General features: G+C 71.0%; 87 protein-coding genes, 5 pseudogenes, 2 CRISPR repeat arrays and 2 riboswitches (2 of these 96 cut by a window edge). Of the genes and pseudogenes, 59 read left to right on the top strand and 33 right to left on the bottom strand.

Annotated elements, in window-relative coordinates; translation table 11 throughout:
• The 5 genes from ACZ50K_RS12235 to ACZ50K_RS12215 form a co-directional block, all read right to left on the bottom strand.
• Positions 1 to 9 carry the beginning of an ATP-binding protein gene (locus ACZ50K_RS12235; protein ID WP_468901074.1) on the bottom strand. Its footprint begins 1,512 nt before the window's first position, so 9 of the gene's 1,521 nt are visible here — the first part of the coding sequence; its start codon is at positions 7 to 9; its stop codon lies beyond the left edge, outside the window.
• Between the two features lie 294 nt (positions 10 to 303).
• Entirely contained in the window at positions 304 to 1,524 is a 1,221-nt protein-coding gene (locus ACZ50K_RS12230) for a cytochrome P450 family protein (protein WP_468901071.1), read from the bottom strand.
• On the bottom strand, positions 1,521 to 2,717 hold the full coding sequence (locus ACZ50K_RS12225) for an MAB_1171c family putative transporter (RefSeq protein ID WP_468901069.1): 1,197 nt from the start codon (positions 2,715 to 2,717) through the stop codon (positions 1,521 to 1,523). The genes ACZ50K_RS12230 and ACZ50K_RS12225 overlap by 4 nt, the downstream gene beginning before the upstream one ends.
• Entirely contained in the window at positions 2,710 to 3,282 is a 573-nt protein-coding gene (locus ACZ50K_RS12220; protein ID WP_468901067.1) for an ImmA/IrrE family metallo-endopeptidase, read from the bottom strand. Before ACZ50K_RS12220 ends, ACZ50K_RS12225 begins: the two co-directional genes overlap by 8 nt.
• A gap of 147 nt (positions 3,283 to 3,429) precedes the next feature.
• Positions 3,430 to 3,933 (bottom strand): helix-turn-helix domain-containing protein, encoded by a 504-nt coding sequence (locus tag ACZ50K_RS12215; RefSeq protein WP_468901064.1) that lies wholly within the window; start codon positions 3,931 to 3,933, stop codon positions 3,430 to 3,432.
• Positions 3,934 to 4,299: 366 nt separating this feature from the next.
• On the opposite strand from ACZ50K_RS12215, the gene ACZ50K_RS12210 reads away from it, so the two are divergent.
• Together ACZ50K_RS12210 and lysA are read left to right on the top strand one after the other, a co-directional pair.
• Entirely contained in the window at positions 4,300 to 4,671 is a 372-nt protein-coding gene (locus ACZ50K_RS12210; RefSeq protein ID WP_468901062.1) for an SAV_915 family protein, read from the top strand.
• Between the two features lie 11 nt (positions 4,672 to 4,682).
• Complete coding sequence (gene lysA, locus ACZ50K_RS12205) at positions 4,683 to 6,017, top strand: diaminopimelate decarboxylase (protein WP_468901059.1); 1,335 nt, start codon at positions 4,683 to 4,685, stop codon at positions 6,015 to 6,017.
• A gap of 65 nt (positions 6,018 to 6,082) precedes the next feature.
• Here lysA and ACZ50K_RS12200 read toward each other — a convergent pair whose 3' ends face one another.
• Complete coding sequence (locus tag ACZ50K_RS12200; protein WP_468901056.1) at positions 6,083 to 7,495, bottom strand: prenyltransferase/squalene oxidase repeat-containing protein; 1,413 nt, start codon at positions 7,493 to 7,495, stop codon at positions 6,083 to 6,085.
• Positions 7,496 to 7,613: 118 nt separating this feature from the next.
• A riboswitch (cobalamin riboswitch) is annotated at positions 7,614 to 7,752 on the bottom strand.
• A gap of 270 nt (positions 7,753 to 8,022) precedes the next feature.
• On the opposite strand from ACZ50K_RS12200, the gene ACZ50K_RS12195 reads away from it, so the two are divergent.
• The 8 genes from ACZ50K_RS12195 (at position 8,023) to xdhC (ending at position 20,564) form a co-directional block, all read left to right on the top strand.
• The gene (locus tag ACZ50K_RS12195; protein ID WP_468901053.1) at positions 8,023 to 10,824 is read left to right on the top strand and encodes a prenyltransferase/squalene oxidase repeat-containing protein; all 2,802 of its coding nucleotides are present in this window, start codon (positions 8,023 to 8,025) and stop codon (positions 10,822 to 10,824) included.
• Between the two features lie 20 nt (positions 10,825 to 10,844).
• Positions 10,845 to 11,807: a hypothetical protein gene (locus tag ACZ50K_RS12190; RefSeq protein ID WP_468901207.1), complete on the top strand. Its 963-nt coding sequence runs from the start codon at positions 10,845 to 10,847 to the stop codon at positions 11,805 to 11,807.
• A gap of 4 nt (positions 11,808 to 11,811) precedes the next feature.
• Entirely contained in the window at positions 11,812 to 12,975 is a 1,164-nt protein-coding gene (locus ACZ50K_RS12185) for a CbiQ family ECF transporter T component (RefSeq protein ID WP_468901050.1), read from the top strand.
• A complete protein-coding gene (locus ACZ50K_RS12180; protein WP_468901048.1) occupies positions 12,972 to 14,675 on the top strand; it encodes an ABC transporter ATP-binding protein in 1,704 nt (567 codons plus the stop codon). Before ACZ50K_RS12185 ends, ACZ50K_RS12180 begins: the two co-directional genes overlap by 4 nt.
• Positions 14,672 to 15,511, top strand: coding sequence for an ECF transporter S component (locus ACZ50K_RS12175; RefSeq protein WP_468901046.1), 840 nt, complete (start codon positions 14,672 to 14,674; stop codon positions 15,509 to 15,511). Before ACZ50K_RS12180 ends, ACZ50K_RS12175 begins: the two co-directional genes overlap by 4 nt.
• A gap of 304 nt (positions 15,512 to 15,815) precedes the next feature.
• Positions 15,816 to 17,318: a xanthine dehydrogenase small subunit gene (locus ACZ50K_RS12170; protein ID WP_468901043.1), complete on the top strand. Its 1,503-nt coding sequence runs from the start codon at positions 15,816 to 15,818 to the stop codon at positions 17,316 to 17,318.
• On the top strand, positions 17,315 to 19,663 hold the full coding sequence (xdhB, locus tag ACZ50K_RS12165; protein ID WP_468901041.1) for a xanthine dehydrogenase molybdopterin binding subunit: 2,349 nt from the start codon (positions 17,315 to 17,317) through the stop codon (positions 19,661 to 19,663). Before ACZ50K_RS12170 ends, xdhB begins: the two co-directional genes overlap by 4 nt.
• Complete coding sequence (xdhC, locus tag ACZ50K_RS12160) at positions 19,656 to 20,564, top strand: xanthine dehydrogenase accessory protein XdhC (RefSeq protein ID WP_468901038.1); 909 nt, start codon at positions 19,656 to 19,658, stop codon at positions 20,562 to 20,564. The genes xdhB and xdhC overlap by 8 nt, the downstream gene beginning before the upstream one ends.
• On the opposite strand, the gene ACZ50K_RS12155 is transcribed toward xdhC, so the two are convergent.
• Positions 20,554 to 20,961, bottom strand: coding sequence for a RidA family protein (locus ACZ50K_RS12155; RefSeq protein ID WP_468901036.1), 408 nt, complete (start codon positions 20,959 to 20,961; stop codon positions 20,554 to 20,556). The two genes, xdhC and ACZ50K_RS12155, sit on opposite strands and share 11 nt — an antisense overlap.
• Positions 20,962 to 21,066: 105 nt before the next feature.
• Here ACZ50K_RS12155 and ACZ50K_RS12150 point away from each other — a divergent pair, with 105 nt between their 5' ends.
• Positions 21,067 to 21,447, top strand: coding sequence for a winged helix-turn-helix transcriptional regulator (locus tag ACZ50K_RS12150; protein WP_468901033.1), 381 nt, complete (start codon positions 21,067 to 21,069; stop codon positions 21,445 to 21,447).
• Positions 21,448 to 21,466: 19 nt separating this feature from the next.
• On the opposite strand, the gene ACZ50K_RS12145 is transcribed toward ACZ50K_RS12150, so the two are convergent.
• The 5 genes from ACZ50K_RS12145 to ACZ50K_RS12125 all read right to left on the bottom strand — a co-directional run bounded on the left by ACZ50K_RS12145 (position 21,467) and on the right by ACZ50K_RS12125 (position 28,589).
• Positions 21,467 to 22,744: a PP2C family protein-serine/threonine phosphatase gene (locus ACZ50K_RS12145; RefSeq protein ID WP_468901030.1), complete on the bottom strand. Its 1,278-nt coding sequence runs from the start codon at positions 22,742 to 22,744 to the stop codon at positions 21,467 to 21,469.
• Between the two features lie 142 nt (positions 22,745 to 22,886).
• Positions 22,887 to 23,609 (bottom strand): SDR family oxidoreductase, encoded by a 723-nt coding sequence (locus ACZ50K_RS12140; protein WP_468901027.1) that lies wholly within the window; start codon positions 23,607 to 23,609, stop codon positions 22,887 to 22,889.
• A gap of 81 nt (positions 23,610 to 23,690) precedes the next feature.
• On the bottom strand, positions 23,691 to 25,133 hold the full coding sequence (locus ACZ50K_RS12135; protein WP_468901025.1) for a hypothetical protein: 1,443 nt from the start codon (positions 25,131 to 25,133) through the stop codon (positions 23,691 to 23,693).
• Positions 25,134 to 25,328: 195 nt separating this feature from the next.
• Positions 25,329 to 26,978: an alpha/beta fold hydrolase gene (locus tag ACZ50K_RS12130; RefSeq protein ID WP_468901023.1), complete on the bottom strand. Its 1,650-nt coding sequence runs from the start codon at positions 26,976 to 26,978 to the stop codon at positions 25,329 to 25,331.
• Positions 26,979 to 26,990: 12 nt separating this feature from the next.
• Positions 26,991 to 28,589, bottom strand: a complete 1,599-nt coding sequence (locus ACZ50K_RS12125) for an alpha/beta fold hydrolase (RefSeq protein WP_468901021.1) — start codon at positions 28,587 to 28,589, stop codon at positions 26,991 to 26,993.
• Positions 28,590 to 28,789: 200 nt separating this feature from the next.
• Here ACZ50K_RS12125 and ACZ50K_RS12120 point away from each other — a divergent pair, with 200 nt between their 5' ends.
• Both ACZ50K_RS12120 and ACZ50K_RS12115 read left to right on the top strand, forming a co-directional pair.
• A complete protein-coding gene (locus ACZ50K_RS12120; protein WP_468901019.1) occupies positions 28,790 to 29,734 on the top strand; it encodes a 5'-nucleotidase in 945 nt (314 codons plus the stop codon).
• 70 nt (positions 29,735 to 29,804) lie between these two features.
• Positions 29,805 to 30,788 (top strand): L-threonylcarbamoyladenylate synthase, encoded by a 984-nt coding sequence (locus ACZ50K_RS12115; protein WP_468901016.1) that lies wholly within the window; start codon positions 29,805 to 29,807, stop codon positions 30,786 to 30,788.
• Between the two features lie 28 nt (positions 30,789 to 30,816).
• Here ACZ50K_RS12115 and ACZ50K_RS12110 read toward each other — a convergent pair whose 3' ends face one another.
• Entirely contained in the window at positions 30,817 to 32,106 is a 1,290-nt protein-coding gene (locus tag ACZ50K_RS12110) for a class I SAM-dependent methyltransferase (protein ID WP_468901014.1), read from the bottom strand.
• 404 nt (positions 32,107 to 32,510) lie between these two features.
• On the opposite strand from ACZ50K_RS12110, the gene ACZ50K_RS12105 reads away from it, so the two are divergent.
• Positions 32,511 to 34,103 carry a molybdopterin-dependent oxidoreductase gene (locus tag ACZ50K_RS12105; protein WP_468901012.1) on the top strand — a complete coding sequence of 531 codons (1,593 nt, stop codon included), beginning with the start codon at positions 32,511 to 32,513 and terminating at the stop codon, positions 34,101 to 34,103.
• A gap of 122 nt (positions 34,104 to 34,225) precedes the next feature.
• Here the strand turns inward: ACZ50K_RS12105 and ACZ50K_RS12100 are convergent, their stop codons facing one another.
• A complete protein-coding gene (locus ACZ50K_RS12100) occupies positions 34,226 to 35,296 on the bottom strand; it encodes a LacI family DNA-binding transcriptional regulator (protein ID WP_468901010.1) in 1,071 nt (356 codons plus the stop codon).
• 383 nt (positions 35,297 to 35,679) lie between these two features.
• Between ACZ50K_RS12100 and ACZ50K_RS12095 the strand changes: the two genes are divergently transcribed.
• From ACZ50K_RS12095 to ACZ50K_RS12080, 4 genes are all read left to right on the top strand, one after another.
• Positions 35,680 to 37,026, top strand: coding sequence for an ABC transporter substrate-binding protein (locus ACZ50K_RS12095; protein WP_468901007.1), 1,347 nt, complete (start codon positions 35,680 to 35,682; stop codon positions 37,024 to 37,026).
• A 92-nt stretch (positions 37,027 to 37,118) separates the two neighbouring features.
• Entirely contained in the window at positions 37,119 to 38,147 is a 1,029-nt protein-coding gene (locus ACZ50K_RS12090; RefSeq protein WP_468901005.1) for a carbohydrate ABC transporter permease, read from the top strand.
• A gap of 4 nt (positions 38,148 to 38,151) precedes the next feature.
• Positions 38,152 to 39,045, top strand: coding sequence for a carbohydrate ABC transporter permease (locus ACZ50K_RS12085; RefSeq protein WP_468901002.1), 894 nt, complete (start codon positions 38,152 to 38,154; stop codon positions 39,043 to 39,045).
• Between the two features lie 68 nt (positions 39,046 to 39,113).
• Positions 39,114 to 40,559, top strand: coding sequence for a GH1 family beta-glucosidase (locus ACZ50K_RS12080; RefSeq protein WP_468900999.1), 1,446 nt, complete (start codon positions 39,114 to 39,116; stop codon positions 40,557 to 40,559).
• A gap of 33 nt (positions 40,560 to 40,592) precedes the next feature.
• Here ACZ50K_RS12080 and ACZ50K_RS12075 read toward each other — a convergent pair.
• Positions 40,593 to 40,757, bottom strand: a pseudogene (locus tag ACZ50K_RS12075) (pirin family protein); the annotation flags it as partial.
• 881 nt (positions 40,758 to 41,638) lie between these two features.
• On the opposite strand from ACZ50K_RS12075, the pseudogene ACZ50K_RS12070 reads away from it, so the two are divergent.
• The 11 genes and pseudogenes from ACZ50K_RS12070 to ACZ50K_RS12020 all read left to right on the top strand — a co-directional run.
• A pseudogene (locus tag ACZ50K_RS12070) lies at positions 41,639 to 42,256 on the top strand (SPDY domain-containing protein); the annotation flags it as partial.
• A gap of 9 nt (positions 42,257 to 42,265) precedes the next feature.
• On the top strand, positions 42,266 to 42,532 hold the full coding sequence (locus ACZ50K_RS12065) for a hypothetical protein (RefSeq protein WP_468901210.1): 267 nt from the start codon (positions 42,266 to 42,268) through the stop codon (positions 42,530 to 42,532).
• 36 nt (positions 42,533 to 42,568) lie between these two features.
• Positions 42,569 to 43,153: a hypothetical protein gene (locus tag ACZ50K_RS12060; RefSeq protein WP_468900997.1), complete on the top strand. Its 585-nt coding sequence runs from the start codon at positions 42,569 to 42,571 to the stop codon at positions 43,151 to 43,153.
• A 37-nt stretch (positions 43,154 to 43,190) separates the two neighbouring features.
• A pseudogene (locus ACZ50K_RS12055) lies at positions 43,191 to 44,982 on the top strand (type IV secretory system conjugative DNA transfer family protein).
• Positions 44,982 to 45,590, top strand: a complete 609-nt coding sequence (locus tag ACZ50K_RS12050) for a hypothetical protein (RefSeq protein WP_468900995.1) — start codon at positions 44,982 to 44,984, stop codon at positions 45,588 to 45,590. Before ACZ50K_RS12055 ends, ACZ50K_RS12050 begins: the two are co-directional and overlap by 1 nt.
• A gap of 260 nt (positions 45,591 to 45,850) precedes the next feature.
• Positions 45,851 to 46,624, top strand: coding sequence for a hypothetical protein (locus tag ACZ50K_RS12045; protein ID WP_468900992.1), 774 nt, complete (start codon positions 45,851 to 45,853; stop codon positions 46,622 to 46,624).
• Between the two features lie 146 nt (positions 46,625 to 46,770).
• Positions 46,771 to 47,070 (top strand): annotated as a pseudogene (locus tag ACZ50K_RS12040) (hypothetical protein); the annotation flags it as partial.
• Positions 47,071 to 47,155: 85 nt separating this feature from the next.
• The gene (locus ACZ50K_RS12035; protein WP_468901204.1) at positions 47,156 to 48,331 is read left to right on the top strand and encodes a tyrosine-type recombinase/integrase; all 1,176 of its coding nucleotides are present in this window, start codon (positions 47,156 to 47,158) and stop codon (positions 48,329 to 48,331) included.
• 187 nt (positions 48,332 to 48,518) lie between these two features.
• Positions 48,519 to 50,786: a tyrosine-type recombinase/integrase gene (locus ACZ50K_RS12030; RefSeq protein ID WP_468900990.1), complete on the top strand. Its 2,268-nt coding sequence runs from the start codon at positions 48,519 to 48,521 to the stop codon at positions 50,784 to 50,786.
• Between the two features lie 135 nt (positions 50,787 to 50,921).
• On the top strand, positions 50,922 to 51,893 hold the full coding sequence (locus tag ACZ50K_RS12025; RefSeq protein WP_468900989.1) for a hypothetical protein: 972 nt from the start codon (positions 50,922 to 50,924) through the stop codon (positions 51,891 to 51,893).
• Positions 51,894 to 51,940: 47 nt separating this feature from the next.
• Positions 51,941 to 52,291 (top strand): hypothetical protein, encoded by a 351-nt coding sequence (locus ACZ50K_RS12020; RefSeq protein ID WP_468900986.1) that lies wholly within the window; start codon positions 51,941 to 51,943, stop codon positions 52,289 to 52,291.
• Positions 52,292 to 52,612: 321 nt separating this feature from the next.
• Here ACZ50K_RS12020 and ACZ50K_RS12015 read toward each other — a convergent pair whose 3' ends face one another.
• Positions 52,613 to 52,930, bottom strand: coding sequence for a DUF6221 family protein (locus ACZ50K_RS12015; RefSeq protein WP_468900983.1), 318 nt, complete (start codon positions 52,928 to 52,930; stop codon positions 52,613 to 52,615).
• 46 nt (positions 52,931 to 52,976) lie between these two features.
• On the opposite strand from ACZ50K_RS12015, the gene ACZ50K_RS12010 reads away from it, so the two are divergent.
• A complete protein-coding gene (locus tag ACZ50K_RS12010) occupies positions 52,977 to 53,747 on the top strand; it encodes a transposase (RefSeq protein ID WP_468900980.1) in 771 nt (256 codons plus the stop codon).
• Positions 53,748 to 53,982: 235 nt separating this feature from the next.
• Entirely contained in the window at positions 53,983 to 54,810 is an 828-nt protein-coding gene (locus ACZ50K_RS12005; RefSeq protein ID WP_468900977.1) for a hypothetical protein, read from the top strand.
• Between the two features lie 726 nt (positions 54,811 to 55,536).
• Here the strand turns inward: ACZ50K_RS12005 and ACZ50K_RS12000 are convergent.
• A complete protein-coding gene (locus tag ACZ50K_RS12000) occupies positions 55,537 to 56,355 on the bottom strand; it encodes a barstar family protein (protein WP_468900974.1) in 819 nt (272 codons plus the stop codon).
• A 102-nt stretch (positions 56,356 to 56,457) separates the two neighbouring features.
• Here ACZ50K_RS12000 and ACZ50K_RS11995 point away from each other — a divergent pair.
• The 5 genes and pseudogenes from ACZ50K_RS11995 to ACZ50K_RS11975 form a co-directional block, all read left to right on the top strand.
• Positions 56,458 to 56,775 (top strand): annotated as a pseudogene (locus ACZ50K_RS11995) (hypothetical protein); the annotation flags it as partial.
• 34 nt (positions 56,776 to 56,809) lie between these two features.
• On the top strand, positions 56,810 to 57,856 hold the full coding sequence (locus tag ACZ50K_RS11990; protein ID WP_468900972.1) for a tyrosine-type recombinase/integrase: 1,047 nt from the start codon (positions 56,810 to 56,812) through the stop codon (positions 57,854 to 57,856).
• Positions 57,853 to 58,431: a hypothetical protein gene (locus ACZ50K_RS11985; protein WP_468900969.1), complete on the top strand. Its 579-nt coding sequence runs from the start codon at positions 57,853 to 57,855 to the stop codon at positions 58,429 to 58,431. Before ACZ50K_RS11990 ends, ACZ50K_RS11985 begins: the two co-directional genes overlap by 4 nt.
• Positions 58,432 to 58,500: 69 nt before the next feature.
• Positions 58,501 to 59,693, top strand: a protein-coding gene (locus ACZ50K_RS11980) for an IS3 family transposase (protein WP_468900966.1) whose coding sequence is annotated in 2 segments (ribosomal slippage) — positions 58,501 to 58,765 and positions 58,765 to 59,693 — 1,194 coding nt in all. Because the reading frame shifts where the segments join, the coding sequence is not laid out codon by codon here.
• A 77-nt stretch (positions 59,694 to 59,770) separates the two neighbouring features.
• Complete coding sequence (locus ACZ50K_RS11975; RefSeq protein WP_468900963.1) at positions 59,771 to 61,396, top strand: tyrosine-type recombinase/integrase; 1,626 nt, start codon at positions 59,771 to 59,773, stop codon at positions 61,394 to 61,396.
• Between the two features lie 51 nt (positions 61,397 to 61,447).
• On the opposite strand, the gene ACZ50K_RS11970 is transcribed toward ACZ50K_RS11975, so the two are convergent.
• A complete protein-coding gene (locus ACZ50K_RS11970; protein ID WP_468900960.1) occupies positions 61,448 to 61,822 on the bottom strand; it encodes a hypothetical protein in 375 nt (124 codons plus the stop codon).
• On the opposite strand from ACZ50K_RS11970, the gene ACZ50K_RS11965 reads away from it, so the two are divergent.
• The 5 genes from ACZ50K_RS11965 to ACZ50K_RS11945 all read left to right on the top strand — a co-directional run bounded on the left by ACZ50K_RS11965 (position 61,809) and on the right by ACZ50K_RS11945 (position 66,096).
• Positions 61,809 to 62,264, top strand: coding sequence for a hypothetical protein (locus ACZ50K_RS11965; protein WP_468900957.1), 456 nt, complete (start codon positions 61,809 to 61,811; stop codon positions 62,262 to 62,264). The two genes, ACZ50K_RS11970 and ACZ50K_RS11965, sit on opposite strands and share 14 nt — an antisense overlap.
• Positions 62,265 to 62,293: 29 nt before the next feature.
• A complete protein-coding gene (locus ACZ50K_RS11960) occupies positions 62,294 to 63,004 on the top strand; it encodes an SPDY domain-containing protein (RefSeq protein WP_468900954.1) in 711 nt (236 codons plus the stop codon).
• 293 nt (positions 63,005 to 63,297) lie between these two features.
• Positions 63,298 to 64,440, top strand: coding sequence for a DNA cytosine methyltransferase (locus ACZ50K_RS11955; protein WP_468900952.1), 1,143 nt, complete (start codon positions 63,298 to 63,300; stop codon positions 64,438 to 64,440).
• Entirely contained in the window at positions 64,440 to 65,573 is a 1,134-nt protein-coding gene (locus ACZ50K_RS11950) for a DnaB-like helicase N-terminal domain-containing protein (protein ID WP_468900950.1), read from the top strand. Before ACZ50K_RS11955 ends, ACZ50K_RS11950 begins: the two co-directional genes overlap by 1 nt.
• 55 nt (positions 65,574 to 65,628) lie before the next feature.
• Positions 65,629 to 66,096: a hypothetical protein gene (locus ACZ50K_RS11945; protein ID WP_468900948.1), complete on the top strand. Its 468-nt coding sequence runs from the start codon at positions 65,629 to 65,631 to the stop codon at positions 66,094 to 66,096.
• A gap of 345 nt (positions 66,097 to 66,441) precedes the next feature.
• Here the strand turns inward: ACZ50K_RS11945 and ACZ50K_RS11940 are convergent, their stop codons facing one another.
• Complete coding sequence (locus tag ACZ50K_RS11940; protein ID WP_468900946.1) at positions 66,442 to 69,957, bottom strand: DEAD/DEAH box helicase; 3,516 nt, start codon at positions 69,955 to 69,957, stop codon at positions 66,442 to 66,444.
• Positions 69,942 to 70,775 (bottom strand): hypothetical protein, encoded by an 834-nt coding sequence (locus tag ACZ50K_RS11935; RefSeq protein ID WP_468900944.1) that lies wholly within the window; start codon positions 70,773 to 70,775, stop codon positions 69,942 to 69,944. The genes ACZ50K_RS11940 and ACZ50K_RS11935 overlap by 16 nt, the downstream gene beginning before the upstream one ends.
• A 279-nt stretch (positions 70,776 to 71,054) precedes the next feature.
• Here ACZ50K_RS11935 and ACZ50K_RS11930 point away from each other — a divergent pair, with 279 nt between their 5' ends.
• Positions 71,055 to 71,879 carry a hypothetical protein gene (locus ACZ50K_RS11930; RefSeq protein ID WP_468900941.1) on the top strand — a complete coding sequence of 275 codons (825 nt, stop codon included), beginning with the start codon at positions 71,055 to 71,057 and terminating at the stop codon, positions 71,877 to 71,879.
• 19 nt (positions 71,880 to 71,898) lie between these two features.
• Here the strand turns inward: ACZ50K_RS11930 and ACZ50K_RS11925 are convergent, their stop codons facing one another.
• Positions 71,899 to 73,080: a hypothetical protein gene (locus tag ACZ50K_RS11925; RefSeq protein ID WP_468900938.1), complete on the bottom strand. Its 1,182-nt coding sequence runs from the start codon at positions 73,078 to 73,080 to the stop codon at positions 71,899 to 71,901.
• Positions 73,081 to 73,120: 40 nt separating this feature from the next.
• Positions 73,121 to 74,227 (bottom strand): hypothetical protein, encoded by a 1,107-nt coding sequence (locus ACZ50K_RS11920; protein ID WP_468900935.1) that lies wholly within the window; start codon positions 74,225 to 74,227, stop codon positions 73,121 to 73,123.
• 171 nt (positions 74,228 to 74,398) lie between these two features.
• On the opposite strand from ACZ50K_RS11920, the gene ACZ50K_RS11915 reads away from it, so the two are divergent.
• A complete protein-coding gene (locus ACZ50K_RS11915; RefSeq protein WP_468900933.1) occupies positions 74,399 to 74,551 on the top strand; it encodes a hypothetical protein in 153 nt (50 codons plus the stop codon).
• Positions 74,552 to 75,083: 532 nt separating this feature from the next.
• Here the strand turns inward: ACZ50K_RS11915 and ACZ50K_RS11910 are convergent.
• A complete protein-coding gene (locus tag ACZ50K_RS11910; RefSeq protein ID WP_468900929.1) occupies positions 75,084 to 75,977 on the bottom strand; it encodes a DUF5655 domain-containing protein in 894 nt (297 codons plus the stop codon).
• A 630-nt stretch (positions 75,978 to 76,607) separates the two neighbouring features.
• Here ACZ50K_RS11910 and casA point away from each other — a divergent pair.
• The 7 genes from casA to cas3 all read left to right on the top strand — a co-directional run bounded on the left by casA (position 76,608) and on the right by cas3 (position 88,893).
• On the top strand, positions 76,608 to 78,161 hold the full coding sequence (gene casA, locus ACZ50K_RS11905; protein ID WP_468900927.1) for a type I-E CRISPR-associated protein Cse1/CasA: 1,554 nt from the start codon (positions 76,608 to 76,610) through the stop codon (positions 78,159 to 78,161).
• Positions 78,162 to 78,264: 103 nt separating this feature from the next.
• Positions 78,265 to 78,873, top strand: a complete 609-nt coding sequence (casB, locus tag ACZ50K_RS11900) for a type I-E CRISPR-associated protein Cse2/CasB (RefSeq protein ID WP_468900924.1) — start codon at positions 78,265 to 78,267, stop codon at positions 78,871 to 78,873.
• Positions 78,870 to 80,060 carry a type I-E CRISPR-associated protein Cas7/Cse4/CasC gene (cas7e, locus tag ACZ50K_RS11895; protein ID WP_468900921.1) on the top strand — a complete coding sequence of 397 codons (1,191 nt, stop codon included), beginning with the start codon at positions 78,870 to 78,872 and terminating at the stop codon, positions 80,058 to 80,060. The genes casB and cas7e overlap by 4 nt, the downstream gene beginning before the upstream one ends.
• Positions 80,057 to 80,800, top strand: coding sequence for a type I-E CRISPR-associated protein Cas5/CasD (gene cas5e / locus ACZ50K_RS11890; protein WP_468900918.1), 744 nt, complete (start codon positions 80,057 to 80,059; stop codon positions 80,798 to 80,800). Before cas7e ends, cas5e begins: the two co-directional genes overlap by 4 nt.
• A gap of 48 nt (positions 80,801 to 80,848) precedes the next feature.
• Positions 80,849 to 81,553, top strand: a complete 705-nt coding sequence (gene cas6e, locus ACZ50K_RS11885; protein WP_468900916.1) for a type I-E CRISPR-associated protein Cas6/Cse3/CasE — start codon at positions 80,849 to 80,851, stop codon at positions 81,551 to 81,553.
• Positions 81,554 to 82,611: 1,058 nt separating this feature from the next.
• On the top strand, positions 82,612 to 82,719 hold the full coding sequence (locus ACZ50K_RS11880; RefSeq protein WP_468901202.1) for a type I-E CRISPR-associated protein Cas6/Cse3/CasE: 108 nt from the start codon (positions 82,612 to 82,614) through the stop codon (positions 82,717 to 82,719).
• A gap of 104 nt (positions 82,720 to 82,823) precedes the next feature.
• A CRISPR array of direct repeats spans positions 82,824 to 83,280; the repeat unit is 29 nt; unit sequence GTCCGGCCTGCACGCGCGGGAGTCGACCG.
• Positions 83,281 to 83,941: 661 nt separating this feature from the next.
• A CRISPR array of direct repeats spans positions 83,942 to 85,008; the repeat unit is 29 nt.
• Positions 85,009 to 86,151: 1,143 nt separating this feature from the next.
• Positions 86,152 to 88,893, top strand: a complete 2,742-nt coding sequence (gene cas3 / locus ACZ50K_RS11875) for a CRISPR-associated helicase Cas3' (protein ID WP_468900913.1) — start codon at positions 86,152 to 86,154, stop codon at positions 88,891 to 88,893.
• 551 nt (positions 88,894 to 89,444) lie between these two features.
• Here cas3 and ACZ50K_RS11870 read toward each other — a convergent pair.
• Positions 89,445 to 90,410: a pirin family protein gene (locus ACZ50K_RS11870; RefSeq protein ID WP_468900910.1), complete on the bottom strand. Its 966-nt coding sequence runs from the start codon at positions 90,408 to 90,410 to the stop codon at positions 89,445 to 89,447.
• Between the two features lie 71 nt (positions 90,411 to 90,481).
• Between ACZ50K_RS11870 and ACZ50K_RS11865 the strand changes: the two genes are divergently transcribed.
• The 6 genes from ACZ50K_RS11865 (at position 90,482) to ACZ50K_RS11840 (ending at position 94,786) form a co-directional block, all read left to right on the top strand.
• Positions 90,482 to 90,841: a tetratricopeptide repeat protein gene (locus tag ACZ50K_RS11865; RefSeq protein WP_468900908.1), complete on the top strand. Its 360-nt coding sequence runs from the start codon at positions 90,482 to 90,484 to the stop codon at positions 90,839 to 90,841.
• 74 nt (positions 90,842 to 90,915) lie between these two features.
• The gene (locus tag ACZ50K_RS11860) at positions 90,916 to 92,109 is read left to right on the top strand and encodes a methyltransferase (protein WP_468901200.1); all 1,194 of its coding nucleotides are present in this window, start codon (positions 90,916 to 90,918) and stop codon (positions 92,107 to 92,109) included.
• A gap of 79 nt (positions 92,110 to 92,188) precedes the next feature.
• Positions 92,189 to 92,959, top strand: coding sequence for a MerR family transcriptional regulator (locus tag ACZ50K_RS11855; protein WP_468900906.1), 771 nt, complete (start codon positions 92,189 to 92,191; stop codon positions 92,957 to 92,959).
• 107 nt (positions 92,960 to 93,066) lie between these two features.
• Positions 93,067 to 93,717, top strand: coding sequence for a DUF6230 family protein (locus ACZ50K_RS11850; RefSeq protein ID WP_468900904.1), 651 nt, complete (start codon positions 93,067 to 93,069; stop codon positions 93,715 to 93,717).
• The gene (locus ACZ50K_RS11845; RefSeq protein WP_468900901.1) at positions 93,708 to 94,121 is read left to right on the top strand and encodes a DUF6114 domain-containing protein; all 414 of its coding nucleotides are present in this window, start codon (positions 93,708 to 93,710) and stop codon (positions 94,119 to 94,121) included. Before ACZ50K_RS11850 ends, ACZ50K_RS11845 begins: the two co-directional genes overlap by 10 nt.
• On the top strand, positions 94,118 to 94,786 hold the full coding sequence (locus tag ACZ50K_RS11840) for a hypothetical protein (RefSeq protein WP_468900898.1): 669 nt from the start codon (positions 94,118 to 94,120) through the stop codon (positions 94,784 to 94,786). Before ACZ50K_RS11845 ends, ACZ50K_RS11840 begins: the two co-directional genes overlap by 4 nt.
• 10 nt (positions 94,787 to 94,796) lie before the next feature.
• Here ACZ50K_RS11840 and ACZ50K_RS11835 read toward each other — a convergent pair whose 3' ends face one another.
• The 3 genes from ACZ50K_RS11835 to ACZ50K_RS11825 all read right to left on the bottom strand — a co-directional run bounded on the left by ACZ50K_RS11835 (position 94,797) and on the right by ACZ50K_RS11825 (position 97,713).
• Complete coding sequence (locus tag ACZ50K_RS11835) at positions 94,797 to 95,600, bottom strand: ABC transporter ATP-binding protein (protein WP_468900895.1); 804 nt, start codon at positions 95,598 to 95,600, stop codon at positions 94,797 to 94,799.
• Positions 95,597 to 96,586, bottom strand: a complete 990-nt coding sequence (locus tag ACZ50K_RS11830; RefSeq protein WP_468901197.1) for a FecCD family ABC transporter permease — start codon at positions 96,584 to 96,586, stop codon at positions 95,597 to 95,599. The genes ACZ50K_RS11835 and ACZ50K_RS11830 overlap by 4 nt, the downstream gene beginning before the upstream one ends.
• Before the next feature lie 110 nt (positions 96,587 to 96,696).
• Entirely contained in the window at positions 96,697 to 97,713 is a 1,017-nt protein-coding gene (locus ACZ50K_RS11825; RefSeq protein ID WP_468901195.1) for an ABC transporter substrate-binding protein, read from the bottom strand.
• A 69-nt stretch (positions 97,714 to 97,782) separates the two neighbouring features.
• A riboswitch (cobalamin riboswitch) is annotated at positions 97,783 to 97,863 on the bottom strand.
• A 70-nt stretch (positions 97,864 to 97,933) separates the two neighbouring features.
• On the opposite strand from ACZ50K_RS11825, the gene ACZ50K_RS11820 reads away from it, so the two are divergent.
• Both ACZ50K_RS11820 and ACZ50K_RS11815 read left to right on the top strand, forming a co-directional pair.
• Positions 97,934 to 98,422 carry a GNAT family N-acetyltransferase gene (locus ACZ50K_RS11820; protein WP_468900892.1) on the top strand — a complete coding sequence of 163 codons (489 nt, stop codon included), beginning with the start codon at positions 97,934 to 97,936 and terminating at the stop codon, positions 98,420 to 98,422.
• Complete coding sequence (locus tag ACZ50K_RS11815) at positions 98,406 to 99,320, top strand: cyclase family protein (RefSeq protein WP_468900890.1); 915 nt, start codon at positions 98,406 to 98,408, stop codon at positions 99,318 to 99,320. Before ACZ50K_RS11820 ends, ACZ50K_RS11815 begins: the two co-directional genes overlap by 17 nt.
• Here the strand turns inward: ACZ50K_RS11815 and ACZ50K_RS11810 are convergent.
• The 5 genes from ACZ50K_RS11810 to ACZ50K_RS11790 all read right to left on the bottom strand — a co-directional run bounded on the left by ACZ50K_RS11810 (position 99,305) and on the right by ACZ50K_RS11790 (position 111,399).
• Positions 99,305 to 100,234, bottom strand: coding sequence for a phosphatase domain-containing protein (locus ACZ50K_RS11810; RefSeq protein WP_468900887.1), 930 nt, complete (start codon positions 100,232 to 100,234; stop codon positions 99,305 to 99,307). The two genes, ACZ50K_RS11815 and ACZ50K_RS11810, sit on opposite strands and share 16 nt — an antisense overlap.
• Before the next feature lie 3 nt (positions 100,235 to 100,237).
• Positions 100,238 to 101,464 carry an RNA ligase gene (locus tag ACZ50K_RS11805; RefSeq protein WP_468900884.1) on the bottom strand — a complete coding sequence of 409 codons (1,227 nt, stop codon included), beginning with the start codon at positions 101,462 to 101,464 and terminating at the stop codon, positions 100,238 to 100,240.
• Positions 101,465 to 101,556: 92 nt separating this feature from the next.
• Positions 101,557 to 103,008, bottom strand: coding sequence for a dihydrolipoyl dehydrogenase family protein (locus tag ACZ50K_RS11800; RefSeq protein WP_468900883.1), 1,452 nt, complete (start codon positions 103,006 to 103,008; stop codon positions 101,557 to 101,559).
• Between the two features lie 172 nt (positions 103,009 to 103,180).
• The gene (locus tag ACZ50K_RS11795) at positions 103,181 to 103,486 is read right to left on the bottom strand and encodes a hypothetical protein (RefSeq protein ID WP_468900880.1); all 306 of its coding nucleotides are present in this window, start codon (positions 103,484 to 103,486) and stop codon (positions 103,181 to 103,183) included.
• Positions 103,483 to 111,399, bottom strand: coding sequence for a ricin-type beta-trefoil lectin domain protein (locus tag ACZ50K_RS11790; RefSeq protein ID WP_468900878.1), 7,917 nt, complete (start codon positions 111,397 to 111,399; stop codon positions 103,483 to 103,485). The genes ACZ50K_RS11795 and ACZ50K_RS11790 overlap by 4 nt, the downstream gene beginning before the upstream one ends.
• 529 nt (positions 111,400 to 111,928) lie before the next feature.
• Between ACZ50K_RS11790 and ACZ50K_RS11785 the strand changes: the two genes are divergently transcribed.
• Positions 111,929 to 115,162 carry an FG-GAP-like repeat-containing protein gene (locus ACZ50K_RS11785; RefSeq protein ID WP_468900876.1) on the top strand — a complete coding sequence of 1,078 codons (3,234 nt, stop codon included), beginning with the start codon at positions 111,929 to 111,931 and terminating at the stop codon, positions 115,160 to 115,162.
• A gap of 93 nt (positions 115,163 to 115,255) precedes the next feature.
• Here ACZ50K_RS11785 and trxA read toward each other — a convergent pair whose 3' ends face one another.
• On the bottom strand, positions 115,256 to 115,343 hold the 3' end of the coding sequence (gene trxA / locus ACZ50K_RS11780) for a thioredoxin (RefSeq protein WP_468900873.1). Its footprint extends 281 nt past the window's final position; 88 of the gene's 369 nt are visible here — the last part of the coding sequence; its start codon lies off the right edge, out of view; its stop codon occupies positions 115,256 to 115,258.

The following is a 115,343-nucleotide window of genomic DNA, read 5'->3' as shown; positions in this document are numbered from 1 at the left end:
TTGCTCCATCGGCGTCCTCGAACTATCGAAAAGGGTGACCTTCTGACCGGTCGGCGGGAGCATAACGACGCCCGCCCACCGGCACCCGTGGTTTCGTCGGAGTTCATCGGACCGGAGGAACCGATATGCGCCATCACCGGCGGTGGATTCGGTCGGCGAGGAGTGGCCGTCCCCGGCCGGCGGTCGCGTCGTACGAGGTCGCGGGCCCGCGGCCGGGCCCGGCGGGCCGGATCCGGCCCGCCCAGCTCGACCGGTACCGACCCCATCGGGGTGTTCGCGAGTGGTGCCGGGGACGGAAATGCGCTATGGGCGCGGGAGTTGCCGAAGGACGGGCAGCGCGCTCAGGGCGTGGAACCGGAAGGTGCTGGTCCAGGCGAGCTCCCCGGCGGGGACCGCGAGGCGGAGGGCCGGGAACCGGCGCAGCAGGGCGTCGAGGGCCAGGGTGATCTGGAGCCGGGCCAGCGGAGCGCCCAGGCAGTAGTGGAGCCCGTGCCCGAGGGCGAGGTGGCCCTGGTCGGTGCGGGAGATGTCGAACCGGTCGGGCTCGGTGTAGCGGGCGGGGTCGCGGTGGGCGGAGGCCAGCAGGAGGAGGACGGTGTCCCCGGCCGGTACGGTCACCCCGCCGATCACGGTCTCCCCGACGGCGAAGCGCCGGATGGCGGTCTGGTTGGGGTGGGCGTACCGGAGGATCTCCTCGACGGCCTGCGGCAGGGTCTCCGGGCGGGACCGCAGGGCGGCCAGCTGCCCGGGGTGGGTGAGCAGGGTGAACAGCCCGTTGGAGATGGTGTGCTGGACGTTCTCGCTGCCGGCCATGAGGATCAGGAAGGCCAGGGAGACGAGCTCGTCCTCGGTGAGCCGGTCCCCGGCGTCGCGGGCCGCGATCAGGCCGGAGAGGATGTCCTCTCCGGGAGCGGCACGGCGTCGGGCGACGAGGTCGAGGAGATGGCCGTGGATGTGCCCGATGGCGGCCCGGAGTTCCTCGTGGCCGGGCGGGGCCAGCATGGTGGCGACCCAGCCGGAGAACCGCTCCCGTTCGGCCGGGGGGACCACGAAGAGGTCCCCGATGACCTTGAGCGGCAGCGGTCGGGCGAACCGCTCGACCACATCGACCGGTTCGGCCGCGGACGGCTCCGCCATCCGGTCCAGGAGGGTGTCCACCGCCTCGGCGACGGCGGTCCGCAGCCCTTCGACGTGCCGGGGGGTGAACCCCTGGGACACCAGCCGGCGGAGCCGGAGGTGGTCCTCGCCGTCGAGGTTCAGGAGGTTGGCGTCGAGTGCCGGGGGGAGGGAGAACCCCTTGAAGCCGGTCCCGGAGTGGCGTTTGTCCACGGACAGCCGGGGGTCGGCGAGCCCGGCGCGGACCTCGGCCTCGCGGGTGACCAGCCAGACCGGGGAGCCGTCGGGGAGGGCGACCCGGTGGACGGGTCCGGTCGCGCGCAGCCGTGCGTACACGGAGTGCGGGTCGGTCCGGAAGTCCTGGCCGAAGGGCTGCGGGAGTCCGGTGGCCTCGGTGGTGCTCGTCATGCGTTTTCCTCGTACGTGCTGCGGGGTGCGGCGGAAGCCGCGGTGGGCGGGGCGGCGGCGGGGGCGGTGGCGGACATGGCGCGGGCCAGTCGGCACAGGAAGGCGACCTCGGCGGCGAGGTCGCCGGGGGCGGCGGACACCGGGCTGTCCAGGATCCGCTCCGGGGGCCGGCCGTGGCGCTTGGCCTCGATGGCCGCGCGCAGCTGGGCGGCCTCCACGGCGGCGGCCAGCTCCTCGCCGCGCAGGCCCGCCCGTTCGGCCTCGGCGCGGGCGGTCTCGGCCACCTCGGCGGCCATCCAGGTGCGCAGCGCCCACTGGGCGTCGCGGATCTCGATGACCAGGCGGTAGAGGCGGGTCCGCCGGTCCATGGCGGAGTGGACCGGGATCACCGGTTCGGGCACCTGCTCGGTGACGGTCCGGTGCAGCGGGGTGAGCAGGCGCTGGGCCCGGCGGTCCCTGAACCGGTCGCCGAGGGCGCTGAGATGGGGCCCCCAGTCGGGCAGGATCCATCCCACGGTCTGGACGACCACGGCGATGGCGACGCCGAGCTGGGCGGCCGGCTCCCAGGCGTGGCCGGAGCCGCCGAACTGGGCGGCGATGATGTCCGCCGCCCGCGCCGCCGTGTACACCAGGGCGAACGGCAGGGTCAGGGCCACCATGCGCAGGCCGCGGCGCAGCCACGGGGAGGGGGCGATCTTGGAGTAGCGCCAGCCCATCACCCCGATCTCGATCTGGTTGGCGGTGAAGGCGAGCAGGTAGACGGTGAGGTAGGCGGGGGTGTACTGGGCGCTGGTGACGGCGAAGTCGTTGGGCGACTCGCCGTGCGCGGAGGCCCCGAGGAACAGGACCGACATGGCGATCAGCACCGCCACCAGGGCGGCGACCCGGGGGACCGCCTTGCGGCGGGCGGTCTCGGGGCCGTGGGTGAGGTGCAGGAGGACCAGTTGCTGGCAGACGGTCATGGCGACCACGCAGCTCTGGGTGAGGAGCCCGGAGAAGTCGACGATTCCGACGAACTCGCTGGTCGCGGTCCAGACGGACGGGGTGGAGACGGTGAAGATGACGAAGAGGAGGGCGAAGTTGGCCATCAGGGCGAGCTGGGTGACGGACCGTTCGGTCCGCAGGGTGCGGGCCTTGAAGAGCAGGGCCAGCAGCGCCACCGTGGAACAGATCGGGTACAGCAGGCTATTCATGCTCCCTCCCCGGCCTGGGCGACTCCAGGGTGGCCAGCCGTTCGACGATCTCGCGGAGTTCCGGGGGGACCGCGAGGGTGCGGTCCACCGTCCAGACCCCGATGCTCTGTCCGATGAGCGAGCCCACCATCTCGGCTTCGATCTCCGCCTCGGAGTTGGTGTGTTCGCGGCCCATGACCCGGGCGATCAGGCCGGGGTCGAGGGAGGGCATGAGCAGGGAGGCGGATCCGGCGAGTGCGGGGGTGCTCTCGTGGTCGCAGACCACGTGTCCGATCTCGTGGAGGACCACCTGCTGCTGATGGACCGGCACCAGGCGTTCCTCGACGAAGATGTAGTCGTTGGCCTGGGTGGAGACCAGGAGGCCGTGCGGGCTGGCGGGCGGGAGGCTGAGCGGTACCACGCGCAGCGGCCGGTCCCGGAGTCCGCCGAGGTGGTCGCAGAGTTCCCCGACGGTCAACTGGCTGCGCAGGGGCAGCCCCAGGCCGCGTACGCGTTCCTCGAAACGCCGGTCGGGACGGGTGGGACGGCGGAATGCGGGACCCAGGCTCCAGCGCACCACGATCACGGAGCGGCGACGGTGGCGGACGTCCTGTCTTCGCTCATCACATCTCTCCGGTGATCATCATTCGGTCATTCCAGCACGGCCGTCACCCGGCGTACAGGCGGCTTTGAGCCACTCGGCAGGCGGACGGGCCGCCGGCGCCCGGATCCGTCATCCCGCGGGCCGTCTCGCAGCGGGGTCCGGAGCGGAGCCGGGGGCCGGGTCGGGGGCCGCGTCGGGCTCCGGGTCGGGGCCGGGCGAGGACAGTCCTTCGAGTTCCCGCACCCGCTCGATCACGTCGTTGATGGACCGCAGGCTGCGCTGCGAGAGGCCGGCGGTGCGCAGGGCGACCCGCTGGACCTGGGCGTCCCGCAGGGCCATCAGGAGCCCGAGTTCCGCGTTGACGGTGTCGGTGACCTGGTCGTCGAAGAAGTAGGCGGGCGGGACCCCGAAGAACCTGGCGAGGCCCTCCAGGTGTTTGAGCGTGGGGTTGTCCCGCTGGCCCTTGCGCAGCAGCCAGATGTAGCTGCCGGAGATGGGGACGCCGGCGGCGGTGATCTCGCGGGCGGCTTCCTCGTTGGTGTAGGGGCCACGGCCGGCCGGGACCATGGTGGTGAACAGGGTGTTCAGCTTGTGGGCCAGGCTGCCGGTGGTCCCGGGGTCTGGTTCTGTCACGGCCTCGCGCCTCCATTGTCGGATGTTCACTCTAACCGTTGTATGAGCCCGCTACCCGGCTCTTCGGCCGACAGTCGCACTGGTATTGAAGCAAAACAGTGTTGCTTCACACCTGAGTTGATGTGAAGCTGACCGACGGGCTCGCCTGTGCGCGCACGACGATCGACCCGCCCCACGGGGGTAGGGGCGGGCAGATCGGGTTCCCCGTCAAGGACGCGTAGGGAACGGGCCGGCCCGCGTATGGGTCCCGTCACGAGGCGTCCGACCCGGCACAGGGACGGGGATAGCTTCGGTCGCGGAACCCGGGCCGCCGACTCGCGCGGCCCGGGACCGCACCAGCCACCCGTGGTTCCCGAGGAGGGCCCCATGTGCCTTTTCCCGTACGAAGACTCCGACCCCGAACCCGAGGAACGGGGCCCGGCCGGGCCCCTGTACGTGCCCGCCCGGCCGGGAGGAGCGCACGTGGCCGTGCGGCTGTTCCGCACCCCGCTGGGGGACCGTACCGCCGTCGGTTTCACCAGCCCGGAACGGCTGGCCGCCACGCTCGGTCCGGACCAGCCCTGGATCCGGCTCTCCGGGGCGGCGCTCCGCGCCCTGGCCCGGCCGCTCGGCGCGTCCCTGCTGACCGTCGATCCGGCCCTCACCGCTCCCCCGGCCGGCGCGGCGGACCGCGCCCGCGCCGGGACCCCGCCGGAGCCGGCGGCCCGCACCGCCGCCCGGACCGGCCGTACGGTCTGAGGGGGCGGGACATGACCGTCGCCGTACTCCCGCAGGCTCCCGCCGGTGCCGGCGGCCCGTCCGTCTGGCCTGCCTCCGCGACCCCGCTGCCGCACGGCGGCCTGGCCGTGGCCGGAGTGCCCCTGACCGAGGTCGCCGACCGGTTCGGCACCCCCGTCTACGTCCTGGACGAGGGCGAGGTCCGCGACCGCTGCCGGACCTACCGCGCGGCCTTCCCGGACGCGGACGTGCTGTACGCCGCCAAGGCGTTCCTCTCCCGTGCCGTGGTCCGCTGGGTCCGGGAGGAGGGGCTCGGCCTGGACGTGTGCTCGGCCGGGGAGCTGGAACTCGCCGTCACGTCCGGGTTCCCTCCGGAGCGGATCGTGCTGCACGGCAACGCCAAGTCCCCGGAGGACCTGGCGTCCGCGCTGCGGCTCGGGGTGGGCCGGATCGTGATCGACAGCCCGTCCGAGATCGCCCGGATCGCCGCCGCCGTCGGGCCGGGCGGCCGTCAGAAGGTGCTGGTGCGGGTGGTCCCCGGCGTCTCGGCCGGCGGCCACGACAAGATCCGCACCGGCACCGAGGGCCAGAAGTTCGGGCTCTCCCTCGGTGACGGCGGCGCCCGGCACGCCGTCAGCCGGATCCTGGGACAGCCGCGGCTCGAACTGACCGGTCTGCACTGTCACATCGGATCCCAGATCACCGAGGTCAAGCCCTATCTGGTGGCGCTGCGCCGGATGGTCGGGCTGATGGCCAGGATCCGCGAGGCCCACGGGGTGGTGCTGCCCGAGCTGGACATGGGCGGCGGTCACGGGATCGCCTACCGGCCGGGCGAACCGTCCCTCGACCCCGCCGCGCTCGCCCGGCGGATGCGCGCCGAACTGGTCGCCGGCTGCGCCGCGGCCGGGCTGGCGGTGCCCCGGCTGGCCGTCGAGCCGGGGCGGGCCGTGGTGGGCCCGGCCGGGGTCGCGCTCTACCGGGTGCTCAGCGTCAAGCGGGGCGGCGGGAAGCTGTTCGTCGCCGTGGACGGCGGGATGGCCGACAACCCGCGGCCCGCGCTGTACGGGGCGCGCTACGCGCCCATGCTGCTGGGGCGGAGTTCGACGGCCGGGGCGGCCGTGGCCACGGTGGTCGGCCGGCACTGCGAGGCGGGTGATGTGCTCGCCGCGGACGTGGAGTTGCCGGGCGACGTCCGCCCGGGCGATCTGCTCGCCGTGCCGGTGGCGGGGGCCTACCAGCTGTCCATGGCCTCCGGCTACAACCTGGTCGGCCGGCCGGCGGTGGTCGCCGCCCATGCGGGCGAGGCCAGGCTGCTGGTCCGGCGCGAGACCCTGGAGGACTACCGGAGCCGGGACGTCGGCGCCTGATCCGGCCGCGGCCGCCGCCTGGTACGGGCCCCCGCCGGCCGGGGGTCCGGACCGGGCGTGGCGGGTCAGGCGCCCCAGCGGAGCGCGATGGTGTCGCCCACGTTGATCACCTTGTTGCGGGCGGCTCCGGCGAACGCGGAGCCGTCCACGCTGACCTTCCAGGTGTTCGAGCCGCTGTTGGCCTTGCCGTTGACGGCGGTGATGGTGCCGGTGCCGGAGGCCGGGGTCACGCTGGTGACGCAGCCGGCCGGAGCGGCGGCGCCGGTGGCGGCGGCGAGTACGTCCCCGAGGGTGCTGGTGGTGCCGGTCGGGGTGAGGGTGACCGAGCAGGCCTTGAGGCCGCCGGCCCCGTCGTCCACGGTCAGGGCCAGCCGGGTGGTCGTGCCGGCGGTGAACGTCGGCTGGGCGACCCACTTGGGGGCTCCGGGGGTGACCGGGGTCGGCGGGGCGGTGGTGAAGCCGCCGCCGGCGACCGCGCGGAGGGCGTCGATCGAGGCGTAGGCGGTGGGCGCGGTGTCGGCCGGCTTGTACTTGAAGCCGCCGGCCGGGTTGAACTGGTTGGCGATCAGGAAGTCGATCGGGGTCTTCCCGGAGGCGGTGAGGAAGTCCCCGGTCTGCGGGTTGATGCCGCAGGCGTTGAGCCCGGCGACGGCCCAGCCGTTGGAGCTGGTGTTGACCCCGTAAAGGGAGTTGAAGGCGCCGGTGGACGACACCAGGGTGGTCCTGAGGAAGTTCTTGGCCTGGACGAGGTCCGGGTCGCCGGCGGGTATCCCGGAGGCGCAGAGGGCGGCCATGGCGGCGCCGGTCATGTCGACGTCGCCGGGGGCGTTGAGGACGGTGGGGTTGCCCTCGCCCTTCTGGTAGGTCCAGCCGCCGTCCACGTGCTGGTTGGCGCGAATCCGGGAGACCAGCGCGTCGGTCAGCTTCTGGGGGACGCGGGCCGTGCCGCCCTGGGTCTTCGCCCCGCCGAGCGCGAGGGCGGCGAACACGGTGCCGTTGAAGTTCGAGGAGGGGCCGAAGTAGCCGGGTTCGGCGGTCTGCCAGTAGGAGTAGACGTGGGCGATCAGATTGCGGGAGGCGGAGACCCGGGCCGGGTCGATGCCGGCCGCGTACGCGTTGAGGGCGGCGCGCTCGTAGTCGGTGACCACCGGGGAGGCGGAGGGCCAGGCCGCCGTGGAGAGCAGGTTCCGGTAGACGGTGCGGGCGTTCTTCGTGGTGTCCCCGCCGGGGGTGACGTCCACCACGGCCGTACCGGCGGCGGCGAGGGCGCTGAACGCCCACTCGTTGGAGAGTCCTGAGCCGGCGTAGGCGCCGCTGGGCGCCTGGAGGGACCTGAGGTAGGCGACGCCGTTGGTCTTCGAGGTGGCGATCTGCGCCGGCGTCGAGGTCGCGGAGGCGGGCAGCACGGTGAGGGCGAACGCGCCGAGGGCGGCGGGTCCCGCGAGCGCGAGGCGGCGGGGGGTACGGGGACGGGACATGGCCTGCTCCTGGAATCGGCGGGCGCCGGCCGCTCCGGACGCGCCGAGGGCGTCCGTGCACGGGGCACGGCCGGGGGCGTGGCCGGAGAGCCGCCGCCCGGAACGCGTGGTACGGCTTCCTGTACTGCGTCGCCGGATGGGCATTCGGGCTCGGAGACGGCCCCCGCCGTCCCACACCGCTGCGCGTCAGCTCCGGATTCGCACCGGATTCCCCCATGTGGCAGCCCAGGACGCTACCCGAGCGGCGAAACGACCGCCAGCCGACCGGTCTTGACGGGCCGTACGGATCGGTGTTCCATTCCGCGTGACAACTGCTCAGTCCCAGGGGAAGCCGGTGCGATTCCGGCGCTGACCCGCAACCGTGGGCCCGGATCTCCCGGGCGAGCCGGATTGCCTGGGGCCGGGTCACAGTACGAAGAGCGCCGTCGTGGACTGCGGTGTGGTCGTCCCCGCCTCCCCATGGCGCAGCGAGCCGTGCGGGGGCCTTCCGCCACGCACCCGTCCGCCCGGCAGAGACGAGGGCCGCGGTGGGGACCGAACAGAGGGCGCCACGGCGCCCCGTGACGGGGCGGCGGCTGCTGTCCCTGCTGACCGCCTCCTTCCTGACGCTCGGGGCGGGCGCGGCCCTGCTCTCGGCCCCCACCCCGGCGAGCGCCGACCCCGTCGCGAAGTGCTCGCCGGTCAAGGGGGCCCTGGTCGCGGTGGACTTCCGGCCGTTCGGCGGCACGGTGGAGAAGGGCTGTGACACCACCCCCACCACCGGCTACGAACTGCTGCACACCGCCGGGTTCACCACCACGGGCACCGTCCACGACGGCCCCGGCTTCATCTGCCGGATCGGGCTCAAGTCCTTCCAGGGCGGCAGGCAGTACCCCACCCCGGCCAAGGAGCCCTGCGTGCTCACCCCGCAGGCCACCGCCTACTGGTCGTACTGGATCGCCTCGCCGGGGCAGCGGAAGTGGACCTACAGTCCGCTCGGGTCGATGGCCCGGAACCCGAAGGCCGGCGATGTGGAGGCCTGGGTGTTCGGCGGCACCGACGTCGGCGGCACCAAGGGGAAGCCCTCCTTCACCCCCGATGACGTCCGGGGGTTCAGCACCCCCGACCCGGCGGTCCCGACGGTCCCGCCCAAGGTGCCCGCGGGCTCGGTGGACGTGCCCGCCGCCCTCCGCTGGATCGGCGGCAGGGTGAAGGACGGGCGGGTGGTCGACGAGGGGTCCACCACCGTCAACCACCTCCTCACCACCGAGGCGGTGTTCGCCCTGGCGGCCTCCGACCGCAAGAGCCCGGCGGCCAGGAAGGCCGCGGAGTTCCTCGCGGACCCCGCGCAGACCGAGGCGTACGCCTATCCGAACGGCCGGGACGCGATACCCGACGCCACGGCCGCGGCACGGCTGGCGCTGGTGGCCGAGGCCACCGGGCTGGACCCGCGCGCGTTCGGCGGCCGCGATCTGCTCGGGGACCTGGTGAAGTACGCCTGCCCGCGGGACATCGGCGACGGGGACACCGTCGACGGCTGTCTGACCAAGGGGGACTTCCGCACCACCGGGCAGTCCGATGCCCAGGCCATGGCCGTGATCGCCCTGGTCAACGCGGGGGTGGCGCCCCCGGCGGGCTCGGTGGCCCGGCTGACCGGACTCCAGTGCGAGGACGGCGGGTTCACCTCCGTCCTGATCCGGTCCGGCGGCTGGTGCGACAGCGAGGCCGGCTCCACCGGGCTGATCACCCTGGCGCTGGCCCGGGCCGGCGGCCATGAGCCGGCCGTCCAGAAGGCCCGCGCCTTCCTGAAGAAGTCCCAGCTGAGGACGGGCGCCTGGCCCGCCCTGCACTACGAGACCACCGGCAACCCGGCCGCGACCGCCTGGGCGGCCCAGGCGCTGCGGGCCCTCGGCGACGAGGCCTTCGCGGACGCGGGCCTCTCCTGGCTCTCCGGGCGCCAGCTGGCCTCGGGCGGGTTCGGCTTCGGGGAGGAGGACACCGAGTCCCGGCTGTTCCCGACCGCCACGGCGGCCGTCGCCGGGGCCGGCAGCGATCTGGGCGCCCTGACCGCCAAGCCGGCCGTGCCGCCGACGGTCCCCCCGACGACCCCGCCCACCGGCCCCACCAAGCCCCCCACCACCCCGCCGACCGCTCCCCCGGCCGGTCCCGGTCCGGACCTGCGGAAGGGGGTCGGCTATCTGACCCACCCCTCCAGGCTGATCCAGGGCCGGTTCTACGAGACCCAGCCCGGCAAGCGCTTCGCCGACTACGGGCTGACCATCGACGGGGCCTACGCCCTCGCCGCCACCGGTGGGGACGACGCGGCGCTGCGCGACATCGTCGACTTCCTCGACCAGGGCGGCGAGGACGGCCACGGGCGCGGCCTGCACGACTGGACCCACATCGGCAGCAGCTACGCGAGCGGCGGGTCCCTCGGCAAGGCGGCCGTGCTCGCCCAGTCCGTGGGCCGGAACCCGCGGGACTTCGGCGGCCGGGACCTGATCGCCGCACTCGCGAAGATCACCTGCAAGGAGCGGACCCCGGTCCGGCAGCAGTGCGCGGGCAAGGGCAACTACACCTACGCGACCTCCGTGTTCTCCCAGTCCCTCGGCGTGATCGCACAGCTCCGGGCCGGTGAGAAGGCCGCCGCGGCCGCACCGGTCGGCTATCTGAAGGGCCTCCAGACCCCGTCGGGTGCCTGGCCCAGCCTGATCGGCGAGCCGAGCGGGCCGGAGGTCGACTCCACGGCGATGGCCGCGATGGCCGTCGACCTGCTGCCGGACGCCGCCTCGCAGGCCGCCGTGGACCGGGCCCTGCGCTGGCTGGCGGCCCGGCAGACCGCGGACGGCGGCTTCCCCGGCGCCTCGGGGAACTCGGTGAACTCGGCCGCGCTGGCGATTCAGGGGCTGTCGCTGGACGCCACCCGGTACCGCACCCAGATCGCCCGGGCCCGCGCCTTCCTGGCCACCCGGCAGAACCGGGACGGCGGGTTCACCATCACCAAGGGCGGCCAGCCGGGCTCCGACGTCCGCGCCTCCACCCAGGCCGTGGGCGGGGCCACCGGAGTCTCCTTCGGCACCCTGGCCCGCGACCTCTCGGGCACCACCCCGCAGCCCCTTCCCGGCATCTCCGCGTCCCCGACTCCGGGCCCCACGCCCACCGTCCCGGTGATCGTGACCCCCGAGGACGGCTCCGGCGGCCCGGGCTCGGGCGGCTCCGGCGGCAACCTCGCCTCCACCGGCGCCCGGGCCGGGGGTCTCGCCGCCGTCGCGCTGGCACTTGTCCTCGCCGGCTGGGGCGCCACCCGCCTCGCCCGGGGCCGCCGTGGCACCCCCGGGGGCCGGGCATGAGGCGCGGCGGGACGGCCGGCATCCCGGCCCGGACGGCCGCAGCCCTGACCCGGACAGCCGCCGCGCTCGGGCTGACGGTGGCGGCCCTGGCCGGCACCACCGCCCCGGCCGGGGCGGCACCCCAGCCGATGGGCCGGTGCACCACCTCCTCCGGGGTGGTCCTCGCCGTGGACTTCAGCCGCTGGGGCGGGCCGATCTACCGGTCCTGCGGCACCACCCCCACCACCGGCTACGAACTCCTCAACCAGGGCGGCTGGACCACCACCGGCACCGGGCACGACGGCCCCGCCTTCGTCTGCCGGATCGGCTACAGCGGCCACCGGGGCGGCAAGCAGTTCCCGACGCCCCGGGAGGACGACTGCGTGCTGACCCCGCCGGCCTCCGCCTACTGGTCGTACTGGCACGCCGATCCCGGCCGGAACACCTGGGAGTACAGCCAGCTGGGGGCCATGCTCTACAAGCCCAAGCCGGGCAGCGTGGACCTGTGGATCTTCGGCGCGACCGATGTCGAGGGCACTGAGGGCAAGCCCACGGTCACCCCGGACCAACTGCGTGCCAGGAACGCGCGGCCGACCGGCGGGCCCGCGCCCCGGGACACCCGCACCGCGGCCCCGCCGCCCCCGGACGCGGACACCGGGCCCGGGCCGGTCGCCCCGTCCCCGACCGAGCCGGCGCCCCCGGCGGGCACCGCCGCACCGGGTGCCTCGGCCTCCGCACCCGTACCCGTGCCCGTACTGACGGGCCCCTCCGTCTCCGCCACCCCCACGACCGGCGCCCCGCCCACCCCTTCCGCACCACCGGCCTCCGGTGTCCCACCGGTGGCGGCCCCTCCGGCCGGGACCCAGGTGGTGGACGCGGCACCGGCGTCCGACCCGGAGCACGAGGCCGGCTCCTATCTGCCCGCCGTCGCCACCGGGGCCCTCGTCCTGCTGATCGGTGCTGCGGCCGTCCGCTCGGCCAGGCGCCGGCGCCGTCCGGAGTAGCCGCGTGCCACCCACCGCCACCACCGGGGCCGCGGCCCCGCTCCCCCTCTCCGGCCCCGCGCCGGAGACGGGAGGCCGCCGACTGCCCCGCACCCTGCACCCGGTCGCCTGGTGGATCTGGGCCCTGGCCCTCGCCACCGCGGTCAGCCGCACCAACAACCCGCTGCTGCTGTTCCTCGTCCTGGCGGTCCTCGGATACGTGGTCACCGTGCGCCGCACCGAGGCGCCCTGGGCCCGCGGCTTCCAGTACTACCTGTACCTGGCGCTGACCGTGGTCGCGATCAGAGTGGTGTTCCGGGCGGTCTTCGCCACCGGCACCACCCCCCGCGACCACATCCTGTTCTCCCTGCCGCACCTCCCCACCCCCGATTGGTACGCCGGCATCCGGCTCGGCGGCCCGGTCTCCCTGGAGGCCCTGCTGTCGGCCGCGACCGACGGTCTGCGGCTGGCCTGCATGCTCTGCTGCGTCGGCGCCGCCAACACCCTCGCCAACCCCAAACGCGCCCTGCGGATCCTGCCCGGCGCCCTCTACGAACTCGGCGTCGCCGTCACGGTGTCCATCAGCGTCGCCCCGCAGCTGGTGCAGAGCGTCCAGCGGGTGCACCGGGCCAGAAGGCTGCGGGCCGGCCGGGCCTCCTCCCCCGCCAAGGGCCCGCGCGCCCTGCGCGGCACCGTGGTCCCGGTCCTGGAGGACGCCCTGGAGCGTTCGCTGCGGCTGGCGGCCGCCATGGACTCCCGCGGCTACGGCCGGTCCGGGACCGCCACCCGCCGGTCCCGCCGGCTGACCGGCGCGCTGATGCTGCTGGGCATGTGCGGGCTGTGCGCCGGGGCGTACGGGCTCCTCGACGCCACCGCCCCCCGGCTGCTCGGCCTGCCCGCCATGGGTGCGGGCGCCCTGCTGTGCTTCGCCGGACTGCGCCTGGGCGGGCGCCGGATCACCCGGACCAGCTACCGGCCGGACCCCTGGCGGTCCGCCGAATGGGCCGTGGCCGGCTGCGGGCTGCTGTCGGCGGTGCTGCTCTTCGCCAACACGGGATTCGACGCGGCCGAGTTGAACCCCTCCTTCCATCCGCTCAGCTGGCCCGCCCTGCCGCTGGTCCCGGCCGCGGCGATACTCCTCGCCGGCGCGGCCGGCTTCCTGGCCCCGCCCCCGGAGGAACCCAAGTGATCACCTTCGACCAGGTCTCCGTCCGCTACGAGGACACGGCCGCACCGGTCCTGCGGGACGTGGACCTCACCGTGGAGGAGGGGGAGCTGTGCCTGGTCGTGGGCCACACCGGGTCCGGCAAGTCCACCCTGCTCGGCGCCGTCAACGGCCTCGTCCCGCACTTCACCGGCGGCACCCTGCACGGCCGGGTCCTGGTCGACGGCCGGGACACCGCCCACCATCCGCCCCGGGAACTCGCCGATGTGGTGGGCGTGGTGGGACAGGACCCGCTGGACGGATTCGTCACCGACACCGTCGAGGAGGAACTCGCCTACGCCATGGAGCAGTTGGCGGTCCCGCCGGCCACCATGCGCAAACGGGTCGAGGAGACCCTGGACCTGCTCGGTCTGGCCGATCTACGCCACCGGGCGCTGCACGAGCTCTCCGGCGGACAGCAGCAGCGGGTGGCCATCGGATCCGTCCTGACCCCGCACCCGCGGGTGCTGGTCCTGGACGAGCCGACCTCCGCCCTGGACCCCGCCGCCGCGGAGGAGGTGCTGGCCGCCGTCACCCGGCTGGTCCACGACCTGGGCGTCACCGTGCTGCTCGCCGAGCACCGGCTGGAGCGGGTGGTGCAGTACGCCGACCGCGTGATCCACCTCCCGGGCGACGGCCGGGTGGTGTCCGGGGCGCCCGCCGAGGTCTTCCGGACCTCCTCGATCGCGCCGCCCCTGGTGGAGCTGGGCCGGGCCGCCGGCTGGTCCCCGCTGCCGCTCTCGGTCCGGGACGCCCGGCGCGCGGCCGCCCCGCTGCGCGCCCGGCTGGCCGGGACCGTCCCGCCCCCCGTACGCCCCGCCCACACCCACACCCACGCCTCCGGCGACGGCGACGGCGACGGCGACGGCGGCGCCGGTGGCCGGGAGCTGCTGACCGCCCGCGGGGTGACCGTGGCGTACCGCGGGGTCCCGGCGGTCCGGGAGGTCGACCTCGCGCTCCGCGGCGGTGAGATCACGGCCCTGATGGGCCGCAACGGCTCCGGGAAGTCCTCGCTGCTCTGGGCGCTCCAGGGCTCGGGCCCCCGCAAGGCCGGCTCGGTGGCCGTCGGCGCCCCCGGCGGTCCGGTGGCCCGGGATCCGCGCAGGCTCCCGGCGGCCGAGGCGCGCCGACTGGTGGGGCTGGTCCCGCAGACCCCGACCGATCTGCTCTATCTGGAGTCCGTCGGACAGGAACTGGCCCAGGCCGACGCCGAGTCGGGGACCGGGACCGGCCCGGGCCGGGTGACGGCCAGGTCCCTGCTGGACCGGCTGGCCCCGGGCATCCCCGACGGCACCCACCCCCGCGACCTCTCGGAGGGGCAGAGGCTGGCCCTGGTCCTCGCGATCCAGCTGTGCGCGGCCCCCCGGGTGCTGCTGCTGGACGAGCCGACCCGTGGGCTGGACTACGGCGCCAAGGACGCGCTCATCCGGATCGTGGACGGGCTGGCCGCCGAGGGCCGGGCGGTGGTGGTGTCCACCCATGACGTGGAGTTCGTGGCACGTGCCGCCGACCGCGTGCTGGTGATGGCGGAGGGCGACATCGTGGCCGACGGTCCCACCACCGAGGTGATCGTCGCCTCCCCGGTGTTCGCCCCGCAGACCGCGAAGGTGCTGTCCCCGCTGCCCTTCCTCACCGTGGGCCAGCTGACCGCCGTGCTCGCCGGGGGAACGGACCCGGACGCATGAGGGCCGCCCGCTCCGCCGGCACCCCCGCGGCCGGCACCCCCGCAGCCATCCGGATCCGCGCCCGGGCCGGGCTGGTCATCACGATGGCCGCCTTCCTCGGGGTGGTCGCCTTCTTCTGGCCGTTCCTCGTCGCCCCGGGGAAGTTCGGCTCGAACTACGCCCCGCCGCTGGTCTTCGGCGTGCTGTTGGTGGTGGTGCTCTGCGTGGTGGTCTCCGAGATCGCCGAGGGCGGCATCAACTCCAAGGCCCTGGCGATGCTGGGCGTCCTCTCGGCGGTGAACGCCGCCATCCGCCCGCTGGGCGCGGGCACCGCCGGCATCGAGACGGTGTTCTTCATCCTGGTCCTGGCCGGGCGGGTCTACGGGCCGGGCTTCGGCTTCACCCTGGGCTGCACCTCCCTCTTCGCCTCGGCGCTGATCACCGGCGGGGTGGGGCCCTGGATGCCGTACCAGATGTTCGGCTGCGCCTTCGTGGGAATGCTGGCCGGATGTCTGCCGAAGGCCGGGGGCCGGGCGGAGATCGCCCTGCTCGCGGTCTACGGCTCGGTCTCCGGCTATCTCTTCGGATTCCTGCTGAACCTCTCCTTCTGGCCGTTCTCCCTCGACCCGGGCAGTTCCATCGCCTATCTCCCCGGGCTGCCCTTCACCGAGCAGTTCCAGCGCTATCTGGCCTTCGACCTGGCCACCTCGCTGGGCTGGGACACCGGCCGGGCGGTCACCAACTTTCTGTGCGTGTGCCTGGCCGGCCCGGCGGTCCTGACGGTCTTCCGACGGGCCGCCCGCAAGGCCCGGTTCGAGGCCCCGGTCCGCTTCGAGGGGCCGTCGCTTGACCGATGACCTGGGGCAACGTAACTTCGTCGGCACCAACTCGTGAGCCACTGGAAGGAGGCGACCCGGCATGCGGACGATATCCGAGCACATCCGGTCCCCCCACCAGATCGCCTGGGCTCCGGGCCGGGTAGCGCACGGCTGCTGAGCAGCCCTCCCCCGGCTCCACTTCCCCCCTTCTTCTCGTTCTTCGCTCGTCATCCCCTTTTCCTCGCTCGTGGTGCGCCGACGCGCACCCTGCGCCGCGCCACCATTCCCGCTGCCGCACACGGCCGGGTCCGCGCCGCGCCAGTGAAAGAGAAAGCTCCTGAACATGGCAACAGGGATAGCCCGACCGGCTCGGATCACGGTCAACGGGACGGAAACGCCCATCGCACCCGCCGCACCCCACACCACGGTCCTCGACTTCCTCCGCGACCGCGGCCTCACCGGCACCAAGGAGGGCTGCGCCGAAGGCGAATGCGGCGCCTGCTCCGTGCTGGTGGCCCGGCCCGGGCTGCACAAGCCCACCGACTGGGTGGCGGTCAACGCCTGCCTGGTCCCGGTCGCCTCCCTCGACGGCCAGGAGGTCGTCACCTCCGAGGGCCTGGCCACCCCCGGCGAGCCGGGCGGACCGGACGTACTGCACCCCGTACAGGAGGAGATGGCCCTCCGCGGCGGCTCCCAGTGCGGCTACTGCACCCCGGGGTTCGTGTGCAGCATGGCCTCCGAGTACTACCGGCCCGACCGCTGCGCCCACCCGGCCCCGGAGGCCGGCACGGCCCCGGAGGAGGACGGGCCCGCGGACCCCGAGCACGGCCCGAACGGCTTCGACCTGCACGCGCTCAGCGGGAACCTGTGCCGCTGCACCGGATACCGCCCGATCCGCGACGCCGCCTTCGCCGTCGGCACGCCCGGGCCCGCGGACCCGCTGGCCCTGCGCCGCGAACAGCCGCCGAACGAGCCGGCCGTCACCGCGTACGCCCGGGAGGACGCCGAGTTCCTGCGGCCCGCCGACCTGGCCGGGGCCCTGCGGCTGCTCCGCGAACGGCCCGGGGCGGTGGTCCTGGCCGGCAGCACCGACTGGGGTGTGGAGGTCAACATCCGCTCCCGGCGCGCCCCTTGCGTGGTCGCCGTCGACCGGCTGCCCGAACTCCGCGCGCTGCACGTCGGATCCGACCACATCGAGATCGGCGCGGCCCGGACCCTCACCGAGATCGAGCGCCGGCTCGACGGCGAAGTCCCGCTGCTGGCCGAGCTGTTCCCGCAATTCGCGTCCCGGCTCATCCGCAACAGCGCCACCCTCGGCGGCAACCTGGGCACCGGATCCCCCATCGGCGACAGCCCCCCGGTACTGCTCGCCCTGGAGGCCACCCTGCTGCTGGCCGACGCCGACGGGGAGCGCGAGGTGCCGCTGTCCGACTACTTCACCGGCTATCGGCAGAGCGTGCGCCGTCCCGGCGAGCTGATCCGCGCGGTCCGGATCCCGCTTCCGCTGTCCCCGGTCACGGCCTTCCACAAGATCGCCAAGCGGCGGTTCGACGACATCTCCAGCGTGGCGGTCGCCTTCGCCCTCGACATCGAGGACGGGATCGTCCGCAAGGCGCGCATCGGCCTGGGCGGCGTGGCCGCCACCCCGATCCGCGCCCTGGCCACCGAGGCCGCCCTGGAGGGCAGGCCCTGGACCGCGGAGACCGCCGAGACCGCGGCCCGCACCCTGCGGACCGAGGGCACCCCCATGGACGACCACCGCGCCAGCGCCGGCTACCGCTCCGCGATGCTCGGCCAGAGCCTGCTCAAGCTGTACGCACGGACCACCGAGGCGGTGTCGTCATGAGTCAACTGTCCCAGCGCCCCGAGAAGGCCGCGGTCGGCGTCCCCCTGCCGCACGAGAGCGCCGCCCTGCACGTCACCGGTGCCGCCCTCTACACCGACGACCTGGTGCACCGCACCAAGGACGTGCTGCACGCCCACCCGGTGCAGGTGATGAAGGCCCACGGCCGGATCACCGCACTGCGCACCGACGCGGCCCTCGCCGTGCCCGGCGTGGTCCGGGTGCTGACCGGCGCCGACGTCCCCGGGGTCAACGACGCCGGCATGAAGCACGACGAACCGCTGTTCCCCGACGAGGTCATGTTCCACGGCCACGCGGTCGCCTGGGTGCTCGCCGAGGACCTGGAGTCGGCCCGGCTGGGCGCCGCGGCCGTCGAGGTGGAACTCGACGAGAGGCCCTCGGTGATCACCCTGGCGGAGGCGATCGCGGCCGACAGCTTCCACGGCGCACGCCCCGTGATGACCACCGGCGACGTGGACGCCGGCTTCGCGGACTCCGCACACGTGTTCTCCGGCAGCTTCACCTTCTCCGACCAGGAGCACTTCTACCTGGAGACGCACGCCGCACTGGCCCTGGTCGACGAGAACGGCCAGATGTTCGTCCAGAGCAGCACCCAGCACCCCTCGGAGACCCAGGAGATCGTCGCCCACGTCCTCGGCCTGAACAGCCACGAGGTGACCGTGCAGTGCCTGCGGATGGGCGGCGGCTTCGGCGGCAAGGAGATGCAGCCGCACGGGTTCGCGGCCGTCGCCGCCCTCGGCGCCCGGCTGACCGGCCGCCCGGTCCGGGTCCGGCTCAACCGCACCCAGGACCTCACCATGTCCGGCAAGCGCCACGGCTTCCACGCCGACTGGCGGATCGGATTCGACGCCGAGGGCCGCATCCAGGCCCTGGAGGCCACCCTGACCGCCGACGGCGGCTGGAGCCTGGACCTGTCCGAACCGGTCGTCGCCCGCGCCCTCTGCCACATCGACAACACCTACTGGATCCCGAACGCCCGCGTCACCGGCCGCATCGCCCGGACCAACAAGGTCTCCAACACCGCCTTCCGCGGCTTCGGCGGCCCCCAGGGCATGCTGGTGATCGAGGACATCATGGGCCGCTGCGCACCGCTGCTCGGCCTGGACCCGACGGAACTGCGGGAACGCAACTTCTACCGGGAGGGCCACACCACCCCGTACGGGCAGCCGGTCACCCACCCCGAACGGATCTCCGTCGTCTGGCGGCAGGTCCAGGAGGACGCCGGCATCGTCCACCGCCGGCGCGAGATCGCCGCCTTCAACTCCGCCCACCCGCACACCAAGCGGGCCCTGGCGGTCACCGGCATCAAGTTCGGGATCTCCTTCAACCTCACCGCCTTCAACCAGGCCGGCGCCCTGGTGCTGGTCTACAAGGACGGCTCGGTCCTGATCAACCACGGCGGCACCGAGATGGGCCAGGGCCTGCACACCAAGATGCTCCAGGTGGCCGCGACCGCGCTGGGCGTCCCGCTGCACAAGGTGCGGCTGGCGCCCACCCGCACCGACAAGGTGCCCAACACCTCGGCCACCGCGGCCAGCGCCGGGGCCGACCTCAACGGCGCGGCGGTGAAGAACGCCTGCGAGCAGATCCGCGAGCGGCTGCTCCGGGTCGCCGGCACCCAGCTGGGGGTGAACGCCTCCGACGTACGGATCTCCGAGGGCGTCGCCCGGGCCCTCGGCAGCGACCGGGAACTGCCCTGGGACGACCTGGTGCGCACCGCCTACTTCCAGCGGGTCCAGCTGTCGGCGGCCGGCTTCTACCGCACCGAGGGACTGCACTGGGACCCCAAGGCCTTCCACGGCTCCCCGTTCAAGTACTTCTCGTACGGGGCGGCGGCCACCGAGGTGGAGGTGGACGGGTTCACCGGCGCCTACCGGATCCGCCGGGTGGACATCGTGCACGACGTCGGCGACAGCCTCTCGCCGATGATCGACATCGGCCAGGTCGAGGGCGGGTTCGTCCAGGGCGCGGGCTGGCTGACCCTCGAAGACCTGCGCTGGGACTCCGGCGACGGCCCGCACCGCGGCCGGCTGCTCACCCAGGCCGCCAGCACCTACAAGCTGCCGAGCTTCTCGGAGATGCCCGAGGAGTTCCACGTCAGACTGCTGGAGAACGCCACCGAGGAGGGCGCCGTCTACGGCTCCAAGGCGGTCGGCGAACCCCCGCTGATGCTGGCCTTCTCGGTACGGGAGGCCCTGCGCCAGGCGGCCGCGGAGTTCGGGCCCGCCGGGGCCAGTGTGGAGCTCGCCTCGCCCGCGACACCGGAGGCGGTGTACTGGGCGATCGAGTCGGTCCGCGTCCCGGCGGGCACGCCGAGCCATGTCTGACACCACCTGGGTGGCCGCGGTCGCGCGGTTGCGGGAACGCCGGGAACCCGGCGTGCTCGTGACCGTCGCGACCGTGCGCGGCCACGCCCCCCGCCGGCCCGGCGCCAAACTGCTGGTGGCCCGGGGCGAGACCTGGGGGTCGATCGGCGGCGGCAACATCGAGGCCGTGGCCATCGACCGGGCGCGCGAACTGAACGCCGCGCCCGATCCGGAGCCGGAGCTGATGGAGTTCGCCCTGAACGAACGGGTCACCGGCCGGCACGGGGTGCAGTGCTGCGGCGGTGCCGTCACCGTGCTCCTCGAACCGCTGCCGGTGGTGGAGGCGGTGGCGGTGTTCGGCGTCGGACACGTCGGACTGGAGCTGGCCCGCATCCTGTCCCGGCAGGACCTCGACCTGCATCTGATCGACACCCGGCCCGAGATGCTCGCCGAGGACCGGCTGGGGGTGCTCGCGGACGCGGTGGCCCGGGTCCGCGCCCACCACACCCCGCTGCTGCCCGAGGAGGTCCTGGCGGGGCTGCCGCCCGGCACCCATGTGCTGATCATGACCCATGACCACGCCGAGGACGCCGCGCTCTGCGACGCCGCCCTGCGGACCCCCGGTCTCGGCTCGATCGGTCTGATCGGCTCGGCCGCCAAATGGGCCCGGTTCCGGCAGCGGCTGGCCGACGAGGGCGGTCACGACAGTGCCGCCATCGACCGGATCAAGACCCCGATCGGGATCCCCGGGATCGCCGGGAAGGAGCCCGCCACCATCGCGCTGAGCGTGGCGGCGGACCTGCTCCGCACCTTCGAGCGGACCCGGCTGCCCCGGCCCGCGGCACAGCCCGTGGCGCAGCCGGTGGCCGAAGAGGCTCCGGCGGCCGTTCCGGTCCCGGTGGCGGTCCCGGTCAGTCGATGACCGCCACCGCCTCGATCTCGACGAGCAGCCCGGGGGCGGCCAGGGCGGCGACCCCGATCCCGGTGAGCGGCGGGGCCGGCAGCGGCCCGAGCCGCTCGGCCGCCCGGGCCACTCCTTCGAGGAACAGGGGCATCCGGTCGGGGGTCCAGTCCACCAGGTAGACGGTCAGCCGGGCGACCTGGTCGAAGGTGGCGCCGGCCCCGGCGAGGGCGGTGGCGACGTTGAGGTAGCACTGCTCGACCTGGGCCGCGAAGTCCCCCTCGCCGACCAGGCGGCCTTCGGCGTCCCAGGCGACCTGGCCGGCGACGAACACCGTCCTCGACCCGGTCGCCACCGCCGTCTGCCGGTAGAGGTCCACCTTCACCAGCCCGGCCGGATCCTTCAGCTCGATGGCCATGTCCGCTCCCGTTCCACGGTCCGTACTCACTTGTGGTTACCCGGTAACCGTAGGAGAGTGGCCGCTGACGTGGAAGAACGCACTTTTCGGTAACGGGGTAACCAGATGGTGACCAAGCAGTTCGAGGGCATGCCCGAGGACGCGGACCTGAGGCGCGCGGACTCGCTGGCCCGGGAGGTCTTCTCGGACATCGCCAACAAGTGGGCGCTTCTGATCATCGAGACCCTGGGCGACCGCACCCTGCGGTTCACCGAGCTGCGCAACGAGGTCGAGGGCATCAGCCACAAGATGCTCGCCCAGAACCTGCGCATGCTGGAACGGAACGGGCTCCTGCTGCGGCACGTCCATCCCACCGTGCCGCCCCGGGTCGACTACCGGCTGACCGAGCCGGGCACGGCCCTGCGGAAGACCGTGGACGTGATGTGCGACTGGACCCACCGCTACTTCACCCAGATCGAGGCCTCCCGCCACCGCTTCGACGCCTGACCGCGCCGAGCCGGGGTGGTCAGGCGGGGGTGGCCCATTGGAGGTGGAGGACGGCGACGTCGTCGGCCAGGCCGCCCCAGTCCGCGGCCAGGTCCTGGGCCCGCCGGATCAGGGTGTCGACGAAGGAGTCCGCGGGCAGCCCCGCGTGCCGGCGGGCGATGTCCAGCAGTCCCGCCTCCTCCAGGCGGGCGGGCCCCGGACCGACGCGTCCCTCGATCAGCCCGTCGGTGAAGAGCACCACGGCGTCGCCGGCGGCCATCGGGAGCTCGGTGACCGGCCAGCCCCTGCCCGCCCCGGGCAGGATGCCCAGGGCGGGGCCGCCCGGGACCTCGTGCAGCTCGATGCCCGCGGCGGATCGGAGCAGCAGACCGGGATGGCCCGCCCGCTGCACGGCGACGGCACCGCCGCCGGGCGGTCGGGTGACGGTCGTCAGGGTGGCGAAGATCTCCGGCCCGGAACGCTCCGCGAGCAGGATGGCCTCCAGCAGGGTGAGGAGCTCGGTGCCCCGGACCCCGGCCATCACGAAGGCCCGCCACGCCACCCGCAGGCACACCCCGAGCGCGGCCTCGCCGGGCCCGTGTCCGGAGACGTCGCCCACCACGGCGTGGGTGGCTCCGTCGGCGGTCTGGACCACGTCGTAGAAGTCCCCGCCCAGCAGTGACTGGGCGCGGCCCGGCTGGTACCGGGCGCAGACGGTGACCGAGTCGTCGAGGAGCAGCGGTGTGGGCAGCAGTCCGCGTTCCAGCCGGGCGTTCTCCTCGGCGCGCAGCTTCCCGGCCTGGAGGGCGACGGCGGCGAGCTCGGTCCGCTTGCGCTGCACGGCGTAGCGGATGGCCCGCATGAACACGTCGGCTTCCAGGCGGCCCTTGACCAGGTAGTCCTGGGCGCCGGCCGCCACGGCGGTCAGGCCGGCCTGTTCCTCGGAGAGTCCGGTGAGGACGACCACGGCGGTCTCGGCGCACACGGCGAGCACCCGGTCGAGGGCGCCGATGCCGTCGGCGTCGGGCAGGTGCAGATCGAGCAGGACGCACTCGGGCGGTTCGGAGTCGATCAGCCCCAGGGCCTCGGAGAGGGAGCGGGCGCGGCCGAGCCGGACGTCGATGCCGCTGTCCTCGACCAGTTCCTCGACCAGCAGGGCGTCACCCTCGTCGTCCTCGATCAGCAGGACGTACGGCGGCAGTCCGCTCCACAGGGCCAGCGAGCGGTCCGGGGTGGCGGCCCGGCGGGGCGGGCCGAGGACCCGGGGCGGGGTGGGGCCGCCCCGGTGGCCGGAGCCCAGATCGAGAGCGCTCTCCATGGTGTCGTAGGTCCCCCTCTCACCAAGGATCGCGGATGCCCGGCGGACGCCGGGTCGCGCCGGGGTCACCCTAGATCGAAGGCTCGCCCGCAGACAACATCGCCCTCGGTCAACACCCGGGCGGACGCGGGCCGGTGGGGTTTCAGGCCTCCTGGCCGGTGGCGGCGAGGACGATCTCGCGGACGGTGACGTGCCGGGGCCGGCCGTAGGCGTAGGCGATGGCGGCGGCCACCTCGTCGGGGTCGAGGGCGCCGCCCGCCGACTCCTTCCAGGCCTGGTAGTCGCTCTTGATCCGCTCGTCGCTGGTGTGGGACAGCAGTTCCGTCTCCACCGCGCCCGGGGCGACCGTCACCACCCGGACCCCGGTGGCGGCCACCTCCTCGCGGAGGTTCTCCGACATGGAGTGGACGGCGAACTTGGTTCCCACGTAGGCCGCGTGGTTCGGGAAGGTCTTGCGGCCGGCCACCGAACCGATGTTGACGATGGTGCCCGCGCCCCGCTCCAGCATGCCGGGCAGGACCGCGCGGGTCGCGTACAGCAGGCCCTTCACGTTGATGTCGAGCATCCGCTCCCACTCCTCGACCGGCTGGTCGGCGATCCGGCCCAGCAGCATCGCGCCCGCGTTGTTGACCAGCAGGTCCACCGGCCCGTACCGCTCCTCGGCCTCCCGTACGGCGGCCTGCACGGCCGTCCGGTCGGTGACGTCCACCTTGCGGCACAGGGTGTCGGGCAGTCCCAGGGCCTCCAGCCGGTCCAGCCGGCGGGCCAGCAGGAGCAGCGGATGCCCCTGGGAGGACAGCAGCCGGGCGGTGGCGGCGCCGATACCGGAACTGGCACCGGTGATCACGATCAGGGGCTTGGGCATACGGTCGGGGACCTTTCCATCCGGGCACGGGGAACGGCGGGAGCCCGCACGGCTCCCACCGCCGGCTCCCGCACCAGGCAATCAGGAATCCGACCGGAAGGCCCCGTGGACGCGCAGGTCTCCGTTGATCGCCACCTTCCCGTCGTTCGTGTGCACGATCCACTCCCCGGCGTTGCGGACCGACAGGTGCGCCCCGGCGTTCACCTTGCCCTGGAGGCGCGACTCGCCCTGGACGCGGAGCATGCCGAGGGTGGTGAGGTCCCCGCCGACGGTGAGCCCGCCGTCGAGGGTCAGCTGCTCCTTGATCCGGGCACGGTGGGTGTCCAGGTCGTTCAGGTCCGCCCGGCCGGCGGCGACGGTGCCCCACTGGCGGTTCCCGGCGCCCTCGAAGACGTTCATCCCGGAGGCCGGGAACTCGATCCATCCGTCGGCGGCCGTGCGCCCCTGCACCCATTTGGTGTTGATGCCGTTGAGGTCCGCCAGGTCGGCGGCGACGGTCCCCCACGCCTGTGTTCCGTCCTTGCGGACGTTGACCCCCGACTGCGGGAACTCGACCCAGCCCTTGCCCTCGTCCCGGTCCCCCACCCACCGGGTGTTGACTCCGTCCGCGCTGATCCGGTCGGCGGTGACGGTCTCGGCCTCGGCGCGGGCGGCGGAGAGGGTGCCGGGGGCGTCGTCCGCGTCGCGGATCCGGGCGCCCTGGGCGGTGAAGACGATCCGGCCCCGGTCGGTGGTGCCCTCGGCCCATGGGGCGCGGAGTCCGGCCGTGGCGGTGACCCCCTCGAACTCGGGGCTGCGCAGGTGGACGGTGGTGGTGAGGAAGTAGCCGGGCTGCTGTCCGCCCGGGGAGGTGGCGATCAGGGTGTACGTGGCGTCCCGCTTCGGCTCCCGGCCCGGCGCCGGCGACCACTGCCAGCCGGTGCCGACCGGTACGGGCACCACCGTCTCCGGCGGGCCGTCCGGGCCCTGCACCTGGTAGACCAGGCTGTCGGGGCCGTCCCAGCGCAGCAGGACGTCCTGGCCGCCGGCCACCAGGGAGCGCTCCGGGCGGAAGTTCCGGGGGACCCTGGGCAGCTGCTTGACCAGGCTCAGGGTCACCGGGGTCTTCCGGACGAAGGCTCCGTTCGCGGCCCGCTCGGTCACCTTCAGCAGCACCAGTCCGGGCCGGTCGGAGACCGGGAAGCCGTCCAGGACCAGGACCAGGGAGCCGGCCTCCCGGAACAGTGCGCCCGGCCGGGCGGTCACGGTGAGGACTCCGGTGGTGTCGTCCCAGACGAGGGTGGGCTCCTCCCCCGTCCTGGTCGCCGTGTCGCGTTCGATCCGGGCGGTGACCGTCTTCGGGTCGGCGGTCAGATCGCCGTCCGCGGGCCCGCAGGGCACCCGTAGCTCGATCGAGTACCAGATCACCTCGTCCATGGTCGGGTTGGAGACGACGACGTAGACCGACCCCTGGCGTTCCTCGCCCGCGGCCGGCACCTGGAGCGGAGCGGGATCGGTGAGTATGTCGTAGTGCAGAGAAGCCATCGCTGAAGACCCCCTGTGCGGTCCGACGCCCGCCCCGGCGGGGGCGGCCCCTCCAGCTCAGCACCCGCCGGAGGGCCCGATCCCCTTATCCGCCCCAACCGGCTCGAAACCGTCGTCCGCTGACCGAATCGGGAATCTCCTACCTGGGTGCGGGATTTCGGGGTGGATCTCAGGGGGCGGTCCCCGGGCGGGGTCTCAGGGGGCGGTCTTGAACTCGGGTGGCTGGAGTTCCTTCAGGCAGCCGGTCTTCGGGGCGGCGGGGTCGTCGAGGAAGGAGACGGCGATCTCCTGGGCGCACCGGGAGCTGGCGATGACCACGTGCGGCTCGTAGGGGACGGTGACCACCGTGGCCTGGCCGAGGGTGCGGGCCGCGTACGGGCCGTTGTCGGCGCCCGTCTGGGCGTCGAAGGCCCCGGACAGGGCGAGGGTGGGGATGTCGCCGGTGGTGGCGTCCCGGACGGAGCGCGGGGCCGGCGGGACGTCCCAGGCCTCGCAGTCCGGGTGGAGGAAGGTGAGCAGCGGGGCCTGGGCCTGCACCGAGCGGGGGAAGGAGGGGTACTGCTCGCGTCCGCCGCGCAGGGCCGCGTCGGCGCTCTCGTACGGGGTCCACTGGCTGCAGAAGACCCCGTAGGCGAGGCCGTGCGAGACCACTCCGATGCCCTGGGGGTTGGTCCGCCAGCCGGCCCACTGGGTGGCGATCCGGCGCGGGTCGCCGTGGGCGAGCTCATCGAGGGAGAGCGGGACCTCCTCGGCGGTGTGGGTGGCGGAGGTGAGCCAGTTGACCAGGGTGCCGCCGTCCAGGACCACCTTCACCGGCTTGTCGGAGCCGGGCACGGTGACGGTGGTGGTGACCGGTTTCGCTTCGAGGTCGCGGACGAGCTTCTCGAAGACGGCGGGCAGGTCCGGGTAGCGCTCGGCGCAGGCGGGCTGGTCGGCGCAGGCCTTGAAGAGGCCGTCGACGCCCTGCCGGAAGCTGCTCCAGGTCGCGGCCGAACCGGCCCGGGACGGGGGCAGGATGCCGTCGATGCCGACCGCGCGGAGGCCTTCGGGGTGCAGCCGCATGTACTCCAGTGCCAGATGGGTGCCGTAGGAGATGCCGTACAGGTTCCACCGGTCGATGCCGAGCGCGCCGCGCAGGTCCTCGTAGTCGGCGGCGCTCTCGATGTCGTTGTAGGCGCCGAGGTCGGTCCCGCGGGCGGTCAGCTTGTCGCGGCAGGCCCGGGTGGCCCGCACGTGCTGGCGTTCGGTGGAGGGGGCGTCGTAGACCAGACCGACCACGCGGGCGTTGAACTCGTCGATGTTCGGGCAGAGCAGCGCCGGGTCGGCGGAGCGGGTGCCGCGCTGGGACATGAGGACGAGGTCGCGGTCCCGGTTCAGTCCGCCGTCCACGGCCAGCTTCGCCTCTCCGACGGCGTCGTCCCCGGGGCCGCCGGCCAGCCAGACGACGGGGTCGGGTCTCGGTACGGCGGCCAGCGCGGGCACGACCGCGACGGCGAGCCGGATGGTCCGGCCCGACGGCCGGGCGCGGTTCTCGGGCACGGTGAGGGTGCCGCAGCGGGCCCCTTCCAGCGCCTCGTCCGGTTCGGTGGTCCCGGGGCAGGGGCCCGGAGCGTAGGAGGCGTCGCCCACGGTCCGGGCGACCGTGCCGATCGGCGGGCCGGTGCCCTCGTCCGCGCCGGAGAGTGCCCGGGCGGGGGCGGTGAGCAGGCCGCTGACGAGGAGGCCGGCGACCATGCCGGCCGAGGCCGCGGACAGTCTTCGCGGGGGCAGCCCTCGCGGGGGCAGCCTTCGCGGGGGCAGCCCTCGCGGGTGGGCGGCCCGGTGGGCGGCTCGGTGGAGGGGCATCTGGACTCCCGGCTATCTCGGGACGATCGTGAACGGCGGCGGCTCCAGGTCGTCCACGCAGCGCGTGTCCGGCGCGGTCGGGCGGGCGAGGAACGAGGCGAGCACGCGCTGCGCGCACGGGGACTGCGGGACGACCCAGTGGCCGATCCCGGGGACCAGCACGGAGGTCGACCGGCTCAGGTCGCGGGCCACGCCCTTGGCCCAACTCGCCCCGGTCTTCACGTCGAAGGTGCCGGAGACGATCAGGGCCGGGACCGCGCTGCGGGTGGGCACCCGCTGGACGGCGGCCCGGTCCGGGACGTCCCAGACCCCGCACACCGGGTACTGGAAGGGCAGTTGCGGGGGCTGGGCGAGGACGCTGTCGGGCCATCCGGGATACGCCTTCCGGCCGGCCGCCAGCACATCGGCCTCGGTATGGCCGGGGGCCCATTCGGCGCAGGCGATCGAGTTCGTCAGCCCGTGCGCGAACTCTCCGGTCCTCTGTACGGATCCGGCGGCGCGGGCCTGCGCGAACCGCTCCGGGTTGCCGCGGGCGAGCTCGTCGAGTGCGGCGGGAAGGTCCTTGGGGCGGGGGGTGAAGGCCACGATCAGGTTCAGCAGCGCGCCCCCGTCGAGCACGGTCCGGATCCTCTCCGCGTCCTTCCCGGTGTCCGGGAGGGCGGCGTCCAGTGTCAGGGGTTTCTCCTCCAGCCTGCGGATCTGTTCGGTCAGCAGGCGGGGCAGGTCCGGGTAGCGCTCCTTGCAGGCCGGCTGCGCGGCGCAGGCCGCGAAGATGTTGCGGATGCCCTCGGCGGTGCTGCCCCAGGTCCACGGCAGGGTCACGAACTCGCCTGGTGCGACCGAGTCCAGGGCCACCGCACGGATCCCCTCGGGGTGCAGCCGCAGATAGGTGAGGGCCAGATTGGTGCCGTAGGAGTAGCCGTAGACGTTCCACCGCGGGATCTTGAGCGCGGTGCGCAGATCGGCGAAGTCCGCGGCGTTCTCGGTGGTGTTGTAGGCGCCGAGGTCGACCCCGTCGGCGACGAGCCGGGCCCGGCAGTCCGTCACCGCCTTCAGCATCAGCTGCCGCGCCTGCGGCGAGTCGTAACCGAGGCCCACGGAACGCCCGTTGAACGCGTCGACCTCCGGGCAGGCGAGGTTCGGACGGTCGTGGAGGTTGCCGCGCTGGGCCATGACGATCAGTTCGCGGTCCTTGTTCAGGCCCGATGCGACGAGGAAGGGGATGTCGTCGAAGGTGTCGGACCCGGGGCCGCCCGCCATGAACACCACGGGGTCCGGGGCCGGCCGGTCGGAGACGGCCGGAATCCGTGCCACGGCCAGCCCGATGGTCCGGCCACCGTCCTCGGACCGGCTCTCGGGCACCTCCAGCACCCCGCACCGGGCGTCGGCGAGCGCCTCGACCGGCTCGGCCGGGTCGGTGGGCTCGGGACAGGGACCCGGTACGAACCGGGGAGCGGGAGTCGGGGCGGGCGCGGCAGTCGGGCCGGCCGGGCCGGCCGGTCCGGCGGCGGTGCCGGCCGGTGCGGGAGCCAGGGCCGCCAGGCACACCAGCGCGGTCGCCGCGCCGACGGCGGCGGCGTGCGTGCGGTGGTGGCGGCGGTGCTTTGGCATGCGATCCCGTCCCTCTGCCGATCCCGTCCCTCTGCCGACAGCGGCACCCGTCTTCCACGCTACTCGGCGGCGTCCCGGCCCGCGCGCGGAGCCGAAACCCGCTCCGACCTGCCCTTTTCCACTACGCCGCAGCCTCCCCCCTCGCCTTCCGGCGGGTCCGGCGGCGATACTTCGCGCATGCCGGCGAGGGGTGTCACCAAGTGAAGTACGACCTGTCCGGACGTCTGGTGGTCGGGATCGCCTCCAGCGCGCTCTTCGACCTCTCCGACTCCGCCGCGGTGTTCCGGGAGGGGGGCGAGGACGCCTACCGCAGGCACCAGGAAGCCCATGTGGACGATGTGCTGGCCAAGGGGGTCGCCTTCCCGTTCGTCCGGCGGCTGCTGTCGCTGAACGATCTCGCGGATCCGTCCGACCCCCTGGTCGAGGTCATCATCCTGTCCCGCAACGACCCGGACACCGGGCTGCGGGTGATGCGCTCGATACAGGCGCACGGACTGCCGATCAGCCGCGCCGTCTTCCGGCAGGGCCGCTCGTCCCACTCCTTCATGCCCGCGCTGAACATGTCGCTGTTCCTGTCGGCCGACGGTCCCGACGTACGCGAGGCGGTGGCGCAGGGCAGACCGGCGGGCCATGTGCTCCAGACGGCCCGGGTGGACGACGAGTCGGACCCGGAGCTCCGTATCGCCTTCGACTTCGACGGGGTGCTGGCGGGGGACTCGGCCGAGCGGATCTACCAGAGCGGCGGCCTGGACGAGTTCCGCGCGCACGAGGTGCGCAACGCGACCACCCCGCACGATCCGGGGCCGCTGCGCGAGTTCCTCGCCGGCATCAACCGGATCCAGCGCCGCGAGGAGGAGCAGCGCCGCGAGGTCCCCGGCTACCAGCCCCGGCTGCGGGTGTCCCTGGTGACCGCCCGGGACGCCCCGGCGCACGAGCGGGCCGTGCTGAGCCTCAAACGGTGGGGGCTCCGGGTGAACGACGCCTTCTTCCTCGGCGGGGTGGACAAGGCGCCCGTGATCAGTGCCCTGGACCCGCACATCTTCTTCGACGACCAGGTCTCCCACCTGAACGGCACGGCCCCGGCCACCCCCAGCGTCCACATCCCGTTCGGCATCGTGAACACACCCGGTCCCGTCCACCCCTGAACCGCCGCGCCCGCAGCCCGGGGGCGCCGGCCCGTACCGGCGGCGGAGCGGGGCGCCGGGCGGTGGGAGAATGCGCAGGGTGACCACGAGAACGACTGACATCGAGACGGCGGTCGGCGTGCTGCGCGCCGGCGGGCTGGTGGGCCTGCCCACCGAGACCGTCTACGGCCTCGCCGCCAACGCCGAGGACGCCGCAGCGGTGAGCCGCACCTTCCAGGTCAAGGGGCGGCCGCCCGGCCACCCGCTGATCCTGCACATCGGTGGCGCCGAGCAGCTGGACCGGTGGGTGGCGGAGGTCCCCGACACCGCGCGCGTCCTGGCCGAACACTTCTGGCCCGGGCCGCTGACCCTGGTGCTGCGGCGCGGCGAGCGGGTGCCCCTGGAGGCGACCGGCGGGCTGGAGACGGTGGCCGTACGGGTGCCCGACCACCCCGTCGCGCTCGCGCTGCTGTCCGCCCTCGGCGGCGGGGTCACCGCCCCGTCGGCCAACCGTTTCGGCTCGGTCAGCCCCACCCTGGCGGAGCACGTCCGCACCGAGCTCGGCGATGCCGTGGACTTCGTCCTCGACGGCGGCGCCTGCCAGGTCGGCGTGGAGTCCACCATCGTCGACCTGACCGGTGACGCCCCGGCGGTCCTGCGGCCCGGCGGGGTGACGCGCGAGGAGCTCGAAGCGGTCCTGGGCTCCCCCGTCTCCGTGCCCTGGACCAGCGACGTCAAGGTGCCCGGTCAGCACCCCTCGCACTACGCGCCGCGCGCGCGGGTGGTCCTGGTGGATCCCGAGAAGGCCGTCGAGGAGGCGGAGCTCGCCCAGGACTCGGGACAGCGGGTCGGCCTCATGCTGCCTCCCGCCTTCGCGGGCACCCCGGTGAAGGCGCACGCCGTGCTGGAGGTCCCCGCCTCCCCGGCCGCCTACGCACGGGAGCTGTACGGCTTCCTGCGGGAACTCGACGAGCGGGGATGCGACCTGGTCATCGCCTCCCTGCCCGCCGAGGAAGGGATGGGGCTGGCGATCGCCAATCGGCTCCGCCGCGCCGCCGGCCCCCGGCCCGCCTGAGCGGCGGCCCACCGGGTCCCGGCTCCGTTCACCGCGGCGGGGCCGGGGCGGCGTACCAGTCGGCGGGGGTGGCCGGGAATCCCGAGGTTCCTTCGCGGGTGGGCCGGACGGCGAGGATCTGGTCCACGCCCATGCGGCCTTCGGAGAAGGCCAGGGAGGCCCCGGCGAGATAGAGGCGCCACACCCGGCCGGTGGTCTCCCCGACGAGATCGGTGATCTCGGTCCAGCGGCTCTCCAGGGTGGCCCGCCAGGCGTCGATGGTGGCCGCGTAGTGCTCGCGGAGGGCTTCGGTGGAACGGACCTCCAGACCGGCGTCCTCCAGCAGGTCCACGGTCCGGCCGACGGGCCGCATGTGCATGTCGGGGGCGATGTAGGTCTCGATGAAGGCGCCGCCGCCGGGCGCGTGGGCGCCCCGGGACATCTGCTGGACCAGCAGCCGGCCCTCCGGGCGCAGCACCTCGCGCAGTTTCGCGGCGAAGGCCGGGTACTCGGCGTCACCGACGTGCTCGCCCATCTCCACGGCGGCGACCGCGTCGAAACCTCCGCCGTCGATGTGCCGCCAGTGCCGCAGCCGGACGTCTACCAGGTCGTCCACTCCCTCCCGTACGGCGCGCTCGGCGACGTACTCGCACTGGGCGCGGGAGAGGGTGACGGCGGTGACGCGCACCTGGTGCGCGCGGGCGGCGTGCACGGTGAGGGAGCCCCAGCCGCAGCCGACGTCCAGGAGCCGGTCGCCGGGGCGCAGCCCGAGTTTGCGGCAGATCAGTTCCAGTTTGTCGTGCTGGGCGTCGGCCGGACCGTAGCCGGGGTCCTCGGGGCGGGTCCAGTAGCCGCAGGAGTAGGCCATGGAGTCGTCCAGCAGCAGCGCGTAGAAGGCGTTGGACAGGTCGTAGTGGTGGCTGATCGCGGCCCGGTCCCGGGAGGCGCTGTGCAGCGGGCCGGTCAGCCGTGCCCGCCCGTCCGGGCGCCGGGGCGGCGGCCCGACGGCACCGAGGCGTACGGCGAGGGCGGCGGCCGCGGCCATGCCGGCCGGGCCGGGGCGGACCGGCGGCTGGTCGCGGACGCGCCGGCCGAGCTGGGAGAGGGCCTCGGCGAGGTCGCCCTCGACATCGAGGTCCCCGGAGACGTACGCCTCGGCGAGACCGAGCTCGCCCGGCTGCCACAGCAGACGGCGCAGCGCGTCGGGCGAGCGGAGCACCACCGGCGGGGCGCCCGCCGGACCGGCCTGGCTCCCGTCCCAGGCGCGGACGCGCACCGGGAGGGGGCCGGGGAGGAAGTGCCCGAGGAGCTCGGCGAGTCGGTCGGCGGCGGTGGTCACGGACGGTTCCCTTCGCTGAGGAGGGGCCGGCGCCATCAGGACACGGCAGCCCCACCCGGCCTCCGGCCGGAGCCACCGCGACGCGAGCCCACCCGTTCTTCGCGACGGCCGGACGGCCGGATTGGCGATGCGGGGCCCGGGCAGGGACCGGCCACGACGCGCGCGGAAGGCGGCCCGTCCCGCCGCCCCCGGGAGCGGCCCTGCCGCGCTGCCGCCCGACGGGCGCGGCCCGGCCGCCTGCCGGAATGCCGCACTGCCGTACGTGGGTGCCGTGCTGCCGCCCGCCGAGTGCGGCCCGGCTGCCCGCGGCCCCGTACCCCGGGGTGCGGCCCGGCCCGCCGGCCGGGGTGCGGCCCGGCCCGCCGGCCCCAGCGGGGACCAATCCGGTGGGCGGGTGCCGTCGAATGCCGGGAGTGAGCAAACTCCGCAGCACCCTCTCCCGTACCGCGCTCTCCCGCGCCGTGCTCGGCGCGGTCTCCGGACTGCTGGCCGCCTTCACGGCGCTCGGCGTGGCCGAGCTGGTGGCCGGGCTGGTGCGGCCGGCCGCGGGTCCGGTGACCGTGGTGGGCGGGGCCGTGATCGACCGCACCCCGGCCGGGGTGAAGGACTTCGCGATCCGCACCTTCGGGGAGGACGACAAGGCCGTCCTGCAGCTCGGGATCGTCCTCGTCCTCGCCCTGATCGCGATGGGCCTGGGCGTGCTCGCCGTGCACCGGCGCCGCACCGGCGCCGCGGGCGTGCTGTTGTTCGGGGCGGTCGGGGCCCTCGCGGCCCTGAGCCGGCCGGACTCCCGCGGCCTCGGGGACGTACTCCCCTCGCTGGCCGGAGCGGTCGCGGGCGCGTTCGCCCTGCACTTCCTGTCCTCGCGGGCCGCCGCACCCGCGAACGGCCCCGCCACCGGGGCCGGTTGGAGCAGGCGGCGGTTCCTGACCGCCGCCGCCGGAACGGCCGGCGCGGCCACCTCGGCCGCCGTGCTCGGCCGTGTCCTCGTCGGCCGGCAGGGCCGCGGGGCGGTCGCCTCCCGCGCGGAGCTCGTCCTGCCGGCACCGGCCTCCCCCGCCGCCCCGATCCCGGCCGGGGCCCAGCTGAAGGTCCCCGGCATCACTCCGTTCACCACGCCGAACGGCGACTTCTACCGCGTGGACACCGCCCTGGTCGTGCCCCGGGTGGACGCCGGGACCTGGCGGCTGCGGATCCACGGCAAGGGCGTCGCGCGCCCCCGTACGTACACCCTCGCCGAGCTGCTCGCCCGACCCCTGATCGAGCGGAACATCACCCTGACCTGCGTGTCGAACGAGGTCGGCGGCCCGTACGCGGGAAGCGCCCGCTGGCTCGGCGTCCCCCTCGCCGAACTCCTCCGGGAGTCCGGTGTCACCCCGCCGTCCCGGGGCGGCGGCGCCGACCAGCTGGTGGCCCGGTCCGTGGACGGCATGACCCTCGGCTCCCCGGTGGAGGAGGTCATGGACGGGCGCGACGCGATGCTCGCCGTCGGCATGAACGGCGAACCCCTCCCCTTCGAGCACGGCTTCCCGGTCCGCATGCTCGTCCCGGGGCTGTACGGATACGTGTCCGCCTGCAAGTGGATCGAGGACATCGAACTCACCACCTTCGACGCCTACGACCCGTACTGGGTGAAGCGCAAGTGGGCCCGCCGGGCGCCGATCAAGACCCAGGCCCGCATCGACACCCCCAAGCCCTTCGCCCGCCCCGCCGCCGGCCGGCTCACCGTCGCCGGGGTCGCCTGGGCGCAGCACCGGGGGATCAGCCGGGTCGAGGTCCGTATCGACGACGGGCCCTGGCGGGACGCCGACCTCGCCGCGCAGGCCACCAACGACACCTGGCGCCAGTGGTCCCTCCCGTGGGACGCGACCCCCGGCGGCCACACCATCACCGTCCGCGCCACCGACGGCACGGGCGCGGTGCAGACGGAACAGCGCGCTCGGACCATCCCCGATGGCGCGACCGGCCACCACAGCGTCTTCGTCACCGTCCCGTAGGCGTAGCCGTAGCCGTAGCGGACCCGGAACAGCTGAGCCGCTGCGCCGCGGCCGTCGCGGGCTTGCGCCCGGAGCCGCACGGACTCACGGGCTCCGCACGGCTCCGGGCGCAGACCGTCGGCTCAGGAGGAACCCCGCACGACGAGTTCGGTCGGCAGGACCCGGCGCGACTCCTCGATCCGTACGGAACCGGCTTCGGACTCGGCCGCGACCATCTGCAGGAGCAGTCGGGTCATGGTGCGGCCCATCTCCTCGATGGGCTGCCGCACGCTGGTCAGCGGGGGATCCATCAGCCGGGCCACCGCCGAGTCGTCGACCCCCACGAGCGCCACGTCCTCGGGGACCCGCCGCCCGGCCTCGCGCAGCACACCGCGGGCGCCGGCCGCCATCACGTCGGAGGCCGCGAACACCGCGTCCAGGTCCGGGCGGCGCTCCAGGAGCTCCAGCATGGCCCGGCGCCCGCCCTCCTCGGTGAAGTCGCCGGTCGCCACCAGCGACTCGTCGAGCACGAGTCCGGCGTCGGCCAGACCCGTGCGGTAACCGTCCAGACGGGCGCGCGCCACATACATGTCCAGAGGTCCGGTGATGGTCGCGATCCGGGCCCGGCCGCGGGCGGCGAGGTGCGCGACCGCCACCCGTGCGGCTCCGGTGTTGTCCGAGTCCACGTAGTCGGTGGGCTCGCTTTCGGACCGCCGCCCGTTCATGACCACCGGCAATCCCAGCGCCCGGATCCGGTCGGGCAGCGGGTCGTCCCCGTGGACGGAGGCCAGCAGCACGCCGTCGACCCGCCGGGCCGCCGCGTACTGCTCGAACCGCTGCCTCTCCTGCTCGGTGCGGACCAGGGTCAGCAGCAGCTGCTTGTCCGCGTCGGCGAGCTCGGCGCTCACCCCGCGGATGAGGTCCAGGAAGTACGGCTCCGAGAACAGCCGGGCCTCGGTCTCCGTGATGACCAGGGCGATCGCGTCGGTCCGGCTGCCGGCCAGCATCCTCGCCGCCTGGTTGGGCACGAACCCCAGCTCGGCGATGGCACGGGTGACGGCCTCCCTGGCGCGGTCGCTCACCCGGGGCGAGTCGTTGATCACCCTGGACACCGTGCCCCGCCCCACGCCGGCCAGGGCCGCTACCTCTTCCAGGGTGGGCCTGCCGTTGTGCCGTCCGCTCACGCTCTCGAACTCCCCTCGGTCGGTCTTCATTCTTCCGCGCCCGCCCGGTCGGGGCGACCAGGGGTGGGCGACCGGTTGCGCCGGATGCCTCGGCCGGCCCGGCCCGCCTCGGCCCGCCTCGGCCCGCTGCGGGGCACGCTACGCCGAAAACCGATGGAAGCGCTCCCATAGGCACACTGTGCACCTCGCACCCCTGTCCCGCCGGCATCCTCCCCGCCTCCGTCGCCGCCGTAACGAATCCCGCCCGATCCCTTGACACTCACACCCGGAAGGAAGCAACCTTCGGCGACGAGATGGGAGCGCTCCCATGCGGAGCGGCCGCCCTCGCACCGGGTTCTCGTGGCCCGGTCATCGCCGGGCCACGAGAACCCGATGACGCACGACGATCACCACCTTTCGACGAGGAGAGTTCCATGCGCACTTCCACCAGCGGCCAGGGACGACGCAGAGTCATCGCGGCGGCGGTCGTCCTCGCGACGGGCACGGCCCTGCTCACCGGCTGCGGCGACGACGGGGACAGCGGCAAGGGAGACGGTGCGGCCGGCGGCGAGCAGATCACGCTGCGGATCGGGACCTTCGGCTCCTTCGGCTACGACGACACGACGGGGGCCAAGCTCTACGCCGAATACACGAAGGCCCACCCGAACATCAGGATCGAGGAGTCGAACGTCGCCGACGGCCAGAAGTACTGGGACACCCTCAAGCTGCGCCTCAGCCGCAACAGCGGTCTCGCGGACATCCAGGCCGTGGAGGTGGGCTACGTCGCGGAGGCGACCGGGCCGGCCATGGCGGACAAGTGGGCCGACCTCGGCAAGACGGGCGGCGCGGACCTCGGCGCGTTCCTCGACTGGAAGATCAAGCAGGCGACCACCGCCGACGGCAAGGTCATGGGCCTCGGTACGGACATCGGCCCGATGGCCATCTGCTACAACAAGGACCTCTTCGCCAAGGCCGGCCTGCCGACCGATCGCGCCGAGGTCGGGAAGCTGTGGGCGGGCGACTGGGCGAAGTTCATCGCCGCCGGCGAGACGTACAAGAAGAGCGCCCCGGCGGGAACCTCCTTCCACGACTCCGCGAGCGGCCTGTTCAACGCGGTCGTGTCCAGCGAGCCGGTGCAGTACGCGAACACCGAGGGCGAGCTGGACTACGAGAACAGCCCCGGCGTGAAGAAGGCCTGGGACACCGCCGTGGCCGCCTCGAAGGGCGGACTGACCGCAAAACTGCGCCAGTTCGACGAGAAGGGCACCTGGAACGCTGCCTTCAAGAACGCGAAGTTCGCCACCGTCGCCTGCCCCAGCTGGATGACCGGCATCATCAAGGAGCAGGCGGGCCCGGAGAACCAGGGCAAGTGGGACATCGCCGCACCGCCCGTGGCGGGCAACTGGGGCGGCTCGTTCCTCGCCGTGCCGAAGTCCGGCAAGCACGTCAAGGAGGCCGCCGAGCTCGTCGCCTGGCTGACCGCCCCGGCGCAGCACGCGAAGGTGTTCGCCGTGAACGGCAACATCCCCTCCACCAAGGACACGCTCACCTCGGCGGCCGTCCAGGACGCCAAGCTGCCGTACTTCGGTGACACCCCGGTGGGCAGGATCTACTCGGAGGCCGCGGCCGGCATCACGCCCGCGCCGATCAGCCGCTGGGACGGCCAGGTGAAGACCTTCCTCACGGACAACGGCATCCTCGACATCGAGCAGCGCGGCACGGATCCGGTCAAGGCCTGGGAGAACGTCGGGAAGCTGGTCGCCGACAAGATCGAGAAGTAGCCGGGAGGCGTCCCGCCCAGCGCCCCCTCGGGGCGGCGGGCCGCCCCGCCCGCACCCGCACCGCACACACCCAGCTCTGGAAGGACGCCCCCGTGGCCACCTCCCTACGGGCGACCGATGACGGCTCCGTGCCGTCCGCCACATCGCCCACCGCTCCCGGCCCCCGCCCGCACCCGCCCTCCGACCGGGGCGGCGGCCGGCGCAGCGCGCTCTACCGCCTGGACCTGAAGGCGGTCCCGTACGTCTTCGTCGCCCCCTTCTTCCTCACCTTCGCGGCCTTCGGACTCTTCCCCCTGATCTACACCGGCTGGCTCTCCCTCCACCGGGTCGAGCTCGGCGGCGACGCCCGGTGGAAGGGACTGGAGAACTACAGCTCCCTGGCGACCAGCGAGTTCTTCTGGAACGCGCTGGCCAACACCTTCACCATCGGCGTGATCTCCACCGTTCCCCAACTGCTGATGGCCCTCGGCCTGGCCCATCTGCTCAACTACAAGCTGCGCGGCCGCGGCTTCTTCCGCGTCGCGGTCCTGGCCCCGTACGCCACCTCGATCGCGGCCGCGACGCTCGTCTTCGCGCAGCTGTTCAACACCGACTACGGCCTGATCAACACGGTCCTGGGCTGGGCCGGCTTCGACCCCGTGTCCTGGGAGTCCTCCAAGTGGCCCGCACAGATCGCCATTTCGACGATCGTGACATGGCGCTGGACGGGCTACAACGCCCTGATCTATCTGGCGGCGATGCAGGCCGTGCCGCAGGACCTCTACGAGGCGGCCGCCCTGGACGGGGCCTCACGCTGGCGCCAGTTCATCAGCGTCACCATCCCCTCCATCCGGCCGACCATCCTCTTCACCGTCATCGTCTCCACCATCGGCGCCACCCAGCTCTTCGGCGAACCGATGCTCTTCGGCGGCAGCGTCGGCATCAGCGGCGGCAGCGGCAACCAGTTCCAGACGCTCAGCCTGCTCATGTACGAGAAGGGCTGGGTGACCGGCTCACTGGGCCAGGCCTCCGCCATCGCCTGGGTGATGCTCCTGCTCCTCCTGCTCATCGGCGCCGTCCAGGCACTCGTCTCCCGCTCGAACCGCAACCGCAACCGCACTCGCACGAAGGCGGGGAGCTGAAACCATGGCCCGCACGCTCGAAACAACTGCGCGCCAGACGCCGCGCGCCCGACGATTCGGCCCCGCCGCCGGCCGTCAGCACCACGCGGGACCCCTCGCATACGTCCTTCTCGGGATCGCCGCGCTGTTCTCCCTCTTCCCCCTCTACTGGAACCTCGTCGCGGCCTCGCACACCGGCGAGCGCGTGGTCGAGGCACCGGCCCCGCTGCTGCCCGGCCCCCGGCTCCTCGACAACCTCACCTTCGCCTGGAACCAGGTGGACATGGGCGAGGCACTGGTCAACACGACCGTCGTGGCCGGTCTCGTCACCCTGTCCACGGTCCTGTTCTCCACCCTGGCCGGCTTCGCCTTCGCCAAACTGCCCTTCCGGGGCCGGGGCGCCCTCCTCGCCCTCGTGGTGGCGACCATGACGGTGCCGCCGCAGCTCAGCGTCATCCCGCTCTACCAGATCATCACCGACCTCGGCTGGGTCGATCAGCTCCAGTCCGTCGTCCTGCCCTCCCTGGTCGCCGCCTTCGGGGTGTTCTTCATGCGCCAGTACCTCATCGAGGCGCTCCCGGTGGAGCTGATCGAGGCGGCCAGAATGGACGGGGCGCACAGCCTGCGCATCGTCTGGCACGTGGTCTTCCCGGTGGCCCGGCCGGCGATGGCGGTCCTCGGGATGCTCGTCTTCGTCCAGGCCTGGAACGACTTCTTCTGGCCCTTCATCGCACTGACCCCCGACGGGAACCCGACCCTCCAGGTCGCCCTGGCCGGTCTCGGCTCGGGAAACCACACGGTCGACCAGGCCGTCGTGCTGACCGGCGCGCTCATCTCCACGCTGCCGCTGCTGCTGGTCTTCGCCGTGCTCGGCAAGCACGTGGTCGGCGGCATCACCGCCGGCGCCGTAAAGAACTGACCTGTCCGCATCCCCCTCCAGCCTCCAACCTCCAACCTCCAACCTCCAACGATTGGGAGCGCTCCCAAATGACTGCGTCCGAGACCGGTCCCCTGACCGCCGTCCGCACCTTCCCGCCCGGCTTCCTGTGGGGCACGGCCACCGCCGCGTACCAGATCGAGGGCGCCGTCCGCGAGAACGGCCGGACCCCTTCCATCTGGGACACCTTCTCGCACACACCGGGCAAGGTCTTCGAGGGCCACACCGGCGACGTGGCGGTGGACCACTACCACCGCTTCCCCGAGGACGTCCGGCTGATGTCCGAACTCGGCCTGGGCGCCTACCGGTTCTCCGTCTCCTGGTCGCGCGTCCAGCCGACCGGCCGGGGTCCCGCCGTCCAGCAGGGCCTGGACTTCTACCGCCGGCTCGTCGACGAGCTCCTCGCCGCGGGCATCACCCCCGCCCTGACCCTCTACCACTGGGACCTGCCACAGGAGTTGGAGGACGCGGGAGGCTGGCCCGAGCGCGCGACCGCCGAGCGGTTCGCCGAGTACGCGGGAATCGTCGCGGACGCCCTCGGGGACCGCGTCAAGCACTGGATCACCCTCAACGAGCCCTGGTGCAGCGCGTTCCTGGGCTACGGATCCGGCGTCCACGCCCCGGGCCGCACCCACCCCGTCGCGGCCCTGCGCGCCGCCCACCACCTCAACCTCGCCCACGGCCTCGCCGTCCGCACCCTGCGCTCCACACTGCCCGGAGACGCCCAACTGGCCGTCTCCCTGAACCTCCACGCGATCCGCCCCCTCACCCCCTCCCCGGCGGACGCGGACGCGGCCCGGCGGATCGACGCCGTCGGCAACCGGATCTGGCTGGGCCCGATGCTGGAGGGCGCCTACCCCCAGGACCTGCTCGCGGACACGGCGCACCTGACCGACTGGTCCTTCGTACGGGACGGCGACACCGCCGCGATCCACCAGCCCCTGGACCTGCTGGCGGTCAACTACTACACCCCGACGGTCGTTTCACACATGCCCACGGACTCGGAGCGGCCACAGGACGACGGCCACGGCAACAGCGAGCACTCGCCGTGGCCCGGCGCGGACGAGGTCGCCTTCCACCAGGCTCCGGGCGCGCGCACCGCGATGGGCTGGTCGATCGACGCCGGCGCGCTCCACGACCTGTTGACCCGCACCGCGGCCCGCTACCCCGGCCTCCCGTTCGTCATCAGCGAGAACGGCGCCGCCTACGAGGACGAGGTCGCCCCGGACGGCACCGTCCACGACCCGGAACGCGCCGCCTACGTCCACGCCCACCTGGACGCCGTACACCGTGCGATCACCGACGGGGTGGACGTCCGCGGCTACTTCCTCTGGTCACTCCTCGACAACTTCGAGTGGGCGTACGGCTACGCCAAACGCTTCGGCGCCGTCCACGTCGACTACGAAACCCTGCAGCGCACCCCCAAGTCCAGCGCCCACTGGTACTCCCACATCGCCCGGACCGGAGAACTGCACGCCCCTCCCCACACCCCGTAACCAGCCTCCGGGCCCCGGGCCCCGGGCCCCGGGTCAGCGGACGCGGCCTCGGGGCTTCAGGTGGGTCGGGGGCAGTTCCGGGGAGGGGATCGGAGGGCCGTCGTAGCCCTTGACCTCGCCGAATCGGGTGCCGTTCATCCAGTCTTCGCGGGCCTGGGCGATCTCCTCGTGGGAGCGGCCGATCCAGTTCCAGAACATCTCACGGCGCAGCATCGTTTTCGCAGGTCAAGTGGACCTCGGATCGCTGACGGTCAGCAAACCGTCAGCATCGGCATCCGAGGAGTCCAGGCACATGGCAACCAAGGCACTCGCCCGGGGAATGGGCACCTTCTTCAAGGACTGCGAGCACGCACCGTCCCGCTGGTCGAGCTGCCCCCACCTCTACAAGGTCCGCTACAGAGGCCCCGGCGGGAAGCAAGTCGAAGAGTCGGGGTTCCTGGACCAGGACAAAGCCATCGCGCGACTGACCAGTGTCTACAACGCGAAGAAGGCCGCCCCAACGAACCAGGCGAAGAGCGAGCGCATCGAAAAGTACGGTCAGATGCTGTTCCGGGAGTACACCGACGAGTGGAGGGCCGGCCAACGTCACCTCGCTCCGGCATCACTGAGCCACCTCGACTCCCTCCTCCAGCACCACATCTACCCGGCCCTCGCGACCCGCCGGATGACCACGTTCGACCACAAGGTGGTGGACGGGTTCATCAGGACGATGGAGCGCAACGGCGTCGGCCTGGCTGCGCAGTCCAATGCGTACGACAAGTTGAAGTCGATACTCCTCGACGCGCACCGCCTGGGCCTCTTCGACGACAACCCCCTCCTGGGCGTCAAGCCGCCTCAGTACGACCCGAAGCGCGCCGTCATCCCCTCCCCCGCACAGCTCCACGGCCTGCGCGGGGCCGGGGACGATGTGTTTCGGCTCATCGTCGAGCTCATGAGCGGCTGCGGCCTACGCAATGGAGAAGCTGCCGCAGTCAACATCAACAACATCGTGGCCGACGACGTCTACCGTGTCACCGAGCAGGTGAACCAATCGACCAAGATGTACGACCGCCTCAAGCACCGAAAGCTCGGCGAATACCGTGACGTCCCCCTTCCCCGACGCACCAAGGCCGCGATCGAGTGGTACGCCGAAAAATACGGGACCACGAACGGCTATCTGCTCCATCATCCACAGGACGCCCTCCGGCCGTTCCAGCCGTACCTTCTGCAGAACCAATGGCAGCGCCTCAAACGGCGCGGGAATCTCGACATTCCCGACGGCATGGAAGGATCTCTCCCGTACGGGCGGGCCGCTCGTGTTCGACAGTCCCGACCGAACCGTACGCATCGGCTACGACCCCCAGGTGATCCCTGGCGGCTGGACCGTCTCCGGCAAGCCCGTCGGGCAGCCGGCCTGGCACGCCACCTTCACCACGGCCGTGCCCGTCGAGATCGTCGCAGGGTTCACGGACGCCCTCACCATGCCTCGTTCGGCTCACGCACCCAATGTGTGGGCACCGCTGGAGGAACACGGCTGGGACACGTCCCGAGTCGAGGATTCCGCCCTGGACAGTTCCCGGGCGCAGGAACACTTCACGGCGGTCTCCCCGGATCGGAACACCTGGCTGCAGTTCCACCAAGGCGGTCCGGACCAGGCCCACTGGTGGGCCGCGGCCCGTACTGAGCACGGCCGAACCTGGGACGCCGTCTTCACCCCCACGACGCCGATGCACCTGATCCAGGGGTTCTCGGCAGCGCTGTCCGATCCGACGCCCGCAATGCGCCAGCGCGGCCACGTCCCGGCTACGAAGTGGATCCGCACCACTTCGGTGTCCGTCCGTCCCTCCGAGCTGGGCGGCTGGCAGCAGGCCCGGATCACCGCCGCCCGCGCCGCGACCTGGGCCCGCAATTCCTGGGCCGCCACCCGCCCCCGCCAGTACGGCCCCACCAGCCCCCGCCTGGTAGCCGACACACCTGCCCGATCGATCCGATAGGCGCCAGTTGCGAAGTTCACCGACCCCGAAGGACCCGTGACCGAGCCCGACTTCAACTCCAGGCACCAGCACCTCCGGCACCAGCTCGCCCTCTACCTCCGCGAGGCTGAGCAGATCCTCTCTGCCTGGGACACCTACTCCGACGAACACACCGGCCCCGAGGGCTGGCCGCACGACGAGGAGGCCTACGGCTTTCGACAGGCCGAACGCGACGCCGACACCTGGCGGTCGTTCAACCGGATCCGCTCCGGTGCCGACCTCCTGGTCGCCACCGCCGAAGCCCAGCTGCAGAGACTTCCGGGGCGAAGCCGCCACCCTCACTGGCCATGGCAGATCCGCACTCTGCTCACCGCCCACGAGCGGATCGGTGCCCTGCAGCACGAGTGGCTCGCACTGCTCGCCACCCCGCCCCCTTCGGCACGGCCGGGCAACGAGGAGTACGACGGGCCACTCGCCGGACGGAACGCCGAAGCCTGGCACTACCTGAACGAGTGGTCCGTCCACGGCCAAGCCGTCCTCGATATCCACAGCGCTCTGCGCCGCGCCCATCCCCAGTCGGCCACCGCCCCCATAGCCGACCCGCCCCACCGGGACTCCAACCCGGCGGCGCCCCGCCGATAGCCGCCCTCTCCCGCCGAGCCCCCTGGAACCGCCCCCCTTGTCCAACCGCTCCCCGAGCAACTCCGACGGCTACGACATAGCCTTCAAGGCGCTCCTCGGCGCCCTCGCCATCGCCCTTCCCCTGTCCACCCTGGCCTGGCTGGGCGGCAACGCCACTGCCTGGATCACTGGCAGTGACCCCTGGGCCCCCTACCAACCGGCCAACGCCCTTCTCCACCCCGAGGCCCTCTGGCCCGCAGCAGGAGAATCGTCCCTGCTGATCGGGACGCGCATCCTGCCAGCCGCGACTCTCCTCGCTCTCAGCGCGTGCGGCTATCTGTGGTGGTCCCGGCACAAGGGCACGCTCAGCCGGACGAAACGTATCGCCGGGATGGCCCGCGAGAAGGACATCAGGCCACTGCTCGCCAAGGCTGTCACGGAGAAGAGCCGTTCCCTGAGGCCCAGCCTCCGGGGGTCCAAATTATGTGAACCCCCGTGACACCGGGGTGCTCCTCGGCAACCTGCAGGGTAGCAGGACCGAGGTCCGGATGGGGTTCGAGGACGTCGCCGTCGCGATCATGGCCCCGCGTTCGGGCAAGACAACCTGCCTGGCCATTCCCGCGATCCTGGCCGCCCCCTGGCCGGTGCTCCTCACCTCGAACAAGGCCGCCGGAGACGCCTACACCGCCACGCTCGATGCCCGCGCCGCGGACTGCCAGACGTGGAGCATGGATCCACAGCAGATCGCCCATGCAGCGCGCGAAATGTGGTGGAACCCCCTCGCCTCCGCCAAGTCCCTTGATGGCGCGAACAGGTTGGCCAGCCACTTCCTCTCCGCGAGCGTGGACGCCGCCTCCCAAGGCGATTTCTGGTCCAAGGCAGGCTCCAACGTCCTCAGCCAGCTCCTCCTGGCCGCCGCTCTCGACGAGCGGCCCATCACCGACATCATGCAATGGCTGGCCTTCCCGGCCGACCGCCGGCCCCTCGACATCCTGCGTGATCACGGGTTCTCGGCCGTCGCCGCCCAGCTCAGGGGCACCGTCGAAGGTCCTCCAGAGACTCGTGACGGCATCTACGAGACCGCACGCCAGTACGCCTCCGCCCTTCTCAACTCAGAGATCGCCGCGTGGGTCACCCCGCAGAAGGGCATCCGCGAGTTCATCCCCGCCGAGTTCGTCACCAGCCGGGACACCTTGTACCTCCTGTCGAAGGACGGCGGCGGCGGCGCCTCGGCGTTGATCGCGGCTTGCGCGGACGCCGTGATGCGGGCCGCCACCGCCCAGGCGGAGCGGGCTGGCGGACGCCTGGACCCGCCGATGCTGGCGATCCTCGACGAGGCCGCCAACGTGTGCAAGATCAGCGACCTCCCCGACCTGTACTCCCACCTCGGGTCCCGCGGAATCATCCCGATCACCATCCTGCAGTCCTACCGCCAAGGCCAGAAGGTGTGGAGCGACGCGGGGATGGACGCCATGTGGTCCGCGAGCACCGTGAAGGTGATCGGCTCCGGTATCGACGACCCGGACTTCGCCGACAAGCTCAGCAGGCTGATCGGCGACCACGACGTCGAGACGCGGTCCACCTCCATCTCCGACTCGGGGAAGTCGACATCGATCAGCATGCGGCAGGAGCGGATCCTCCCCGCCGATGCCATCCGCGCCCTCCCCAAGGGCACCGCGCTCTGCTTCGCCACCGGCCTGCGGGCCGCCATGCTCGACCTTCGCCCCTGGTACCTGGAGCCCGGCGCCGGCAACCTCTCGGCCGCTTCCGCCGCCGCCTCCAAGGGGATCACCGACCGCGCCGTCGCCAAGCACGCATCCCGGCAGGACGACTACGGCCCCGCCGCGTAGTGCAACTGCCACACCCACCCGCTGCCCCCTCCCGTCAGGATCCCCGAATTGCTGGAGCATCCCTGAGCACCGACCAGCACGCGAAGCCCCCGGCCACCACCGGGGCGCCCACGCCCTTCGACATCGCACGTGCCCTGGCCACCCACATCTCGACTACACCGCCGCCACCGCCGCACTTCGTCACCTACAGCTTCGGCCTCCTGCGTACCGCCGCGCCCCGCTTCGGATACCGAAGCAGCGGCGGCTCCGTTCTCACTCTCGCTAACTCCCTTCACGCTCAGCTGTTCGGGCTCCCCATCGAACGCACGGAGCTACCTGGGGCACTGGACGAGCTGCTCCAGGTCTTCAACGACGACCAGGCCCGGGTCCTCGCACAGGTCGCCACGCAGATGGAGGCCGCCACCGCACTGATCGAGCGGACCCGACACAGCAACGGCAGGTGGCTGCCCGACCATGTCGTGACCCGGCTCCGCATGGTCGAGGACCTCGCACGACACGTGGCGGTCGAACTGTCCGAGTTGGCCCCGACCGTCAAGCCCCCGACGACACCGTGCACCCCGGTGGTGACCGCGCCCGCACTCGGATCCGGCACCGGGCGCACGAGGTAGGGCCCTCTGCCACGCCAGAGCCTTCACTGCACTGACCCGACCATGCAGCCAGGCTGCGGCCCGACTCCCCGCCGGGATCAGGTCCCCGCCCCTGAAGGGTCCATCCGCTCATGTCCGACGACGCCCTCTTCCCCATCCCCGAACTGACCCCATCGTCCGCGCCGCCCAGCCCGCCACGGCGCCAAGCCCCGCTCGCCGCAGTCACCGCTCCGCCCCCACCTCCTGCCCTTGTCCGCCAACAGCCTTCTCCCGTAGTCTGTTTGCTCGCCCTAGCCGACCAGATCACTCAACACAACGACACCCTGGCCCGCCTGCTGCCCACCTATGGAGCGGCCCACGGGCACGCTTCCGCCAACGCCTTGGTCACTGCCTGCAGCGAGGCGGTGAAGGCTATCGAGGACCAGTCGCTGCCTGACACCACCGCGGTGACCGAGGCCGTGATCAGAATCCGGCAGCTGGGCTTCCTGACCGCGGGGGCAGCCCGTCAGCTCGGCGAGGCCACCGGCATCCTCGCCGCCTCCGCTCCGGGCGGCGACGGGCCGAACGACGGCCAGGACATCGACCGACTTGTGGGAGGGGCGGCGGAGTTGACTGCGCTGGGCCCCGCTGCGGCACTGGAGTCGGCGACAGCCATCGCCCTGGAAATGCGGCGCCTCGCCGACCCCGGACCCGCAGTCGCGGCCCGTCTCACTCCGACTCAACGGGCCGCGCTCTGTGCCACCGCCCGCGGGCACGTCACGATCGGCCGGATCGATGGATGGCAACGCGTCCACAGCCGATCCCGCGCGGTGCGCATCGAGACCGCACTTGCCTTGGAGCAGCAGGGCCTGGTCGCACGCGACCTCTCCTCCGCTCCGCCGACCACGGACGGCGGCCCCGCCCAAGACCGGATCCGCCTCACCTTCTATGGCGCTACCGCTCTGGCCGCCGAGCTCGGCCGTGACCTCTTCGCCTCCACGTCTGACACGGCGGTTCCCGCCAACCGTCTCTCCCCGGCACCAGCACCAGCACCAGCACCAGCACCAGCCCGATGACACTCGCCCCTCCCTCCAATCCCGCACGCCATCAACCACCAGAACGTGACCAGCACCAACAAGGACCCCCCATCCCCACCACCTCCTCCCGCACCCCGTCCACCTCCACGGTGCCCCCGACCGGCACCGCCGCGCCCACCCGCCGCATCCTGTCCCTGGGCGCCGGCGTCCAGAGCTCCACCCTTCTCTGCCTGTCCGCAGATGGGATCCTGCCCCGCATCGATGTCGCGGTCTTCGCCGATACCGGGTGGGAGCCGAAAAAGGTGTACGAGCACCTCGACCGCCTCGAACGGGAAATCGCCGCTCCCGCCGGGATACCCATCCTCCGCGTCTCGTCAGGAAATATCCGCGACGACGCCCTGGACCCGAACCACCGATTCGCCTCCATGCCGCTCTTCATCCTGAACAAGGACGGAAATAAGGGAATGACCCGACGGCAATGCTCAGTTATCTGCACCAACCTCCCTCGTTGACCAGCGTGCTGGACGAGCTGATCGACGAGGAGGGCATGTGGAACTGCGATATGAGCTCATGGAGGGCCGGGCCGAGCTCCCACGGGTAGGGGCTGTGTTCCCCGCCCGGGGAGTTCACCCGCCGTACGTCGTCGTGAACGCGTACGACGATGAGGTCGAGCCTGTCACGGCCTACCTGCGGGACCTGGCGCTGAACGACTGCAGCGACCTGACCGTGCGGAGTTACGGGTACGGGCTGCTGCGGTGGTTCCGGCTGCTGTGGCTGCTCGGTGTGTCCTGGGAGAAGGCCACCGAGGCCGAGGTCGCCGTGCTGGCGGGGTGGCTGCGGACCTCTGCGAATCCGCAGCGGCGCCGGTCCGTGCCCGGAGGCGGGGCGCCGGGGGCGGTCAACCTTCGAACAGGCAAACAGAGCCTGCGGACCGGATACGCGCCCAGGACGATCAACCACGCCTTGTCGGTGGTCAGCGGGTTCTACGAGTTCCACGCGCACCAGGGCGCCGGGCCGGTGGTCAATCCGGTTCCGATGTCGCCGCAGCGCCACCGGGCGCTTGCGCACCGCAGCCCGCTGGAACCGTATCCGGTGGTCGGTCGTGCCCGGTTGCGTCAGAAGGTCGCTGACCGGCCACCGAGGTCGGTTCCCGACCGGCTCTGGGACGAGCTGTTCGAGCAGATGGGCTGCGAGCGGGACCGAGCCCTGCTGGAGTTCTACGTCTCCAGCGGCGCCCGCGCCGTGGAACTGCTCGACGTCGGCGTGGACGACGTGGACTGGGCCGGACAAAGGATCTACGTCATCTCGAAGGGCACCCGGGAGCGCGAAGCGGTCCCCGCGTCGCCGCAGGCATTCGTGCGGCTGGCCCGCTACCTCGACGAGGTCGGCACGCCACCGAGAGGCGAGCCGCTGTGGCGTACACGGCGGGGAGCGAGCCGGCCGCTGTCCTACTGGGCGATGCGCCGGGTCCTGCAGCGGGCCAACGAGGTGCTGGGCACGAACTGGACGCTGCACGATCTCCGGCACACGGCGGCGTCGCGCATGGCCAACGGCGGCACGCTGACACCGGTCGAGGTCCAGGCGATCATGCGGCACGCCAACATCCAGACCACCAGCCGCTACCTGACGGCGCGGGTCGAGGAGATCTTCGACAAGCTGACCGAGCACTACGCGGCGCCGAGGCCCCAGACCACGTATCCGACGGGCTACGCCGCCGAGGACATCAAGGCGGTGTTCGGTGGCTGAGGCGCAGGTCAGCCGCACAACAGGGGTCAGCCGCAGGCATGGTCCGGTCGCAGAAGGGATGACCTTCCCCAGCCGGTTCGTCGGTGGACCCATGGAACCGGAGCCGGCGCGGGCATCCACGCCGCCCAGGCCCTTCGGGGACCTGTCGACCGCCCCAGCGGCAGACATCGCACGGCTGGCCGCGGGGGTGAGGGGCGACGCGGCCGAGGTCACCCGCTACCAGCGCGGCCAGGCCACCCGCATGGTGCTGGACTACCTGAGCGGATTCGTCGGGAACACCTGGCAGCAGCGCTGGGACTCCAGCTTCGTCGGCCAGGGTCTGGTCCAGGCGAGCTCGATCGGCTCGCGCCGGTCAACCGGCCTCGCCGTGACGCCCGGTATCCGGGCCTTGTACTGCCTTCGAGTGATCCAGCCGTCCCAGCTGGTCTTCCGCCTCAACACGCTGCAGGGCTTCTCGGCGATGTTCGTCGAGGCCCAGGGCGATCGGCTGCTGGACCGGTACGTCGACCACGTGGCCGCTCTGCCACTGCGTCACGTCCATCAGCGCGATGCCGTCTTGGACCTGTGCAATCTGCTGGCCGTGCAAGGGGTCGTCCTGGCCGATGTCACGCCGGCCTCGGTGTTGTTCTTCGCGCAGGAGAACCGGCGGGCCCGATGCCGTCTCCAGCCGGGGAACACCGTGTCCAACCGGCTGATCGGGCACAGCATGTGGAATGCCCTGCACACCATGGGCCACTTCCCAGCGGACACTCCGGCCACGATGCGGGCTGCCCTGCTGCGCGGGCAGCGGACCATCGAGGAACTCGTCGACCGATACCCGATCCGCAACGCGGCCGTCCGCGGTCTACTGATCGACTACCTCCAGCGGCGCCGGGCCGACAGCGACTACTCGACCATCAAGGCCCTGGTCCTCGCTCTGGTGCATCACTTCTGGGAGGGCATCGAGCGGCTCAATCCCGGCCAGGCTGACCTGCGGATCAGCCCCGACCTCTACTCTGCCTGGCGCCAGACGATCAAGTTCAAGGACAACGGGCAGCCCCGGGCCGGTCAGGACGGCATCGTCATCACCGTCCGCAGCTTCTACTACGACCTGCACACTTGGGCCGCCGAGGAACCTGAGCGCTGGGCGGCATGGGTCGCGCCCTGTCCCGTGCCGCCCGGAGAACTCCACGGCCTGGGCACCCGCCGGCGCCGGATTAACGAGCGGACCGCCGACCGCACCCGCCAGCGCCAGCCCCTTCTCCCCCTGCTGGTCGCACACGTCGAAGAACGCTACGACCAGGCCCGAAGCCTGCTCGAACGCGCCGACAAGGCCGCGGACGGAGAAGTCTTCACCCACCACGGGACCACCTACCGCCGCGTGATCACCGAGCCCGACTACAAGCTGTTGCGGCACGGTGACCCGGTCCCCACCCGGGTCCGCAACGAAGACAGCGGCCGGCTCATCCACATCGGCACGGACGAGGAAGCGGCGTTCTGGGACTGGTCCAGCGTGGAGGCACTACGGCACTCCGGCGTCCGCATCGAGGAACTGTGCGAGCTGACCCACCTCAGCATCCGCCAGTACCAGCGCGCGAACGGCGAGGTCATCGCCCTGCTCGTGGTGGCACCGTCCAAGACCGACCGGGAACGCGTCATCCCGATGTCCGCGGAGCTCTTCCACGTCATCGCGTCCATCATCCGTCGGCACACCCGCCACGGACGGACAATCCCGCTGGTCAGCCGCTACGACAACCACGACAAGGTCTGGAGCGCGCCGATGCCCTTCCTCTTCCAGAGGCAGAACGGCGCCACCCCCGTGGTCTTCAGCACCGCGGCCATCCAGCGGATGATCAGCCGCCGCTGCGAGAGCCTCGCCGAGACCAACCCGGCCTTCCGCGACGTGAAGTTCACCCCTCACGACTTCCGCCGGATCTTCGCCACCGAACTCGTCAACAGCGGGCTGCCTATCCACATCGGCGCGGCGCTGCTCGGCCACCTGAACATCCAGACCACGCGCGGCTACGTCGCCGTCTTCGACGCAGACGTCGTCCGCCACTACCAGGCCCACCTGCACCACCGCCGCCAGGTCCGACCAACCGGCGAGTACCGCGACACGACCCCGCAGGAGTGGAGCGAGTTCGAGGAGCACTTCGACCGCCGCAAGGTCGAACTCGGGACCTGCGGGCGCCCCTACGGCACCCCCTGCCAGCACGAACACGCCTGCGTCCGCTGCCCGATGCTCCACGTCAACCCCAAGATGATCCCCCGCCTCATGGAGCTGGAAGAGGACCTGCTCGCCCGACGAGCGCGAGCCGAGTTCGAAGGCTGGATCGGCGAGATCGAAGGCATCGACCTCACCCTCACCTTCCTCCGCACCAAACGCGAGGAATCCCAACGCCGAGCCCAGCGACCTGCGGTCGACCTCGGCATCCCCAAGCCCCGCACATCCCCCACACCACCGGAGGTCCACTGACAAGCTACATACCGACCCCCACCCAATCGGGTGAAGCGCAGAGCAGCACCGCAACCCTGAAGCGCGACAAGATCGCCCCGCTGTTCAAACAGATCATCGACGCCCTCGGCGAGCAGGCCCTGATCCTCTCCGCCCATGGAATCCGGGCCGCCGGATCCGACGATCCACGGACTCTCGTGGGAGGAACGGCTGCCGTTCTACGATCGGATCGTGAACACGGAACGGGCCTCTGCCCTGCTGCTCGTAGCGATGTACCAGCGACTCAACGGTGTTGCAGGCACCGAGGTCGAGGTGAACGAGCTGCCCGGGTGGGAGGACCTGGGAGACGAACGGCTACTTACGTTGACGGCCCACCTCGAGCGGGCAGGCATGGCCGCTTCGGGGCCCAAGGCGTCAGGGATGTCGTGGTGCCTCTCCCCCGCTGGCGTGGTGAGGGCAGAGAACCTGCTTGAGCAGCGGAATCGTCCGGTCATCCGGTACGACACGGCGCTCAACGGGCTGATCACCGCGGCAACGGACAAGTTCCCGAAGCACAGGCTCGAGGTCCAGGACTTCCTGTCGTCTGAGCATGCGCAGATCCTCGACGACGTGTTGACACTTGACGAGATCTTCAGCGCGATCGAGTACCTCGAGAATGAACAGCTAGTCAGAGTTGAACGCGACGCCAGCCGCCCAACGGCGATCACACTCACTCCCCTCGGCCGGAAATGTGGGTGGAACAGCAACGTAGACGTTCAGGGATTCTTGGCTGGCCAGCAGCCTGTGGGCATTCAGAATTCCTGGTCCGTCGAGGTCTACGGTGGCGCCAACCAGATCGGCCCGGGCAACGTCCAAAATAACAACTTTGGCCTCGACGCTGAGCAGGTCATGAAGCTTGTGCGCGAGGTCAAGGGTTTGGTTCCGTCCATGGACGTGCCGGAGCCTGTCCGTGAGCGGATCACCGAAGACGTTGAAGCCCTTGAGCGTGAGGCGGAGCGTGAAGAGCCGCAGTCTGCCCGGATGCGCCGCCTCATCGAAGGACTCCGAGAGAGCCTCGACCCCTCGAAGGCGACCACCGTGGGGGCCGCCGCAACCCTCGCACAGAGCATCATGTCGATCTTGGCGTGAGCGGACCAAGATCCGAAATGACACAACGCAGCCACATGGAGGAAGCCTTGAGCGATCAGCAGCACAACAACACCTGGAACGTCACGGTGAACGGCGGGGCACCTCAGATGGGCACCGGCAACGTTCAGCACAACACCTTCGGCTACGACCCGCAGCAGCTGGCTACCTTCACCCGAGAAGTCCTGGAGGCCGCTCGCAGGGGAGATCTGCCGGCCGAGGTCGAGGCCGACGCAGAGGCACTCCAGGCTGAGCTTGCCACGACTGAGCCTGACGAAGGGCGCGTGCGTCAGCTGACGCGAAAGGTCTGGGAAGGCACCAAGAAGTACGCACCGCCCGTGCTTGCGACGGGCGCCGCGCAGGCTGCGGCAGGCTTCCTCGGGATTCCCATCGGGTTCTGACGTTCCTGCTGTGGTCCGCGCGGTACTGGTCTGGCCGACACCATGCGCGCCCTGGTGTCCCTTCGCGGCGGCGTCACCTGCGTACGCGGCGCCGCTGCTGACCGCCTATGCCCGGGCCCAGCTCGTCTCTCCGGCTGTCCCCGTCCCGCTCCCAGCCAGCCCGGACGCTTGGCCGCTGGCGGGGCCTCGGTCTCGGGCCCATGCCGTTCTTCAGCGACCCACTGGCCAAGCCCCATGCCTAAGGGCTGTCCCGTAAGTGATCTTCAGGAAGCGGCGCTCGGTTCAGGCTCGTCGGACGCTCTGCCTGCCAGCTGCGCTGCCTCACGCCCAGGCGGGGAAGTCAGGATGGTCCGTGTAGGGCGAGGCAAGGTCACGCAAGTCGTGGCACGGCCAGGGATCGCGGGCGTGACGTGCCAGGATGCGCCGCTTGGCTTCGACCTCACGCAGAACGCGGGCCGGGTCGTGAAGAGCCACATGCAGAGCAATCGTGGGGTGGAACCCGGGGAGGTCAACCTGGCAGAAGTCGACCGTGTGCCCTTGGGCAGACCACTCTCCGCACCCATCACCGTCGCAGCGCCGGGCCAAGTCGGCCTCCTCATCCAGCCGTGCCTCAAGGAACCTCACCAGTTCTTCAGTCATACGCGCATTCTCGGCCTTGTGCCGGACGTCATGAAATGATCATGCGGTGGCTGGTGTGATCACGGCGTTGGAGCCGTCATGGATAGCCCCGTTCACCGGGCTGAGCCCGCGGCAGTTCGGGAAGCTGGTGACGGTTCTGCGACGCGGGGGTGCAGACGCGGTCCGCAAAGGCCGGCCGTGGAGCCTCCCGCTGGAGGATCGAGCCTTGCTGGTCGCGACCTACTGGCGGACGAACCTCACGATGCGCCAGCTAGCCCCGCTGTTCGGGGTATCGAAGTCAGCAGCAGACCGGATCATCGACCACCTCGGGCCGATGCTCGCGCTCCAGCCCCGCAGGCGGTTCGCCAAGGACACCGTGCTCATCGTGGACGGCACCCTGGTGCCCACTCGCGACCACGCCATCGCGGAGCGCTCGAAGAACTACCGGTACTCCACCAACCACCAGGTCGTTGTCGACGCCGACACCCGTCGGGTTGTCGTGATCGGCCGGCCTCTCGCCGGAAACCGCAACGACTGCAAGGCATGGGAGGAATCCGGCGCCAAGGCCGCCATCGGCAAGACCCTCACGATCGCCGACGGCGGCTATTCGGGCACCGGACTCGTCATCCCGCACCGCCGGCGGCGCGGCCAGCCCGAACTACCGGACTGGAAGGAGGATCACAACCAGTCCCACAAGCAGGTCCGAGCCCGCGTTGAGCACGTCTTCGCCCGCATGAAGACCTGGAAGATCCTCCGCGACTGCCGTCTGAAGGGCGCCGGCGTCCACCACGCCATGCTCGGCATCGCCCGGATGCACAACCTCGCCCTCGCCGGATAGATCAGCGGGCCGCACCGCAGCCAACCGCACCCGAGGCCACCCGAAGATCATTTACGGGACAACCCTTAGGAACCCATCCGGGCCGCAAGCCCAACACATACGATCGGCTCGTGACGTTTGAGACCGAAGCGGACCTGCTCCTGCTCTGGATACGCGAAAAGACCGCAGGCATGGACAGCCGCATTTCTGTCGACCCTCACGGTCGTGCGACTGGTCCGAGGCCGCGAAGGGGGAAGTGTTCAGACTGGTCTCGTGGCTTGCCGAGCGCGGCCTCGTCAACCACGACGGACAGCACTACGGGCAGCGGAACGCCGGGTGCAACAGCTTCACGACCAGGTGCACTTTGACACCCAAGGGGGTCCGCGAGGCGGAGCGTCTCCTCCAGCTGCGAGGCAACAAGCTGTACCGGTTCGACACCGCAGCGAACGGCCTGATCGTCGCTGCAATGGACGATGTCCCCGACTATCACATTTTGGTGCAGGACTTCGCTGCATCCGACCGTGCTGTCCTCCTCGGTCAGCGAATCGACGCGGAAACGATCGAGAAGGCCGCGGCCTTCCTGGTGGACAACAAGCTGGCCACCGTGTACTCCCGATCGGTCGCCATTCGTCCCCGAGAGGCTTTCGACCCGTCGTACGCACTCGCCCTGACCCCGTCTGGAATCCAGTGCGGGGACCAACACAGCAACGTGAGGAAATTCGTGGCCAACCAGCAGGACGCCCGCCCGGTCACCACCAACATCTACGGCGGCAACAACCAGATCGGGGACCACAACACCCAGAACAACAACATCGGGTTCCCCCCAGACGACCTCGCCCAGTTCGCCCAGCAGGTCCTCGCCGCCGCCGTCACCATGGACGTCCCTGAGCCGATCCGTGAGCGGATCGCGGAGGACGCTGAGGCGCTGCAGCGCGAAGCGGAGAGAGAGGAACCCCAACCCAGCCGCATGCGACGAGCCCTCGAGGGCATGAGGGAGAGCCTGCTCCAGGCGGGCCAGGACCAAGCCGCGCAGAAGCTCATCGAGATGGCCGGGAACTTCCTCATGACGGCCAGCGGCGGCTGACCAGCGGCATGCGACGCAAGCGCGCCCAGTCGTTCATGGTCCCGTCCTCGCCCGCGCCTTCCTCGTGGTCGCGCCATACGGCCAGGCGCGCGGGCAGGACGGAGATCTTGCCATGGCCCGACGCCGTACCGGCCCGACCGACACCGTGCGCGCTCTGGTGCACTCCCTCGATGAAGGTGCCTGCGTGCGCTACGCCACGGCCCTCGACCTGACGACCCACCACCGGGTGAACCGCGGGATGGACGGCGTTAGGGAGGAGTGGATCAACCAGGCGCACAACCTGGTGCAGGTCTGCACGGTCTGTAACGGCTGGTCCGAGGACAACCGCGGCTGTCGTACGAGGCCGGGTGGAAGGTCCGCCGGCCGGAGCTGCCCAGCGAGGTGCCGGTGAAGTACGCCGACGGCAGGGATTACCGGCTGACCCCGGATGGTGTTCGCTCTACCGTGATGGCGGTGACCCGATGAGACGCCGGATCTCGACGACTGGCTCCGTACGACGTCTGCGCGGACTGAGGCTCGGACCGATCGTGCTGTGGTGTACGCCGATCCCGCAGACGCCAGCTCTCGGCTTCGGCCGAATCGCCGTCACGGACACCCCGCGCAACCCAGCTCCCGACCAGCAGGCCGTGCGCGATGGGAACGCACCCGAGCGAACCAACCGAAGGCAAGTTCGCGCGCCGAACTGGCCGCCCGAGTCCAGGACCAATGCCTGGAAGCGACCAGTCGTCACCGAAGGATGACGTTCACGCCCCGTTCCTCGAAGATCTCCAGGAGCAGGTCGAACAGCGCAACCTCACGGTCGCCGACCGGGAGGCTCTCTACCAACCGTGCCCGAGCCTCGGCCGAGGACTCCCAGTGCAAAGTGAATGGAGCAGTGGCGCCCCAGCCTCCGCAAAGGCAGTCATCCAGGGCGTCCAGGTTCCAGCCGAAGTATCCGCCGGGTCCGTTGACGGCCTCACCGATCGCGCAGTAGAAGCTGTCTTCGTCGACGATGTGCTGGCCGTCCAAGGTGAACACCTGGTCGACTGGGGCATCGGGCTTTCCCTGGCGTTGGTACGCGCGGGACCACAGCGCCACCGACAGCCACGCGTGTCTCTGCTCGGGTGTGAGTTCGTGCCACATTCCGGTGCGGTTCAGTTGACCCGTGCGGACCAGGTCCCACGCTCGTTCCGCTCCGGGCAGGGCGTTCTCGCACCACAGCGTCACCGTGATGTCGACGAGGCCGGCTCCACGGGCGGAAGGTTTGACGTCGACGACGGTGACCTCGTTGACGAAGTAGGACCCCATGGTGGCACCGTCGCCGTCGAGAAGGGCGAGCCAGGCGTTTCCCGCCATGGCGCGACGGCTACCGACATGATCGAGGCTCTTCAGTAGGCCACCCTGCGGGAGGCACCCTTCGAGGTGCACTCGGCGTGCGCCCTCCTCATCCGGCAGAGGTGCGAAGAGCCCCTTGGCCTCGTGAGCGAAGCCCCAGAAGTCGCTGTCGTCCTCGTCCGACGTCAGCGCGTACTTTCGCCCCTCGCCGCCCTGCTCTGATGTTCGCATAGCCCCCCATGAGAGCGCTGATCTTACCGACGCCCGACAACTCGCCGGCAGTCGTCGGCGCTGCCCCACCCCTGACCCCATCCCATCCATCTCGGAGGCCCATTGACGAGCCACATAGCCCTGTTCACCCATGAGAGTGAAGTGCAGAGAAGCACAGGCGAATATAAGATCAAGCCAATCAAGAAGACCGTTCGAGAGATCCTCGGCTACCCCCACCCCGCACCGGTCCCGAGGGGCGTATTCGTTGAGCAGTGGGTCGGCATCAGTACGGACGAGTTCCACCGGGCCAAGGATTCCGGCGTCCAGTACATGCGCAACGCCCACCCGCTCATCGACATGGACTGGTCCCGCGCGGACTGCGTCGGCTACCTGACCAGAATCGGCCTGGCCGACACGCCCAAATCGAGTTGCCTGGGCTGCCTTATGTGGAATCGACCGGGGCTAGCTTGGAGCCATGGTCGACGTCCCGTGGGGCAAGTTCCCTACCCTGGCAGCGGATCAAGAAGCCCGCAGGTGGTTGCAGTTCATGGCGAACATCGGGCGGGCGCCGAACACGATCGACGCGTACGGCCGCGCGGTGGAGGACCATCTGCGGTTCTGCGCTGCGGAGGGTACGGAACCGCTGTACGCGAAGGCGGACACGGTGGCGGCGTGGATCGGGGAGATGTTGGAGCGCCCGCCTGGCCGGCCGCGGGGGAAGGGCGCGAGTCGGGCGGGTCCGGGGCTGGCAAACGGGACGGTGCAGCAGCGGCTCGTGGCAGTCCGATCTTTCTACGAGTTCCTGGTGGAGGACGGGCTGCGGGAGCGGAACCCGGTTCGGCGCGGGCAGGCGGGCAGACGAGGGCGCCGGCCCAAGCGGGGTCTGGTGCGGCGTATCGAGCAAGCGCCGTGGATACCGACGGAGGCCGATTGGCAGCGGATCCTGGAGGCGGCTCGTGCCGAGCCGCTGCGGAACCGTCTGATGATCTCTCTCGCCTATGACGGCGCCCTACGCCGCGAGGAACTCGTCCAGCTGTCCGGCGATGACTTCGATCCTGCCTACAGCCTGATCCGGCTGAGGGCGGAGACGACGAAGTCCAAGCGGTCGCGGGAAGTCACCTACGGGGAGGCGACGGGGCAGCTGTTCATGGCCTACCTGGCCGAGCGACGCAGTTCGGTCGGCAGGGTCGGCGGACCGCTGTTGCGGTCGACGTCGAACCGGAACCCAGGTGGTCCGCTCGGAGCGTCGAGCTGGTCGAAGATCGTCGAACGTCTCAGCAGCACGTCCGGTGTCAGCCGCCTTTCCACGCACACGTTCCGGCACCTACGGCTGACGGACCTGGCCCGGGCCGACTGGACCATCGACCAGATCGCCCAGTACGCCGGCCATCGCGACCTGGCCACGACCATGCGCTACATCCACCTGTCCGGCCGTGAGCTCGCAGCACGTTTCCACCGGGCGAACACCACCCTCCACGCCGACCGCGAGCGGCTCCTCGCCCGTCTTCTGGAGACACCGTGAACCGCAACCCCGGCCACCGGCTGACCATGCACCTGCTGCCCGACCTCATACCGAAGGAGGTGACCGCACTGGAGCACATCGCCCCGCTGAATGCGATGCACGCCCGGGCAGCGGCGGATCTGGCACGCCTGATCATCCCGATTGATGAGGTCACCTCCGCCTGGGATCCGGGCAAGGCACGCTCGGCGCGGTTTCGCTTGCTGAAGGAGGTCCACCGGCAGCAGAGGCCGTACTGGACCTGGGACGAGGAAGCCTGGGCAGAGGCCGCATCGGAGGCCGGGGCATTTCGGTTTCATGTGGCGGCTCTGGGCCACCAGCTCGGTGGACACCACCGCCTGCACGGCACCGCCGGCATCACCAGTCTGGCCCGGCTCGCGGACCTCGTCTTCGGCCCGCAGGCCATCCAGCCCGCGGTCGATGCCATCGCGGAGACCCTGACGGCCTGGCGCAACTCCACTCACCTGTTGCCCTGGCAGGTTCGCAACGCGACCATCGACGTGCTCCTGAGCAACAACAGCCCTCACCTGGAGGACCTGCGCGAACCCCTCTTGGAAGACCTGATGGAGCACTACTGAGCTGTACTGAGATTTGTGGAGTCCCTGATGCCAGGGTTACGGTCCTGGTGAAGGAGATCCATCAGCACCATGGCAGCACCCCGTAAATATCCGGACGAACTGCGCGAGCGCGCGATTCGCGAGGTCCGCACCACCGGCCGCCCCATCTCCCACGTCGCGAAGGACCTGGGCATCCACAAGGAGGCCCTGCGCGGCTGGGTCCGCCAGGCCGAGGCCGACCGCGGCGAGCGGGACGACCGGCTCACCACCGCCGAGCTGGACGAGCTCAAGCAACTCCGTAAAGAAGTAGCTGAGTTGCGGCGGGCGAACGAGATCCTGAAAGCCGCCTCGGTGTTTTTTGCCCAGGAGATCGACCGTCCCCGGACGAGGCCGAGCAGGTGATCGACCACCTGCGTGAGAGGGGCCTTGGGGTCGATCCCGTCTGCCGGGTGCTTCAGCTGTCGCCGTCGACGTACTTCGCCCGCAAGAAGCGGCCGAAGTCGGCCCGCCGGCTCCGGGACGAACAGCTCATGCCGCTGATCGAAGAGGTCCACGCCGAGTCGGGCGGCACCTATGGCGCCCGCCGGATCACCCGCGCGCTTCGGCGCAGGGGCCACGGGGTGGCCCGCTGCACCGTCGAGCGGCTGATGGCCGAGCTGGGCCTGGAGGGCGTCATCCGTGGCCGGCGGCGTCGGACCACGACTCCGGAGCCGTCGGCGCCGCGTCCGCCGGACCTGGTCGACCGCGACTTCACCGCCTCCCGGCCCGATCGGCTGTGGGTGGCGGACATGACGTATGTCCGCACCTGGTCGGGGTGGGCTTATGTGGCGTTCGTCCTGGACATGTACTCGCGGATGATCGTCGGGTGGCAGGTCGCGGACCACATGCGGACCGAACTCCCGCTGGATGCCCTGGAGATGGCGCTCTGGCGGCGTCGGATCACGAAGGGCTCCGGACTGATACATCACAGCGATCGCGGGTCGCAATACGTGTCAATTCGGTATACCGACCGGCTCGCCGACATCGGCGCCTCCGCCTCCGTCGGCTCCGTCGCGGACTCGTACGACAACGCGATGGCCGAGGCGCTGAACGGGACCTTCAAGGCCGAGCTGATCGAGATGCAGGGTCCCTGGAAGGACGTCGACCAGGTCGAGCGGGCGATCTTCCAGTGGATCACCTGGTACAACGAAGAACGCCTTCACTCCGCGATCGACTACGTGCCGCCCGCCGAGTACGAGGAAGCCTTCTGGCGCAGCCAGGAGCAAACCCCGCAGTCCGCCTGAACCAATCAAGATCGGACTCTACGAAACTCGGGGCAGCTCACTACCGCTCCACCGGCGCGACGAGCCGCCGCCGCGGCTTGTTCAAGATCTCCCGCGTCCTGGCCGACAAGGGCATCATCTCCTCGCCTCTACGCACCAACCAGGACAAGGCTGGGCCGGAAACCGCGGCCCTGGCCACGGTCCCGTCCCCGTGGCGGGATGCGGCCCTGCGGTGGATGCGGCTGGTCACCCACGAACCCGGGACAAAGCGTTCGATGCTCTCGGCCATCCTGGTCGCCGGCCGCTGGGCAGCCGAGAAGCACCCTGAGGCGGTCGCTCCCGAGCACTGGACGCGTGACATCGCGGCCGAGTACATAGCCGACACGATGACCGCCAACGTCGGGCAGTGGGCCGGGCACAGCCGCAACCGCTCCCGCTTCGGCCAGCCACTGAGCCCCGCTGGGAAGGCCAACCGGATCGACAGCATCCGAGGCTTCTTCAACGACCTCATCGAATGGGAATGGATCAAGCCGCGGTTCGACCCGCGGCAGGTGCTGAGCATGCCGCTGTCGCTCCGTGCACTCATGGGACCCAACCCGCGGATCATCGACGACGCGACCTGGGCCAAGCTCATGGCCGCCGGGCTGACGCTCAACAGCGAGGACCTCAAGCCCTACGGCACCCCGCGGGCCCGCTCCGCAGGCTGGCAGGCCACCTACTACCCCATCGAGATGGTCCGGGCCATGGTCGGCGTCTGGCTGTTCGCCGGCTGCCGCATGGACGAACTGCGCCGCCTCGACCTGGACTGCATCACCTGGGACGAAGGAACCGACGAACGGACCGGCGAAACCTACCCCATCTGCCTGCTGCACATCCCGCAGAACAAGACCAGCCGGCCCTTCGCCAAGCCCGTCGACCCCCTCGTCGGAGAACTCATCGACGCATGGAAACTCGTCCGCTCGCCCCAGCCCGACCTCGCGGACCGCAAGACCGGCCTCCCCCGCCAGCACCTCTTCTGCCACCGCGGCCAACTGGTGGGCAACGCCTACCTCAACGACAACATCATCCCGGCCCTCTGCCAGAAAGCCGGCATCCCTGCCGAAGACTCCCGCGGCGCCCTCACCAGCCACCGTGCCCGCAGCACCATCGCCACGCAACTCCTCAACGCCCGCGACCCCCTCACCCTCGGCGACCTGCAGCAATGGCTCGGCCACAAGCACCCCGCCAGCACCCGCTACTACGCCAAGATCCTCCAACGAACCCTGACTGCCGCCTACCGGAAAGCCGACTACTTCGCCCGCAACATCCGCACCATCGAGGTCCTCATCGACCGCGACAGCATCCTCACCGGCGCCGCCACCGGCGGCGAACAGCCCTGGAAGTACTACGACCTCGGCGACGGCTACTGCAGCTACGACTTCTTCGCCAAGTGCCCCCACCGCATGGCCTGCGCCCGCTGCCCCTTCTACGTCCCCAAGGAGTCGACCAAGGGCCAGCTCCTCGCGGTCAAGGACGGCATCAACAGGATGCTCGAACAGGTCGACCTCACCGACGACGAGCGCGAAGCACTCGAAGGTGACCGCGACGCCGTCACCGCGCTGGTCGAGAGGCTGGCCGACATCCCCACACCTGCGGGGCCCACACCCAAAGAACTGGGCACCGAGGCCGCCTTCATCCCCCTCACCCAGCTCACCGGCACCATCTCCCGAGAGAGAGACAGCTGAGCAAGACTGGCCGCCTTCACCAGACCGCGATCGTCTGCGGACGGTTTCCACTCAGGGTTGGGCATCCACGTCTGCGATGAGCTCCGCCGCGGTGACGCCCGGCTGGACTCGAACATCAAAGTTGTAACCCTGATCGCAGAACACCAGCTCGACGGAATCCGGCATCAGCCGGCGAAGCAAGCAAGCGACCTGCGCCGAGTCTGCCAGGGCCGCGTCCAAGTACAGGCCCGTCCCATCCTCCGGCAGAAGCACCTCGCCCGGGCCCTCATCCGTGCAGAAGCTCCAGCTGAAGGCACATACCTCACTGCGTTGCGTCGGATCGGCTTCGACCTCGGCCCAGAGTTCCGTGATCCCGGAAGTCACGGCGGCTGAACTGACCCGCCAGGTGGTGGTCGAACCATCGAAGAACGCCATGAACGCAGCCATGCCGCGTGTCTACCACGCCCGCTCACGCACCCCACAACCGCCCCGGGAGGGCGCTCCCTCCCCCAGACGAAAGGTCACGAACCTGTCTCGATTCTCAATAACTTGCCCATTCCATGGAAATGCCCAGTGGCGCAACATCAGGGATGAATCGCCGACTGAATGGGCCGATGTTGTTTCATTCGATGCGGCCATCCGTCAGGGAAATGCGCGCGCGAACGCGAACGGCAACCCTCTGCTCGGCCAGGCGTTTCTCCACCGTTCCCGGGTGCCGCTGTCCGAGGCGCCAATCGACCACGTCACGGCAGCCGAGTGGGCGGCCCTGCAGTCGGATCCGACCACACCGGACGCCGACGAGCTCGACGCCGGGGTGGTCAACGGCTGCTCACCGTGGGCGTGCCGCGGCGAGCAGTACGTCCGCGACGACTTCGGCCTGGCCACATGAACGCCTTCGCTCCGACCGATCGTGTTCTCGTGTCTCCGCGGTACCTGGCCGGACCAGGTACCGACAAGATCGCCGACGTTGTCGGGCCTCTCGCCCGGCTCTTCGGCTGGCAGGCAGCCCAGGACCACCAGCGACTACGCCTGACCAGTCCCCAGGCCAAAACCATGGTGGAGTTCACCCCCGAGAGCCCGGACGGTCTGTGGTGGACGATCACGAACCTCGATCCCCCCTGGCAGATCCAGGTCAGCCGCCAAACCCCAACCGAGGCCGTGTCGGCCGTCGCTCAGAGCCTGCCGCAGCTCCTCGGCGATCACCGCCACGCCGAGCGCATCCCCCTCAGCCCTCTCTCGCTCCGCGAAGTCGCCGTCGTCAACCAGTGGGTACGCGCATCCGACAACAGCGCCTACACCTCTCTGGACGGCCACTGCTCGGTCCACCACCGCCCCCGTACCGGTGTCGGCTGGTCCGTCGAACACTCGGTCTACGACGGGTTCGACACGCACTGGAGCGCCACGTTCACCGACGCCGTGCCCATCCAGCTCGTCGTCCAGTTCCTCTCCCACCTCGCCACCAGCGAGCCCGTCGTCCGCGAGTACCGCGAGATCCCCGTCCTCGCCCGCGCCCTCGACGCCGCGGTGATCACGCCGCTCGAAGCCGCTGGGCTCGGCGGGCACGTTCACCACGCACTCGCCCAGATCCCCCGGGCGGACACACCGGCAGCTCCGTCTCGCCGGCCCTGATCGGCCGCCCGCCGTCCCGGCCGACCTCAGCCTCCGGTCCCGCGCGACGCTGAACCCACGCGGGCCCCCCTGCCGGAAGCCCGGTCGAAACCGGCCCCCTCTTCTCCCCGCACACCCTCCCAGCAGTACGTGCGCCACCCGCAAGGACACCCCCCATCCCGACCAACTCCACGACCCTCCGATCCCCGTCCACCACCAGCTCGCCGACCTTCCCTTCCCCGTCCGCCACCAAGCGCATCCTGGATCTGTTCGCTGGGGCGGGGGGCTGGGGGCACGCTCTGCATGTCCTGGGCGTGCGCGACGTCGGCCTGGAGTGGGACGAATGGGCCTGCAGAACCCGGGCCGCGTCCGGGCAGACCACCATCCGCACCGACGTAGCCCTCTACCCGGTCCACCCGCTCGTCGGCAGGATCCGCGGTCTGATAGCGAGCCCTCCGTGCCAGGCATGGAGCATGGCCGGCCGGCGCCTCGGCCTGATCGACCAGCCCCTCGTCCACCAGGCTGTCGCGGACCTGGCCGCCGGCCGGGACACCCGCGAACGGCTGCTCGCCGCCTGCCAGGACCCCCGGTCCCTGCTGGCCGCCGAGCCCATGCGCTACCTCTACGCCCTCGCCCAGGCCGGCGAGCCGGACTGGGTGCTCATGGAGGAGGTCCCCGACGTCGCCCCCCTCTGGCGGCAGTACGCGGCCATCCTCCGCTCCTGGGGGTTCTCCACCTGGACCGGCATCCTCAACGCCGCGGACTACGGGGTACCGCAGACCAGGAAGCGGGCGATCCTGATCGCCTCCCGCACCCGTACCGCCGCCCCGCCCGAGCCGACCCATGCCAGGGCCGCCGAGCCGGAGAGCTTCTTCGGCCCCGGCCGCCAGAGTTGGGTTTCCATGGCCGACGCCCTCGGGTGGGGGCGTACCGACGGGCCTGTGCCCACCGTGTGCGCCGGCGGCGGTCCCGGCGGCGGTCCGGAGCCCTTCCCGTCCGGCTCCCGCAAGACGCTCGCCGACGCCCGCGACCGGGGCGCCTGGCAGGAACCCCGGCTCCGTGCCCAGGGCCCGGGTGCTGGGAGCCGGTGCGGGTGCGCGGAGCAGTCGCCGCGGTGCGGGGGCGGAGAGGGCTGGGTCCTGCGCAGCAACAGCCAGGCCCACGCCTCCGTCCGGCCGGTGACCGGACCGGCCGGCACCTTGTTCTTCGGGAACCGCGCCAACGAGTGCGTCTGGACCACCGCGGGCCGGGCCGAAGCAGCTCCGCCGCCGATCCGGATCACCGCCGAGGAGGCCGGGATCCTACAGTCCTTTCCCCCGGACTACCCCTGGCAGGGCAACAAGGGCCAGCGCTTCGCCCAGATCGGGAATGCGATTCCTCCGCTGCTCGCCGCCCACTTGATAGCACCGCACGTCGAACGCACCTTCACCCGCGACGACTTCGCCCTGACGGCGTGATGTCCGACGCCATCCCCGCTGCCGACGAGGACCTCCTGCCGTTTCCGGCGCCGCCGCCGGTGGTCCACTACGCCGAGCAGGCCCTGCTCGGGGCCCTGCTCCTGGAGCCCTCCCGCCTGAAGGCCATCGGTCCGCTCGCGCCTGAGGACTTCGCCAGCCCCGCCCACGGCGCCGTGTTCGCGGCGATGGCCACGGTGTCCCCGCCGACGCCCGAGGTCCACCGCACCAGCCCGGTGTGGCTGACCCAGCTCCTGGACGCCGCCCGGCCCCAGGCCCGCTCCCTGTCCGCCTCCTACCTCCACACCCTCATCAGCGTCTGCCCCACGGACGCCCACGCCCCCGCCTACGCCCACATGGTCCGTGCCGGGCGCGCCCGCCGCGTTCTGCGCCGGCATGCAGGACTCCTCGCGCAGGCCGCCCGCGCGCCGGGGCCTGATCCGGCCCAGACGGTCCTGACCCGGGCCGATCAGCTCGCCGCCCACCTTGGCGAGATGGCGAACGCCTTCCCCTCCCACCCCGGCTCACTCCCCCGGACCCCGGCCCCGCCCCCGGCGGCGGCCACCCACACGGCCGAGGCGAGAGAGGAGGAGCGGATGCTGCTGGCCGCGGCCACCGCCCACCCCGAGGACCTGGCGACGATGCGGTGGCTGCAGGAAGCCGACTTCACCACCCCCGATCACGCCGCTCTCTTCGCCTGCCTCACCGGCCTCACCCGCCGGGGTGCGCCCGTGGACCCGATCACCGTGCTCTGGGAAGCACAGCAGCGCGGACTCCTGCACGCCCGGTTCGGCCCCACCGACCTCCTCGACGCCCTCTCCGACCCCACAGCGGCAGCAGAGCACTGGGGGCAGAAGATCGTCCTCCGCGCCCTCCTGCACCAGGCCAAGGAGGTCGCCGAACGGATCGAGGCCCTCACCGCGGACGAGGCCACCACCGTCCACCAACTGACCACCGGCAGCCGGCGGGCCCTCGCCGCCCTGTCCTCGGTCCGGGCCCGCTGGCACCAGGCCGTCACGGCCACGACTTCGACGGCACCCACCGGCGCCCGCACGGCGGCCAGAACCGCCAAGCCCCGGCCATCGGCCGCCCGGGCCGGCCCCGTGCTGCGCCTTCCCGCACGGCCCGCCCGCTGAATGCTCCCGCTCCCGCAGACCACCTGCTGCGTCCCACTCGACGAGGAAGGCCCCCATGGCGTACGCGCCCGCTGACGCCCACGTCAGCTTCACCCTGCACCCCGACCACCACCCCGGCGTGCTCGCCACGACCTCCGGGCCGGCCAGCGACGCCACCCGCTCCCACCTCCACGACCTCGGCTTCCGCAGCACGGGGCCCGACACGTCGGTCTTGGCCCGGATCGACCGGGAGGAGCCCTACTACACAGGCCGGGCCGCGGCCGAGCTGAAGCGGTACGGCTTCACCACGGATATCTCCCCCGACCTCCAGGAGGAGATCGACACCGAGTGGACCTGGGCCGACTACCCAATGCCCTGGTGCACCCGCGAGGAGATACGGCAGGTCAGCGCCGAGGCCCAGCGCATCCACGACGACATCGCCTCAGGCCAGCTCACCATCCACGTCCACGCCCACGACGGCCACACCACCGTCGCGGTGGGCACCTACGCGCAGGGCATCCGCCGCCATGTCCACCTTCACTGAGAGAACCATCTCCGCCAGGAGACCATGACCTTCCAGGGCAAACCCTTCCCCAGCCCAGCCCAGCCCAGCCCCACCCCGCCGCCAGCCCCGCAACCGTTCTCGCTCTCGACACTCGCACCGCCGAACAGCTCGCCCTGCTGGCCGCCGTTTGGGGCACGAGCCCCGCCGACGCTGTTCGTCGTCTGCTAGTGACATGATCGTCACCAGCACATCGACCTCACCGGGGGTGCGTGGGTCAAAAGCAAGCTCATCTACAAAGGCCCTACTTCCGCCGGCGCAGCAGCACGCAACCCGGGACAGCTAGACGACGCCGAACCCTCTTGGAACCCGCTAGGCCTCGGAGCCCTACGTGCTGGCTGGGGCCAAGCTGGTGACCAGTTGCCCGGCCTCAAGGTAGTGGGTGAGGTCGAGGCCGCTGTCGATCATGGTCAGGACGGCATGGTGCCGGGTCGCAGGGATCGCGGCAATCTGGTTGCCGTTGCGGTTGACGTTGATGGGCGCAGGCTTCTTGCCTGGGTGGCGCAGCGTGACCGGCCCGTCTCCGGGGCCGGGACCAGCCCAGACAAGGGGGATCGTCACGGAGCGTCCCTTCAACAGTCTGTCGAGCGGATTGGCTGGCTGGCTCACGTAGTCGAGGAGGTCCTCAACCTCGTAAGCGTTGGCCTTGTACGCGTTGACCCATCCGTCGATCTGCTGATCGGCGACCCAGGCACGGAGTTCGCCGGAGTCGATGCCGGCCTCCACCGCGGCCCGGCCGATCTGATGGGCCAGGCGACGGGATGTGATGCCGGAGGTCAACAGCATGATGGCCTGCTCCGTGTCGACGCCGTGCCGGATGTGCCAGGCCGTCTGCGCGAAAAGGCGAGGTGTCGTGGGTGTCAGCAGGGGGTGGGTGTTGACGAGGTTGATCAGGGCGCCAGCTGTCCAACTGATCGCGTGCTCGAATGCCTGCTTGATGCTCTGGACGGTGAGTTCCAGCATTCGGGGGTGGGCCGGCATACCGTCCGGCACCCAGGCACGGGCCAGCTCCGGGATGGAAGCGCCGGAGATCCAGTCCCGAACCGCGTCGTCCACAAGTACGTCGCCGCGGAAGCTGGGGGTCTTCCGGGTGGTGAGCTTCCAGCTCCCGATGGTCTCGGCCGTTTCTAGGAGGGCTGCGAAGGCGTCCTGCTCGGCAAGGAAGTCCAAGGTCCGCCCCAGCGGCCACTCGGGGGGTCCGAAGAAGACGCTCATCTCGTCTGAGGCGTCCTCGGGAATTGCGTAGGCGACAAGTTGCTCCGCGAGGCGTCCAGCGACCTGGTCGAGGAAGCGGGCGGATCTGATGCTGGTTCCGGTGCTGGCCCACCGGCGGGTTGAGACGGGGTCGGTGGCGTCGTAGACCGCGGTGACCTGCTCCGCGAGCGCCATCCATCGGGCCGGGACCGAAGGGTCGTCGGCCTGTTCCATCGCGAGCAGCGACCGTACCGGGTCCAACCGGTCGCCGGGTGTTTGGAGGGTCTCGGCATGGGTTTGAAGGACGAGCCACACAAATGTGGCGAAGTCAGCCGCGACGGTCCCCGCCACATCGAACAGGCCGTCGAGCGAATTCTGTAGCTGCAGCTCGGCTTGGGCCAGTGATCGCAGGGCTTCTTCGCTGAGCAGTTCGGAGGTGACGGTGAGCCGCTCGCTGTCGGGGGTGAGCGTCTCGAACTCCGCGGCCTGAGCCTGGTAGGGGCGGGTGAGGATGACCCACCCCTCGCTCTCGCGCCCGGCCCGGCCGACTCGGCCGATGGCGTTGAGCAGTTTCGCGGGACTGAGGCCGTGCTGGTTCCCATATGTGGAATCACCCTCGACCGTGTGGTTGATGATGACGGTGCGCACCGGGAGGTTGACGCCGTCGGTGAGGGTGGTGGTGCTGGCGATGGCCAGCAGGTCTCCATCACGGAGTCCTTGTTCGATGGCGTGGAGGACGTCGTCGGGGAGGTCGGCGTGGTGGAAGGCGACGCCGTGGCGGGTGCAGTCCACTAGGGGATGGTGCTCGCCGAGGGTTTCGCCCAGGAACTCGGTGAGCGTCGCGGCCTCGGGGCGGGCATCCAAGTGCTCGGCCATGGCCAGCGCGGCGTTCCTGGCCGTGACCTTGTTGGCGACGACCATGAGGACGCTGCCGGCTCGGGTCAAGGCGGCGGCGCCTGCGGCGAACACCTGGTAGTCCCGGATGCCACCGCCGAGCCTCGTGGAGCTGTTCCACTGCCAGGCTGCAGGGGAGGCGTACGCCCTGGTGCCGACGTCACGGATGGTCAGGCCGAAGGTGTCGCTGGTTGCGGTCGGCCGGACATCGAGCCGGGAGGCCACCGGCACGTTGGCTCGAACGGTTGAGGGGTGCTTCGGGCTCGGCCTGCGCTGGGTGCGCTGAGCCTGGTCCTTAAGCAGCTGTGGGTACATGAGGCCATGCAGGCGCCTCGGCCCGCGCCAGTCGTCAGTGAAGTACACCTCCTCCGCCGGCCGCGTCGGGTCTAGCCACGACGCCAGGGCGCCCCGGTTGCCCACAGCGGCGGAAAGCAGTACCAGCCTGATGTCGGAGCGGGGCCTCAGAAGGGCGAGGAGGCTCTCCAGTACGAAGCCACGCCGGCCCTGTGCGAGGTGGTGGGCCTCGTCGACGACGATGAGGCTGACTTCGTCCAGCGCTGTGCCCGGGGCGTTGCGGATCATGTGCATGAGCCGCTCTGGGGTCACGATGTCCACGTCCCCGACGAGGGAGCCGCTGCCGTCGGCGAGCGGGAAGTCCGGCTGCTCGGCGATCAGCTTGCGCTCCAGCTGCCGTAGTCGGCCTCGTAGCGCGGCCCGCATCTCGCGGCCCAGGCTGCGCATCGGCGACACGTAGACCACGCGGCCGGGCCTCTGTGCCAGGTGGGAACAGATCACTAGCTGGGCCATCAGCGTCTTGCCCGCGCTGGTGGGTACGCTGATCAGGCTCCGGGCGGTATCGGGGTTGACCGGGTTGCCCCGCTCGAGGTTCAGCAACTGGCGCTGCGGACGCCACAGGGTCATCACCGGCGGATCGGACAGTGCGAAGGTCCGGGCCACGGCATCCGGAGTTCCCGGCGGGAGCAGCGTGTACAAGCTACTGGCGGCCATCTCCCCGCTCAGGTCGAGGAGGTGGGCCGCGACCCACCGGGCCGACGGGTCACTGCGGCCGGCCCGGCCGTCGAGGATGCGGGCCAGCAGGTCCTGTGCGGCTCGCCGATCGTCCGGATAGCCGAGCGAGAGGAACCGGCGCAGGTGGTGGACCGCTTCGACGACGGCTTCGGCAGGTCCATACATCGTGCCCGCGAGGGGATCGCCGTCCATCAGCTCACGCAGCTCCGCGAACTGCCGGCGCCACGCGGACAGGGCCCGGTTCAGATCGGGCCGGTCGAATGCCAGGAACACGACCCCGGCCTCCAGGGCCAAGGTGTCGATGTGCGCCGGGAGTGAGGAAGTGAAGTTCACCAAGTTTTTGACCTGGCGGTACACGGCGGTGGCGTTGGGCTCTTGCTCGCACCGACGGTATCCGGCCTGCGCGGCAAAGGCGATCCTCAGCCGCTCGGTCGGGGAGTGCCGCTCGTCGGCCAGTGCCAGGTCCATGACGTGCGCGCTGACCGCGAGGGCCTGCCGGGTCCGTATCGGGTCGAACCCAGGAGCCTCAGGCTCGACCGCGGCCAGCCCGTGCAGGAGCCACGCCGTCGCCAGCACATCGTCCGGAATCTCCCGGTCCCTGCCGAAGGCGGCGATCTCCAGGTGGGTGATGGCTGCCAGCAGTTCCTGCGCCGAGGGCAATACCCCGCCGGGGCGGTGTTCGCCGAGGGCCGTCGCGAGTACGGCCGGATCTAGAGTGCGGTCCACACGTACTTCCTCACCTGATGGGCGAAGCCCTCCAGATCGTCGATCGCCACCACCAGGCCCTGTAGGGCGCCAGGGCGCTTGTGCGTGGTGAAGTGCTCGTGCGCGAGGTGGAATGCCTTCTTGGGGATCGCCGTGGCGTTCAGTGCCACGCTGACGCCGGCGCCGACGGACTCCTCCTCATCGACCCATTGCTCGGCCAGGCTGCCCACGAACTCCCGAGTGTCGTCCGCGAGTAGCTTGTCGCCCCAGGAGAGCATCCCCAGGTAGGTCGCCCCCTTCGTGCTGAGCTGTGTCCAGCCCTTGTGGATCGCCCCGTCCGGCCGGTTCTTCTTCCCCGTGTACTTCTTCATCTCCCACAGACGGAAGGAGAAGCCCCGGGCCGATCCGTCTTCTCGGTAGACGATGAGTCCGTCGCCCCCGCCGTCGTTGACGGCCGCCTTCGGTGGTCCGAGGATTTCCACAGCGCGCGCTGGATCTTCCGGAAGGTCGCGGGTTAGGAGGTACCAGAGCCACTCACCCACGTACCCGGCCAGCCCATGGTTCCCCGTCCTCATCGCGGCTGCCGCTTCGAAGACGGGCTTCGCGAAGGTCGCCACCAGGACGTGATCCCTACCGGTCAGCGTCACCTCGTTCAAGGTGGCCTCGTGCCACTTTCCGTAGCTCCGGGGGCGTCCGCCGGTACGTTCCCGCATGATCTCGTCCGCGATGATCCACGCGGCGGCAGCCCGGTCTTCTGGGCTCCCGCTGAGAGTGACAACGAGCTCCCAGCGGCACTGCTGGTCGTCTCCGCGGGGCTCTCGTCGTACCAGGTCGGCCATCCGTCCACCGGCGGCCGTTGCTCGGGCCTGCGCTTGCGCGGGCGAAAAGTCCGCCACCCAAACCCCCTGCTCGTCCCCAGTCACCCGCACCGTACCGGCTGGGCGCGGGGGCCGAGGCGGCCCTCGGTGAGGTCACCCTATCGAGCGGTCCGCGTCGGCACTCGCCTTCGGGGGATTGGGCCCGGCCGCACGAACGACTACGTTGTGCGCATGTTCGAGTGCGCATTCTGTGGCGTTCCGGTCGAGAATCGGCGTGAACACGTTCGGCCGAGGTGGCTCTTGGAGCGCTACAAGGGCCAGGAGCCGTACACCATCTACCAGGCCGGTGAACCCATCCCGTACCGCAGCGGGAAGACCGAGCGAGAACAGCTGTCCAGGGTGATGGCTCCCGTGTGTGACCAGTACACCGAGGGGGGACGCAACTGCAACGGCTGGCTCGACGACAGCTTCGAGAAGCCTGCCAAGGGCCACGTGCGGGCCCTCTTGGACGGCAGGCCGATCGTCGATTCGGCCGTCGACGCCGTGGCCCGTTGGGCGATCAAGACCCTGCTCCTCGAACAGCACCCCGACGCCCACGATTCCGAACTGCCCAACCACGTACACGACTCATGGCCAAACCTTGATCATCTGCTCTTCGCCATGCGGGCGACGGGCCAGATGCCGGCCGACCTCTCGCTGTGGTGCGCGGTCACCAGCCAAGAGGAGACCGGGCCTGACACCCCCGACGAGGTGATCATCCTCCCGACGCTCCTCGTTGCCGGGAACGCGGTCGCCTTCGAGTTCTCCGCATTCGGCTACGGCATGGCTGACGGACGGCAGCTCTCGCTGCAGCTCCTGCACCACCCGCACGTCGAGGTCGAGCACCCCTTCGAGGCGGCGGGCCTCGCCGCACGCCTCTGGCCGGAGCCTCCCTCCCGGCTCGACCCTGCCTTGATGCCGACCCTCGCCGCCGAGGGCACACGCAACTGGAACCGGACCTTCTGCAAGGGCGGGGGGCTCACGGACTTGGGCCTCCTGTGGCTGCCGAACTCCATCAGGTTGCGCGGCCTCACCAGCCCCCGGATCCGCGCTCGCGACTCCACTCCGAACGGAGTCGCCTTCTGACGCTTCGTACAGCCAGATCTCAGGACAGCTCCAACAGTTCGGCGCTGATTCGGTCCCATGCCGGTCGGGGGCCTTCGACCGGGCGAACGGCTGTGAGCAGACGGCCGTCGAGGAACGTGTCGAGCCGATCCCCGGTCAGGCTGGCCAGCCGCTCGCGCTGGGCACGGCGATCCAGCTCGACGCGCTCACCCAGGACTCCGAGCAGCACCTCGTGCCGTGCCTCGCCCAGGGCGTCGCCGCGGATCCATCGTCCCCGGACGGGCACGCCGGCGAGCGTGCCGAGCTGGTTCTCCTCCCGCTCGAAGGCCCGGTCCATCGCTTCTTCGGCCGCAGGGCCCACCCGGCGAATCGCCTCTCTGATGGATGCCTCACCACTGACCTCGGGGAGCGCTACCACCAGTGGAGACGGCACTGCAGAGTCCTGGTCTGGGACTGGATCCACTACGCGGCGGCGGCCAGGGGGCGGCACGCGGAACTGCCACGGGTTGAGCGGGTTGCCGGGTTCCTCGATCCATCCGGTCTTGAGGCCCTTCAGGGCGGCGGAGTGGTCGGGGAGGAAGATGTCGACGTAGACGCCGCCCGGGCCGAGCCAGACCCAGCTCATGAAGTAGGCGTGATCGCCATGGTCGACGGACCACTGCGCGAGCTTCTCCAGGCGCTTCCTCTGCTCCGGGGTGCCCTTGCCCGCCGGGAACATCTGCTTGGCCCGCCGTCGTCGCCCCCGTGCTTCGCCCGCGACCGGTCCGGCAGCCAGGTCGTACAGAAGATCCGGCCGCACGCCGGTCTTCGCGTAGACCCTGCGGAGCTTTCCCGGCAGCCGGTCGAAGCTGTTGAGGCCGCCGGTCGTGTGGCTCCAGTCGAAGAGGACCTCACTGGCGGCGCTCATCACGCCGAGCCCGGTGCACTCGCTGACGAAGCGCTGGATGTGGCCGGCGCTGGAGTCGAGAGCGGAACACTCGACTCCGAGTGGTCCCTTGCCCTGGTCGCCAAGGATGTAGCTGAGGAGCAGGCTGATCTCGTGATCGCGCACGCGCTGGTCGACCGTCTTGCGAAGGTCGCACGCGAGGGCGTTGACGTTGACCAGGGAGGCCAGGGAGACCGGCAGTGGGCCCTGCCCGATCTCCACGGCCTGGACCGCTTCAGCGCCGGCCTTCCCCTGCTCGATCGTGAAGCGCCACACACGGGCGCGCACCGTACTCATAGGAGAACCCTACGATCCGCCTTTCGCGCCGCTTCTCGCCCTACCGGTCAGGTCTGGGGCCGGGGTCCAGGTCGTGGTCCAGGAGGGCCTGGACGATCCTCTCGGTGCGCGCGTGCGCTTCGGTTCCGTGGCCGGCGAGGTTGTGGTCGAGCGTCTTCCATGGCATGTCGAGCACCTGCTTCATCTCGTCGATGAGGCCGGACCATGGCGCGAGGGAATCGGTCAGCTCCTGGAGCTTGTCGGACCAGCCGGCTCGGTGGGCTCCCAGAGCGAAGCCGACCATAAGGACGGCGAAGAGCGGTTCGCTGTCGAGAGCTGTGCAGGCGCCAAGGCCAGCAGGGTTCTCCTTGCCGGTCTGGGCTGCGAGCGCCCGGGTGACAAGGGGGAGCTGGAGGAAGAGCGCTGCGGCCACCGAGCGGGCTTCCTCCCATTCGGCATCGGAGGCTTCGGCGAACGCTTCGGTCATCCGCGGCAGGGAGACGAAGTCGGCAGCATCGACGATGAGGTTCGCCGGGCCGGTCAACCACGGCTCAGCGCCTTCCACCCTCTGCCGTCTACCCGGCGAGACGCCGAGGACCGCCTCGATGGTCCTCGCCTCGGCTTCCGTCACGGCCGGCTGCGTGCCGAGGACGAAGATCTGCAACAGGTGCGCGACAGCGGTTGCCCGGTCGCCGGCGGGGACCCGGATCGGGCGGGGCAGAGCGTCCTTGCCACGCTTCGCGGCCATGGTCGCGGCGACAGCACCCACGACCGCGTCCTGATCGCCGGCGGGGTCGCGGCCCTGGCGGGATGCCTCGGCCCGAAGTGCGTGCTCCACCTCGCGTGCCAGGCCGTTCAGCAGGACGGCCGCGGAGGCACGGACTGCACCCAGGGCAACGGGGAAGCCCTCGACCCACAGCACGACGCGCAGCACGTCCATGTCCACGGTGCGCTCGCGCCAGCGCAGAAGTCGGACCATCTGGCGGTCGCTGCCTGGCGGATAGATCCAGACCGGGCGGCGGCCGTCGTTCGCGATCCGTACAGGGCGGGGCATCAGGCCGCTGCTGCGGAGGTCCTCCAGCTTCCTCTCGGTCATCGTGCTGAAGCCGGCGGTCGTGGCGGCGCGAAGGAGGTCGTCGCGCTGCAGGACCTGAGGTTCAACTTCCATGCCGAGCAGCGTAGGGGCCCGCGGCGCGCTGGGCGAGCCGAGTACTCCCGTCCCGAGCCGCTCTAACTTGCAAACGGGTCTACCCCCGTTGTCACCAGCGGGTTTGCGCTGCTTCTGTGAGGACGCGGCGCCAACTGGGGTGCTGCACCTCCCCCTCGGAAGGGCTTGACCATGTCCAAGAATCAGGTAGCGGCCATGACCGGATTGATCGTTCGCGTCCTGGCGAAGCGGTGGGCCGAAGCGCACGGCCTCAGCAGGGAGCAGCGCTTCCTCCTCGCGTGGGCGGCGGGTGCTCTCGCCTCGATGGCGATCATGCGCATGTGATGCCGTCGAGGAGCCCGCAGACATCCGGTCGGTCCAGCGGCGGTCCCGGCGGGAGGCCGGCCATGATGCGGGCCGTTCCCGCGGCCCCGCGTCCCGCCCAAAGCCGAACGCGTGACTGTCCGCGGTGCTCGAAGGGGAGTTGACCAAGGACCCGGTCGCTCACGGCCGGCCGGACCAGCGGTGGATGCTCGCCCGTATCAAGACGCTGATCAGCCAGCGGTCCACAAGTCCAGAACGTTAGGAGTCAATCGGCGCGCCGCAGGCCCGGGCCTGGAATCAGCCCCAGTACAGCCGGCGGCGAGCACGCCGCCCCCGCCGGCCAACACCGGACCTGCACGGACCAGCCGCTCAAAGGCTAGAGATGGCGGCAAAGGTCGGCGGCGAATCACCGGTCAGCCAAACTGGGGAACCACCGGATCATTGAATATCCACCGCCACCCATGCCCAAGTCGTCGATAGGTACCCCCACGAACCTACTGATCAGTCCCCTCCAGGTTCCCGCCACACGGGCCGCGGGGCTCCGACGCTTGCTTCACGCCAGCGCATAGCTCTGCCGGAAGTAGTCGGCCGCGCGCTCCAGGTCACGTTCGGACTGGAGCGTCAACTCCAGGTCGCCAGTTCCGTGGTGGCCTAGCCCAGTCACGTCCCGCGCGAAACCGTGCACGAGGTCGACCGTCGCAGGATCGGCCTTCAGGTAGACCAGCAGTTTGGCCTTCTTCGGCGGAACCAGACAGGCATAGTTTTGCATGCGTCTGTAAGCGGTGTAGGTCCGGTTCGTGACCTTGGTGAGGTCTTCGCCGAGCCCAAGGAGCGCCTCGTCGACCGCCGCAGCCAACTCCACCATGGCCCCTGCCGGCGTGACGGTTCGCTGCGCCAGAGCAGTACCTCGACTCCGCCTCCCAACCTTCGGCGACGCCGCATGACCAGGGAAGGAAGCAACCGTCTCAAGGCCGACGTGCTCGCTGCCGAAGTACCTGTAGCGGACCAGGTCGATGGCGTGCCGGTGCTCGCGGACGGCGTGCATGTCGTAGCGCGTGAAGTCGCCAGCCACGCAGATCAGCCTCGGTGCGCTCCAAAGCACCTCGTCCGCAGCGTGAACCCCGAGCCGGTCGTGGACTAGGTGCCGGAAGCTTTCCCGGTGGTCGAGCAGCCAGGCCATGTAGAACAGGCCCTGATTGATCACACCTGCATCGGTGCCGCGCTTGTACTCGACGATCACCGGTGCGCCATTCTCGTCGATGCCCAACGAGTCGATCCGGCCACCGTGAACCGGTCCGGTGCTGTATTCGCTCGCCAGGAATCGGACGCCGAGCATCGTCTGCATGTGCGCCTCGACGAGGTCCTGCACATCAGCCTCGATCTCGGCTAGGCGCGGCATGACCTCGGTCACGCCGCTTTTCGTTTTGAACAGCTTCAGGCCTGACACCCCCTCTGTATCGATTGGCCTCCAACACACAGCCAGCCAGATCTATTTCCGACACGCAAAGGGCCCTCCAATCCCGGCCGCGATCCTCACCGTGCGTAGCCGGACCCAAATCCGTCGACCCGGGCCGGGTTGGCTCCTCGGCGAACCACACGGACGTCGTGAACAACCTCTCGGACGCTGCCCCCGCGTGGCCCAGGACGTCAAGGATTCCTTGGCCTCGGCCCGCAACCGAGCATAGGGGCCCACGGCGCTCGCGGAGTCGGCCGGTGCCACGCCGGTGGCCCCTCAGCCCTCGGCTGTTCATCCCTGACCGTGCGGAACGGCGCTCACTCGCCTTCGTCCTCGACCGGGGCGGCCCGGCGGTCTCCCGCACCTGATCCCGAAGCAGTCCGAACAGGCGCAACCGGAGTCGGCGGGGTGTCTCGGGGCCCAGCCGGCAGCCCTCGACAACAAGTTCAGGGGGTGCGGCGGGGCACCTTACAGGCCCCCACTGACAGTTTCCCGAATCAGGTATGACGGGCTTGCACCGCCAAATCCCAACCTGCTTACATCCTTCTCACCGCACCTGAGATGACATCAACTCAGCTAGACAGAAGAGCATTTGTTCGAAAGTAACAGGGGGAATGCGCCTTGCAGGATTTATTCACCACTACCGATCATCCGTGGATCCCGGTCATTGTCCGCGCCTCCCTGAATCCCGATCAGCACGCCGAACTGACCCGCTTGATGCCCGGTGCGAGGCTTGGCCGCCGGCACACCGTGAGCCTGTACCAGTTCTTGGCCGGCGCCCATCTCTTAGCGGACTTCGATCTGGCCCATCCTCCGGTCGAGGCCGTCCTGCGCCGCCTACTTGCCGCCATGGTCGCCCGCGTCACCGGTCTCGATGCCGGCACCGGCGACGACTGGCTCGACACCCGCGATGCCCTCCTCACCGCCGGCCGCCTCGACCCCGATCGCGTCCGCGCCTACCTCGACGAGCATGCCGACCGGCTCGCCCTCCACGGAACGGCGCGTCCTTTCCTCCAAGACCCGCGCCTCGCCGACGAATGCAACACGCCCGCGGCTCCTGGCCGCCTCTCGATGGAGCGCCCGTCCGGGAACAACGCGCTGTGGAGCGTTCACACACCGCAGGACGTCCCGCTCTCCCCCGCTGAGGCAACTGCCTGGATCCTCGCCTGGCACGGCTTCGGCCCCTCAGGCACCGCCGCGATCCGCAAGCACGACGACCGCACCACGAAGATCACCAAGGCCGGTCCCTACCGCTCCCTCATCTCCTACTTCCCGCACGCCTCCGGCGACCTCTTCGTCACCCTCATCACCTCCGTACCCCACCCCGCTGCCTGGCCCACCAACCCCGGAGACGACCTCGCGCCCTGGGAGACCGACACGCTCCCCGACCCCCTCAACCCCGCTCCGCCGACCGGGCCCGTCTCCCTCCTCACAGCCCGCACCGCCCATGCCTGCCTCGTCCAACCCGACGCCCACGGGCAGATCACCGGCGTCCGGGTCGCCTGGGGCACCAGTACGGACCTCCCCGCCGCCGTCGACCCCTACGTCGTCGAACGAGAGAAGGGCGGCCCCCTGCGCGCCGATCGCAACCGTGCCGTCTTCCGTGATCTCGACGCACTCCTTCTCAAGCACCGCCCTGGCAGCAAGGTCACCGTCCGCCGCCCCCTGATCTTCGACTCGATCTCCGAGCTCCCTCCCGAAGTCCTCTCCTCCCTCGGTGTCCGGGCCGTCGGCTGGCACCAGGAGAAGCAGGACAAGAACACCGGCTGGTACACAGCCACCACCCCACCTGTCCTCCGCTTCCTGGAGGAACGCGACCCCGACGGCGCCGCCGCGGTATCCACGCTGCGCGCCCGCACCGAAGCCACGGCCGGCGACCTCGCAAGAGCCCTCGCCTCGGCCTGGTACTCCGTGAACACCGGCCGCAAGCCCGACGAACGCGCCGCACTCGTCGGACCCGCCGTGACGGAGTTCTACGTCCGCGCCGAGAGCGAGTTCTGGCGCTCCGTCGAGGACACCTCCCGCCGACCCGCGCTCAGACAGGTCGCACTCACCGTGTTCGACGCGGCGACCACCGCCATGAACACCACCGTGCGCGGCATGGAGGCTGTCGCGAAGGCCCGGGCCAAGCTCACCGAACGGACCGCGACGCCGCGCGCGAAAGCAGCGAAATAGCCTTCGCCCCTCGCCGCGTGCACCCACCGCCCTGGACCCACCCCGCTCCGGTGTGACGGCACACCCACGCCCGGGGGACCAGACATCACCGAAAGGAGGCTTCGTGGCCGGCACCACCCACGACGCGGAGACCCCACCACCCGGCCCGCCCGAATGGCTCCGGTACTCGATCCGCTTCATGGACCGCGTAGCCAAGGTCTGCCGGACCCCCGGCGGACGATCCGACCTTCGCACGGGCAGAACTCCGTCCGGACTCGCCGAACCGTGGCGGATGATGCCGCACTTGATCGGCTTCGTCCCACGCCAGAACGCCCGAACCGAGACCGCCTACCTCTCGGTCGCGGCGATGTACGCAGCTCAGGCCGACAACCCGCGCCTGAAGAAGGGCGGGAGCCCTGCCAGTACCTACGACCCGGGCCTCCACAACTTCGGCGCCAGCCTCGCCGAGGCCGTCCGTCGCGGCATCCTCAACGACGCCACCGCCAGCGACCGCCTTCAGCTCCTCGCCCGGCAGAACACCCTCCAAGGCCTCCTGCGCTACCTGCGCCCCCTCGTCGACCGGCTCGCCTCCGAAGGCATCGCCGTGTCCTGGCCGCACCTGGTCAACGACGTCGACCGCTGGACCCTCTACCGCAACGACATCGCCCGTGCCTGGATGCGCACCTACTACAGCCCCACCCACAACGCCGAAACCGAGGAGTCCCAGCCGTGACCGTCTTCGTGTGCGCCCATGTCCTGCACTCCCACCCGATGTCCAACCTGAACCGCGACGACCTCAACAGCCCCAAGTCCACAGTCTTCGGAGGCACTGAACGCTCCCGCATCTCCTCCCAGTGCAGCAAGCGCGGTGTCCGCCACAGCGTCGAGGAGATCCTCGGCGACCGGGCCCTGCGCACACGCCGCGTCCCCGCCCAGGTAGCCGCCGCTCTCAGGGAACGGGGGTGGGACCCAGGCGAGGCCGAAAAGGCCGGCCAGGCGGTCGCCTTGGCCGCCGGAGTCAAGGGTCTCACCATCGCCGACGACGGCATGACGAGCATCATGCTGCTCCTGCCCGCCTCAGGTATCACCGCACTGGCCGACCTCGTGGAACAGGACAGGGCGCTCATCGCCCGCGTCGCCGCCCACCAGGAAGCCGTAGCCGCCGCCGACAAGCCCGGCAGCAAGACCAAGGCCCCCAAACTCGCACCGGAGACCGCCAAGGAGTTCAAGGCCGTCCAAGCCGAGGTCCGTAAGGTATTGGCCGACCGCAACGCCTCGATCGCCGCGTTCGGCCGGATGCTCGCCAATACCCCCGAAGTCACGGTCTTCGGTGCCGTCTCCGTCGCCCACGCCCTAACCACTCACACAAATGCGGAACAAACGGACTTCTTCACTGCGGTCGATGACGTCCCCGGCGGGGACAACGGCTCCGCCCACATGGGCAACTTCGCCCACACCAGCGGCACGTTCTACAAATACGCCTCGATCAACCTCACCGAGCTGCTCCGCAACCTCGACGAGGACCTCGAAGCCGCCCGAACGCTGGTCCCAGCCTTCCTCCAGCAGTTCGCAGTGAACGTCCCCCAGGCCAAGAAGAACTCCACCGCGCCGTTCACCGCACCCGCGCTCGTCTACTACACCGTCCGCACCGACCAGCCCGTCTCCCTGGCCGACGCCTTCGAGGCCCCGATCGCGGAATCGGACGGCTCCGGCTATACGGCCCCCAGCATCGCCGCACTCGACGCCCACGCCACAGCCATCAACACCTTCCTCGGCACCACCCATCTCAAGGCCACCGGCCATGCCGGAACCGGCACGAAGGGCGGTAGCCTCTCCGGTCTCGGCCCCCGCATCCCCGCCCTGGCCGAGCTCGTCACCACCGTCGCCGACGCCGCATTCGCCGCCCTGGAGACCCAGTGACCGCCGGCGTCGTCCTGCACCTGACCGGACCGCTCCACTTCTACGGCAGCCATCAAGGCGGACGCGTCCGTGGAACCCTCCCCCACCCCACCCGCTCCGCCCTCATCGGCATTGTCGCCGCCGCCCAGGGACGACCCCGCCAGGCAGACACCACGGACCTTGACGCTCTCGGCTTCACCATCCGCGTCGACCGGCCGGGCAAATTAATCCGCGACTGGCACACGGTCGGCGGAGGCTACCCCAAGCACCGCACTGTCCTGACCGCAGACGGCTCCCGACGAGGCGAGGCCCTCCTCTTCGAGGACTACTACCTCGCCGATGCCGCGTTCACCGTCTCCGTCACCGGACCCCCCTGCCTCGTCCAAGCCGTGAGCACAGCGCTCGCCCGCCCCGTCTTCCCGCCCTACCTCGGCCGCCGATCCTGCCCGCCCAGCATCCCCATCCTCCTGGGACGGGCAGACGACCCCGTCGCCGAACTCGACCGCATCCCCCTCCACCGGCCCGCCCCACGCACCGACGACACCGTCGACATCCAGTTCCTCTCCGAACAAGCACCCACCGGCGACCCCGACCGCCCTCCGACCCGCCACATCCAGGACGTCCCCCTCCCCGGCCCCACCCGCCACTTCACCAGCAGACCCGTCTGGGAGACCCTCCGCACCCTCCCCAGCGACCTGTGCGCCGGCTACGGAACCCGCTACCTCACCGCCCTCACCCAGCAGCGGCCCATCGCCGCCTGAACCTCAACCCAGGCCCGCACTCGCGGGCGCTCCCGCAGGAGACCAGCCATGACGACCACACTCACCGCCCACCTCACCCGCATCCAACTCGCACCGCGCAGCCACGACGTCGCCCGCGACCTGCGCAACGTCCAGTCCCTCCACTCCCGGATCCTCGCCCTGGTCCCCGACCGACTCGGATCCGCGAAGACCCGATCCGCCGCCGGCATCCTCTACCGCCTCGAACGCACCGCCCGCGGCCACACCCTCCTCATCCAGTCCACCAACCCCCTCGACCTCGACGCGCTCCCCGTCGGCTACGCCTCAGCCACCGACGAACGCGACCTCACCCGCCTCCTCGACTGGCTCTCCCCCGGCCGGCGCGTCCGCTACCGCCTCGACGCCCACCCGACCCGCTCCATCCCCAGCCCCACCGACAACCTGGACGACAACGGCCGCCGCCGACGCGGCACCCGCATCCCGGTCTTCGGCGAGGACGCCATCACCTGGTGGACCCGCAAGGCCACCACCGCCGGGCTGTCCATCAACCCCACCCAACTCGCAGCCGGCCAACTCACCACCGTCCAAGGCCACAAGACCGACCCCAACCACCCCGACCGCCGACTCCGCATCAACGCCAAACCCACCCGCTTCGAAGGCAACGCCACCATCACCGACCCGGACCACCTCCGCACAGCAATCCTCACCGGACTAGGCCGAGACCGCGCCTACGGCGCCGGCCTCCTCTCCATCGCGCCCCTCACCGGAGCCTGAACCCCCGGCCGAGCCCCCCTGGCGTCACTCTCCCGAAATCCTCACCACGGCACCTTGATAAAGAAACAGCAAAGCCCACACAACGCCGCACGTCACAAAGGGTCCGGCCTGCACGCGCGGGAGTCGACCGTCATCAACGGATCGCAGGCCTGCGAGATGTTCGTCCGGCCTGCACGCGCGGGAGTCGACCGACGTACGCCTACTACCTCGCCCCCGGCCACCTGTCCGGCCTGCACGCGCGGGAGTCGACCGACCGACAACCGGACGGGGGTGCGGCCGCAGTCGTCCGGCCTGCACGCGCGGGAGTCGACCGTACTCGGCGCCCGTGTTGTGGTCGACGGTCGGGTCCGGCCTGCAAGCGCGGGAGTCGACCGGTCCTCACCCTGGACTGCGAGAACGGGGCCCCGTCCGGCCTGCACGCGCGGGAGTCGACCGTGAGAGCCGGCCGCGTGGATCGGCAGACCCTCGTCCGGCCTGCACGCGCGGGAGTCGACCGCTGACCACGGGCCTGGCCGGCGTCGCGCTGTGGTCCGGCCTGCACGCGCGGGAGTCGACCGGACGACAAGAAGAGCCTGCTCGGCGGACTCCTGTCCGACCTGTAGGCGCGGGGGTCGACCGTCCTGGCGGGAGGGCCACCGCCCGCTCAAACGGCCCTACCTGCACGCGCGGGAGTCGACCGCTCGCACCGGCCATCGGGGCACTCGTGGGCTGGGCCGACCTGCACGCGCGGGAGTCGACCGACCGACGCCGCCGCGGCGTCGGCACGGGACGGGTCCGACCTGCACACGCGGGAGTCAACTGGCCAAGGAGCCCCGCTACCAGCAGGGCGGCGCGTCCGACCTGCACGCGCGGGAGTCGACCGGATGACGGGCGGCTCCTGCTCGTCTGCCGCACGTACGACCTACACCTGTGCGGGAGTCCGTCGGGCGCCGGGTTCTGGAAGGTCTACGGCAGTGGAACCGACCCGCAAACGCGGGAGTCTCGACATCTCCACGACTGGTCTGGCGATGTCACCCTCTGTGTAACAGCCAAACCCACCCCGCTTCTAGGGCAACGCCATCATCGCGGACCCGGACCACCTCCGCACAGCAATCCTCACCGGACTAGGCCGAGACCGCGCCTACGGCGCCGGCCTCCTCTCCATCGCACCCCTCACCGGAGCCTGAACCCCCGGCCGAGACCCCACCCCGAGCCACCACTCTCCCGAAACCCCACCACCGCACCCTGACAAAGAAACAGCAAAGCCCATACAATGCCGCACTTCACAAAGGGTCCGGCCTGCACGCGCGGGAGTCGACCGGGCTCCGCCGATCGCCCGGGGTGCCGGGGGACGTCCGGCCTGCACGCGCGGGAGTCGACCGTAGCTGGTGTAGCCGGCCATGATGATCCGCTTGTCCGGCCTGCACGCGCGGGAGTCGACCATCCGAGGCCCAGGGCGACCCAAACCGCCCTTGGTCCGGCCTGCACGCGCGGGAGTCGACCGCCCTGCACTTCGGGGACTACGGACACATAGCCGTCCGGCCTGCACGCGCGGGAGTCGACCGATCACGGTGGCGGCCGCCGGAAGCGCGGAGGGGTCCGGCCTGCACGCGCGGGAGTCGACCGCCGATGGCCAGGACGACGAGTCGGCGGATACTGTCCGGCCTGCATGCGCGGGAGTCGACCGCCGCTCAGCGGCAGGATGACGGCGGCCGCGGTGTCCGGCCTGCACGCGCGGGAGTCCACCGTCGGGTGAGATCGAGATGGGTCCGGTTGCTGCGTTCGACTTGCAAGCACGGACGTCCACCGCTGGGCGCCCTCCACATCGTGATCGCCTGTATCGTCCGACCTGCATATGCGGGAGTCGACCGCTTGCAAGCCACTGGCCAGTGTTGGGATGCGGGTCCGGCCTGCACGCGCGGGAGTCAACCGAGCCAGGAGAAGGAAGTCCGCGGCCTGACCTCGCCCGACCTGCACGCTCGGGAGTCAACCCTGCCGACCGCCCCATGACCGCCGACACCGACCGTCCAGCCCGCACGCGCGGGAGTCGACCCGGCTCGCACATCGCCTGTGCCTCGTTGGCGCCGTCCAGCCCGCACGTGCGGGAGTCGACCGATGGGCACCGGCACGAACATTCACGACAGGGCGTCCAGCCCGCAACTGCGCCCGGATGGAGCCACCGTGGGGTCCGAACTGCACGCGCAGGAGTCGACCGCCGGAGCCCGGAGGCGGAGTTTTCAACCGCCTGTCCGACCTGCACGCGCTGGAGTCCACCGGCGAGGGCGGGTCGATGGCCACGCTCTACGCCGTCTGACCTGCACACGCGGGAAACGATCGGTCCAGGTAGCGCGCTCGCCGAAGTCGCCAGAGTGGACCGACGCTCTGGGCATCACCCCTGCGGTGGCATCGAGTCCGGCCTGCACGCGGGGGAGTCGACCGTCCGTCGGCAGTGAGGCCGATGTCGGCGGACCGTCCGACCTGCACGCGCGGGAGTCGATCCGGCGAGCTGACATGAACGTCACCCTCGACCGGGGTCCGACCTGCACGCGCGGGAGTCGACCGATGAGCAGGTCGGTGACCACGTCGGTGCCGGCGTCCGACCTGCACACGTGGGAGTCGACCGTCGACGTCCTCGAACCGGGTCGTGGGGTGCTCGTCCGACCTGCACGCGCGGGAGTCGACCGGAGATCAGCGCGAGCTTCGCAGAGATCTTCACATCCGACCTGCGCGCGCGGGAGTCGACCCCGGAACGTCGGCCCGATGACCTTCTCCCACAGGTCCGACCTGCACGCGCGGGAGTCGACCCGGGTGCGAAACGGCTGGCCGGACCGTCCGAAGTCCGACCTGCATGCGCAGGAGTCGACCGTGCGAGGTCTACCCAATCACCTGCGGGGAGCCGTCCGACCTGCACGCGCGGGAGTCGACCGGCATTCCAGACCTTCGGACATCGCCGTGACCGGTCCGACCTGCACGCGCGGGAGTCGACCGATCGCCGCCGCGGTGGAGCTCCGTAAAGAGGTGTCCGACCTGCACGCGCGGGAGTCAACCGTCGCCGTACGTCGGGGCCGACCCCGACCACCCGTCCGACCTGCACGCGCGGGAGTCGACCGACATCGGCTGCCAGGCCCCTTTCGCCCTTGGGGTCCAACCTGCACGCGCGGGAGTCGACCGCCGCGCATCCGCAGCTCGGTCGCGGTCAGGGCGTCCGACCTGCACGCGCGGGAGTCGACCGCCGTTCGTCCCGCCGTGAGCCGTAGCCGGGTTGTCCGACCTGCACGCGCGGGAGTCGACCGGTGAGCGACGACGAGCCCGGGCCGACGGCGGAGTCCGACCTGCACGCGCGGGAGTCGACCGAGGGGCTGTAACGCCCGTGGACTGCCACACCTGTCCGACCTGCACGCGCGGGAGTCGACCGTGGTTGACGCCGACCTGGCCGGGGCCGAGCCAGTCCGACCTGCACACGCGGGAGTCGACCGGCTTGCCCCATGTCTTGCGCGTTCGTCGCCGAGTCCGTCTTGCACGCCCAGGAGTCCGCCCACGGTGATCGTCCGGTGCGTGGTAGCCGTTCTCTCCGACCCGCAGGTGCGGGAGTCTGTCGGGAGCCGGGTTCTGGAAGGTCTACGGCAGTGGAACCGACCCGCAAACGCAGGAGTCTCATCATTCCATCCACTGGTCTGCCGACCGTCGCCCCCTGTGTGAGAGCCTGCGCTCGCGGGGGCCGGCCTGCACGCGTGGGAGTCCACCGCCGCCGGATTCCGGCAGGTCCAACCTGCACGTGCGGGAGTCGACCGACGACGGAGGGCTGTTCGCCGCGCCAGCGAACGCCCGACTTGCACGCGCGGGAGTCCATCGCCGCTGAGGGCCGCGGCAATCCCGGCGGCGTCCAACCTCTGCACGCGCGGGAGTCCACCGAACCAGACACGCCCGGGCTCGTCGTCGCCTCCGTCCGACCTGCACGCGCGGGCATCAACCGCGCGGCGACGGCGCTGGGCCCAAGGTGTTCACGTCCGGCCTGCACGCGCGGGAGCCCACCGAACGCGGCCACGCGGCCACGCGGCCACGTGCAGGATGCCGATCATCCAGTCCGATCTGCACACGCGCGGGAGTCCACCGGCGGGCGACTTGCTGGACACGATGAATGAGTAGCCCGACCTGCACGCGCGGAAGTCCACCGGTCCTCGCGGTCACCATTCCGGGCCAGGTCGAGTCCCACCTGCACGCGCGGGAGTCCACCGTAGCCCTTCGGCCGGCGAGCCTCAATCAGCCGTCCGACCTGCACGCGCAGGAGTCGACCGCCGGGCAGCATGACCTTCTGGATGCGGTCGCCGTCCGACCTGCACGCGCGGGAGTCGACCGCTGGGCAAGCGCAAAGTCACCGAGCAACTGGCGTCCGACCTGCACGCGTGGGAGTCCGTCGCCGATCAAGAAGGGTCGGCATCACCCCGGCGCCCCTGACCTGCACGCGCGGGAGTTGACCGGCGTCCGCGCTGCTGACCGCCCTCGGCATCCCGTCCACCCTGCACACGCGGGAGTCTGCAGCTAGCCCATCTGCCAGTTCCGGTTGCGGCCCGCCTACACATACAGGCGCAATCGAGCACGCTGAGAATGAGGACCTACTGATGCCTGAATGGATCGATTCACGGGTGTGGGGCAAGGCGCATGGGTTGCCTTGGCCATATCCGCTGGCCTGTCACCTGCTCGACACAGCCGCGATGGCCGGCGCGTTGTGGGACGCATTCGTCAGCGCCGGGCAGAAGGAGCAGGTGGCCGAAGGATTCGGCGTCACCGTTGGCCAGATGCGCGACTTGCTCAGCTTTTGGGCTGGGCTTCATGACATCGGGAAGTGTTCGCCATCCTTCGCCGGCCTGCCGGCCGGGCCCTGCCCCAGTCTCCTCGACGAGGCCGAATTCGCCGCGCCACATGGATGGATGTACGAGGACGCCATCAGGCACGAAAGAGTCTCTCACCTCGTCGTCCCCCAACTGCTGGCGCCATACGGGTACGACGCGACATCACGGCCGGCGCGGTCCGTCGCCCATCAGGTCGCGCAGATCCTCGGCGGCCACCACGGTGTATACGGGCCCGCGCTGGACCGGGCCACCATGACCAACCCTGGTCGGACCGAGCCGAGAATCGGGACCGCACCAGGATGGCCGGTTCAACGGCAAGCACTCGTCGCACTCCTGCACCAGGCATGCGGCCACCCGATCGCCCCCTCCCGCGTCGCTCCACCCGGTACCGCCGTTCTCGCGACCGGACTCATCGTCCTGGCGGACTGGCTCGCCTCCCAGAAGAAGTGGGTCCTCCCCCGCGGGAGGGAGTGGTTCGCGGCCGGCGACGAGAACTGGCTGGACCACCACGCCCGCGCCATGAAGCACGCCCCTAACGCGATCATCCGGGCGCAGCTCGGCGTAGCGGCTTGGAAGCCTGCGAAGACCTTCTCCGACGTGTTCCCGGGGATCACCCGACCGCACCCCCTGCAGGCAGACCTCGCCGACCGGCTCCCGGGGCTGGTGGCCGGCTCCGGTCTACTTCTGGTGACTGCGCCGACCGGCGATGGCAAGACCGAGTCGGCGTTGTTCGGGGCACGGATCATGGGCGCTGCCGCGGGCCGGACCGGTGTCGGACTGCTGCTACCGACGATGGCCACCACGAATGCCATGTGGGAGCGCGTTCGGGATTACACCTCCGCGCAGACCCTGGCCGACACCCCGGTCACGCTCGTGCACTCGATGGCCTGGTTGAACCCTGACTACAACGACGGTGGAGAGGTCTTGGGCGACGGGTGCACGTCCACGTTCGCGGGCGACTGGATCCGCGGGCGCCATCGGCCCCTCTTCGCCCCTGTCGCCGTCGTCACCTGGGACCAGGGCGCGCTCGCCGCCTTGCCCGTCCGGTACAACGCGATGCGCTGGCTCGCCCTGTCGGGCAAGACGATCGTCATCGACGAAGCCCACGCCTACGACGCGTACGGGCACGCCCTTACCGTGCGGTTGCTGGAGTGGCTGGGCCATCTCGGTGCTCCGGTGATCCTCCTGTCCGCGACCCTCTCCGGCTCCTTGGCCCGTCGCCTCGTCGACGCCTACCGCTCCGGCGCCGGTCATACGGACCCCACCACCGTCACGCCCGCCTACCCAGGCTGGGCGTACGCGGATGCCACCACCGGCACGGTGACCGCATCCGCGATCTTGCCGACCACCCGCGCCCGAAAGCTCACCGTCACCCTCATCCACGGCAACCACAGCCACAACACCGCTCACACCAACGCACGGGCCGCGAACCTCAACTCCCTTCTCGACCCCTGCTACGACCAGGAAGCCGATGCCGGCACAGTACTGGTCGTCTGCAACACCGTGCCCGACGCCCAGGCCACCTACCAGCAGCTCATCGCCCGCGCGGGAAGCCGCCGCCCCCGCGTTCTACTCCTTCACGCCCGCATGCCCGTCTGGCAGCGCGAGCAGATCACCCGCGAACTCCTGGACACCCTCGGCAAGAAGGCCCTGCGCCCGACAACTCCGATCATCGTCGTCGCCACTCAGCTCGCCGAGCAGTCCCTCGACATCGACGCCGATCTCGTCATCACCGACCTGGCCCCACTCGCCCAGCTGCTCCAGCGTGCCGGCCGCGGGCACCGCCACGAACTCGGTAACCGTGGTTCACGTCCGTCCTGGGCCCCCACTCCCCACCTCGCTGTGCTCACCCCCAAGGGACAGCTACCGCCTCCCCAGTGGGGCACTGTCTACGACGCCTCCCTGCTACGCCGCACCCGCGATCTCCTCAGCAGCCACCACGGCCCCGTCGCCGTCCCCGAGGACGTCGCTGCCATGATCGAGACCGTCTACGTCGACCTGAACGAGCTCGCAGACCAGGCCCTCGCCGACGATCGGCACCGTGCCGCCCGGGAAGCCGCCGACACCGCCTCCGGCCACGCCCGCAGCATCCCCAGCCCTCACGCGGTCACCGACCTGTATCCGCTCACCACCTACGACGGCGACGAAGACGACCTCGTCACGCGCCTAGGAGCCGACAGCCTCCGCGTCCTGCCGATCTACGTCACCCCCGACGGCCGCAGATACACCGACCCCGCGTGCACCACCGCTGTCCCGATCCCCAAGCCGGGCCGGGCCGAGCTCGACCGTGACACCGTCGCAGCGCTCGTCCGACTCACCGTCGCCTGCCCCGGCGCCTACCTCCCCTCCGACGACCCCCAAACCCAGACACCCGTCGAATGGGAGAGCACCCCCATCGCCCGCGACCTCCGACTCCTCCCCCACCCCACCCAGAACGGCACCCCCCGGCCCTACCAGGCCGGCCGACACCGCCTTCACCTCGACCCGGAACTCGGCCTCGTCCATCTCTGAACAACCACGTCCACTCCGGCGAGGTCCACGCCACTCAAGCTGTCGGGGAACGGTCCGCGCAGGTGGTCTTCCCACAGCCGAACGACTGCGCCTTCGTGGTGCGCTCCGCCCGCGCCAGCAGCTATAGCTTCCGCGCCGACCGGTGGGCGAAGGAGCAAGAGATGGCAACGTCGACACACCTCTTGTGGGCTGTCCACAAACTGACGCGCGGGTCGCACTGACCGATCGACGGCGGGTCGGGGGACCGGAACCGAGCCCTCGGCGGGTCGCTCCCGCACCCCGAAGTAACCACCGGCAAACCTCTCGACGTGAGGTTCGCGTACCAAGCAGTGCGCCAGGATTCCGCTGCAATAAATCTGACTACTCGTCAGTAAAGTCAGCAAAGGGTCAGCATTCATCCGACTAGACCCGACCACACCCTGTCGCACATGAGACTCGACAGCAAGATCAGAAACCGCCTCCGCCCACTGAATCCCACACCACGCGCCACAAAGAAGCGGAAGGGGGTTCGCGCCCGCCGCGTGAACCCCTCGCCACCAGATATACCCAGTTCAGCGCACTCTTCCCCGGGGCTTCAGGTGAGTTGGCGGCAGTTCGGGAGACGGAATCGGAGGACCGTCGTAGCCCTTGACCTCACCGAAGCGGGAGCCGTTCATCCAGTCTTCTCGGGCCTGCGCGATATCATCGTGGGACCGTCCGATCCAGTTCCAGAACATGACGATCTCCTCCTCGAAGGGCTCGCCGCCCAGGAGCATCAGGCCGGCGTCGGAGGCGGCGCGGAGGGGGAGTTCGGTGCGGCCGCAGCCGAGGTAGAGCATGGAGCCGGGGAGGACCGGGACGCCGTCCACGTGGGCTTCGCCCGACATGGACAGGACCGCGTACTCGAAGTCGGGGTCCAGGGGGAGGCGGGTCTCGGTGCCGGCGGCGAGGGTGAGGTCGGCGCCGACGATGGGGGTGTACGCGGTTCCGGGCGAGGTGGCCGTGTCCAGGGTGCCCAGGATCACCGTGGCCGTCAGGCCGGGGGCGGTGACCTGCGGGAGGTCCGCGTGGTGCTGGAAGTGGGGGTCGACGTTCCGGTGGGCGTCCGGGAGGGCCACCCACAGCTGGGCGCCGTGCAGGAAGCGGGCGTGCGGCCGGGGACTCTCCTCGGAGTGGCTGATGCCGCGCCCGGAGGTCATCAGGCCGAGCTCGCGCGGGCGGACCGTCTGCAGGCTGCCGACGCTGTCGCGGTGCAGCACCTCGCCCTGGTGCAGCCAGCTGACCGTCTGCAGTCCGGCGTGCGGGTGCGGGGCCACCTGCATACCGGGCTCGTCGGCGATGTCGTCGGGCCCGTAGTGGTCGACGAAGCACCAGGCGCCCACCATCCGGCGGCCCAGGTTCGGGAGCAGCCGGCGGACCTCGGTGGCCTCGCCGAGCTTGACCGTGCGGGGGCTGAGGAGTTCGCGGACGGGCTCGGCGACGACGAAGCCGCGGCCGCCGCAGGCGGAGAGAGCGGGCTGGCGATCGAGATTGCTCATGCGGACAACGTAGCCCGGGTCCGGCGGTACGTACCCGGAATGTTCCGGGCAGGGCACGTGTTGCAGGGGCCATGAACGCTTCGACGACCTATTACGACCACGGAACGGCCGCCGAGCGCTGGGACCGCGCACAGCTCTTCTTCGGTGCGCGGGAGTACGCGACGGCCGCGAGGATCCTGGCGCCGCTGACCGTGGAGGCCCCCGAGCAGCTCGCACCGCGGCTGCTGCTGGCCCGCTCCTACTACCACTCGGCCCAGCTGGTACGGGCCGAGACCGAGCTGCGCGGGATCCTGGAGCGCTGGCCGGTGGAGGAGTACGCCCAGCTGATGATGGGGCGCACCCTGGAGCGGCAGGGGCGGGACGCGGAGGCCCGGCCGTTTCTGCGGATCGCCGCGGCCATGGCCGGGGACTTCCCGGAGGACGGCCGCTGAGCACTGGGGGCGCGCGGGTGTGCGGGTGCGCCCGGAGGCTTCGGCTCGGTTAGCCTGGGGCCAATATGAATCGTCTGACCACGCCCTTCGGCTCCTACGAGCTCACCCGCTTCCCCCAGGACCCGCGCGACCAGCTGCGCGCCTGGGACGCCGCCGACGAGTACCTGTTGCGCCATCTGGCCTCGGGTACCGGGGACCGCGGGCCGGTGGACCTGGCCGGTGCCGGGCAGATCACCGTGCTCGGGGACCGCTGGGGGGCGCTGGTGACGGCGCTGGCCGCGTACCGGCCGGCCCAGATCACCGACTCCGCGCTCACCCACAAGGCCACCGAGGCCAATCTGGACCGTTCGGGCACGCCGGCCGCCCGGCTGCGGCTGCTGACCACGCAGGATCCGCCGCCGGAGCGGATCGACGTGCTGCTGGTCCGGGTGCCGAAGAGCCTGGCGCTGCTGGAGGACCAGCTGTACCGGGTGGCCCCGCACCTGCACAAGGACACCGTCGTGGTGGGCACCGGCATGGTCAAGGAGATCCACACCTCCACCCTGCGCACCTTCGAGAAGATCATCGGGCCGACCCGGACCTCGCTGGCCGACAAGAAGGCCCGGCTGATCTTCTGCACCCCGGACAAGGCGATCGCCCCCACGCGGGCCGTGGACCCCTGGCCGGTCACCTACACGGTGGACGAGGACGGCGGCTCCGGTGCCGGTCTGACCGTGGTCAACCATGCCGGGATCTTCTGCGCGGACCGGCTGGACATCGGCACCCGCTTCTTCCTGCAGAGCATCCCGACCAACACCGACGGCGCACGGGTCCTGGACCTGGGCTGCGGCAACGGTGTGGTGGGCACGGCGGTCGCGGTCGCCGACCCGGACGCCGAGGTGGTGTTCACCGACGAGTCGTACCAGGCCGTCGCCTCCGCCAGGGCCACCTTCGAGGCCAATGTGCCCCGGGGCCGGGAGCGCGCCGAGTTCCTGGTGGGCGACGGGGTGGCGGGCCTGCCGCCGGCCTCGGTGGACCTCGTACTGAACAACCCGCCGTTCCACTCGCACCAGGCGACCACGGACGCCACCGCGCTGCGGATGTTCGCGCAGAGCCGGAAGGTGCTGCGGAACGGCGGCGAGCTGTGGGTGGTCGCCAACCGGCACATGGGCTACCACACCCATCTGCGGCGGCTGTTCGGCAACAGCGAAGTGGTGGCCAGCGAGCCCAAGTTCGTGGTGCTGCGCGCGGTCAAGCGTGAGCAGCGGGAGCAGCGGGCGGGCCGGTAGGCCCCTCCCCCGCTCCTACCCGTCGGCCGGATTCGCGCACGCCCTATGTGACCAGCGGGTACGTCCTACACTCGGCCGCGTGAACAGCGAGGCGACGGTGGACGGCGGTGGCGCCGGGGCGCGCTACCGGCGGGAGGAAGTGGCCCGGGCGGCCGGGGTGAAGGTGCGCAACCTGCGCTACTACCAGGAGCGCGGACTGCTGCCGCCGCCCCGCCGGGAGGGCCGGATCGCCTGGTACTCCGACGATCATCTGGTGCGGCTCCGGCTGATCGACGACCTGCTGGGCCGTGGCTACACCGTGCAGGGCATCGGCGAGCTGCTGGACGCCTGGGAGCAGGGCGGGGGAATCGCCCAACTGCTCGGGCTGGAGCGGGAGATGACTCGGGACTGGGTCCAGGAGGAGCCGGTCACCATCACCCTGGACGAGCTGCGGGAGCTGTTCGGTCCGGCCGCTACCGCCCAGGACACCCGGCGGGCGGCCGCGCTGGAGTACGTACGGGTCGAGGGGGACGCGGTGACCTTCCCCAACCGGCGGCTGCTGGAGGCGACGCTGACCCTGGTGCGGCAGGGGGTGCCGCTGGCGGAGATCCTGGACGCCGGGGAGTTCGTGCAGAGCCAGGCGGCGGCGCTGGCGGACCGGTTCGTGGGGCTCTTCCGGCGGCACGTGGTCGGACCGGAGGGGCTGGGTCGGCTTTCGGCCGCCCAGCTGGAGCACATCACCGGGGCGGTGGCGGCGCTGCGTCCGGTCGCCGGCGAGGTGGTGACCGCCGAGTTCGCCCGCGCGATGGCCCGTCGGGTGGACGCGGAGGTCGCCTCACTACTGCGCACTGAACCCCGTACGCAACAGTAGTAGTTGGCCGGAAGGTGGCGGTCGAGCAACCTTGCCAACCGCCATTGGCACTCTTACATTCAACGGCACACCCATACCGGTCAGTAACGATCACAAGGGGATGTGCCATGCAGCATGAGTTATCCGAGGAAGGTCAGGACGGGCAGAACGGGCCGGGCAGCGACACGGACGGGCGGGTGCGCTGGCGCCGGTTCGCCGTCCTGACCGTCCCGGCCATCGCCGTCACCGCAGGCCTGGGCATCGCCCTCGCCCAGGGCGCGCTCGCCGCCTCCTTCGCCGTGTCGGGGCAGCAGTTCAAGGTGTCCGCGAAGAGCCTGACCGGCGAGGGATTCGCCCAGTACGGCAGCGTGGACATCAACGCCCGCGAGGAACTGATCCCGGTCGCCGTCACCGCCATCCGGGAGGCGAAGCTCCACAGCCTCTGCCAGTCGGTGATCACCACGCTCCCGATGATCGGTGACATCTCGCTCAACCTGACGGCCGGCCAGAAGGAACCGGTGGAGGCGACGAACCTGTTCGTGGACGCCACCCAGCTCTCCGGCAACGCCACCTTCACCAACATCGAGATCGGGCGCGACGCCTCCACCCTGGACAAGGGACCCACCGAAGCCCGGGGCATGCAGGACCTGTTCGCCCAGCAGGCCGACACCGTCAGCATCACCGACCTGAAGCAGACGGCCTGGGCGACCAACGCCGGCACCTTCAAACTCTCCGGCCTCAACCTGAAGATCAGCAAGGGCAAGAAGGAATGCTTCTGAGATTCCGGCGGTGGCGCCGCAGCAGGCCGTTCTGGGGCGGGCTCCTCGCCGCCCTCGCCGGGGCCTGGATCTGCTCCCTCCCGCTGGCGCCCCTGAAGATCATGCTCAGCCAGGGGGTGGCGGGCATCCCCTCGGTCCTGATGGGCCTGCTGATGGTGGTGCTGGGCCTGTCGGTGTGGTTCGCCCCGCACTACCGCTCCCTCGCCGGAGTGGTCACCACCCTCATCGCCACCGCCGCGCTCGTCCTCTCCAACCTGGGCGGGTTCCTGATCGGAACCCTGCTCGGGATCCTCGGCGGCGGCCTGATGTTCGCCTGGCAGCCGCGCACCGCCCCGCAAGGCCCCTCCCCGGAGGCCTCTCCTCCCCCCACCCCGCTCTCCGATCCCCAAGGAGCACCGTCATGAGCCGCGAACAGCACACCCACCGCACGCGCACCACCCTCGCCCTCGGGCTGGCCGCCGCCGGCGCGCTGACCCTCGGCGCCGCCACCGCCACCGCCGCGCCGTTACCGCTGGCCGGCCCGACCACCGTCACCCCGGCCGGTCACAACTTCAAGGCCACCCTCAGCGGTACGGCCACCTTCACCGCCGGCTCGGTCACCGTGACCTGTTCGGTGTCCGTCTCCACCGGCACCGTCCCGGCCGCCCCCGGCAACAGCAACCCGGCCGGCCCGGTGGTCTCCCCGATCACCCCGCCCACGTACAGCTCGTGCACCGCCAGCCTGCCGGGGGTCACCCCGACCGTCACCACCAGCGGCGCCTGGAAGGTGTCCATGCAGCACGGCTCCCCGATCACCGCCACCATGGTCCTGCCGCCGGGCGGACTGGTGGTGAAGACCACCGGGCTGGCCAACTGCCTGGTCACCGCCACGCCGAACGCCGCGTTCAACGTGCCCGGCACCTGGGTCAACGGCACCCCGCCCTCGCTGACCTTCAGCCGGGTCCAGGTGCCCGCCAAGGTGACCGGCGGATTCGGCTGCCCGACCAGCGCCACCTCGTCCACCTTCAGCGCCGTCTACAAGGTCGCCAACACCACCGACCCGGCGCAGCAGATCACCGTCACCTCCTGACGGTCGCCGGTCACGGCAGATAGACGATGCTGGGCGCGCCCGTCGTCGGATGGACCCCGATCCGGGTCCGTACGCCGTACACCTCGCCCAGCATCGCCTCGGTCAGAACCTCGGCCGGGGTGCCGGCGGCCACCGTCCGTCCCTGGTGCAGCACATACAGCCGGTCGCAGAAGGACGCGGCCAGATTGAGGTCGTGCAGCACCAGCAGGCCGGTGGCCGGCAGGCCGCGCACCAGCGCCAGGATCTCCAGCTGGAAGCGGATGTCCAGGTGGTTGGTCGGTTCGTCGAGGGCCAGCAGGCCCGGGTCCTGGACCAGGGCCCGGGCCACCAGCGCGCGCTGCCGCTCGCCGCCGGACAGCTCCTCGAACGGCCGGTCGGCCAGCTCGGCCGCGCCGACCGTGCGCAGGGCCTCCCGGGTGCGCCGTTCGTCCTCCGGGCCGTCCTGCTCCCAGAACCGCTTGTGCGGGCTGCGGCCCATGGCCACCACCTCGCGGACGGTCAGCCCGAAGGTGCCGGTGGCGTCCTGCGGGACCACCGCCACCCGGCGGGCCCGCTCCTTGACGCCGAGCGACCCGGCGTCACGGCCGCCGAGCAGCACCCGGCCGGCGGTGGCGCGCAGTCCCCCGTACACACAGCGCAGCAGGGTGGTCTTGCCGCTGCCGTTGGGGCCGACCACGCCGACGGTCTCCCCGGGGCCGGCGGTCAGCTCGACGCCGTGCAGCAGGACCCGCCCCCCGGGGGTCTCGTACCGCAGTCCTTCGACATGGAGCCCGGCCGGTCCGCCCGGGAGTTCCGGTGCTGCCCGGGCCCTCATCCGAGCACTCCTTCGGCCCGCCCGGAGCGGCGCAGCAGCCAGAGGAAGAAGGGGCCGCCGACCAGCGCGGTGACCACGCCGACCGGGATCTCCTCGGGTGCCGCGGCGGTACGAGCCACCAGGTCGGCCAGCAGCAGGAACACCGCCCCGCCGAGCGCGGACACCGGCAGCAGGGCCCGGTGGCCGGCGCCGACGACCATCCGGGCGGCGTGCGGGACCATCAGTCCGACGAATCCGATCGCCCCGCTGTAGGCCACCAGGACCCCGACGACCAGCGAGGTCAGGACGAACACGACGGCCCGGAAGCGGCCGGTGTCCAGTCCGAGGGTCCTGGCCCCCTCCTCGCCGGCGAGGAGCAGGTCCAGCGGCCGGGCGAGCGCGAGCAGCACCCCGGTGCCGAGGAGCAGGGCGGTGGCGGGCACCGCCAGTTCGTCCCAGCGGGCCCCGCCGAGGCCGCCCAGGGTCCAGAACAGCACCAGACGGACCTGGTCGGCCTCGGCGGCCAGGACCAGGATCAGACTGGTGAGGGCGGACAGGACGTACTGCACGGCGACCCCGGCCAGGATCAGCCGGCCGGTGGTCATGGTGCCGCCGCGCCGGGCCATCGCGTAGACGGCGAGCAGCGCGCCCAGGGAGCCGGCGAAGGCCGCGGCGGGCAGGCTGACGGTGGTGGCGAGGCCCGCGCCCGCCCCGAGGACCAGTACGCAGACGGCCCCGGCCGAGGCCCCGGAGGAGGCGCCGAGCAGGAAGGGGTCGGCGAGGCGGTTGCGGACCAGGGCCTGGAGCACGGTGCCGCTGACCGCGAGCCCCGCCCCGACCACCGCCCCGAGCAGCACCCGCGGCATCCGTACGTCCCAGACGATGGCCGCGAAGGCGCCGGTGCGCTGCCCGCCGAGCACGATGTCGAGCACCTGGCCCGGGGCGATCCGCACCGGCCCGAGCGCGAGCCCGGCGACGGCGGCGGCGAACAGGGCCACGGTGAGCAGCGCGAGGACGGCGGGAGTGCGTCGACGGACGGGACCGACGGGGCCGACAGGGCCGACGGGAGGGGTGGGGCGGGTTCGGGGGCTGCGGCGGAGGCGGGGGACGGCGGGGATCACGCCGGGTCGGGGTGCAGCTGGCCGGCCAGGGACTCCACCGCGTCGCCGACCCGGACGCCGAGCACGGCGGAGGACAGCGGCAGCACCACGAACCGCTTGTTCTTCACGGCCGGGACCTGCGCGAGGGCGGGGTCCTTCAGCAGGCGCTGCTTCTTGGCCTCGACGGGGGTGCCGCCGTAGTCGTAGATGAGGATGACCTCGGGCTTGCGCTGGATGACCTGCTCCCAGGACACCTCGCCGAAACCGTCCTTGAGGTCGGCGAACACATTGGTGCCGCCGGCCCGGGTGATGATGTCGTTGCCGATGCCCTGGCCGCCGGAGGTGGAGGCGGCGCTGTCGCCGCCGTCGTAGGCGAACACGGCGGGCCTGGGCTTGCCGGTGAGCCGCGCGGCCACCGCGTCGATGCGGCGCTGCTGGTCGGCGACGAGGGCCTCGCCGCGGCCGGGGACGCCGAAGGTGCGGGCGATCTCGGTGATCTCGGTCTTCAACTGGGCGAGTCCGACCGGGCCTTCGGTGCAGTACTCCACGTTGAGGCGGGTGTTGATGCCCGCCTTCTGCAGGCCGGGCCGGTCGCGTCCGGCGGCCTTGTCGAAGGCGCTCGCATAGCCGCCGTAGACGAAGTCCGGGTTGACGGAGAGGAGTTGCTCCTTGGAGGGGTACTCCTTGGCCAGCACCTTGATCTTGTCGTAGGCCGGGCGGTAGGCCGGCAGGATCGCGTCGTCCAGATAGGCGGTGCCCACCATCCGGTTTTGGAGGCCGAGGGCGAGGAGGATCTCGGTGGTGTGCTGGGTGAGCGTGACGGCCCGCTCGGGCGGCGCCTGGTAGGTGGTGCTCACCCCGCAGTTGACGGTGGTGTACGGGAAACCGGGCGCGGCCGCCCCGGACCCCTTGCCGCCGGAACCGCCCGGACCGCCCGCGGAACCGGAATCCGATCCGGAGCAGGCCGCCAGGGGTATCAACAGGGCGAGGGCGGCGAGGGCGCGCAGGCCTACGGCGGTGCGCGGGTGTGACAGGTCCACGTGAGGCCTCTCCGGGGGATCCGCGTCCCCTGGTCGAAGTGGGAGGTACGGGGCGGCACGGCCGTGTCTGACTCCCGGCTCCCCCGCCGAGGCGGAGTTGGCCGGTCACAGTGGCGGGACCGCACCGGAATCGCACCGGTTTCCTGATCCGCGCCGCCCTGGGGTTGACCTGCCACAGTCTGCCAGACCGCCCGGGCGGCGTAGGCTGGCGATCATGGTGGAGTGGGGGATCCGACCGGCCCGGGCGGCCGATGTCGAGGCGGTGGCCGGACTGCGGGCCGTCGCGCTGCGGGCCGATCTGGAACGGCTCGGCCGGTACGACGAGCGGCGGGTGCGCCAGCGGTTGCGGGACGGCTTCGCCCCCGAGCACACCCGGGTCATCGAGGTGGACGGGCAGTTCGCCGGCTGTGTGGCCCTGCGCCCGGCCGGGGACGTCCACTGGCTGGAGCACTTCTACCTGGCCCCGCACGCCCAGGGCGGCGGCATCGGCTCGGCCGTGCTGCGCGGACTCCTGGACCGCTGCGACCGCGAAACCCTGCGGGTCCGGTTGAACGTGCTGCGGGGCAGCGCGGCCCAACGCCTTTACGAGCGGCACGGGTTCACCCTGGACAGCAGCTGCCCGACGGATCCGGTGGATGTGTTCATGGTCCGCGAGCCGGTCCGCCCGATCATGGAATCATCGATGGATGAACGCATCCTCTGAGTCCGCGTCCACCGCCGCGCCCGCGCCCGAATGGCGCGCCGTCTTCGATATCGACGTCACCTTCTCCAACGGCGGCGGGCTCCGCTCCGAGGGCTTCCGGGTGGACGTCCCGACGGAGCGGGTGGACGCCGAGGCCGTCGCCCGGATCTTCGTGCGCCAGCTGGCCCTGACGATGGTCGGCAGCGCCGAGGTCAGCAATCTGCGGGTGATCCGGGAGCCGCACAAGAACCCGGCACCGCCCGCCCCGACCGGCGGCGGGGACGGCAGCGGGGCCGGTGCCGGCGCCCGTACCGGCGGACGGCGGATGGTCGAGCTCAGCGGTCCCGTCCGCGACGGGCTGCCCGCCCGCCCCGGGGTTCCCGCGCCCGGCACCCGGCTGAACGCCCCGGCCCACCTGCACCCCGACGGCGCCGACCTCGCCGGGCTCGGTCTGGACCGGCTGGCCGGGCTGCCCGGGGTGCTCGTACGGGTCACCGGCAGCGCCTCGCGCACGATCGACGCGGCGCTGTTCGCGCCCTTCGACCTCGCGGGCAAGGCGGTGCTCGTCGAAACCGGCTGGTCGGAGCGTTCCGGCGGCGAGAACGAGGCCCACGCCACCGGCCACCCCCACCTCACCGAGACGGCCGCCGACCTGCTGGCGGAGCGGGGCGCCGCCCTCGTCGGCATCGACTGCCCGGCCGTCGACGACACCTCCGGTCCGGCCCGCCCCGCCCTCACCGCACTGCTCGCCGCCGGGATCCCCGTCGTCGAGCAGCTCCGCCATCTGGACCGGCTGCCGGTGGACGGCTTCCACTTCACCGCCGCACCACCGCCGATCGAGGGCACGGCCGCTTCCCCGGTGCGGGCCTTCGCAACCCTCCCGGACGGTCGGCCCGCCCGGGTTCAGAAGTTGCCGTAGTTGACCTGCCAGGTGGGCAGGCCCATCCGGCGCCAGAGGGCGACGACCCGGTCACGGTCGTCCAGCGACACCCGGACCGCGAACCGGTCGCGGACATGCGCGTCGAACAGCTCGGCCTTGACGATGTCATCGGCCCGGCCGTCGCCCGAGGCCCTCATCCACAGTTCGTCGTACGGGACTTCGTGGCGGGCGAGCCACCGCTCGGTGATCGCCCGGTGGTCCTCGCTGCGCCCGGACAGCAGCACCACCGTGTCCTCCCCGGCGGCGCGGAAGGCCCGCAGGGCCTGCCGGACCGGGGGGTTGAGCAGGTCCTCGTCGCAGCGGGTGAAGTCGTACGGGCCGCGGTCCCCGCGCAGCGCCAGGGTGCCGTCGATATCGCACAGCACCGCGGCGGGCAGCGCCGGATCGGGCTCGTACGGCCGGCCGGCGGGCTTGCCGTCGGCCTTGCCGGCCAGCCATTCGGCGGTGAGCCGCCAGCCGCCCCGGGTCGCCTTGGCGTGCTTGTCGGCGAGGATCCGGATGATCTCCTCGCCGACCGCGCGGTCCCGGGCGGCGTCGCGGCGTACGCACTCCTCCACCGGCACATCGGTGAAGTCGTGCACCACGAAGGTGACGTCGAAGCCGACCAGGGCCGCCTTCAGCCGCTTGGGGATGTGCGGGGTGAGGTGGGTGTTGTCGATCACCACGTCGAAGCCGCCCTCGACGGCGGCGCGTACGGCCGCGTCCTGGATGTCGAGGACGGTCTGCTCGTGGGCGTGGCTGCGGCCCCGCTCGGGGTCCGGGACGTCGAGCATGGAACGCAGGTCGTCCAGGTTGACCCGGCGCATCCGGCCCTCGGACTCCTGCTGGAGCCGGCGGGCGGCGGTGGTCTTCCCCGATGCGGGAAGTCCGGTCATGACGTGTACGGCGGGCACGGGTCAGTTCTCCTCGTCGGTGCTGAACGGGTCGGCCGTCTCCGGCCGGATCGCGCGCCAGACCATCAGCTCGGTCGGGCGCCCGTCGAGTCGCTGGAACATCGCCGCCCGGATTCCGGGATCGACGGACAGCGTCCGGACGGCGCGGGCGAACGCACCCCGGTCGTCGGCGAGGTGCGCGACACCACGGTAGGCCTCGTCGATGGCCTGCTGACGGCCGGCCGCGGTCTCCTCCAGCCGTGCGATCACCTCGCGCACCCAGTGGTCGAACTCGTCGGGCACCTGCTCCAGCAGGGCGTCCAGCGGGCGGGCCCCGGTCTCCCGGATCGTACCGAGCTCGGCGAGGGAGCAGCCGAGGGCCCCGGCCAGCGCCTTCACGGGCGTATCGGCGAACCGCTGGATGCCGTGGTCGCGCCAGATGTCCCGTTCGGTGACCCCGGTGAGCACCTTGTGCAGCCGTACGTACTCGGCGATCTTCGCCTTGGCGCGGACGCCGGAGGCGAAGCGCAGGACGAAGCCCTCGGCGTCGGTGCCGGTGGCGGCCCCGCCGCCGGGCAGGGTGCTGGACTCGGTGAGTTTCAACAGCTCGTCGAGGGGCATGGCGGGCCAGGTGCGGACCACGGAGCCGACACCGTCCCAGTGCGCGGCGGCCTCGCCGAGCGGGAGTTCGGTGCCGTCGTTGCGGTAGGCGGCGAGGAGGACCAGGTCGCGGCGGTCGCCGTAGTCGACGACGATCCGGTTCTCCGGGTAGAGGATCTCGGCGAGGTAGGTCACCCCGGGGGTGAGCGCGGAGGTGTCCGTGCCGGGTGCGTCCAGGCGGCGCTGGGCCCAGGTGGCCTGGACGCTGGTGAAGGAGCCGCGGGAGGCGGCCCGCCAGCGGCCCGCGTAGTGGAAGACCACGGCCAGGCTGCCGTCGACCTTGTCGTACACCTCGAACGGCTCGTCCGGGAGGGCGGGCGCGTAGGGCTGCCCGGACTCGTGCTCGCCGACGTTGAAGAACTTCGGCAGCGGCAGGGCCACGATCTCGCCGGTGACGTCGTCGGCGACGAGTCCGCGGCAACGGGTGGTGACCCGGTTCCACACCCGCTCGTACTGGCAGACGCGGGTGTACGAGTAGAGGGACAGCGGCAGTTCGGGGTGGGTGCGGCGGCTGACGTGTCCGGCCTCGACGGCGGCCGCGAGCTCGGCCGCGGGTATCAGGTCGTGCAGAGTCAGGTTCACCTGGCTCATCGGTTTCCTCCTGGTGGGTGAGGCGCCATCCTCTCCCGCCGGAGGGGCCGCCGACCAGGGATTTAGCGGCGGCCCGGCCGGTGCGGCCGCCGCTACTCGCTCTGGTCCCGGTAGGTCTCCAGCAGTCGCAGCCAGACCTCGCTGACCGTCGGGAAGGAGGGGACGGCGTGCCAGAGGCGGTCGATCGGGACCTCCCCGACGACGGCGACGGTGGCGGAGTGCAGGAGTTCGGCGGCGCCGGAGCCGACGAAGGTGGCGCCGATCAGGACCTCCCGGTCCAGGTCGACGAGGATCCGGGCCTGTCCGCGGTAGCCGTCGGCGTAGAGTCCGGCGCCGGATACCTTGCCCAGGTCGTAGTCCACGGCGCGGACCCGGCGGCCGGCCCGTTCCGCCTCGGCGAGGGTGGGGCCGACGGCCGCCGCCTCCGGATCGGTGAACACCACCTGCGGGACCGCCTCGGTGTCGGCGGTGGCGGCGTACGGCCCCCAGGCCCGGCCGCCTTCCCCGTCCGGGTCCGGGCCGCCGCCGTCCGCGCGGGCGGCGATGGCCGCGCCCGCGATCCGTGCCTGGTACTTGCCCTGATGGGTCAGCAGCACCCGGCGGTTGACGTCCCCGACCGCGTACAGCCAGTCGTGGGCGGTGGACCGCAGACTGTCGTCGACCTCGATCCAGTCGCCCGGGGTCAGCCCGACCGTGTCCAGTCCGATGTCCTCGGTGCGCGGCGCCCGCCCGGTCGCCACCAGCAGCTCGTCCCCCTCCAGGGTCTCCCCGCCGGCCAGCACCACGGTCACCGGTCCGGTGGACCCGTCCCGTACGACGGCCTCGACCTCCACGCCCGTGCGCACCACGGCCCCGGCCTCCCGCAGCGCCTCCGCGACCAGGTCCCCGGCGAACGGCTCCATCCGCGGCAGCAGCCGCTCACCGCGCACCAGCACGGTCACCTGCGAGCCGAGGGCCTGCCAGGCGGTGGCCATCTCGGCGGCCACCACGGACCCGCCGACGACCAGCAGCCGGCCGGGCACCGCGCGGGCCGAGGTCGCCTCCCGGCTGGTCCAGGGGCGGGCCCCGGCGATCCCGGGGAGCTCGGGGACCACGGCCCGGGTGCCGGTGGCGACGACCACCGCGTGCCGGGCGGCCAGTACGTGGTGCTCCCCCTCGGGCGAGGTGACGGCGACCTTGCGGATCCCGTAGAGCCGACCGTGGCCGCGGTAGACGTGCGCCCCGACGGACTCCAGCCACTCCACCTGCCCGGCGTCGCTCCAGTCCCCGGTCCAGTAGTCCCGGTGCGCGAACACCGCCTCGGCGTCCAGCGGCCCGCGCACGGCGTCGGCCAGCCCGGGCACCTTCCGCGCGTCGGCCCGCGCGAGCGCGGGCCGCAGCAGCGCCTTGCTGGGCACACAGGCCCAGTAGGAGCACTCCCCGCCGATCAGCTCGCCCTCGACCACGGCGGCGGTCAGCCCGGCGGCCCGCACCCGGTCGACGACGTTCTCCCCGGCCGGCCCCGCCCCGAGCACCACGACGTCGTACTCCACCGCTTCCGACATGCGCACACCTTCCCGAGCTTCCACAGGCCCGCCGGGCCCTGTGCGGAATCCCGGTCAGGGGCTCATACGTACACGGTGCACCATACGCCGAAGGGCCCTTCCCGGATCACATCCCGGAAGGGCCCCTCGACGAGCCGGTCATTCCCTCACATGCGCGCGGCCGTCAATCCGGTCACGGCCTGCCCAACAGGTCGGAAACGGTCTCGTGCACCTCGGTGGCGATATCGGTGAGCTGCCTGCGCTCGTCCTCGTCCCGAGTAGCCCGCTCCATCTGCCATTCGATGAACATGGGCGCGAACCAGATGAGCTCCACCAGCCGGGATTCCACCGTCTCGCCGAGCGGCGGGATCTGCTTCAGCAGCTCCACGTACGCCTCTCCGGCCTCAGGGTCGAAGTCACCGGACCGGAGCTTCCCGAGGAAGCCGGAATCCACGTCCCAGGCTTCGTCCAGTTGTTCCAGGAGTTCACTCATCATCATGTCGCTTTCGCAGGTGACTTTCCGGGCCAGTGCCCGACGATTGCCTCAGCCGGGATGTGCTGCCAGATCAGGACTTCACTGTCCTTCCTGGCATAGGCCCGGTGCCTCGGGCTGGTGATACCGCCGCCGTCGGAAATGTCCGCATAGCCGAGGGGAACGAGGTTGAGATCGATCGCCACCACCCCGAGCGCGTTCCGGACATTGTACTTGTCGAACGCGATGTCGGGATCCCAGCTCGCGGAGATCCAGGGGGTGGCCTTCTTGCCCGCCACGTGCGACAGATACGACACGCCTTCGTTGTCGGGATCCCTCGCGTTCAACCCCTGCGCCGGATCGTCGCCGTACTCCAGCGCACGATAGACGATGTTGCGTTCGGGGTCGGGGCCGTCAGGACGCTTGCCACAGTTGTGGACGAGGACCGGGGCGACACCCGCCAGCACGTAGTACGTGTGCTTGTCGGAGACGGTCAGGTTGAAGACCGGCGCGTCCGCGGCGGTCCACCTGGCCACGGCCTTGATCTGGACCAGGACGCCCGCGCTCGTACGGAGCATCTGCCCCGGCGTGAGGTCCTTCGCGTTCACCCACTTGCGGAGTTCCGGCACCCAGAAGGGGTGTCCGTCCGTCGCCGTGATGTCCGAGGTCGCCGAGCCGGCCTTTCCGCCCTTGCCCGCGTCCACGGTGATCGTGACGAGGTTCTTGAGGCCCTTGCCCTTGATCTCGGCGGTCACGGTCTCCGTGCGGGTCGCGCCGGACTCCTCGTCCGTCGCGACGACCTGGTCGCCGACCCGCACGTCCTCGATGGACTTGGCAGAGCCGTCGGCCATCAGGACCTTCGTACCGGGTACGAAGCTGTTGCACCGGTCCGGCTTGCCCGCGCCACCGGATCCACTGGATCCGCTGTTGCCGCGCGAGCTGGCACCGGACTTTCCACCGGTCCCCGCGTTGGACGCCTTCGGCTTACCGCCGGCTACGGAACGTACCGAGGACGCCTTCGGGTTGGCTTTGGCCTGCGCCTGCTTGTGGTTGCTGTTTCCGGTCTTCTTCGTCCTGGCGAGGGCGGCCTGGCTCGTTCTCTTCTTGGCCTCCTCGTCGGCCTTCTTCTTGGCCAGTTGGGCGGCCTTCTTCTTGGCGTCCTCAATGGCCTTCTTCTTCATCTCCAAGGCGCGTTTCTCAGCCGCCTTGGCGATGGACAACACTCTCTCGGCCGCCTTCTTGGCGGACTTCCAGGCCTCGATCGCCTTGAACGTCTTGCGGACTCCGTCGAGGACCTTGCCCAGCTTGTAGATCTTCTTGAGCGGGATCAGGTCGGAGAAGACATCCAGACAGGCCCACAGGTCCCTGCCGAAGCACCGCATGGCCGCGCCGAGACCCGTGAACTCGGAGAGGATTCCCCACGCCGCACCGAGGATCACATCGGTGAGGCTCTTGTTCATGTCGGACTGCGCTTGCGCGACGTCGGCCGCGCTCAGTCCGACACCCGCGAGTGCCGCGGCGAGCTCCGACGGGGTCAGTGACACCGACAGGCCCGAAGGGTCCGACAGGGTGACGGGGTTGTTGTGCGCGTAGGTGTACCCGTTGACCGCCATCTGGTCGGTCACGTCCAGGACCGGGTCCGCGGAGAGGAACCGTCCCACCGTGGGGTCGTACATCCGGGCGCCGAGGATCTCGTACCCGGAGGCCTCGTCCTGGGGCGAGCCGAGGTAGCCCTTGGCGGTCTGGATGTTCCCGCCGCCGGTGTCGGCCCCGCGCTCGTTGCCGAACGGATCCTGCTTGCGGATCCGGACCTGCATACCGCCGTTGAGGACGACCTCCGCGTGCGGGCTGCCCTGATGGTCGCCCGTGAGGGCCACCATCTGCTCCGCACCGTTGCCGTAGCTGTAGCGCATGACCGCGCCACCGGGAACGGTGTAGGTGCGCTGGGTGTTGACCAGGACGCCGCCCTTTTGCAGGGTGACCTGGGTTTCGCCCAGATACAGGGTGGCCTGCTTGCCCTGGATCGTCAGCAGACGGCCGTTGGGGCCGTAGATGTGGCGGGTGTCGTTCTGCGGCTCCCACAGCTGCGCGGCCGAGGAGGCCGAGCAGGTCGCGAGGACCAGCGCGGTGGAATCGGTGGTCGCACCACCGCTCGTTGCCAGACACAGGCTCGATGCCACGTGCGTCAGCTGGCCGGCGGAGTTCCGCTTGAGCTGCTGGGCCGCGGAGCCGTCGCACTTCTGGACCTGGAACGCGGAGCCGGCGGTGTTGCCGGTCGGCTGTACGCACCAGGTGTCGAACACGGACAGGGTGCCGAGGTTGGCGTCCGGCTGCTTGGGGACCGGGGTGAACTTCCAGCGCTGGGGGCCGGTGCCGTTGCATCCGTAGAGCTGGACCGGCTGGTTCGCCACGGCCTGGCCCTGACGCAGGTCGATGCACTTCTGTGCCGGACCGACGTACTGTGTCTTGCCGTTCTGTCCGGACCCGGTGATGCGCTCGATCTGGCCGTCGAAGGTCCAGGTGAGCGCCTGCTTGTCGCCGTTCTCGGTGGAGGTGACGGACTTGGTCTCGCCGGTCAGCTCGTAGAGGCGCTCGGCCTCCGTGGTGACCTGCGCGCCGGCCGGGGTCGTGTACTTCTTGGTGACCTTGGTCAGCGTGTGCGGCTGGGCCTTGTCGGCGCCCTTGCCGTACGCGTACTCGGTGGTGGTGTCCTTGGCGGTGTCGCCCGCCAGGTTGCGCTCGGTCAGCTTGGTGCGGTTGCCGAGCAGGTCGTACTCGTACTCCTGCCAGTAGCCGGCCTTGTCCTTGCCCTCCGCGACGGTGGGCTTGCCGTCCGGGCCCTTCGGGCCGGCCAGGCAGGACGCCTGGTCACCCGAGGTCCAGGCGGACTTCAGCTGGCCGAGCGGGTCGTAGGTGAAGCACTGGCGCTCCTCGATGCCGAGCGAACGCTCGCGGATCGAGGTGACGTTGCCCGCGCCGTCGTACCAGTACGAGCGGTGCGAGACCAGGTTCCCGCTGACGACGGAGGTGTCACCGGTCTGCTCACGGAAGACCTGCTGGTCGGTGAGCTCACCGCTGGCCTCGTCGTAGGAGGACTGGGACCAGACCCGGTAGGGCTGGGCTCCGAGGGTGGAGCGGAGGATCTGGCCGTGCGGCGAGTAGACGGTCTCCGCGCCGTACCAGTCCTTGCCGGAGATGGATTCGGCCTGGCCGTCCTCGTTGTAGCGGATGACCATGCGCTCGGCGGCCATCTTCGCCACGGCGGGCATGGTCGCCTCGTCCAGGAGGCCGGTGTCCGTGTACTTGTACTCGTAGGTGTAGGACGGCTGCAGACCCCAGGTGTCCGCCATGGACTGGGGCAGGGTCAGAGTCGTGGACGTCGGCTGGTAGTCGTCGGTGTAACCGTTGACCTTCTGGGTGTACGCCAGTCCGTCGGTGTAGCGGGTCGCCGAGGCCGGCATGCCCTTGGCGCCGGGGACGGTGTCGTAAGCGAAGTCGGCGAGCAGTGTGCCGGTGGGACCGTCCTGGCGGAGTTGCTTGGGCCGCGACAGCTCGTCGTAGCCGGTCCAGGTGGTGATGCCGCGGGCGTTGGTGCTCGTGACCCGCCGGTCGAGCCGGTCGTAGGTGGCGCTTCCCGTGCCCGCGTCGGGGTCGGTGGACGCCACCATGCGGCCGCGCATGTCGAACGTCCACGTCCACGGGTGGGTCGGGTCCTCCGAGTGGAAGGCCTTCACCATGTCACCGCGCGCGTCGTATTCGTAGCGCATCGAGGTGTACGACTGACGGCCCGCGTCGGTGAACGTGTCGACCCGTGTGGAGCGGCCGAGCGCGTCGGAGTAGATCCGGTAGGACGGGGAACCGGCAGGGTTGATCACCGTGGAGTGATCGGTGCCGTACTCGTAGCGGGTGGCCCGCAGGGGCTTGTCCACGCCCTTCAGGACGGGCATCTCCTGGAGGACACGGCCCGCGCTGTCGTACGTGTACCGGGTGACGTTCGGAATGGCCGTGTCGGCGAGCGGGGTGAACAGCTCGCCCCGGGGCCGGCCTTCGGTGTAGTAGGCGTTGTTGGTCTGCCAGATCTCGCCGGAGCTGTTGTACAGCGTGTCGGTGATCAGCCGGCCGCCGCCCGGCGCCTGTTCCTGGGACTGCCTTTCCCGGCCGAGGCCGTCGTACAGGGTGACGTCTGTGTCGATCTTGTTCTGGTGGCCACGGGTGTACGTGGTGACGTAGGGGGGCTTGCCCTCCTGCAGGGCGTATTCCGCACGGAAGTCGGGCACCGCGCCGCCACCCGGGGCCCGTCCCGCGGACCAGGCCTCGGCCAGCCGGCCGAGCGGGTCGAAGGTGGCCAGGCTGACCCGGCCGTTGGTGTCGGTGGTGCGCAGGGCGACGCCGCGACCCGGTTCGACCTCCTGCGTCTCCTCGTGTCCGAGCGGGTTCTTCTCGATGACCTTGAAGGCCTGGCCGGTGGCCGGCTGGAAGGTGATCGTGGAAGCACGCTGTTCGGGATCGGTGGTCCGGATCACGCGGCCGATGGCGTCGAAGGAGGCGGTGCTCGTCGACTCGAAACCGGTGCCGTCGGCCTTCAGCGTCCAGTGCTCGGTCGCCTGGGCACGGGTGTCGGCGCCCAGGTCGACGCCCCAGGCCTTGCCGTCGTAGGCGGACCGCTGGCTGGAGGTGAGCGTCTTGAGGTTGGCGAAGTGAGCCGCCTGGCACGACGTCGGGCTGGTGGAAACCTGCTTGGTCAGACCGATGATGTTGCGCTGGACCTGGTGCTGGTACTCGGACCGGGTGCACGCCTCGTCGCCGGTCCTGCCGGTGTCGCCGAGGACGTCGACCTGGGTGGGGAGGCCGTAGACCGGGTCGTAGGCGGTGCGGGTCTCGACCACGCGTTCGGTGCGCTTGTCGTCGCCGGTGCCGGAGGACTTGGTGTACGCGCGCTCGACCGGCTCCTGGACGCGCCAGGCCTTGAGGTCGGTGAGGCCGTCGCCGCGGACCCGCTTGGCGAGTTCGACGGCTTCCAGGGTGGTGGTGCTGCGGGAGACCCAGTCGGCCGGGGCGGCGTCGGGGTCGGTGTACGTGAGCTGTTCGGCGACCCGGCCGGCGAAGGGCTCGCGGTCCTTGCCGATCTCGGTGCCGGTGACGTCCTTGACGGAGACGTCGTCGCCGAGACCGCGGTAGTAGCGGGTGACGGCCTTGGTGCGCTTGCTGCCGGTGAGGGGGTTCTCCTGGCCGGCCTCCTCCGAGCCCTTCACCCCGGTGGTGACCGTGGTCGTCTCGAAGCCGGCGAACTGGGAGTAGGTGCGGGTGGCCGGCTTGGTGAACTCGGACTGCGCGAGCTTCCAGCCGGGGTTCGTGTACTCGTAGCCCGTCGCGTTGGCGTAGGCGCCGTCGACGTTGGGGAGTTCCTCGATCTTCTCGACCACGTACTTGTGGAACCAGGAGATCGTGTCCTCCTTCTCCGGGTCCGGGTGCCAGAAGGTCGGGTAGCACAGGCGCGCGTTGTTCTTCAGCGCTTCCTTGTCGGCCGCCGTGGGCAGGCCGGTGCCGGTGGCGCACTCGTCCTTCGGGGCGCGGTAGGTGACCACCGTCTCGCCGCCGTGCTCGTTGATGACGCGGCCGATGCGCAGACGGGAGAAGCCCGGGGTGAAGTCCTGCTCCCCCTGCCGCACGCGGTTCGGCATGTCGTCGACGTTGTGCTCGAAGCGGACCGCCGGGAGGGTCACCTTGGCGTCGGTGGTGCCCTTGCGGTCGTAGCCGGTGCGGGTGATGGACTCCAGCCAGAGGGCGGTGTTCGCGCCGGTCTTCAGCACCGGGAACGACTGCTTGAGCTGGTACTCGTCCACGACCTGGCGGGCGCTGGTGGTCTCCAGGCGCTGGGCGGAGGTGACGATGGAGTCGAGGCGCTTGCGGGAGAAGAAGGACGGGCCGGCGTTCCAGCACTTGACCTTCGGGACGGCGGGGCCGCAGCGCAGGTCGGCCGGGGTGTCGTACCAGATGCGGAACTTGCCCGGGTCCTTCGCCTCGAAGTTGGCGTCGGTGCAGGTGACCGTGCCCTCGTCGAAGCAGCGTTCGGCGGTCTTGAACTGGATCCGGCCGATGGCCTCGGCGGAGAACAGGGTGTCCTTGCGCTGGCCGTAGTCGATGCGGGTCAGGTAGCCGCCGCGGTCGTAGACGACCGGCGCCTTGAAGTCGAAGTTCTTCGCGTAGTGGTTGGTCTCCTTCTGCCACCACAGGGACATGGCGTTGCCGTTGACGTCCTCGACGTAGTCGAGGTTCCAGCGCCAGCCCTGGACACAGCCGGAGTTCTTCCAGTCGCCCGCCTTGTAGCAGGGCTCACCGGGGTGGTTGCCGTAGACGGGGACGTTCAGGACCGAGTTGGTGGTGGGGTCGTCGTCCAGGACGCTGGAGGTGCCCTTGTCCGACCAGTTCGGGAGCTTGTTCAGACCGAAGTGGTAGCGGGTGCCGTCCTTGGTGGTGACCACCCAGTACTCGCCGTCGGCGTCGCCGTTCTTCAGGTCCGTGTTCTTCAGCAGTTCGACGCGCGAGTTGTCGCCGTTGCCGGTGGTCCAGGTGCCCTTGTCCGCGTCCCACACCAGTTCGGTGGTGGAGCCGCCGAGGGAGAGGGTGGCGTTCTGCGAACCCCAGCACAGGTCGGCGGTCTTGTGGGTCTTGTTGTTGGAGCCGGCCTTCTGGGAGTCCTGGCGGCAGCTGGTGTACGTGCGGGTGATGGAGCCCGCGTTGTAGTCCCAGCCGTCGCCGATCCAGGAGGCCTGGTTGTTGGAGGCGGAGGTGCGGCCGTCGGCGGACTGCGAGGAGTAGCCGAGGCCGACCTTGGGGGTCAGACCGCCGGGGGCCTCGGGGACCTGCACCTGGTACGAGTAGGTGAAGGCGCCGTTGGAGGATCCCGCGGCCCAGGAGCCGGAGGACAGCAGCGGGGTGGCGGTGAAGTCGCCGGAGGAGGAGGCGCCGGTGTCCATGGCGCCGACGACCTGGCCGGTGCCGGTCTCGGGGCCGGCGGTCAGCGCGGCGGTGCGGCCCTCGGCGACACCGTCCGCGGTGTCGACGGGGTCCCCGCCGGTACTCCGGGGCTCGTCGCCCTCCGCACCGCCCTCGGCCTCGCCGACGGGCCTGCGCGAGACCTGGTCGCCGAAGAGGGAGGCGACCGGGACGGAACCGGTCAGGACGCGGCCGGTGGCGGAGTCCTTGGCGGAGGCCCCGCGGGCCTTCTTCGAGGCGGCGTTCGGGATGGCCTTGACCTCGCTGGCCAGCCGCTCGAACTGCGGGCCGCCGGTCGGCTCCTCGCCCAGCATCGGGGTGGTGCCGCCCCCGTCGGCGGGAGCGCACTCACCGCTGTCGGGGGAGGTCAGTACGCACTCGGGGAGCAGGGTGAGGCCGAACCGGTCGGCGGCCTGCGGGCCGTAGAGGTCGGCGAACGGCTTGGTGTCCACCGACATGGCGACGGAGGCGGCCGGGTCGGCGGTGGCGGGCGGGGTGACGCGCATGATCAGACCCGCGACGCCGACCTCCTGGGAGGTCTCCGGCGAGGCCACCGAGACCTGCCACTGGCCGTCCAGCGCGGCCGGGTCGGTGCCCGCGGGCACGCCCAGCGACACGGGCAGGTCGGCGACCTTGACGGACTGGCCGGGGGCCACGTCGGTCAGGTCGACGGTGCCGACGTCCTGCTGCCAGGGCGTCACGTTCGTCGGGGTGTAGGGGACGACCGGCACCTTGTCGGCCGTGGTCAGGTCCTTCTCCGCGTTCTTGTTCGCCTCGACCGGATCCTGCTCGGGCAGGTCGGGCAGCTTCAGCTCGCGCGTGAGGCTGTCACCCGGAATCGCGTAGGACTGCGCGGTGAGCGTGGTCACGGTCAGCACCGTGGACAACGCGAGGACGACGCCGGTGCGGCTCAGCCGCCGGCGTCGTCGTATGGACTCCGTCATGGCTGGGCGTCCACGGCCCCGCCATGACAGTGGACTTGCGGCACGCATGCGCGGCTACCCCCACCAGGACTTCAAACGGAATGTTAAAGAGCACGGGTTTGCCCACGGCTATGGGGCCGCGAGCGCGCGCGGTCGCTCCGGCGCGCGCCGGAGAACTGTCGAACAGTCACGTGGGATTGACAATCACACGGAGAGTCACGTGGATTTCGGTTCCGTGAGTTGGGTCACGCCACCGAATGCCCCAGGCGGCGACCAATCGTCAATGTCGGGAATGTGGTGCCATACACCCATGCCGTCGTACGGAATGGGTAAATTCCGGCTCATAGCTGTCAGCTATCTAGTCAAGATCCTTGGTTGCAGAGGTAACCCTCGGGAACCGTCAAGGCTTCGTAACGAAGCCGCAAAGATTATTCGAGTGGACGCACCGTCAGCCACGTGTGATCGTGTGCGCGCCTCTGCCCCACGGTCTGCCGTCCGGGGCTGTTTGTGCTGTCCCCATTCCGCTTGTCCCTCACGGGAGTAGACCGCAGTGAATCTGACCCGCCTGGTCGGCCCCTTCGTGCGCACGCGCGCCCGGCTGACCACCACCCTGGGGTTGCTCGTGGCCGCCCTGGCCGCAGCCCTTCTGACCTGGTCTCCGACCGAATCGCCGCCCGAGGTCGTCGCGGAGGGATCGGCCGACGCCCGGCAGGCGGCCGTCGGCCCCCGGGACGCCAAGACCGCCGCGGCGGAGGCCCGTCGGACCGGCAAGGACGTTCCGGTCGAGACCGAGACGGATGCCACGACCCTGACCTGGGCCCGGCCCGACGGAAAGACCCGCAGCCTGATATCCGCGCTGCCGCAGCGCGCGAAGACCGCCGACGGCCGGTGGGCGCCGATCGACACCAAGCTGGTCGTCGATGCCAAGGCAAACGGGGCGAACAAGGCCGGCGGCCTGACGGTCCGTCCGCGCAACGCCGTGGTGCCGGTGCGCTTCTCCGGCGGCAACAAGCGGGCCGGGAACGGCTCGGCCCCCGAGCCCCAGACCGGCGGCTCCATCCCGATCGCCGCCTCGGGTCAGCTCGCGGCCCCGCAGGCCGTCCGGCCGGTGTCCCCGCCGGTACCGGCACAGGTCAGCGTGCTGGCCGAAGCGGAACTCGGCGGGCACACCGTGGCCTTCACCTGGCCCGGTGACCTCCCCGAGCCCGTCCTCGACGGTCCGCGGGCCCTCTACCCGGAGGTGCTGCCGGGCGTGGACCTGCTGCTGGTCGCCAAGCGGGAGGGCGGCTTCGGGCAGCTCCTCATCGTCAAGACCAAGGAAGCCGCGGCCCAGCCCGGGCTGAAGGGCCTCTCCTACGGCCTGAAGTCGGCCACCGCCGTCTTCCGGCACGACGCCGCCTCGCAGCGGATCGCCGTCCTGGACGCGAAGACCAAGGAAGAGGTCGGCTCGGTCCCGACCCCGTTCGCCTGGGACTCCGCGGGCAAGGACCCCGAGAACCCGGACGCCCCCGTCCGCACCGCCGTCGGCGGCCCCGCCGAGGTCCTGAGGCTCACCGGCCTGGCCGGCATGGAGCCGGGGGCCGCGCAGGCCCCGCTGCCCCTCGCCCTCCAGGGCGACGGCGGCTCCGACGCCACGCTCCGCCTGGACCTCGGCGCCACCGGTCTGCTGACCGCCGCCGAGACGGTGTTCCCGCTGTTCGTCGACCCGACGATGAAGACCGGCGAGACCGCCTGGACCACCGCCTACAAGCCGTACCCGAACAGCTCCTTCTTCAACGGCACCAACTACAACGACGGCACCGCCGAGGCCCGCGTCGGCCACGAGGACAGCACCAACGGCACCGCCCGCGCGTTCTGGCGGATGCGCTTCGACCCGAGCCTGAAGGGCGCCCAGCTCACCTCGGCCACCTTCCGGGTCCTGAACAACCACTCCTGGTCCTGCACCAAGCGCACCTACCGCCTGGAGCACACCGGGGCGATCTCCTCCGGCACCACCTGGAACAAGCAGCCCTCCTGGATCGCCCTCCAGGCCACCAACAGCTTCGCCTTCGGCTACAAGACGGGCTGTGCCGACGCCTACGTGGGCTTCGACGTGATGAAGGCGGCCCAGCCGGCCGCGACCGCCGGAGCCGGTGACCTCACCCTCGGCCTGCGCGCCCAGCCCACGGAGGAGAACGACACCTTCACCTGGCGCAAGTTCAAGGCCGACACCGCCGAGCTGGAGGTCGTCTACAACCGGCCGCCCGCCACCCCGGGCAGCGTGACCTCCAACCCGGGCGGCGCCTGCGTGCAGGCCCCGGCCGGGACCGTCGTCGCCAAGGCCAACCTGGTGCTCGCCGCCCAGTCCCGTGACGACGACGGCAACCTCTCCAAGATCCGTTTCCGGTTCTGGAAGGACGGCACCACCCGTCCGGCCACCGGGATCGAGGCCACCACCCTGGCCGACGGCCGCGCCTCCACCACCATCCCGACCACCTCCCTGGTCGACAAGGGCGTCTACAACTGGGACGTGCAGGCCGTCGACTCGGTCAACGTCACCTCCGCCGTCTATCCGAGCGGCCAGCCCTGCCGGGTGACGGTGGACGCCAGCGGCCCGCCCGCGCCCGAGGTCACCAGCGAGATCTTCAAGCCCGCCACCCCCGACGGCGCCACCTGGGCCACGGTCCGGTTCGGCCAGACCGGCCCGGTGAAGTTCAAGGCCGAGGGCGCCGTCAAGTTCCGCTACTCCTTCGCCGGTCTGAACGTCAAGGAGGTGGCCGCGGTCAACGGCGAGGTCAGCATCCCCGACCTCAAGCCCACCCACTCCGGCCCGGTGGCCCTGCTGGTCCACGCCCTCGACGCCGTCGGCAACGTCAGCCAGCGCACCGACTACGTCTTCTACCTGCCGCCCCGGCAGGAGGCCGACGGTCCCGGCGACGTCGGCGGCGACGGCCGCCCCGACCTGCTGGCCATCGACGCCAAGGGCGACCTGGTCACCATCCCCGGTGACGAGCGGGGCGAGATGTTCAGCTCGCTGGCCGCCTCCTACACCACGGACGGCACCCTCAACCCCAAGGGCCACTGGTTCGACCCGGCCACCGGCAAGACCGCGCTGATCAGCCACCGCAGCGACGTCTACCCCGGCGACGGCACCACCGACCTGTTCGCCCGCACGCCCGACGGCGGCCTCTGGATCTACCCGGGCGACGGCTACGGCAGCTTCAACGTGGACAAGCGGATCCGCGTCAAGGTCCCCGCCGAGGTCCCGGACCCGTCCCAGTGGACGCAGATCCTGGCGGTCGGCGACCTCACCGGGGACAAGCGCCCCGAGCTGTTCCTCCGCACCGGCACCGCCTTCTGGGCCCTGGAGGGCTACACCGGTGGCGCCTTCGGCAAGGCCACCCTGATGAACCCCGACGTCTGGGGTGCCGACCGCGAGCTGCTGACCGTCGCCGACGTGGACCTCGACGGGGTCACGGACCTCATCTGGCGCAGCCCGGTGGCGGGCAACCTCTGGCTCCGCCACGGCAAGCCCGGTGCGGTCGCGGGCAGCACCGACGTGATGTCCCTCTCCACGGCGGCCGCCTCGCGCGACGCGACGGACGTGATCTACGGGGTCAAGTGGACCAAGACCGACCTCCCGCTGGTCATGAGCACCCCGGACGTCAACGGGGACCGCATCCCCGACATCTGGGCCATGATCGGCGGCCAGGTCTGGGTCTACCACCCGACCAAGACCGACACCCGGCCCGGAGTCCAGGCCGTGCTCGGCACCGAGTGGGCGGGGCTCAAGGCCTTCGGGTAACCCCCCTCCACCCGTACGCGCCGACGCCCGGCCGGAAGCGATTCCGGCCGGGCGTCGGCGCATGTTCAGGGCGTGGCGGGCGGCGGGCGGCGGTCAGCCCTTCGACTGCTCCTCGGCGATCTTGGCCTTGATCTCGGTCATGTCCAGACCGCGGGCCTGGCCGATCAGGTCCGCGAGGGCC

The sequence above is a fragment of the Streptomyces sp. NPDC033845 genome (assembly GCF_055576225.1).
This window is presented reverse-complemented; position numbering and strand designations above follow the sequence as displayed.

Bases quoted from the DNA above. Each gene is read 5' to 3' on its own strand.
- ACZ50K_RS11925 (WP_468900938.1), bottom strand. From the start codon at position 73,080: ATGAGTACGGTGCGCGCCCGTGTGTGGCGCTTCACGATCGAGCAGGGG.
- ACZ50K_RS11840 (WP_468900898.1), top strand. From the start codon at position 94,118: ATGAGCCGCGAACAGCACACCCACCGCACGCGCACCACCCTCGCCCTC.
- ACZ50K_RS12100 (WP_468901010.1), bottom strand. From the start codon at position 35,296: ATGAAGACCGACCGAGGGGAGTTCGAGAGCGTGAGCGGACGGCACAAC.
- ACZ50K_RS11970 (WP_468900960.1), bottom strand. From the start codon at position 61,822: ATGGCTGCGTTCATGGCGTTCTTCGATGGTTCGACCACCACCTGGCGG.
- ACZ50K_RS11870 (WP_468900910.1), bottom strand. From the start codon at position 90,410: ATGAGCAATCTCGATCGCCAGCCCGCTCTCTCCGCCTGCGGCGGCCGC.
- ACZ50K_RS12105 (WP_468901012.1), top strand. From the start codon at position 32,511: ATGCCGGGAGTGAGCAAACTCCGCAGCACCCTCTCCCGTACCGCGCTC.
- ACZ50K_RS11795 (WP_468900880.1), bottom strand. From the start codon at position 103,486: ATGATGATGAGTGAACTCCTGGAACAACTGGACGAAGCCTGGGACGTG.
- ACZ50K_RS11865 (WP_468900908.1), top strand. From the start codon at position 90,482: ATGAACGCTTCGACGACCTATTACGACCACGGAACGGCCGCCGAGCGC.
- ACZ50K_RS11950 (WP_468900950.1), top strand. From the start codon at position 64,440: ATGTCCGACGCCATCCCCGCTGCCGACGAGGACCTCCTGCCGTTTCCG.
- ACZ50K_RS11800 (WP_468900883.1), bottom strand. From the start codon at position 103,008: ATGTCGGAAGCGGTGGAGTACGACGTCGTGGTGCTCGGGGCGGGGCCG.
- ACZ50K_RS11815 (WP_468900890.1), top strand. From the start codon at position 98,406: ATGAACGCATCCTCTGAGTCCGCGTCCACCGCCGCGCCCGCGCCCGAA.
- ACZ50K_RS11845 (WP_468900901.1), top strand. From the start codon at position 93,708: ATGCTTCTGAGATTCCGGCGGTGGCGCCGCAGCAGGCCGTTCTGGGGC.
- ACZ50K_RS11945 (WP_468900948.1), top strand. From the start codon at position 65,629: ATGGCGTACGCGCCCGCTGACGCCCACGTCAGCTTCACCCTGCACCCC.
- ACZ50K_RS12130 (WP_468901023.1), bottom strand. From the start codon at position 26,978: ATGCCCCTCCACCGAGCCGCCCACCGGGCCGCCCACCCGCGAGGGCTG.
- xdhB (WP_468901041.1), top strand. From the start codon at position 17,315: ATGAGTCAACTGTCCCAGCGCCCCGAGAAGGCCGCGGTCGGCGTCCCC.
- ACZ50K_RS12000 (WP_468900974.1), bottom strand. From the start codon at position 56,355: ATGCGAACATCAGAGCAGGGCGGCGAGGGGCGAAAGTACGCGCTGACG.
- ACZ50K_RS12155 (WP_468901036.1), bottom strand. From the start codon at position 20,961: ATGGCCATCGAGCTGAAGGATCCGGCCGGGCTGGTGAAGGTGGACCTC.
- ACZ50K_RS11965 (WP_468900957.1), top strand. From the start codon at position 61,809: ATGAACGCAGCCATGCCGCGTGTCTACCACGCCCGCTCACGCACCCCA.
- ACZ50K_RS12065 (WP_468901210.1), top strand. From the start codon at position 42,266: ATGCACCTGATCCAGGGGTTCTCGGCAGCGCTGTCCGATCCGACGCCC.
- ACZ50K_RS12140 (WP_468901027.1), bottom strand. From the start codon at position 23,609: ATGCCCAAGCCCCTGATCGTGATCACCGGTGCCAGTTCCGGTATCGGC.
- cas6e (WP_468900916.1), top strand. From the start codon at position 80,849: ATGACGACCACACTCACCGCCCACCTCACCCGCATCCAACTCGCACCG.
- ACZ50K_RS12210 (WP_468901062.1), top strand. From the start codon at position 4,300: ATGTGCCTTTTCCCGTACGAAGACTCCGACCCCGAACCCGAGGAACGG.
- ACZ50K_RS11920 (WP_468900935.1), bottom strand. From the start codon at position 74,227: ATGGAAGTTGAACCTCAGGTCCTGCAGCGCGACGACCTCCTTCGCGCC.
- ACZ50K_RS11790 (WP_468900878.1), bottom strand. From the start codon at position 111,399: ATGACGGAGTCCATACGACGACGCCGGCGGCTGAGCCGCACCGGCGTC.
- ACZ50K_RS12150 (WP_468901033.1), top strand. From the start codon at position 21,067: ATGGTGACCAAGCAGTTCGAGGGCATGCCCGAGGACGCGGACCTGAGG.
- ACZ50K_RS12200 (WP_468901056.1), bottom strand. From the start codon at position 7,495: ATGTCCCGTCCCCGTACCCCCCGCCGCCTCGCGCTCGCGGGACCCGCC.
- ACZ50K_RS11850 (WP_468900904.1), top strand. From the start codon at position 93,067: ATGCAGCATGAGTTATCCGAGGAAGGTCAGGACGGGCAGAACGGGCCG.
- ACZ50K_RS12095 (WP_468901007.1), top strand. From the start codon at position 35,680: ATGCGCACTTCCACCAGCGGCCAGGGACGACGCAGAGTCATCGCGGCG.
- ACZ50K_RS12080 (WP_468900999.1), top strand. From the start codon at position 39,114: ATGACTGCGTCCGAGACCGGTCCCCTGACCGCCGTCCGCACCTTCCCG.
- ACZ50K_RS12025 (WP_468900989.1), top strand. From the start codon at position 50,922: ATGGAATCCGGGCCGCCGGATCCGACGATCCACGGACTCTCGTGGGAG.
- ACZ50K_RS11835 (WP_468900895.1), bottom strand. From the start codon at position 95,600: ATGAGGGCCCGGGCAGCACCGGAACTCCCGGGCGGACCGGCCGGGCTC.
- ACZ50K_RS12035 (WP_468901204.1), top strand. From the start codon at position 47,156: ATGGAGGGCCGGGCCGAGCTCCCACGGGTAGGGGCTGTGTTCCCCGCC.
- cas3 (WP_468900913.1), top strand. From the start codon at position 86,152: ATGCCTGAATGGATCGATTCACGGGTGTGGGGCAAGGCGCATGGGTTG.
- ACZ50K_RS11990 (WP_468900972.1), top strand. From the start codon at position 56,810: ATGGTCGACGTCCCGTGGGGCAAGTTCCCTACCCTGGCAGCGGATCAA.
- ACZ50K_RS12175 (WP_468901046.1), top strand. From the start codon at position 14,672: ATGAGGGCCGCCCGCTCCGCCGGCACCCCCGCGGCCGGCACCCCCGCA.
- xdhC (WP_468901038.1), top strand. From the start codon at position 19,656: ATGTCTGACACCACCTGGGTGGCCGCGGTCGCGCGGTTGCGGGAACGC.
- ACZ50K_RS12135 (WP_468901025.1), bottom strand. From the start codon at position 25,133: ATGGCTTCTCTGCACTACGACATACTCACCGATCCCGCTCCGCTCCAG.
- ACZ50K_RS11820 (WP_468900892.1), top strand. From the start codon at position 97,934: ATGGTGGAGTGGGGGATCCGACCGGCCCGGGCGGCCGATGTCGAGGCG.
- ACZ50K_RS12230 (WP_468901071.1), bottom strand. From the start codon at position 1,524: ATGACGAGCACCACCGAGGCCACCGGACTCCCGCAGCCCTTCGGCCAG.
- ACZ50K_RS12015 (WP_468900983.1), bottom strand. From the start codon at position 52,930: ATGACTGAAGAACTGGTGAGGTTCCTTGAGGCACGGCTGGATGAGGAG.
- ACZ50K_RS11935 (WP_468900944.1), bottom strand. From the start codon at position 70,775: ATGGCCGACCTGGTACGACGAGAGCCCCGCGGAGACGACCAGCAGTGC.
- ACZ50K_RS12125 (WP_468901021.1), bottom strand. From the start codon at position 28,589: ATGCCAAAGCACCGCCGCCACCACCGCACGCACGCCGCCGCCGTCGGC.
- ACZ50K_RS12170 (WP_468901043.1), top strand. From the start codon at position 15,816: ATGGCAACAGGGATAGCCCGACCGGCTCGGATCACGGTCAACGGGACG.
- ACZ50K_RS12145 (WP_468901030.1), bottom strand. From the start codon at position 22,744: ATGGAGAGCGCTCTCGATCTGGGCTCCGGCCACCGGGGCGGCCCCACC.
- ACZ50K_RS12225 (WP_468901069.1), bottom strand. From the start codon at position 2,717: ATGAATAGCCTGCTGTACCCGATCTGTTCCACGGTGGCGCTGCTGGCC.
- lysA (WP_468901059.1), top strand. From the start codon at position 4,683: ATGACCGTCGCCGTACTCCCGCAGGCTCCCGCCGGTGCCGGCGGCCCG.
- ACZ50K_RS11915 (WP_468900933.1), top strand. From the start codon at position 74,399: ATGTCCAAGAATCAGGTAGCGGCCATGACCGGATTGATCGTTCGCGTC.
- ACZ50K_RS12115 (WP_468901016.1), top strand. From the start codon at position 29,805: ATGCGCAGGGTGACCACGAGAACGACTGACATCGAGACGGCGGTCGGC.
- ACZ50K_RS11805 (WP_468900884.1), bottom strand. From the start codon at position 101,464: ATGAGCCAGGTGAACCTGACTCTGCACGACCTGATACCCGCGGCCGAG.
- ACZ50K_RS12085 (WP_468901002.1), top strand. From the start codon at position 38,152: ATGGCCCGCACGCTCGAAACAACTGCGCGCCAGACGCCGCGCGCCCGA.